Origin of the sequence: Pseudomonas syringae pv. cilantro (genome assembly GCF_001293775.1) — a bacterium.
In the GTDB taxonomy this organism is placed as follows: Bacteria; Pseudomonadota; Gammaproteobacteria; order Pseudomonadales; family Pseudomonadaceae; genus Aquipseudomonas; species Aquipseudomonas syringae_P.
The window spans coordinates 201,197-316,539 of sequence record NZ_LGLN01000032.1; the positions used below are offsets into that span (position 1 = coordinate 201,197).

Below are 115,343 nucleotides of genomic sequence, written 5' to 3' on the forward strand. Positions count from 1 at the left end.
GCTCTGCGTCCGATCTTGAGTGAGCATGACGCGGGGCGTGATCTCGACCGCATTTGAGGCAGCGAACAGGCCATACGCACCAATCCAAGGCAATAACCGGAGCGGACTGTCACGGCATATTGCCCCGCAAACACCGCTACACCGCAGCCAGAAAGTCCCAACAACAAACTGGCACATCCTCTGCATAACCCTGAATAGCCCCACCCTGAATGTGGTCAGGCTTGCCTCGGTTGATCGATGTCGATTGCCAGTCTCGCAGAGACCAGAGGGCTACTCAGGTGCATCCGGCAACGTGGCTCGATGACACCCCCGAATTTCCGATAAGAGAACAGGCAAAGGCGCCTGGAACCGAAAGGTTCCGGGCGCTTTTTTTTGCGTTGAAAAACCTGATTGGCCTCGGCCGGGACTCGCTATGAACACCACAGTCTTCCCCCCCAACGATGTAAAAACCCTGATCGTCGTCGGTAATGGCATGGTCGGGCATCATTGCGTCGAGCAGTTGATCGCAGGCGGCGCGCTCGAGCGCTATCGTATCCATGTATTTGGTGAAGAAGCGCAGCGCGCCTATGACCGCGTGCATCTGTCCGAATACTTCACCGGCCGCGACGCCGAATCGCTGGCCATGAGTGAAATGGCTGTCTACGAACGGGCCGGCCTGACCTTGCACCTCGGCGTTCCAGTGCTGGAGATCGACCGTGACCGTCACGAGATCATTACCGCAGAAGGCTGTTTCTGTTACGAAAAACTGATCCTGGCCACCGGCTCCTACCCGTTCGTGCCCCCCATTGAAGGCGCACACGGCAATTCGCGGCTGGTCTATCGCACTCTCGAAGACCTCGACAACATTCGTTACGCCGCCTCCAAAGCAAAGCGCGGCGTGGTGGTCGGTGGTGGCTTGCTGGGGCTGGAAGCGGCCAACGCCTTGAAGTCGCTTGGCCTTGAAGCGCACGTGGTCGAGTTCGCCCCGCGGCTGATGCCGGTGCAACTGGACGACCACGGAGGCGCCGCCTTGAAAGCGCGTATCGAAGCGCTGGGCGTCGGCGTGCATCTGTCACGCGCCACGCAGTCGATCAGTGACGGCAAGCAGTATCGCTATCGCATGAACTTCGCCAACGACGAGTTTCTGGAAACCGACCTGATCGTGTTCTCTGCCGGCATTCGTCCGCAAGATGCGCTGGCTCGTCAGTGCGAGCTGCAACTCGGTCCGCGCGGTGGCATCGCAATCGACGAGCACTGCCGCACCAGCGATACCGATATCTATGCGATTGGCGAATGCGCAGCCTGGAATGGCAGCGTGTTCGGCCTGGTGGCGCCCGGCTATCAGATGGCCCGCGGTGTGGCGGCGCAATTGTGCGAGAAGGACACCGAGCCGTTCTTCGGTGCCGATATGTCCACCAAGCTCAAGCTGCTGGGTGTGGACGTTGGCTCCATTGGTGACGCCCATGGCGCACTGGCCGGAGCGGTCAGCTATCGCTACATCGACGAAGCCACCGCCAGCTACCGCCGTTTGGTCGTTTCAGCCGATGGCAAGCAGGTGCTCGGTGCGGTGCTGGTCGGCGACAACAGTTATTACGACACCCTGCTGCAATACGCGCAGAACGGCATCACCCTGCCCGCTGACCCGTCGAGCCTGATTCTGCCGCGCGGTGAAGGCGCGCCGACGCTGGGCGTCGATGCCCTGCCCGCCACGGCGACGGTCTGTTCCTGCCACAACGTCAGCAAGGGCTCGATCTGCGCGGCCATCGACAATGGCTGCAGCGATCTGGCCGGGATCAAGGCCTGCACCAAGGCAGCCACCGGTTGCGGCGGTTGCACGGCGCTGCTCAAACAAGTTTTCGAACACGAATTGATGGCCCGTGGCGTGGCGGTGGACAAGAGCCTGTGCGAGCACTTCGCGTATACCCGCCAGGAGCTTTACTCGATGGTCCGCGTCGAAGGCATCGAGAGCTTCGATGAACTGATGGCTCGTCACGGCAAGGGCGCGCATGGCTGCGACATCTGCAAACCTGCGGTCGGCTCGATTCTCGCCTCGTGCTGGAACCGGCCGATCACCGAGCCTTCGCTGGTGCCATTGCAGGACACCAACGACACGTTCATGGCCAACATGCAGAAAAACGGCACCTACTCGGTCGTACCGCGTATTCCGGGTGGCGAAATCACTCCGGACGGGTTGATCGCCATTGGTGCAGTGGCCAAGAAATACGACCTGTACACCAAGATCACCGGCGGTCAGCGCATCGACCTGTTCGGCGCGCAACTGCACGAACTGCCGGAAATCTGGAGCGAGCTGATCGCTGCCGGTTTCGAGACCGGCCATGCCTACGGCAAGTCCACCCGCACGGTGAAATCCTGCGTCGGCAGCACTTGGTGCCGCTATGGCGTACAGGACAGCGTCGCCATGGCGCTGCGCATCGAGGACCGTTACAAGGGCCTGCGCTCGCCGCACAAGCTCAAGTTTGCAGTGTCTGGCTGCACCCGCGAATGCGCCGAAGCGCAGAGCAAGGACGTTGGCGTGATCGCCACCGAGAACGGCTGGAACCTGTACCTGTGCGGCAACGGCGGCATGCGCCCGCGCCACGCCGAGCTGTTCGCCACCGATCTGGATGATGAAACGCTGATTCGCTACATCGACCGCTTCCTGATGCTCTACATCCGCACCGCCGACAAACTGCAACGCACCTCGGTCTGGCGCGAAACGCTGGAAGGCGGCCTGGACTACCTCAAAGCGGTGATTCTCGATGACAGCCTGGGCCTGGCCGCCGAGCTTGAGTCGCAAATGCAACTGGTGGTGGACCGCTACGAGTGCGAATGGGCCAACGCCCTCAAAGACCCGGAAAAACTCAAGCGCTTCCGCACCTTCGTCAACGACGGGCGCAGCGACCCTGATGTGCACTTCGTCAAGGAACGCGCTCAGCGCCGCCCGGCAAAACCGGAAGAACTGGCGCTTATTCCGTTGTTCAAGGAGGTGGTGTGATGAACTCGTCTGAAGCGACGCTGACTGCAGAAAACACTTCTTCCGCGCTGCAGCCGCACTGGTATGCCCTGTGCGAGCGCAAGGATCTGGTCGCTAATTCCGGCGTGGTGGCCTGGCTGGACGGTAAGCAAGTGGCGCTGTTCTATCTGCCTGACACAGCGCAAGGTGAACAACTGTTTGCCATCGACAACCGCGACCCGAAGTCAGGGGCCAATGTGATCGGACGCGGGCTGATTGGCCAGGTTGCTGGCGAGCTGGTCATCGCCTCGCCGCTGTACAAGCAGCACTTTCGCCTGCACGACGGCCGTTGCATCGAGTACCCGGAACAGCGCCTGGACGTCTGGCCGGTGCGCCTGAACGGCGAACGGGTGGAAATTGCGGTCTAGCGTGCAGAACGCGACAACCTGATCACTGACAGATCAGGTTGTCGCATGGCTGCCAGCGGCTTACTTGAGTTCAGACACCAGCGATGTGTTGAAGCCCGCGGGATCCTCCATCTGCGGGGCATGCCCCAGGCCTTTGAACTCGACCAGTTTAGCGCCCGGAATCATCTGCGTGACCTGCTTGCCCAGCACCTTGTACTGACCAATCTTCGCCTTGACCTCCGGCGGCGCGATGTCGCTGCCGATGGCCGTTGTATCAGCATCGCCGATCATAAGTACGGTCGGCACCTGCAACTTCGGAAATTCATAGAACACCGGCTGGGTGAAAATCATGTCGTAGATCAGCGCCGAGTTCCAGGCCACGATCTTCTGCCCCGGCCCCTTGTTCAGACCGGCCAGCATATCGACCCACTTGTCATACTCGGGCTTCCAGCGGCCGTCGTAATAGGTCTTCTGCTCGTAAGCGCGAATGCCTTCGGCGGTGGTCTTCAGCTCGCGCTCATACCACTGATCCACACTGCGATACGGCACGCCAAGGGCTTTCCAGTCCTCCAGACCAATCGGGTTGACCATCACCAGTTTTTCGGTCTGTTTCGGGTACATCAAGGCATAACGAGTGGCCAACATGCCACCCGTGGAGTGGCCGATCACCAATACTTTATCGATACCCAGTTTTTCCAGCAGCGCGTGAGTGTTGATCGACAGTTGCTGAAAGCTGTACTGGTAACGCTCAGGCTTGGTTGACGTGCAGAAACCGATCTGGTCGGGCGCGACAACCCGGTAGCCCGCAGCACTCAACCCCTTGATGGTGTCTTCCCAGGTGGCGGCGCAGAAATTCTTGCCATGCAGCAGCACGGCAGTGCGACCATTGGCCTTGCCGGTGGGTTTGACATCCATATAGCCCATTTCCAGAGTCTGACCTTGCGACTCGAACGGGAATTTCAGCAGCGGATGAGGATACGCGAAACCCTCCAGTTGCTGACCGTAGCCAGTTGTTTCGGCCAGCGCCGTGGCTGACAGTGTCAAAGACATCAACATACCGGCAATCTTTGCAGCCCGCATAAGGGGCACCTCCTGTAAATGGAATCGCATGCTTGAACCGCTGAATCGTACGCGGCGGACCTGCAAGTAGACCCTGTTTCCTACAACAGATTCGCCCTTTTCCTGCCAACAGAACCGTAAGCAGACGTTTCGTCATGCGCATTTCCGGCGCTGGCAAAACGCTGGACGCCTCCTGCCGTGCCTGCCTAGACTGGGCCATTCGTTACCGGCCATAGTGGCCAGCCGGGTCTGATGCCAAGGAACAACAATGAATCGAAATGAACTGCGCAAGGCCGACATCAACCTGATGGTGGTCTTCGAGACCTTGATGCAGGAACGAAACGTGACCCGCGCAGCGGAAAAGCTGTTCCTTGGCCAACCCACGATAAGCGCCGCCCTGAATCGCCTGCGCAACCTGCTCGATGATCCGCTGTTCATCCGTGTCGGCCACCGCATGGAACCGACGGCTCGCGCCCACGAAATCCTCAAACACCTGACACCCGCGCTGGACGCGATGTCCACGGCACTGAGCCTGACCACCGATTTCGACCCGTCGGTCAGCCAGATGACCTTTCGCATTGGCCTGACCGACGATGTCGAGTTCGGCTTGCTGCCGGCCATGCTCAAGGCCATTCGCCGGGAAGCACCGGGGGTAGTGATCGTAGTCAAGCATGTCGACTACCTGAATATCTCCGAAGTGCTGATGTCCGGCGACATCACCGTCGGCGTGTGCCTGACCCGCGAGCTGCCGGCCAATGCCAAGCGCAAGACGTTGCGCAACGTGCAGCCGCGCCTGGTGCGTGCCGACAAACCCACCGCGCCCATGAGCATGGACGAGTACTGCTCAAGGCCGCACGTCGTGGTGTCGCATGTGGCGAGTGTCAGCAGTTTTGCGGATGAGTGGCTGACCGCGCTGGGTCGCAAGCGTCAGGTGGTGCTGTCGGTGCCGCAATTCACCACCCTGCCCGCACTGATGGCAGGCACCGACATGATTGCCGGGCTGTCCGACTACGCGGCGAAGGCCATGAGCGCATTGGGGTTGCTGTATGACGAGCCATTGCCCTTCCCCACGCCGGGGCTGGACCTGTCAATGACATGGCTGAGTGTGATGGACAGCGACCCTGCCGAGCGCTGGTTGCGCAGCAGGATCGAGGAATTCATGGGCGAGCGCCGGGAAGCGCCCGCCCTGGCGGGTTGATCAGCCGAAACGACCGGTGATGTAGTCTTCGGTCTGGCTCTTGGAGGGCTTGGTGAAGATGGTGTCGGTGTCGCCGTGCTCGATCAGTTCGCCCATGAACATGAACGCCGTGTAGTCCGAGCAGCGTGCCGCCTGCTGCATGTTGTGGGTCACGATGATCACAGTGAACTGCTCTTTGAGCTCGGTGATCAACTGTTCGATACGACCGGTCGAGATCGGATCGAGCGCGGACGTCGGCTCATCCAGCAGCAACACCTGCGGGCGCAACGCGATAGTACGGGCGATGCACAGACGCTGCTGCTGACCGCCGGAAAGACCGGTCGCGCTCTGCTTGAGCTTGTCCTTGACCTCATCCCACAACGCGGCTCCACGCAGTGCCTGTTCGACACGATCTTCCATTTCGCGGCGCGACAGTTTTTCATGGTGCTTGATGGCGTAGGAGATGTTGTCGTAGATCGACATCGGGAACGGCACAGGCTTCTGGAACACCATACCCACGTGACTGCGCAGGCGGTTCATCGAATAGCCCGGCGCCAGGATGTTCTCGCCATTGAGCAGCACTTCGCCGCGCGCTTCCTGTTTCGGGTACATCGCGTAGATACGGTTGAACACGCGCAGCAGGGTTGACTTGCCGCAACCCGACGGGCCGATGATCGCAGTGATGCGCTTCTCGGGAATGGTCATGTCGATGGACTTCAACGACTTCTGGTTGTTGTAGAAAAACTCCAGACCGCGCACTTGGATCTTGGTTTTTTCGTTGGCCAGGGAAAGGTTGTTCATCAGGACGCCCTATTGCGCAGAAGAATTAAGCGAGACAGCAGACTCAGTATCAGTACGAACAGCGTCATGACCAGTGCACCGGCCCATGCCAGGGAGTGCCAGTCTTCAAACGGGCTCATGGCGTACTGGAAAACCACCACCGGAACACTGGCGATTGGCTTGAGCAGATCACTGCTCCAGAACTGGTTGCCGAAAGCGGTGAAAAGCAACGGAGCGGTTTCGCCGGTGATGCGTGCCAGCGCCAGCAATACGCCGGTGACCACGCCCGCTTTGGCGGCGCGCAGAACGATTTGCAGGGTCAGTTTCCACTGCGGCACGCCCAGCGCCAGCGCAGCTTCACGCATGGTCGAGGGTTGCAGTTGCATCATTTCGTCGGTAGTACGCACCACCACCGGGATGACCAGAAGCGCCAGGGCCAACGCCCCAGCCAGTGCGGAAAAGCCGACCTGATGGCCCGTCACCGCGTTGAGCGGCAGTACCACGACCGTGTAGACGAACAGGCCGAGCACGATGGAAGGTGCCGACAGCAGGATGTCGTTGATGAAGCGAACCGTGTTGCCCAGTTTGGTGTAGCGGGCAAACTCGGCCAGCCAGATGCCGGCCATCAGGCCGATCGGCGTACCGATCAGCAGGCCGATGCCGGACATCAGCACGCTGCCGTAGAACGCGTTTGCCAGACCACCCTCAGTGCCAGGCGGCGGGGTCATGCCGGTGAACAGTTGCAGGTTGAGCGCGTCGATGCCTTTGATGATGGTGGTCAGCAGAATCCACACCAGCCACAGCAGGCCGAACGCGGTGGCGCCGCAGCTGAGCACCATCGCGATCTTGTTTTTGAAGTTGCGAGCCCGATAAATGCGCTCGCTACCCGTCATGTCCTTACTCATAACCCCTCCTTACGCGAAAGGCGTGACAGCATCAGACGTGCGAGGGCCAGCACGATGAAGGTGACGATAAACAACAGGAAGCCCAGAGCGATCAAGGCCGAACGGTGCAAGTCGGTATAAGCCTCGTTGAACTCGTTGGCGATCACCGAGGCAATCGAGCTGCTGGGCATCATCAGCGACGCAGAGAATTGGTGAGCGTTGCCCAGAACGAAGGTCACCGCCATGGTTTCGCCCAGCGCGCGTCCCAGGCCGAGGAAAATGCCGCCGACCACTGCCGAACGGGTGTAAGGCAGCACGATGTCCCAGACCACTTCCCAAGTGGTGCCGCCCAACGCGTAGGCCGATTCCTTCAGCGCCACAGGGACGGTGCGAAAAACTTCCTGCATTACCGAGGTAATAAAGGGCGTGATCATGATTGCCAGCACGATACCGGCCGTCAGCATGCCGATGCCCAACGGCGGGCCCTGAAACATCGGGCCGATCAATGGCAGCGCGCCGAGGTTTTCGGTGATCCACGGTGACAGGTGTTCAGCCATGAACGGGCCAAACACAAACAGCCCCCACATGCCATAGATGATCGAAGGGATACCGGCCAGCAGTTCGATTGCCGAGGCAATCGGCATGCGCAGCCAGGGCGGAGCCACTTCGGTCAGAAAAATTGCGATGCCGAAGCTCACCGGAACGGCGATCAGCAACGCCAGAAAAGAGGTAACCAAGGTGCCGTAGATCGGAACCAGTGCGCCGAACTTGCCGGCGTTCACGTCCCACTCGGTACTGGTCAGAAACTCGAAACCGAACGTCTGGAATGCCAGACTGCCGCCCCACAGGGTCGACAAGGCGATACAACCCAGCAAAGCAAGCACCAGCATCGCTGCAGCTTGCAATGAACGCTTGAACCACAGGTCATGACGATGATCCCGTTTGGCGCGCTTCTCGCCCTCGGACTCACCAGCGGAGACATTCGCGGACAGGTATTGGGTGTTTTCAGTCATGTTGAGGCCACTCGCAAGGAAAAGCCCCTGTCACCGAGCCGATATCGCGGCTGATGACAGGGGTGGTACGGGTTGAATCACTTACTTGGTGAATTCCGTTTTCCAGTAGTTTTCTACGCGATCAACCAGCGATTTCGGCAACGCGACATAGTCCAGTTTCTCGGCCTGTTTCTGGCCGTTTTCCAGGGACCATTTGAAGAAGTCGAAAGCAGCGGCGCTTTTCTCTTCGTTCTTGGCTTTCTTGTACATGATGATCCAGGTCGTCGCGGTGATTGGCCACGCAGTGTCACCCGGAGCATTGGTCATGATCAGGTTGAAGTCCTTGGCATCTTCCCACTTGGCCGAGTCGGCAGCAGCAGCAAAAGCCTTGGCGTCTGGCTTGATGTATTTGCCAGCGGCGTTCTTCAGCTGGGTGTAGGACAGCTTGTTGGTGACCGCGTAGGAGTACTCGACGTAGCCGATCGAACCCTTGATCTGCTTCACGTAGGCAGAAACACCTTCGTTACCCTTGCCGCCGACACCGGCTGGCCATTGCACGGTCGAACCGAATTTCAGCTTCTCGTTCCACTCCGGGCTGACTTTGCTCAGGTAGTTGGTGAAGTTGTACGTGGTGCCCGAGCCGTCCGAACGGTGAACGACGGTGATCGCAGTCTCAGGCAGTTTCACGCCTGGGTTCAGAGCGACGATTTCAGGGTCGTTCCACTTCTTCACTTCGCCCATGAAGATCTTGGCGAGCAATGCGCCGTCCAGCTTCAATTCACCGCTTTCAACGCCTTCGACGTTGACGATCGGCACGATACCGCCGATCACGCTTGGGAACTGGCCCAGGCCGCCGGCTTGCAGGTCTTCAGCGGACATTGGAGCGTCGGATGCGCCGAAATCAACAGTCGCTGCCTTGATCTGAGCGATACCGCCGCCCGAACCGATCGACTGGTAGTTGATGCGGTTTTTTGAGTCGTTGCTTTTGCTGTAGTCCTGGGACCAAGCGGAAATAACCGGGAAAACGAAACTCGAACCAGCGCCGGTTACGTCAGTCGCGTGGGCTACACCGCTGAGGCACAGCGAAGCGATCAGAAGCGACAAGCGTTTTTTAGTCAGCAGTATCACGGTAATACCTCAGTCCAGGAGATTGTGTGGTGGCCCAGATAAGGAGGCCCGAGGCGGATTTAAAACCTGAAATGTTGCTGTTTAATGACAATCAAACGAATGGTGTCGGCTGGACCCGCCTTCTGCGTCTGATTTTCTGCCCTGATTTCTTTTCGAAAACCGGTTTCGACCAATGTTCATAGGCCTCAAGCGCCTGCTGCCAACAAGTAGCCATTTGCCACTCCCTTAGAGATAGCCAAGAGCCACTCGCGTTATAAAAGTGTAAGAAAGTGTGCATTTTAATAAGCGATAGAAATGACCAGGCGGTCACGTTATAGCTGAATCGACTGAAAAACTGCTTTCTGAGGTCTTTCCGGCACGCTCGGTAAAGGTTGCCAAAGTGAACTCTGAGCGATTCAAGAAGCCGGCACTCACATCACGCTGGTCCAGCGCTCAGATGACCGTTCGTCGGGTTCAACGGCACCTATGGCCACTGGCCAATGACCAATCTGAGTACCTTACTTGATACCTCACTATTCATGGCTGCCTCGAAAGGTGGCCCATTCAAATGACGGAGTCATAACCATGATCAAGACCAAACTGACCGCGCTGACTCTGGCCGGCTTTATGGCTGTCGCTTCCGGTGCAGCGCTTGCCGAGTCGACCCCTGCTAACCCTGTCAACCCGAACGCGACCAAACTGCCAGGCAACAACACCGAGCCAATGGACCGCACCTCGTCCGAAACGCCTGGCGCCAAGAATGAAAGCAAAGAAGCGGCTGCCGAACGTGCGATGAAGCACGACAAGGCCACCCACGGCACCCATGACAAAACCGGCGTTACCGAAAAAACCAAGACCCAATAAGGGTTGAGGCTGCGCGGACAGGGCTTGCACCCTGCCCGCCGGTCGGCCGTCCTGCGAATGCACCGCACTTGTTTGCGTACTCACTGCTCAATGACTGTACCAACAACACTCATAAGAGGTATGCATCATGATCGATAAAAAACTGGCAGCGTTGAGTCTCGCAGCCCTGCTGGCGTGCGTCAGCGCAGGCGCTATGGCGGGTTCGACCGGCCCCACTCATCCGGACAGCGGTGCGATGAAAGTCCCCGGCACCGGCCTGGAAAAGAATGTGGACGGCACCAGTCCTGGAACGCCGGGCACCAGCCCTGGCACTAAAGGCATGGACACGTTGCCCGGCAAAAAAGACAGCTCCAGCGGCCAGTCTTCCGGTTCGCAGCAATCGCCCGATATGGACGATGATGGCGACGATCAGGACGACGACAAGGCGCCTTGATTACGGCACAGGTCTTCGCTTTGCGCGGCCCATTGCACGTAGCACACTTCAACCGGCATACCATGTTCGGCACAGAAATCCAGCCAGCGCAGTTGGTTGTCCTGAAGACGATCCCCCGGCCCCTTGACCTCGATCATCCGATAGCGACGCTGTTCCGGAAAAAACTGGATCAGGTCCGGCATGCCGGTGCGATTGGCTTTGATGTCTTGCAACAGGCGTCTGAACCAGTGCTGCAAGTGTTCCGCAGGCAGGCAGTACAGCGCGTGCTCCAGCAGTTGCGCCGTCAATGTGCCCCAGAACACGAAGGGCGATTGCAAACCGAACTTGCTCTGGAAGTTTTCGCGAATGGTCGCCAGATAGGCGTCTGACTGCAGTTGCCCGATGCAGTCATCGAACAACGCAGCCCTGCGCGGATAGAAATCAGGGCTGTACAGGTCGCTGGGCGCACTGTGAAACGGGTGAAAGAATGCGCCCGGCAGCGGTGCAAAAATCGCCCGCCAGCACAGCAGACCGAACAGGGAATTGATCAGTGTGTTCTCGACATAATGCACCTCACCACCCTGCTCTTCTTCAAGATGCAGCCTGATCAGGCGCTCGACACTTGTTCCCGGTAACGGCGTCACTTGCAGATCAAATCGCGAAACGGTTCGAGCCTTACGTTTGCGCTCGGCAGCCAGCCCAAGCTTGCGTTGCAGCCGGGGCATGACCCGCGATAAATGCTGAGCCTCGGCATCGCTTTCCGGAGCACATCGCGCTTGCTCCGCGAGCGTCAGTGCTTCGGCGTATTGCGCGCTGAGTTCCAGCACCCTGATCTGCCGCGAACGCGCTCCGTAATAGCTGGATTGGCGGTACACCGACATCGCCAGCGGCCAATCCTTTAACCTTTCGGCCTGCTGTCCGATGCGAAACAGCAACTTCGCGCGGCGCATTTGCAACCAGGGATTGCTGCACTGGATGGCAATGACGCGGTCGGCAAGCTCATGCAGTTCGATGCAGGTTTCCAGTGCTTCACGGCAGTCGTGCAATTGCAGGCATACGTCAATGTCGGCGCGCTCGTTGATCGCCCGCGACCCGGCCGAGAACTCGACTTTTTCGTAGCGATAGATCCCCAGATCGGCCAGCACGAACTCAGACCATTCCTGATACAGATTGCCGAAATACAACAGCCGCAATCGATTGCAGAGCGGCATGATCTTCAGGCCGAACACCGCGTCGGACAGCGATGGATGCCAGTGCTCAAGGGGCTGTGGCGTTGCATAGAGGGGCTGCAAGCGTTCGAGCCATTCGTGCTTGCGTTCCGGCCCCTTGGCAGCATGGGCCTTGAAGCACTGGCTCAATTCATCCTTGCGCAGCAGATGGAAAAGCTCGCTCAGCTCAAGCGGCGGACGAGCGTCCACCCATTGCCGTTGCAGCAGCGGCAACACCGCCTGATGAGGATCGCCAATCTCGGCATAACTCAGCTTGCTGGCCCGAAACAGCGCGCCTTTACGCATCACCATGCGCACCAGCAGCCCTTGGGCAGGCTTAGGCAAGTCAGCGAACTCATCAATGAACCGGCGTTCGGACGCGTCGAGCAGGTCGTCGTAGCGCTGGGCAATCCAGGCGAGAACCTGGCGAAAGTTCTCCAGGTAATAAAACGGATTGTCGAGGGGCGAAGTATTCAAGACCAGCGTTCACACAAAGATTGGACAGACCGTCCAAGGATACTGGTTATCCGTACAGATTCCAGCTTAAACAGCTCTCGATCCACGGTCGGCCGATCAATGGCGTGTTTCCCCGGACAGCCAGTCAGCCGTAATATTGGCGGGATATCATCGGTAGCAGAGAACAGGTTATGCAACCCCCACTGGTTTATCTGGCAGGTTTTGACGTGTTTCGGGCGGACGCCATTGAACACGGTCGTTATCTCAAGGCACTGTGTATGGCGCACGGGCTTGAAGGTCTGTATCCGTTCGACAACGATGTCACGCCCGGACAAACGCCGCAGGAGGCTGCGCAGCAGATTTACGCGATGAACGTTGCGATGATCCATCGCTGCTCTGCGGTGCTGGTCAACCTGAACGTGTTTCGCGGCCTGGAGCCCGACTCGGGAACAGCGTTCGAGGTCGGCATGGCGGTGGCGCTGAACAAGCCGGTGTGGGCTTACTTCGAACCAGTGGTATCGCTGCGCGAACTGGTGCCGCATGACGAAAACGGCTTCGATCAGCACGGCTTTCTGGTCGAAGATTTTGGCTTGCCACGCAACCTGATGCTGGCCTGCAGCTGGGCGGGCACCAGTTCAACCGTGGAGCTGGGAGCCGAGGCGCTGGCGAAGTACTTGAGCGAGCGTACTTGAGCGAGCGATGAGTCCTGCCTGCAAGGGAAACTGTGGCTGAATGCTCATGTGAGAGTGAGCTTGCTCACGAAGGCGATGTGGCAGACAACGCAGCCGATGCTGGCAAAGCATAATCACCCCCACCCCAGAAAATCCCCGCCGTTGTCGCGCAGCATCTGCAGCATTCCCTCTGCCGCTGGCGACAGGTAGCCGCCCTTGCGCAGGGTCACGCCAACGGAGCGTTTCATGGTGGTCTGCTCCAGCGGCACTTCGCGCAAATGCTGCATATTCTTGCCGAATTCCAGCGACTCGCGGGCGATGAAGCTCAGCAGGTTGCTTTGGGCGATCAGACCCGGCAACAGGGAAATCGAGTTGGCTTCGATCTGCACGGTCGGCAATGGCAGACCATGCGCCGCAAAAGTTGCATCCAGCCATTTGCGTGACGATACGCTGGCTGGCGGCAATACCCAACGGTACGCGCACAGGTCGCTCATCTGCGCTGACGTCTTGAAAATCGGATGCTTTTTGCTGGCAATGACCACGGCTTCATCCTTGAGCACCGCAAAACTGGTCACGTCGTCGCTGTCCGGCACCAGCCCGCAGATGATCATGTCGAGTTGCCCGGAGCGCAGGGATTCGCGCAGCAGGTCATCTTGGCCGATCACCAGCTTGAACGTGACGTCAGGCGTGCGCTGCAACAAGGCCGAGGTCAGTTTCGGCATCAGATACTCCGCCATGGTTGCCGCACAGCCAACGCGGATGTTGCCCACCATACCGCTGGCAAAATCCCTCACCTCGCGCTGGGTCTGCGCGATGCTCTGTTGCAACTCCTTGCCCCGCGCCTGCAACAGCTCGCCGACCGGCGTCAGCTTGATGCGCCGCCCGTCCCGCTGAAACAGCCGCGTGCCGAACGATTCTTCCAGGCGCTGGATGCTTTTGGTCAGCGCAGGCTGGCTGCGATTGAGCTTTTCTGCAGCCCGCCCGAGATGGCCGAGCTCGGCGATGGTTTCGAAATAGGTGAGATCGCGCAGGTCCATATCTATCAACCAAAGTTATCAATTCATGATTATTAGAAAATAGACTTGATGAGTCCCGATGTCGATACTGTGCGCATGCGATTCATCTCATCAAGGAGAACGTCCTTGTCACAGGCTGCACGTGTTTCGATATCCACCCTTCCCCCGCTGGCCCAGTGGGCGGGCCTGATCCTCATGGCAGGCGCGGCTGGCCAGTTGCTCAGACTGTTCGATATGCCTGCCGCGATGTTCCTCGGCCCCATGTTGGTTGCCATCTGTTTTGGCGTATCAGGTGCAACCATCCGCATGCCTAAACGCCTGTTCCAGCTGGGCCAGGGCACCGTGGGTGTGCTGATTGCCCATGCAATGTCGGTCAGCGTATTAATGACCGCCCTGCAATCCTGGCCAGTCATGCTGCTGGCGACGGTGCTGACCGTCGTACTCAGCGCGGCGGTCGGTCTGGTTCTGGTGCGTTTTGCCGGCATCCCGAGCAACACGGCTGCCTGGGGCACTTCGCCCGGCGCAGCATCGGCAATGGTCGCGATGTCTGAAGATTACGGCGCCGATTCGCGAATCGTCGCCACCATGCAATACGTGCGGGTCGTCTGCGTGGTGACGGTCGGCGCACTGGTCAGCCATGCGATCGGCGCCTCGGTTGCCGATTCACCCGCCAGCGTGACCGTGGTCAACAGCATGAGTCTGCCTGATCTGGGTCTGAGCCTGACCGTGATTGTCGTCGGTGTACTGCTGGGCTCGCGGTTACCGGCAGGAGCGTTGCTGGTGCCTTTGCTGCTGGGCGGTGCGCTGCAATTGAGCGGAGTGATGCAGATCACCATCCCGGACTGGCTGCTGCCAATCGGTTACGGCGCCATCGGTTGCTACGTCGGGCTGCGTTTCGATCAACCAACCGTGCAGTATGTATGGAGACGACTGCCGATGATGATCCTGGCCTCGCTGTTGTTGATCGTGCTTTGCGCGCTGTCGGCGTGGTTGATCGCCGAGCTGATGGAAAAGGATTACCTCTCGGTCTACCTGGCCACCAGCCCCGGCGGCCTGGATACCATGGCGATCATTGCCATCGATACGCATGCCGACGTCGGCTTTGTCCTCGCCATGCAGACCTTGCGTCTGTTCGGCGTGATTCTGACCGGCAGTTTTCTAGCCCGGCAGATCATTCGGCTGACGGACAAGCGCATCCCTGCGCTTTGATCCCGAGTTGACGATTGCCGGTCAGTCCAGCCCCGCCAGGGCGCTGGCCAGACTGGGTGCCAGCGGCAGCACCGGCAACAGCGTGGCCTGATAGGCGTGATAAAGGTCAGGTTTTCCTGGCCATATATCTTCGCTCGGCTCGTTTCGCTCATTCAGTTCGTGACGCCAGCTGCCATGTTCAATATCGATGAACAGCGTTTCGTTGAACTCCCAGAAACAGCGATACCAGTCTTCATACTGTTGCTCGCCGGTACGCTGCAACAAAGCCGCCGCCGCAGCCGCAGCTTCGCAATGTGTCCAGTGCAGACGATGGCGAACCACCGGTTTGTTCTGCCAGTCGAGGGTGTAAACGATGCCTGGGACACCGTCGACGTCCCAACCGTAGCGACAGGCGTTGGCGAACAACTGCCGGGCATCGTCGAGCAGCCAGTCAGGATTGCTGCGCCCGGCGCGACGCCGCGCGGCTTCCAGGTGCAGCACCAGCCGCGCCCACTCAAACGCATGGCCGGGTGTGGTGCCGAATGGCCGAAAGCCATCGGCCGGGTTTTCGCGGTTGTAATCCGGCAACGGCTGCCAGTCCGACGTGAAGTGTTCGATGACCTGAAAGTTGTTGGCACCCGCATGCTGGTGGATCACCCGCTCGACGATGCTCAGAGCCCGGTCGAGCCATTGCGCGTCACCGGTGACATCGGCGAGGGCCAGAAAGGCCTCGGTGCTGTGCATGTTGCTATTGGCGCCACGATAGGGTTCTTCGTCGCTCCAGTCCTGAGAAAAGGATTCGCGCATGGCCCCCTCCTCGTCGCTCCAGAAACGACTCTGAATCACCTGTATCACATCGGACAGCAACGCATGGGCAGCCGGCCGACCGGCCACTACCGCAGAGCTGGCCGCCAGCGCGACGAAAGCATGCAGGTAAGCCTGCTTGTCGGTCTTGCCGTGGTCTTCAAGCGCTGCGCTGAACCAGCCGCCATGCTCGGCGTCATGCAGCGGACCGCTCAGGGCGGCGATGCCATGATCGATCAGCGCGGCGCAACCGGGGATACCTTGCACGTGAGCCATGGCGAAGCAGTGAGTCATGCGCGCGGTGTTCATCGTGCCGGCGGTGGCGCCGACCATCAGGCGTCCGTAGTCATCCAGGCCGCCAAAACCATTTTCCAGCTTCGCCGCCTTGGCGAAGCCCAGCAGGCGTTTGCCTTCCAGTGCCAGCCACTGATGATGGGCCGGTGAGCGTAACCAACTGCTGAAGGTGTGATTGTTATTGTCCATGACGCGATGCCGCCCCCTTCAATAAGGTTTGAACCCAAACTGTACCGGAGGTCATTTCGACCGAGGGCATAATGCGCGCCCGGTCGGTCGACGGCAAGCAGACACCACCAGTAACACTGTAGGGTTTTACACCTTGAAGCGTGAGACAACCAGGTTCAGGTCCGCTGCCAGGCGCGACAGTTCGTGGCTCGATGCACTGATCTGGTTGGCGCCCTGGGTGGACTGCATGGACAGATCACGAATGTTGACGATGTTTCGATCGACTTCACGCGATACTTGCGCCTGCTCTTCGGCAGCGCTGGCAATGACCAGATTACGCTCGGAAATCTGGTTGATCGACGCGGTTATTTCGCTCAGCGATTCGCCTGCGCCCTTGGCCAGCGACAGTGTTGCGTCCGCGCGGTCCCGGCTGATGTTCATGGAGTCCAGCGCCTGTGCCGACCCGCTGCGCATGGCGCTGACCATCGAATCGATTTCCAGCGTTGATTGCTGGGTACGATGCGCGAGAGCCCGCACTTCATCCGCAACCACTGCAAAGCCACGGCCCGACTCGCCGGCACGCGCAGCTTCGATAGCGGCGTTGAGCGCCAGCAGATTGGTTTGTTCGGCAATCGAGCGAATCACATCCAGCACCTTGCCGATGTCCTGAGACTGGTTGGCGAGGTTCTGCACCAGCGCCGAGGTGGACTGCACGTTGTCGGTCAGGGTCTGGATCGACTGCACGGTTTCGTTCACCCGCGTCTGCCCCGCTTGCGCCGACGTGCTGGACTGGCTGGATGCATCCGAGGTCGACACCGCATTGCGCGCCACTTCTTCCACGGCCGAGGTCATTTCATTGATGGCGGTAGCGGCCTGATCGATTTCGGCGTTCTGCTGGTTCAGGCCGCGATAGCTGTCTTCGGTCACCGAGTTGAGCTCGGTGGCTGCCGAGGCCAGCTGGGTGGCGGAGCTGCCGATATGGCGCATGGCATCGCGCAGATTGACCTGCATGGTTGCTAGCGCGCGCAGCAGGCGAGTGACTTCGTCGTCGCCGTCGACTTCGATGGTGTGAGTCAGATCTCCCTGGGCAACCTGTTCAGCAGCGTTCACGGCACGTTGCAGCGGACGAACGATGCTGCGCGTCAGCCACAGGGCCAGACCGATGGTGCACAGTGCGGCGAGAAGCACAAAGGCAATCACGATATCGCGCGATTTGCTGTATTGCGCCTCGGCCGACTTGCCTTCGGCATCGACTTTGGTCACATAGAAATCTGCCAGATCATTGAGCTGTTTACCCGAGCCGTCGACGATCTGTTTCATGTCGATCAACAGCAGCTTGTTCAAACCGGCGCTGTCGCCTTGGGTGGCGAGTACAAATGAGCGATCCAGCGCGCTTCGGTACTGGCCCATGGTGACCAGAAACTGTTCAGTAAGGGATGACTCTTCAGGTGTGTCGACAAATGTCTTGAGAATGTCGAGCTTCTTGTTCAGATCGCCCAGACGCACGTCCAGCTGCCCGCGATAGGTCGGAATGCTCGCAGGGTCGGTGTCCAGCGCCATGCGCAGGGAGATCGTCCGGACGCGCAGCATGATTTCGCGAATATCGTTGACTACCCGCATGCTCGGCAGCCAGTTGGTTTCCACGGCCACTTCGCTCTGGCGGATGGTCGACATCTGCACCAGCGCGAACCAGCCGAGCAAGGCCACCAGCAGGGAAATCAGGGTGAAACCCAGGCCTGCACGGCGGGCGATGGTGAGTGTGCGTACGTTCATGACCGGGGCTCTTTTTATATTTGGAGGGCAGTGTCTGACAAGGAGTTGTCAGACAACCGAAAGCGTATCGCCCCGGTCTGACGATTCTTGAGCGCGGCCAACGATAATTCGCAGCGTTGTGATCAGCGACCTGAGGCCGATTGCCAGAGCCGCGCCACATCCCGGGCGCGATCGTGCAGCAGCGCGCTGGCGTCGCGACAGGCCTGCTCCAGGCTCATCGGCCCGCTGGTCAGCGCAAAGGCCGCGCTTATCCCGTGCCGGTATAGCTGCTCATAGCCATCACCGAGTGTTCCAGCCAGCACAACGACCGGCACCTGCTGACGCTGCGCGACCCGCGCCACCCCCAATGGCGTCTTGCCACGCAGGGTCTGTGCGTCGAAACGACCTTCTCCGGTAATCACCAGATCCGCACCGATCAGCGCCTGTTCAAGCCCGGTCAGCTCCGCGACAACCTCGACACCCGCACGGAATGCAGCCTTCAGGTACGCCTTGGCGGCGAAGCCCATGCCCCCGGCCGCCCCACTGCCGGGGCTGTCACGCAGGTCCTGGCCGAGGACCTGCGCGCAATGATCGGCAAAATGCCCCAGCGCGGCGTCCAGAGCCAGAACCTGTGCAGCGGACGCACCCTTTTGCGGGCCGAAAACATGTGACGCACCATTGGCTCCGCACAGCGGATTATCGACGTCGGCGGCAACCTCCACGCACACGTCAGACAAGCGCGGGTCCAAGCCGCTCAGGTCGATGCGGTCAAGAAGCCCAAGCGCCAGCCCTCCGAGTGGCAATGGCTGCCCTTCTGCATCGAGAAAGCGCGCGCCCAATGCCGAGAGCATGCCGCTGCCGCCATCATTGGTTGCACTGCCGCCAATCGCCAGAATCACTCGCTGCGCCCCGGCGTCCAGCGCGGCGCGAATCAGTTGCCCGGTGCCGACGGTGCTGGTCACGCAGGCATCGCGCTGCTCCAGGGTCAACAGTTGCAGGCCGCTGGCCATGGCCATCTCGATGATCGCGGTCCTGCTGTCAGCCAGCCAGCCCCACTGTGCGTCGACCGGCGTGCCAAGCGGCCCGCTGACCCGAGCAGTCATCAGCTCGCCATGGCAGGCATCCAGCAAGGCCTCGATGGTGCCTTCACCCCCATCGGCCATCGGACACTTGACCAGTTCAGCGTCAGGCCAGACTTCCGCCAGACCACTGGCAATAGTGTCGGCGACCGCTTGCGCGCTAAGGCTGTCCTTGAACGAGTCAGGGGCGATGACTATTTTCATTGCTGCTCTCCATGTCTGATCCCGGATGCTCTCGCCTGCTCCGGTTTCTCCGCTGGTCTTGCGCACCATGATCAGTGGCAATCCGGCAGTTTCTTAAAAACCATGTCACTTGCAAGGGCTCGGCATGTGTATACATTTTGTTGAAATTACAGAACGTTCGAGTGTGCCTGAAAGTGGCGCGGCACGCGATGTGCGTGGCAGAGTGCCTGCTTTGATCGTTCGAAGCACCATAAGCACGAGGCCCCCTGAACTTGATCAAATCCCGACTTGCCAGTTTGCTGTCGTTGTTGACCTTGCAAGCCTGCACCTCGATGGCTGACAACGAAGCGCCGAATACAGGTTTCGAAAGCTATCGGCAACAGACCCTAGAGCTGCTGCGTAACCAGCGCACATTCCAGACGCCCGATCACGCAGCTGAACTGAACTGGAACGCGCCACGCCAGTGGACGCCGAGCGGTATGCCCAAGGGCGGCGTGTTGCTGGTCCACGGGCTCGGCGATTCACCGTGGTCGTTTCAGGATGTGGCGCAAAAGCTCGCCGATCGGGGCTATCTGGTGCGTACCGTGTTGCTGCCCGGGCATGGCACAAAACCCGAAGACATGCTCGATGTGCGTCTGGAGCAATGGCAGCGGGTGGTGCGCGAGCAGGCACAATTGCTCAGCCGCGAGGTGCCGAAGGTCTACCTGGGCGGCTTCTCGACCGGCGCCAATCTGGTCCTCGACTACGCCTATGAACATGACGAGATCGCCGGGCTGGTGCTGTTCTCGCCGGCGTTTCGTTCCGACAGCGGCTACGCCTGGCTGACACCGTGGATCGGCTGGGCAAAACCCTGGCTCGCTGCGCCCAACGACGGCGTGCGTCCGATGCAGACGCCGCTGCGCTACATGAACATGCCCACCAACGGTTTCGCCCAGTTCTATCGCAGCAGTGCGCTGGCGCAGGGCCGACTGCATCAGCGCCGCTATGAAAAACCGGTGTTCATCGCTATCGCCGAACACGATTCGGTGCTCGACACCGAGTACGTGCTGGACAACTTCAACCAGCGCTTCAGCCATCCGGCCAGCCGCCTGATCTGGTACGGCGATCTGCCCGGCAAGGCTGAGGGCCTGCCCCGTGTCGAGGTACGCACAGACTACCTGCCCGAGTACCGGATCAGCCGCTTTTCACACATGGGCCTGCTGTTCGCGCCGGACAACCCGCTGTACGGCGTGGCAGGCAGCCAACGAATCTGCTGGAACGGCCAGAGCGCCGCTGACACTGCGAAATGTACGGCTGGCGAACCGGTGTGGTATTCCGACTGGGGCTACAACGAGCCTGGCAAAATCCACGCGCGCCTGACCTTCAACCCCTACTTCGAGTGGCAGACGCAGGTCATGCTCGGCGTACTCGGCGAAACGTAATAGCCTGAACCGAGCCGCCTACTCAAGTGGCACCAGCCGCTCCCGGCTGTTGCTCAGGTGTGTCCACATCGCGGCGCGGGCGGCGTCCGGGTCCTTGCGGCGAATGGCGCTGAGCAGCGCTTCATGTTCCAGATTGGCCAGATAGCCCTGATGCGCCAAAGTGTTACCGGCCCGTTCGCTGGTCGCAATGCGACTGCGCGGAATGATCGCACTGCCCAGGTGCTGCATGATTTCCATGAAGTAGGGATTGCCAGTGGCTTCGGCGATCAGCATGTGAAAGCGTTTGTCAGCCTCGACGCAGCTGTCTTCATTGGCCAACAGGTCTTGATAATCGTCCAGCGCCTGCCGCATGGCCGCCAGTTGTTCTTCGGTGCGACGCACAGCAGCCAGCGCCACGGCCTGGGTTTCCAGGCCGATGCGCAACTCGATGATGTCACGCACTCGCGAGACGGTTTCGACTTTGAGGCGCAAGCCTGTCTGGTCGCCGCGTTCCAGCACAAACGTGCCGATGCCGTGATGAGTGACTACCAGTCCGGAGGCCTGCAACTTGGAAATCGCTTCGCGCACCACCGTGCGACTGACGCCGTGTTCGCGGACGATCTGATTTTCGGAAGGCAACTTCTGACCGGGAGCAATCTTGCCCAGCAGTATGCGCTGACTCAGTTCGGTCACCAGATCAGTGGCCAGGCTGTGCTGACGACGTTTGGGCGCCGGGCTGACGGAGTCCTGCATGATATTCGAGTCCTGACTTGTCTGAATGGGCGTCCACGCAGCACGCTGAATAACCTGCGCAGAGTGACGAATGCCTGATGGCCCAGTCTTTCAAAGGTGCGCACTTGTCTAGCTTGTATTACAAGTACACCCTATCTGTCAAAAAATGACGAGACCTCAGCACAGCCCTTGTGCCGCCGTCTATACCTGTCGAAACGTCCCTGCCTGCTCGCTTTCATGACTGATCACGCGCTTAAAGCCCCCTTATTATGGGCTATAAGCGGATGCTTACGGCCTTTCTCCGTAACCACCGAATACATAACCTCCGGTCTGGACGAAGCAAACTATCTGCCCTTTCGAAGGCATCAAGGACTTGCGAAAGGGCTTTTTACTTGTATGATGACCGACAATGCAGAGGACACACTTTGCACATACCCGCATAAAAACAACGAGTGGGAGATTCAACTGTGAGCACATCCAATTCCAGGATGGCTGATGGCACAGATTCGGTCCTGAATACGGCCGTTTCGAAAGTCAAACGTCACGTCCTGCCGCTTTTCGTCATCATGTTTATCGTCAACTACATCGACCGGGTGAACATCGGCTTCGTGCGTTCGCACATGGAGCACGATCTTGGCATCGGTGCGGCTGCCTACGGGCTGGGCGCCGGGCTTTTTTTCATCGGTTACGCGCTGTTCGAGGTCCCTTCCAACATCCTGCTGCAGAAAGTCGGCGCGCGTATCTGGCTGACCCGGATCATGCTCACCTGGGGCATCGTTGCAGCCTGCATGGCCTTCATTCAGACCGAAACGCACTTCTACATTCTGCGCTTTCTGCTCGGCGTCGCTGAAGCGGGTTTCTTCCCGGGCGTGATCTACTACTTCACCCGCTGGCTGCCGGGCGTCGAGCGCGGCAAGGCCATCGCCATCTTTCTCAGCGGTTCGGCCATCGCCTCGCTGATCTCCGGCCCGTTGTCCGGCCTGCTGCTGCAAATTACCGGGTTCGGACTGAAGGGCTGGCAGTGGATGTACTTCATCGAGGGTATGTTCTCGGTCGGCCTGTGTTTCTTCGTCTGGTTCTGGCTGGACTCCAAACCGCATGATGCCAAGTGGCTGACCCGCGAAGAACAGGACGCGCTGGTCAACGCCATCGATGCCGAACAGGCTGCCCGCGAAGCGGCGACCCCGGTCAAGGCCTCGATTGGCAAACTGCTCAAGGACAGTCAGATCATCCTGTTCTGCCTGATCTATTTCTTCATTCAGTTGACCATCTATGCAGCGACGTTCTGGCTGCCTAGCATCATCCGCAAGATGGGCAGCCTGACTGACTTTGAAGTCGGCATGTTCAACTCGATTCCGTGGTTGCTGTCGATCATCGGCATGTATGCGTTTGCCGCGCTCTCGGCCAAATGGAAGCGTCAGCAAGCCTGGGTGGCCATCGCGTTATTGATTGCCGCGGCCGGGATGTTCATGTCGACAACAGGCAGCCCGATTTTTGCATTCGTCGCCATCTGCTTTGCGGCGCTGGGTTTCAAGTCCGCTTCCTCACTGTTCTGGCCGATTCCGCAGGCGTATCTGGATGCGCGCATTGCCGCTGCGGTCATTGCGCTGATCAATTCGGTGGGCAACCTCGGCGGCTTCGTGGCACCGACCACCTTCGGCCTGCTGGAAGAGCACACCGGCTCGATCCAGGGCGGGCTGTATGGTCTGACCGCAACATCGATCATCGCGGCAATCATCGTCTTCGCTGCGCGCAACACACCCAAGCCAGGCGCTACGCCAGTCGCCGCCATCCAGACCCCGGCCACGCATTGATGCACATGCACAGCGACGTTTATCGGTCAGAATCATTACAGGAGCAGTCATGAACATTCAGCACTCCAACATCACCAGTAAAGCCCCGGTCATCACTGAAATGCAGGTTGTGCCAGTGGCCGGCCATGATGACATGCTGCTCAACCTAAGCGGTGCGCATGGCCCTTACTTCACCCGCAATATCGTCATTCTCAAGGACAATGCCGGGCACGTCGGCGTCGGCGAAGTGCCTGGCGGCGAGCTGATTCGCCAGACGCTGGAAGATGCCCGCGCGCTGGTGGTCGGCAGCAGCATCGGCACCTACCAGAAGATTCTCAATGAGGCGCGCAAAGCCTTTGCCGATCGGGATTCCGGCGGCCGTGGTCTACAGACCTTCGACCTGCGCATCGCCATTCACGCGGTCACGGCGCTGGAAGCCGCCCTCCTCGACCTGCTCGGTCAGCACCTGGATGTGCCGGTAGCGGCGCTGCTGGGGGAAGGTCAGCAACGCGATCAGGTCGAAATGCTCGGTTACCTGTTTTACGTCGGCGACCAGCGCAAGACCGACCTGGCCTACCGCAGCGAACCGGACGCCGATAACGACTGGTTCCGTATCCGCCATGAACAGGCACTGACCCCACAAGCCGTCGTGCGCCTGGCCGAAGCCGCACACCAGCGCTATGGTTTTCAGGACTTCAAGCTCAAGGGCGGCGTATTGAGCGGCGATCAGGAAATCGAGGCGGTTACAGCGCTCGCCGAACGCTTCCCCGACGCGCGCATTACGCTGGACCCCAATGGCGCATGGTCACTCAGAGAGGCCATCCGCCTGTGCCGCGATCAGCATCATGTGCTGGCGTATGCCGAAGACCCGTGCGGCGCGGAAAACGGCTTCTCCGGTCGCGAAGTCATGGCCGAATTCCGCCGTGCCACCGGCCTGAAAACCGCCACCAACATGATCGCCACCGACTGGCGGGAAATGGGTCACGCCATTCAACTGCAATCGGTGGACATTCCGCTCGCCGACCCGCATTTCTGGACCATGCAGGGTTCGGTACGCGTGGCGCAGATGTGCAACGAGTGGGGCCTGACCTGGGGTTCGCATTCCAACAACCATTTCGATATTTCACTGGCCATGTTCACCCATGTCGCCGCCGCAGCGCCGGGCAACATCACGGCCATCGATACGCACTGGATCTGGCAAGACGGCCAGCGCCTCACCAAGGCGCCACTGCAAATCGTCGGTGGCAAGGTCGATGTGCCGAAGAAAGCGGGGCTCGGCGTCGAGCTGGACACCGACCAGTTGGCCAAGGCTCACGAACTCTATAAAGGCATGGGCCTGGGCGCACGCAATGACGCCGTGGCCATGCAGTTTCTGATCCCGAACTGGAAATTCAACAACAAACAGCCTTGCCTGGTGCGTTGATCCCGACATATGCCACTGACTCGCCGCCGGGTCACCACTTGGCTGGCAACCGGCGCGCAACCCCCTTGCGCGCCGTTTTTTTCGAATCGGATTCAGGCCATCGAGCGGGCATGCTACTGTCTCGCAACATCCAGTAACGACCAGACCGCATGCGCCATCTTGCCCGCACCCGTCCTCGCCTTACCCTCGCCGCCTTAGTGGGTCTGACCGCAGGCATCGCCTGGTCCTGGCTGATCCCCCACGCCACACTCACGCAGAGCCTGCTGACAGGCTGGGACACGGGCGCCTGGCTCTACCTGATCATGATTTTCGTCCGCACCCTGCGCAGCAATGCCGATGACGTGCGGCGCGTCGCGCTGATGGAAGACGAAAATGCGGGCGTGATCCTGATCACGGTGTGCGTTGCGGCGCTGGCCAGCCTGGCGGCGATCATCGTTGAGGTGGCAGGCAGCAAAGGCCTGTCCAGCGATGCCAGAATGCTCCATCACGCGTTTACCGGCCTGACCGTCATTGGCTCGTGGCTGATGATCGGGGTGATTTTCAGCCTGCATTACGCGCGCATGTTCTACACCTGGAAAGGCCAGGAACCGGCGCTGGCCTTCGTCGGCGGCGAACAGCACCCGGACTATTGGGACTTTCTGTATTTCTCGTTCACCATCAGCGTTGCAGTGCAGACCTCCGACGTGGGCGTGGCTACGCGTGAAATGCGCAAGGTCGTGCTGGGCCAGTCGCTGATCTGCTTTGTGTTCAACACGGCCATTCTGGGCTTCTCGATCAACATTGCCGCCAGCCTGTTCAATTAGCCCTCTTTTAACCAACCCATCAAGAGGCCGTTAAACCATGACCCTATTGAACATTGCGGTACTCGATGACTGGCAGAATGTGGCCAACGGCGTGGTGGACTGGTCAGTGCTCGGTTCGGTGGGCAACCTCAGCTTTTTGCACGACTTCCCCGCCGACACAGCAACCATGGTGCAACGCCTGCAAGGTTTCGAAATCATTTGCGTGATGCGCGAGCGAACCCTGTTTGATGAAGCGCTACTCAGCCAACTGCCCAGACTCAAACTGCTGGTCACGGGCGGCATGCGCAACGCGGCCATTGATACCGCGGCGGCAAGGCGCCAGGGCATCACCGTATGTGGCACTGAAAGCTACAAAAACGCAGCGCCGGAACTGACCTGGGCGCTGATCATGAGCATCACCCGCAACCTGCTGGCCGAGGTCAACTCAGTGCGCGCAGGCCACTGGCAGGTCGGGCTGGGCAGCGATTTGTACGGCAAGACGCTGGGGATCCTCGGGCTGGGCAGCATCGGCAAATGGATCGCCCGCTATGGGCAGGCGTTCGGCATGAATGTCATCGCCTGGAGCCAGAACCTGACACCGCAAGCCGCCGCCGAATCGGGCGTCACCTATGTCAGCAAGCAACAATTGTTCGAACAGGCCGATGTGCTATCGGTGCACCTGGTGCTCAGCGACCGCAGCCGGGGGCTGGTGGATGCAGAGGCGCTGGGCCGGATGAAGCCAAGCGCTTATCTGGTCAACTCGTCACGCGGGCCGATCATCGATCAGGCCGCGCTGATCGAAATACTGCAACAACGCAAAATCGCCGGTGCAGCGCTGGACGTGTTCGACATCGAACCACTGCCCGCCGAGCACCCGTTTCGCACGCTGGACAACGTTCTGGCCACCCCGCACATCGGCTATGTCACCGAGAACAACTACCGGACCTTTTACGGGCAGATGATCGAAGACATTCAGGCGTGGCATACGGGGGCACCGATTCGGGTGTTTGGCTGATGGCCGGCTGACTCAGGCGTTTGATCGCCCAGGCTGACAGCCTCTCAGGCACAGCGCGCCAGACGCGCTCATCCTGTTCACGCAAGCACGTCAGCCCGGACGACTGTCCGGGCTGACGGTGGTTAAAGCGAGCTGCTGCCTCCTGGCAAGCCATGAATCACTGGCTGTTACGGCAACCGCTAAGCGCCTGGTACTGAACAGTCTTCAGATCACCCTTGGAGTCCTGGTAAGTCATCAGTTTAGGCATGACGCTGCAGGTCTTCAGGTCCGGCGACTTGCGGATCACTTTGGCAACGTCCAGCTTCATACCGTACTTGTATTCTTCAATCGCAGGCATCGCCTTTTTATGGGTGGTGGCGTATTTCTGCACGGCCGCCTGGTGATTTTTGATCACGGTCTCTGCCTTGACCTCATCTGAGGTGAAAGCGAAAGCGCTCAGAGGAGAAAGAAGGGCCATAGCGAGCAGTAAGGATTTAGCGATACGCATGTTGGGTGACTCCGTTGTTTGAAAGTGTATGACTGTTAACGCTCCGCACTTGACCCGAATTTGAGTGAAGCTGAGTGAGTTGGTACGGTTTGTAAGTTTGGAGATTACCCGGTTTTTTTTACTTTTTTTATTTATGACAAATTTGTCATGTCCCGCTCACGCTGCTGTTAGTTACCCGGTCGTAAACTGGGCTCATTCCTGACAAGCGCCTGGCGCAAAACAGGATCCAACCATTAATACGAAAAGAGGAAATGACGATGAAACTGATTAAATCAATGGTCTTTGCAGTCGCTGCCTTGTCCTTTACAAGTGCCTTTGCCGACGACGGCAACGAGTTCGCAAGCAAGGCGGCCGACAAGATGCGCATGGCTCAGGAGCAGCGTTTCCTGGAGAAGCAGCGTGCCCAGCAGAACGAGCACTATGTAAATTCGGAGGAAAAGTCCAAGCCTGAGAAGTCCAACAAGTCCGAAGGTTAAACGCGATGATCTACAACAAGCCGCCAAACTGTTTACCTCCAGTGGTTTTTCGATGCCTCGAAGTGAGGCGAACTCCCAAGCGCCCTTTCGGGCGCTTTTTTTATAGTTTAGAAAAACACAATATGCCAGCTGGCATATTGATCGGACGCTCTTCTTCTGATTTAAACTCCGCGCCTGTTGTGACCGATACTTTCTTTCAGATTTGTAATCTGGCCGTCATCTTCGCGTTATCTTCGCCTCTTCAAGATTGGGTCTTACTGGCAGCCATCCATTGAAAACAACATGCCAGGTCGAAACGCTTACACGATCTGCCCAATGAACGGAGTGCACATGACTCAACGTAAAAGACTTTCCCTCGCCTTGTGTTCGACCCTTGCCGGAATCACACCCTTTGCCGCCTTTGCAGAAGAGCAGAAAGAAGGGTTCGTCGAAGGCAGCTCGCTCAACATTCTCAACCGAAACTTCTACATGAACCGTGACCATCGTCATGGCGAATCAAGCCCGACGGGCAGCGGCTACTCCGAAGCCTGGGCGCACGGCATCATGGGGCGCTTCGAATCGGGCTTTACCCAAGGCACCATCGGCGTCGGCCTCGATGCATTCGCGATGGTGGGTATCAAGCTGGACACGGGCGACGGCCGAAACGGCCTTCAAACGCCCTTCTCGGTAATGCCCGTCGATTCGGATGGCAACGCCCGCAACGAATACACCAAGGTCGGCGGTGCGCTGAAAGCCAAGGCCTTCGACACGGTCGTCAGAGCAGGCGATGTATTCCCGACAACCCCCGTGGTCGCTTTCGGCGACGGCCGTCTGCTGCCGGAAAGCTTTCGCGGTGTCACCGCGATCAACGACAGCTTCAAAGGCCTGACCTTGCAAGGCGGTCGCCTCAACGGGATGAGTCAACCTGCCTCCAGCGACATGAAAGAAGGCTTTTCCACGTTCTACGCCGGGCCGGTCGATTCACCCTGGCTCGCCTATTTCGGCGGTGACTACAAAGCCACTGACCGGCTGAATCTGTCCCTGTACACCAGCCGACTGAAAGACGCGTGGGACCAGAAATACGGCTCGGCGTCCTACGTGCTGCCGATCACCGATGACCTGTCCCTGACCAGCAGCCTGAATTACTACAACGCGACCGACGAAGGCAAACGGCTGCTCGGCGAGTTCGACAACGACATCTGGAGTGCCAGTGTCGACCTGAAATACGGCGCACACAGCCTGGCGCTTTCTCATCAACGCAACCAGGGAGACGACGACTTCGATTATCTGAGGCTGTCCGACTCGATCTACCTGGCCAACTCCCTCCAGTACAGCGACTTCAACTCTCCGAAAGAACGCTCGTGGATGTTGACCTACAACCTGGACATGACCACCTACGGCGTGCCCGGCCTCAAGTTCATGACCCGCTACGGCACAGGCACCGACGCTGACTACAGCAACGCCAACAGCACCTACATGCGCCGCGACGCACAAGGCAACCCGCTGACCGACCAGAAACGCTGGGAACGCAACATCGAAGCCAAGTACACCTTCCAGACCGGAACCATGAAGGACCTGTCGGTACGCGTCCGCCAGGCCACCACCCGCGCGACCGAGTTCGAGCAGAATCTCGATGAAGTGCGGGTGATTGTGGAGTACCCGTTGAGCGTGCTGTGACCTCTCACAGACATCGCTACGGGACCACACCAGAACAGGAAAGCGCCTTTCAGGGCGCTTTACTCGTTTGAGTCATATAAAGATGCTTTGCCCTGCACGCCCTGTTTACGCGAATCTCCCCGCCCACAGATAACCCTGGAAACATAATTTCGCCCAAGAAAAACATCGTAAGAAAAACAGAAAAAGCGCCACATTAATGAAAGCTTCATCTCAAGCTCCCCACTTGGCTGTATAACGCTGTCATTTAGAACGTTATCGCTTCCTTCCAGGCGACTCATCTCCTGCTTGACCGAGCGCAGCAATTTTTCGTACAGAGCCTGTAGAGACATTCGATGAATATCCGCACCGCCAGGTCCTATGACCCCCTCATGGTTGCCAGGGAAAAACCTGCAACGACAGACAGAGCCGTGCGGACCGTAGGCGCTGGCGCGACTGAAGCGAATCCGGACAAGCAGGCGAAACTCGACACCTACACGGCCTCCGACAGCCGCTCCGCCGCAACACCGGAAGCGTCCCCTGTTTACACAAGAATGATGCTCAGTCGAAATACTCAGTCGCTGGAGAACAAAGCTTCCTCGCCAGACGCGGCGTTGCTTGCCAGTCAAAAAACGCGTGTCAGCCAGGATGATCCAAAGGCTCTTCGCGACGATGTGGCCGCCGTCAAAGACAGCAAGGCCCTTACAGAGGCAGAAAAGAAAGCCAAAGAAACAGAGAAAGCCGCCTCTTCAGAGCCAACCAAAACTGCCGAGCCCGTCGCGCGAGGAGGAGCCAACGTCAGTCCTGACGACATCGCCACACCCGCGGCGGCCACCAAGATAATTCAGGACCTGAAGGCGATTGGAGGCGGGACCTTACGCATTCAGATGACGCATGATCAGATCCAGAATGGCAGGCAGATGGACAAGCTCAGGGCATTGCTTAATGAAGGGGGCAAACAGGGTGTAAAGGTTCAGTTCACTTTTCGTGACGATGCGAACCAGGGCAGCGGCAACGTACTGACGGGAGACAAGTTGAAGCAGGCTGCGGCCGACATCAGCAGTGTGATCAAAAAGTTTGGCAGTCGTCCCGGCTTCGTGCTCGACACTTTCCATCAGGGCGGTAACAGCGCCAGTCAGGACTGGTCCGACATGCAGACCACACTGATTAAATCCGCGCGCAATGCCGGCTTTAAAGGAAGCATTGTTGTCGAGGACAGTAACTGGGGGGGTGGCCTGACCGCTGGCCCGCAGAGCGGCCTGGTCAGGTTTGCCGATCAATTGAAGGCCGCCAATGGCGAAGGCAACCCAGCCCTGATTGGCGGTTTTCATGTGTATGCCAGAGAAAGCGAAGCCTCTTCCCGGCTCGCAAGACAGATCAAGGCGCTTCAAGAGGCTGGCTATAAACTTCAGATTGGCGAAGTGGGCAATGCCAGCTTGCTGGTAGGTAGTACCTTCCAGCAAAGGGACGCTGCCACTCAGGCCCTGACGGATAACATGACCGCTCTCAAAGCGGCGGGAGCGGATATTTTACCCGGCAAGGAACAATTCCAGGATGGCAAACTTCGCCACCGTGTCGGATTTTCAAAGTCAGACCAGTACTCATGATTCAATGCCGCGTGTAATCGGGGCTCGATATCAGTGATACGCGCCGCTGAGCCCGACCCTGAAAAGGGTCAGGCTTTCTATTCCAAAATCAGATACGTGCAGCATCACAACGTATAAGCAATCCCCACCTGCACCGTCCGCGGGGCACCCGGATATGCATAGACGTTACCAAACGCGCCCTCCTCATACTCGGTATTGAAAACGTTCTTCAGGTCGAGATTGAGCTTCACCTGCGGGTTGACCTTGTAGTAGGCCAGCACGTCGAACACGGTGTAGCTATCCATCGAGAAGGCGACGTTGGCGGTACGGCCAGCGCGCTGATCGACGTAGCGGCCGCCGGCTCCCAGCCCCAGACCACGCAAGGCACCGTCCTGAAATTCGTAGACGTTGAGCAGGCTGAAGGTCTGTTCGGGGATATTCACCAGGCGCGTGCCGGAGCGCAACGTAGTGTCCTTGGTCACCTCGGCGTCGACGTAAGCGTAGCTGCCCATCATCCGCCACTCGGGCGTCAGGTTGCCGACCACGTTGAGGTCCAGGCCACGACTGCGCACTTCTCCTGCTGCCACGCTGAAGGTTGAGTCAACCGGGTCGGTGGTCAGTACGTTACGCTTTTCGATCTGATAGATCGCCGCATCGATGTTCAGCTGCCCATCCAGTGCTTCCCACTTGGTGCCGATCTCGTAAGACTTGCCCTCTTCCGGCTTGAAGCCGCCGCCCAGCCGGCTGGCACCGCTGTTGGGTTTGAATGAACGCGCGGTGTTGGCGTAAACCGCGAGGGTGTCGGTCAGGTCATAGCTCAGGCCAATGCGCGGTGTGACGGCGTTATCGCTGGCAGTCCAGCTGCTGGTGCCGGGCAGAAAGGAGTCGTAGTCGTGCTCGAAACGCTCCAGACGCACGCCGCCCAACAGCTTCAAGCGCTCGGTCAACGCCACCTGATCCTGCACGAAAGCCGCCCAGGTTTTCAGGTTTTCCTTGTCGTGAGTGGTAGTTCGGGTCAATGCCGGACGGGCCTGGCCGTAAACCGGGTTGAAGATGTCGATCGGATAGGCGCTGACCGCGCCGCTGGAGCGCCGGATGATCGATTTGTAATCGTAGTCTTCGTACTCGACGCCGGTCAGCAGCGTATGTCCGAAACCGCCCGCCGAGAAATGCCCGGTCAGGTTCAGTTGCATATCGCGGTCGGTCCATTCCAGTTTGCGGTAGTTGAAATTACGGCCCAGGGTGCGACCGTCGGCGGCCAGGCCATTGGCTTCGATGGCATCGCCTTGCAGGGAACCGTCGAGCATCTGCACGCCACCGCCCAGCTTCCAGTCGGCGTTCAGATCATGATCGAAACGCAGTTGCGCCATGTTGTTGTCGTTGTGCAGTTTGCCCACGCTCTTCTCGCCGAAGAAGGTGTCGCGCGACGCCGTACGCGGTTGGTTGGCATAACGCGTCAGGCCGCGATCCAGCGGCGCGTTGTTGCGCATGAAATCGCCCTCGAAGGTGATGCGCGTGGCGTCGTTCACCTGCCAGCTCACGACCGGGGCGACACCGTAACGCTCGGTTTCGACGTGATCGCGAAACGTATCACCGCCCTCGCCCACGACGTTCAGGCGATAGGCAAAGCGCCCCTCGTCATCCAGCGGGCCGGACGCGTCCAGCGTAGCGCGCTTCATGCCCTGATCATTGAGTTGGCTGCCCAGCGTGACCGTGCGCTCGGCCAGTGGTTGTTTCGAGACCACATTGAAGGTGCCACCCGGGTCGCCACGGCCATACAGCGTCGTGGCAGGACCGCGCAGCACTTCGAGGCGCTCGATGGTGTTGGCGTCCGGCATGTTCGGATAACCACGGTTGATCGGGAAACCGTTGCGGTAGAACTCGCCGGTGGTGAAACCGCGCACGGTGAAAGTGGTCAGGCCCTGGCCACCGAAATTGTTGGCTCGCCCGACCCCGCCTGCATAATCGAGGGCATCCTGCAGCCGCGTGGAAGCAATATCTTCTACTGCCTCGCGGGTCATGACGCTGACCGACTGCGGGGTTTCATGCAACGAGGTGTCGGTACGCGTGGCGCTCGCCGAGCGTGTGGCGCGATAACCGTCGACCGGCCCTTGTGCGCTTTCGGCACTGGCGGTGCCTTGAATGTCGATGTTCTGCAACTCTATGGAAGGTTGCGCGGCAGTGACCTGACCAGCCCAGGCGGCTTGTGAAACAGCTTGAATGACACACAGTGAAACGAGAGTACGACGCATCGACATGCAGCCCTTGGCAAGAAACCAGGCCTCTTGGGACCCGGCAGGATTTTTGCGAATAGTACAGATTCGTATTACCACTTGATACAATTTCGCAAAATACCTTTCCCTGTTGCAGGTCTTGCATCGCAAATACACGGACAAACAGGCAAACTCTCGCCAACTGTATGATTTCCGACGAGAAAACCGACAATGTCTCTTTCCAGGCTGCCCGCCGACCCTCGCTGCGCCTTGCTGGTGGTCGACATGCAATACGACTTCATGCCCGGCGGGCAACTGGCGGTGGCGGATGGCGATGCGCTGCTGCCGCTGATCAATCGTCTGGGCAAGCGTTTCGCCAGTGTCGTCATCACTCAGGACTGGCACCCGGCCGGGCATATTTCGTTTGCCTCCAGCCACGTGCAGCGCGCGCCGTTCGAGAGCATCACCCTGCCCTACGGCCCGCAAACCCTGTGGCCGGATCACTGCGTGCAGGGCAGTCGCGGCGCACAACTGCACGCTGACCTTGATCTGCCTCATGCGCAGTTGATCCTGCGCAAAGGCTGCAATCTGCATGTCGACAGCTATTCGGCATTTCTGGAAGCAGACCGCACCACCACGACAGGGCTGGCCGGTTACCTGAAAGAGCGCGGCATCGACACCGTGTTCGTGGTCGGCCTGGCACTGGATTTCTGCGTCGCGTGGTCGGCCCAGGATGCGCGCAGTGCCGGTTTCAATACGTATGTGATCGAAGATGCGTGCCGGGCCATCGACATGAACGGCTCGCTGGAGGAGGCCTGGCGGACCATGCTGAGCGTGGGCATCGAACGCGTGCACAGCGCAGATTTGTCGGGCTAGAACCGCGATTCTGCGAAATGGCGCAGACAACGCCTTTTGCAGCGTAACGACGCCGAACCACGGCGCGCGATGCCTGTCTGAATCATCGGACTGAAGCCGCCCGGGCCAGTCCATTTCATCACTGGCGCTGAGGATGTGGCATGGATCACGAAGTAAACGGCAAAACCCCCGGCCTTTCCGCCGAGGAAGAGCGCGAGATTGACGAAAACCAGCCGCCTCGTGCGGCAGTGTTGCACGAAACCATTCGCATGCAGGGCGACCATGAACTGGAACGCAGTGTCGCCGCGCTGTGGTGGTCGGCACTGGCAGCGGGCCTGACCATGGGCCTTTCGCTGATGGCGATGGGGCTGCTGAATTCGCGCCTCGAAGGCATCACCGGCAGTCATGTGATCAGCAGCCTGGGCTATTCGGCAGGGTTTCTGGCGGTGATTCTGGCACGTCAGCAACTGTTTACGGAGAACACCATCACGGCGGTGCTGCCGGTCATGAGCAAGCTGAACCTGGCCAACGTCGGGCGGCTGCTGCGCCTGTGGGGCGTGGTGCTGACCGGCAATCTGGTCGGTACGCTGCTGGTGGCCTACGTGATGCTCAACCTGCCGATTTTCGATAGCAGTACAGACAAGGCGTTTCTGGAGATTGGCCGTAAGGTCATGGAAAACGACGTCGGCCAGATGTTTTCCAAGGGCATCATCTCTGGCTGGATGATTGCGACGATGGTCTGGATGATTGCCTCGATGGAAAATGCCAAGATAGCGATCATCGTGCTCATCACCTACTTGATGGCGCTCGGCGATTTCACCCATATCGTGGTGGGCTCGGCCGAAGTATCCTATCTTGTCTTCGCGGGCGAGCTGGGCTGGAAAGACTTCTGGTTTGTGTTTGCAGGTCCGACCCTGGCAGGCAATATCATCGGTGGCAGCTTTATTTTTGCCCTGATCAGCCATGCGCAGATCCGCAGCGAGAAAGACACCACAGCCAAAATGGAACGTGACCGCAAAAACAAGCTGGAAAAACGTCGCCTGGAAAAAGAACAAAAGCTCAAGGACGCTGATTCCACTACACACTGAGAGATATTATCCCCGTCATTAAACTTTCTTTCAGGGAACGCGCCGGGTTTTAAAGGCAGAATGGCGCTTTGAACGCACTTATTCAGGCAGGGACCATGACCCGAATTCTGGCAATCGAAGATGATGCCATCACCGCCAAGGAAATCGTTACCGAACTCAGCAGCCACGGGCTGGAAGTGGACTGGGTCGACAATGGCCGTGACGGCCTGGCGCGTGCAGTGAGTGGCGATTACGACCTCATTACCCTGGACCGCATGTTGCCGGAGATGGATGGTCTGACCATCGTCACCCACTTGCGGGCTCAGGGTATTTCCACACCTATTCTGATGATCAGCGCCTTGTCCGATGTGGACGAACGCGTTCGAGGACTGCGTGCCGGTGGGGATGACTACCTGCCAAAGCCCTTTGCGTCAGACGAAATGGCCGCACGCGTCGAGGTCTTGTTGCGACGCAGCAACCCGGTCAGTGCCGCCAAAACGGTATTGCAGGTGGCCGATCTGGAACTGAACCTGATTAGCCGGGAAGCCTGTCGTGGCGGTGAGCCACTAATCCTGCTGCCCACGGAATTCAAGCTGCTGGAGTTTCTGATGCGTAACAGCGGCCAGATCATCACTCGAATGATGATCTTCCAGGAAGTCTGGGGCTATCACTTCGATCCGGGCACCAACCTGATCGACGTCCATATCGGCCGCCTGCGCAAGAAGATCGACCAACCCGGCACCGCACAGCTTATTCAGACCGTGCGAGGATCCGGTTATGTTATTGCCGAACCCGTCTAAGGGCTGGCGATCGTCTACAAGCCGATTATTGGCGCTGTACAGTTCTCTATTCGTGGCGTGGAGCGTGATCCTCCTTGGCGTTTTGTACTGGGAGGTCACCTCTTATCTGGATACCCTCGCCCGCCACTCCCTGACCCATCGGCAGCAATTGTTTTCGCGCTTCGAGGGCCAGGCGCTGGAAGACGCCCTGGCGACCAGCATGACCTTCGATACCCGCTCGGTGGACGCCTACGGCCTGTTCGACCAGAACTTTCGCCCGGTCGCCGGGCCCATTAACAGCATCCCGAAAAACCTGCCCATCGACGGCCAGATCCATGTGCTGAACGACTGCATCGAGTCGGATGATCCGGGAATGCCGCAAGGCAGTTGTGATGCCATTGTCAACCGCACCCAGGACGGCCGCTGGCTGGTGCTGGTTCGCGAGAACGCTTCGCTGTTCGCCGTCAGTACGTTGATTCTGCACGCCTTGCTGTGGGGCATCTCGCTGACGATTATTCCGGGCGTTGCAGGCTGGCATTTGCTGCGTCGCCGCCCGCTGCGGCGCATCAGGGCCATTCAGGCCAGCGCCGAATCGATCATTGAGGGCGACATGGCCGGGCGCCTGCCGGTATCCAACCGGCGCGACGAACTGGACATGCTGGCGGTGATCGTCAACGCCATGCTCGACCGTATCGAGAAGCTCATGAACGAGGTGAAGGGCGTCTGTGACAATATCGCCCATGATCTGCGTACCCCGCTGACCCGCCTTCGCGCCCAGCTATACCGCATCCAGCAGCAATCGGCCCCTGATTCCAGCCACGCTACGCAAATCGCTCAGGTGATTGGCGAAGCCGATACGCTCATGGCGCGCTTCCGGGGGCTGTTGCGAATTTCGGAACTGGAAGACCGTCAGCGACGCTCGGCCTTCGTCGAGTTGCAGTTGCAGCCTCTGCTGCAAGAGTTACACGACTTTTACCTGCCGTTGGCCGAAGAAGACCAGATCACCCTGCTGCTGGAACTGCAAGACCCATTGCCCAGCCTGGTGGGTGACCGGGCGCTGCTGTTTGAAGCACTGACCAACCTGCTGGGCAACGCAATCAAATTCACCCCGGCAGGCGGAGTCGTGAAAATCAGCGCTTACGCTACCAAAGACGGCACCACGCCGTGTATCGAAGTACAGGATTCCGGGCCGGGCATCCCGGTCGCCGAGCGCGATGCAGTGTTTCAGCGCTTCTATCGCAGTGAAACCGGCAACGAGCACAGCGGATTCGGACTTGGCTTGTCTGTCGTCGCCGCTATCGTCAATCTGCACGGCTTTACGCTGCAGATCGGCACCAGCGTATACGGCGGCGCCAGTCTGCTGCTGGAATGTCGCCCGGCCCATGCGCTGACCTGATCAGCGCAAATCCCCGCCTCGACGCGGATTTTCGACACCGCTTTGCGCGCTCTGTCCCTTTCCTATAGTCAGCCCCAAACGGCGAACCGATTTCTCCCGAGTCCTGCTGCGTGCCTGCTTTTTGACAAGCTTGAAGCCTCTGGATCAATGCTTTCGACGTTTCGATAATAATCTGGCGCAACTTGCCAAGCGCTATTTTGTAACTTCATGTTTCAAGATGTGACTTGGCGAGACCGTCTCAGAGCGCACAAGTTCCGACCATTAGTTGAGCTTTTCGAGCGCTTTAGCTCGTTTTTCCCCGAACAACCCCGGTGAGTGCTCAAACGCTTCGCTACCCCCTGGACAGCCGAAATGTGAACTGGCCTACATTTTTATGACGCCAGTGACTTGTCGGTCTGATGGCACTGGGTTATCTATAGCCGGGCATCAAGCGCAATCGCTACAGCGTTTCCTGTTTTACCCAAAATAATAACTCACCGGATTTCGCCGCTAACCAGGCGAGGCTCAGGCATGGCTGCTCGGGCAGAGAAAGCAGTACTAATCGTGGGATCGACATCGGCTGGGAGGCTATTATGGGCGCACAATCAAAGATTTTAAGCGTAGGTGAGTACAAGGTTTACACCGAGACTTACTGGAAAAACAGCGAAGCCAAGACCATCTTGCTCGTCAACGGCGCACTGTCGACAACCGGCTCTTTCGGACAGACAGTCAAGTACCTGCAACCCCATTACAACCTGGTGTTGTTCGATCTGCCCTTTTCGGGGCAATCCCGGGCACATAACTCGGATGACATGATCGTCAGCAAGGAAGATGAAGTAAAAATCCTTCTCCAGTTGATCGATTTGTATCAGGTCAACTACCTGCTTTCAGTGTCGTGGGGCGGTGTCTCGGCCCTGCTGGCACTTGCCGAATGCCCGGCATCGGTTGAAAAGGCGATCATCAGCTCGTTTTCGCCGGTCCTCAACGAACCCATGCTCGACTACATCGACAACGCGCAGGTGTACCTCGCAGCCCGCGAGAAACGCAAGATAGGCGCACTGCTCAACGACACCGTCGGCAAGTACCTGCCTCGCCTGTTCAAGCTCTACAATTACAAGCATCTGATCAGTCTCGCCGAACACGAGTACGCGCAGATCGACTTCCATATCAGCCAGATTCGCACATTAAGCGCCAGCAACTACGTCGAGCGTTTTTCATCGATCAAGATCCCGGTGTTGTTCATCAACGGCGAGAAGGATGAATACACCACCGTCGAAGATGCCCGCATGTTTTCCAACTACATTGCCAAAAGCAGCTTCAACGTAGTTCCGGACACCGGGCACTTTCTGGACCTGGAAAGCAAGGCAGCCTGGCATCATTCGCAAAAAACGGCACTGCAGTTTCTGGGCACCGAAGCCAGAAGCGAAGTGTGGCCCAGCGTCACTGCGATGGCATGAAACATCACCGTCAACGTCCGGGAAGCTCATCGGCTTTTCCGGCGTGACGCGGTCATTCATGAATAGCAGCTTACTTGATCGGGCAGTGCCATCCGTTGACGACTTTTTCTCTTGCAACGCTGCTGCGTGCGCTTAGCCGTGCCTGCGGAATATTCCGACCGCTGCATTCCCCCGCCTTTCACCCCGCCCTTGCGCTGGCCGTTGTTTCGCTGCTCTCACTCAGCGCCTGTTCTGCCGGAAAACCCGCAGACAAAGCGCTGGTGCGGGTCGCGGTGCAGCCTGTAACGGCCATGGATATCACCAGCAGCGTGGTCCTGACCGGCGATATTCAGGCGCGCAAGGTGACCGAGCAAGCCTTTCGGGTGTCCGGCAAGCTGGTCAAACGCTACGTGGATGTCGGGGACCGGGTGCGGGCCAATCAAGTGCTGGCCAGGCTGGACCCACGCGAACAGAAGACCGACCTGGCCTCTGTCAACGCTGAGGTCGCGGTCCGGGAATCACGCCTGCACCTGGCAGAGCAGAATTATCAGCGTCAGCAAATACTGCTCCCCAAAGGCTATACCAACCTCAGCGAGTACCAGAAAGCCCGTTCAGGCCTGGACAGCGCTCGCGGGGATCTGGCCGCCTTGCAAGCGCAGCGGGCCAATGCCCGTGATCAGGTGGGTTACACCGAACTGGTCGCGGTGGCCGACGGCGTCATCACCGCCCGGCACGCCGAAGAAGGCCAGGTGGTACAAGCCGCCACACCGGTGTTCAGCCTCGCCCACGACGGCGAGCGCGAAGCCGTGTTCTCTGCCTACGAGTCGCTATTGCGCACCGATCAGACCGGCGGGTCGATCTCGGTGAGCCCGCTGGGCCAGCCGGATATCCGGCTGAGCGGTGTCATCCGCGAAATCACCCCCATCGTGTCTGCCGCCAACGGAACGTTGCGGGTGCGGGTGGCCTTGCCGGACGACGCCACCGTCCCTGCGCTAGGCAGCGTGGTCAGCGCACGCCTTGAAACCCGCTCGCAGTCAGCGTTTGTCCTGCCCTGGTCGGCTTTGAGCCGCACACAGGGCAAGCCTGCGGTATGGCTGGTCGATGAGCAGGCGAAAGTGCGGCTGGCGCCTGTGAAAGTATTGCGTTACGAACAGAGCCAGGTGCTGGTTTCCGAAGGGCTGTCCGAGGGCGATCAAGTGGTTTCCCGAGGGCTGCAATTTCTCTACGCCGGGCAAAAGGTCGAGGTGGCCGAACGCGCCTCGGCCGCAACAGCGGTTTCACTGGCGCTCTCGCTGCGCGGCCTGGAAGCGGTCCGATGAGCACGGCGTCAGACAAACCCCGACCGAGATGCGCCTTCTGGCTGTTTTGCGCACTGATCATCGTGCTGCCGGGCTGCCGCGACAAGCCGCTACGCCCGGTCGCCGAACGTCCGGTGCTGTTCACCGAGATCGTCGACCCGCGCAACGCGGCATCCGGCCGCTTCGCCGGCACTATCCAGCCGCAATACGAAGTGGCACTCGGTTTTCGCGTCGCCGGACGCGTGGCGACGCGTCATGCGGAAATCGGGCAACAGGTGCGCAAAGGCGACCTGCTCGCGACCCTCGACCCCGGTGATCAGCAGCATCAACTGCGCGCACGACAGGCAGAAGTCGGCAAGGCCCAGGCAGCCTGGCAACAAGCGCGAGACGAGCACGTCCGTTATGACCAGTTGTACGAACGCGGCATCGGTTCGCGGGCGCGTCTGGATCAATTGAACAGCGACCTGCGTACGCAGGACGCGATCCGCCAACAGACCGATATCGCCCTGCTGCAAGCCAATGATCATGTGTCCTACACCCGATTGACTGCCGAGTTCGACGGCCTGGTGACTGGCTGGCACGTCGAGGTCGGTCAAGTGATTGCAACCGGCCAACCGGTGGTCAGCCTGGCGCGCCCGGAAAGCCGCGAAGCGGTCGTCGACCTGCCCCTGGGGTTGCTTGACGCGCAGGCTGATAACCGGCAGATCAACGTCATCTCCCAGCTGGATGAGCACGTATCGGCCCTGGCGAAGGTTCGCCAACTGGCGCCGCAGATCGATGCGGGGACGCGCACCCAACGCGTACGCCTGGCCTTGCAGCACACGCCGGACAGCTTCCGGCTGGGCTCGACCGTTACCGTTGAAATCAGCGGCGACGCACCGAACGCTCATGAGCTGCCCGGCAGCGCCGTACTGGAGCGTGATGGCAAGACCCACGTGTGGGTGATCGATCCGTCGACATCGACGCTAAGCCCGCGCGCGGTGCAGGTGTTGGCGCGCAACGGCCCGAACGTACAGCTCGGTGGCGAGCTGCATGCGGGCGAAAAAGTGGTGATTGCCGGGGTCAACGGCATGCAGGCCGGACAAAAGGTGCGTATGCAACGAGAGGTCAGTTTGTGAAGGAGCGTTTCAATCTGTCGGCCTGGGGGCTCAGGCATCGCACACTGGTCTGGTACATGATGTTCGTTTCACTGCTGATGGGCAGCTGGTCATTCCTGAATCTGGGCCGCGAGGAAGATCCGTCGTTCGCCATCAAGACCATGGTCATTCAGGCCCGCTGGCCGGGTGCGACCTTGCCCGACACCCTGCAACAGGTCACCGACCGGCTGGAAAAGAAGCTCGAAGAAATCGATGCGCTGGATTACGTAAAGAGCTACACGCTGGCCGGTGAATCGACGATTTTCGTGTTTCTCAAGAGTGAAACCCGCGGCGCCGACATCCCGGCCGCGTGGTATCAGGTGCGCAAAAAGATCAACGACGTGCGCGCCGAGCTGCCGAGCGGCATTCAGGGCCCGGCGTTCAACGACGAATTCGGTGACGTATTCGGTAGCATCTACGCCTTCACCGCCGATGGTCTTTCGTTTCGCCAACTGCGTGATTACGTCGAACAGATACGCGCCGATATCCGCAGCGTGCCCAACCTGGGCAAGATCGAACTGCTCGGCGCGCAGCGCGAAGTCATCTACCTGAATTTTTCCATCCGCAAGCTGGCGGCGCTCGGCATCGATCAGCGTCAGGTGCTGCAAAGCCTGCAAGCACAAAACTCAGTGACACCGGCAGGCGTCATGGAAGCCGGTCCCGAGCGCATTGCGGTGCGCGCCAGCGGTCAGTTCAGCAGTGAAGAAGACCTTGAGGCCGTAAACCTGCGCTTTGGTGAGCGGTTCTTTCGTCTCAGCGATCTGGCGACCATTGAACGCCGTTATGCCGACCCGCCCTCCTCGCTGTTCCGTTTCAACGGCCAACCGGCGATCGGCCTGGCGGTGGCCATGAAGCAAGGCGGCAACATTCAGGCGTTCGGCACGCAATTGCAGCAGCGCATCGAGGACCTGACCACCGAACTGCCGCTGGGCATTGACGTGCATCTGGTGTCCAGCCAGGCAGAAGTGGTCGAAAAAGCCATCGGCGGCTTCACCCACGCGCTGTTCGAAGCGATCCTGATCGTGCTGGTGGTCAGCTTCATCAGCCTCGGCATTCGTGCCGGTCTGGTAGTGGCCTGTTCGATCCCGCTGGTATTGGCGCTGGTCTTCGTCTTCATGGAGTACAGCGGCATTACCATGCAGCGCATCTCGCTCGGCGCGCTGATCATTGCGCTCGGGCTGCTGGTCGACGATGCGATGATCACCGTGGAAATGATGGTCACCCGCCTGGAAAGCGGCGACTCACTACCGCAGGCCGCGACCTACGCTTACACCTCGACCGCATTCCCGATGCTGACTGGCACATTGGTGACGGTGGCCGGTTTCGTGCCCATCGGCCTGAATTCCAGTTCAGCGGGCGAATACGTATTCACCATGTTCGCCGTCATCGCCGTGGCGCTGTTGCTGTCCTGGCTGGTGGCAGTGCTGTTTGCGCCACTGATCGGCGTGCACATTCTCAAGGCGTCGGCACAGCATGCTGCGCCGGGGCGCTGGATGCGCGGTTTCAGCCGCCTGTTGATCAAGACGCTGGAGCAGCGCTGGTGGGTGATCGGCATCACGTTACTGATGTTCGTCGGCTCGCTGTTTGCGGGCAAGCTGCTGCAGAATCAGTTCTTCCCGGACTCCGACCGCCCGGAAATCCTGGTGGATATCTACATGCCGCAAAACGGCTCCATCGAAGGCACACGCCAGACCATGGACCGCTTTGAAGCAACGCTCAAGGACGATCCCGACGTGCTGCGCTGGAGCTCGTATGTCGGCAAGGGCGCGGTGCGTTTCTACCTGCCGCTGGACCAGCAACTGAGCAACCCTTTTTATGGACAACTGGTGATCGTCAGTCAGGGTGGCGCAGCGCGTGATCGCCTGATCGAACGCTTGCGGCAGCGCTTTCGGGACGACTATGTCGGCGTGGGTGGCTACGTGCAGCCGCTGAACATGGGCCCGCCCGTCGGCTGGCCGGTGCAGTATCGGGTCAGTGGCCCGGACATCGAACAGGTGCGCAGCCAGGCCATGGCGCTGGCCGCCATTCTTGACGCAAATCCCAATATCGGACAGGTCATCTACGACTGGAACGAACCGGGCAAGGTGTTGAAGATCGACATCGCCCAGGACAAGGTGCGTCAGTTTGGCCTGTCGTCCGAAGACGTGGCGCAGATCCTCAACAGCCTGGTCACCGGCACCACCATCACCCAGGTGCGTGACAGCACTTACCTGATCGACCTGGTGGGCCGCGCCGAAAGCGACGAACGCAGCTCGGTGCAGACTCTCAGCAACCTGCAGATCCCGACACCGGACGGTTCGACCGTGCCGCTGCTGGCATTCGCCACCCTCGGTTACGAGCAGGAGCAACCGCTGGTCTGGCGTCGTGACCGGTTGCCGACCATCACCCTCAAGGCCAATGTGCTGGGCAAGCTGCAACCGGCCGCGCTGGTCAAGCAATTGAAACCTGACGTCGACGCCTTCAGCGCCAACCTGCCACTGCGCTACTCGGTCGCCACCGGCGGAGCAGTCGAGGCCAGCGCACGCTCACAAGGGCCGATCCTGAAAGTCGTGCCGCTGATGCTGCTATTGGTGGTGAGTTTTCTGATGATCCAGCTGCACAGCGTGAAAAAGATCCTGCTGGTGGTCAGCGTGGTGCCGCTCGGATTGATCGGGGTGGTCGCTGCGTTGTTGATTTCCGGCTATCCGTTGGGCTTCGTGGCGATACTCGGCGTGCTGGCGCTGATCGGCATCATTATCCGCAACTCGGTGATTCTGGTGACCCAGATCGACGAATTCATCGCCGCAGGCGAAAGTGCCTGGTCGTCAGTGGTCAAGGCCACCGAACACCGCTGCCGGCCGATTCTGCTGACCGCAGCGGCCGCAAGTCTCGGCATGATCCCGATCGCCCGCGAAGTGTTCTGGGGGCCGATGGCCATCGCCATGATCGGCGGCATCGCCATGGCCACCTTGCTGACGTTGTTTTTTCTGCCGGCGCTGTATGTGGTGAGTTATGGGATCAAGCGGCCAACACGCTGATTGGCAGGCATTTGCCGGGCAGGCCCGCAAGGACCCGACTCAGGAGGCCTGCAAAGCCTTGAGCCGACGAATCACATTGACCAGAACAGGGGAAAAGGCCTGGAGCTGTTGTTGTTCATCAGGAACCAATAACTCATCATGCAACAAATCGAGTACGTCATCGCTCTCCAGACCCAGTCCTGAAGAGTTCATGCCCTGTGAATACAGCAAATTATCGATCATTGCTTTACGCTCGCTGATCAACCACTTGTTGGAGGCTTGATCACTGCCAAGATTAAGCACATTGATACAGTCTTGAGCTCGGTCGGTGTTGCCTCGCACCAACCCGGACAACTCGAACTGCAATTCCGTCTCGCACTCCACCATAAGTGGCGTCAAACGCAATAACTGGTGACCATGCGCTTTGCCACATCGACCCGGCTGATTGCAGCTGGCAACGATATTCTTAAAGTCGAGTGTGCGGTGGGGTGCCAGGCGCTGAGCTTCAACGTGCTCGTTGTGAGCACTGGTTTTTTCGAGCGTGATTCTGCGACAGCAGTACGCACACAAACCATGTTGCTCTCGGACACAGGCATGTCGAATGGCATCCTTGATATCGTCCCGGTCGACCAGATCTTCGTATTTCTTTCCCTTGTTCGAGCGCGCCCACTGCTCCAGGACCACGAGAATTCCCTTCTCAATCTTTCGCACGGCGTAATTCCAGCTTGCGGATTAGTAAGGAAGCCTTTGCCAGCTCGATGTGCCCGGATGGCAGGTCAATGGCCAGCTTCTTGTATAGCGAGCGAACCTCCTCCAGATCGCCAGCCATCAGCAATTCTTGAAGTCTGTCCAGACGTTTCTGGACAGCAGCATTGCGAATATCTGTGTCCATGACACTCAACAACACCTGATTGGCATCAAGCCCGTAAAGGCTGTCTTGCTCGCGCAATTCGCCATCGTCCATGACATACACCAGCACATCCTTGCTGTCGCTGATGACCAGCGGCGAATGCGTGGTCAGGAGGAACTGGCAGTTCGGGAATGTGGTGGTGAGTTGGGCGATCAGGCTGCGCTGCCACTTGGGATGCAAGTGCAGGTCGACTTCATCGATCAGCACGATGCCATTGCCATGCAGGGGATTTTCGAGGGCCGGATTCATCATGGCCAGGCGTCTGGCGATATCGCCGACGAGCGCCATCATGGACTTTTCGCCCTGGGACAGCTGAGACACGTTCAGCGTCTGGCCGTCTTTATCGATTGCCATATGCAGGCGCGGCTTGCGCTTGACGCGCAGGTTTGTGAAGCCGGGCATGAAGGCTGCGACCGCATTTCTGACCGCCGTCAGCTGGCGGTCACGCGACGAGGCATGTTCTCTGGTCAGTACTTTCCAGAGTTCTGTATCCACCAGGATCTTTTGAGACAGTTCATTAAGCAGCTCTGTCGAGATGCCCGTTTCATTTTCGCTGTCTTCGCGCTCCCTGAACCATTCGAAAAACCGACGAAAATCCACCCCACGACCCAAGGCGTTGTCGTAGCCGTCCAGTTGATCAAAAGTCCGTTTGCCGTGAATTTTTGGCTGTACATCAAGCACCGAGCGTTCAACTGGATAGAAGGCCAGAATCGGAAGAGACGCATCGATTTTAGAGGTTAACTTTGAGCGGTAGCCATCCGCCAACCAGTTTAACTCGTTCAATACGGTAGATGAGGTGGGGTTACGTCCTTTCCTTGTGGTCGTAATTCCCCAATGGTACTCAGGCCCACTTACCAGAGGATGCAGAATCAGATCATCGTATGCATCAATAAGAATCGAGGACGTTACTGCACCGGCCTGAATCGTGTCCTCATCAATCCGACTACCAACACCTTTAGGCGTCCTGACCCTCGCCACCAGCCAGCTCAATGATGTGGCGACAGACCTGAGCAGCGTCGTTTTCCCCGCGCCATTATTCCCCACCAGCACGGTTACCCTCGACGCATGCCGTTCGGTCGGCGCCAGTGCGACCTCCAGATCACTGAAACGCCCCACATTGATGAGCCTGAAGCTTTTGATTTCCATGAAAGTCCCTGAGGGGATTGATCCAGAACACAATGACGGTCGGCATTATGGCACTCCTGCAAGCCCCGTGAAGACCTCGCCATAAAACGACTCACATCAAATCATCATTCCCGGAAATATCCTGTATCAACTCGCCGTACCTACTTATCCCCCGACAAAACCGTTAGCCTGCTTTCCATCGGTCAACAACTCATCTGTCAGACGCGCCTGGCGTGCTTGCCAGGTTTACGCTCAAGCGAGACTTTTCATGCCCCACTCGTCCCAATCTGCGCATAACACCGTGACCATGACGCCCGGTCTGGTGATGCTGTTCGCGTTCTGCTGTGGCGCGATTGTCGCCAACATTTACTACGCGCAACCAATCATCGAGCTGATTGCGCCTGATATCGGGCTGTCGAGCACTGCGGCCAGTCTGATCGTTTCACTGACGCAGATCGGTTATGCGCTGGGCCTGTTCTTTCTGGTGCCGCTGGGTGATTTGCTGGAAAACCGCCGGCTGATGCTGATCACCACGGTGGTTGCGGTGCTCAGCCTGCTGGGCGCTGCTTTTGCCGAGCAGCCGAATCTGTTTCTGCTGGTGTCGTTGCTGGTGGGTTTCAGTTCGGTGTCGGTGCAGATGCTGATTCCGCTAGCGGCGCATCTGGCACCGGAAGAATCGCGCGGCCGGGTGGTCGGCAGCATCATGGGTGGGTTGCTGTTGGGGATTTTGCTGGCGCGGCCCATTGCCAGTCTGGTGGCTGACCATTTCGGCTGGCGTGCGGTGTTCGGTTCGGCGGCCGTGGTGATGATCGGTATCAGCGTGGTGCTGGCGACCACCATGCCCAAACGCGTGCCTGACCACCGTGCGTCCTATGGCCAGTTGCTGTTCTCGCTCTGGACCCTGTTGCGGACCCAGCCTGTGCTGCGCCAGCGTGCTTTTTATCAGGCCTGCATGTTCGCGACATTCAGTCTGTTCTGGACCGCCGCACCGCTGGAGCTGTCGCGCAATCACGGGTTGTCGCAAACCCAGATCGCCCTTTTTGCCTTGATCGGTGCCATTGGTGCCATCGCGGCCCCCATCAGCGGCCGTTTGGCAGACGCAGGCTATACGCGGATAGCGTCACTGGGCGCATTGCTGTTCGGCGCGCTGAGTTTCCTGCCGGGTCTGATTCACCCTGTCTATAGCGTGATCGGTCTTGCAGTGACCGGCGTGGTGCTGGATTTCTGTGTGCAAACCAGCATGGTGCTGGGCCAGCGCACCATCTACGCACTGGATGCCGCGAGCCGCAGCCGACTCAACGCGCTGTACATGACCAGCATTTTCATCGGCGGCTCGATTGGCTCGGCGGTGGCCAGCCCGTTGTTCGACCATGGCGGCTGGACCTGGGTGTTGATCGCAGGCACGCTGCTGCCGCTGACTGCATTGCTGGCGTTGCTCAGGGATCGATCCAGGCAGAATGCGTAAACGCTGCACTTTGTGATCCAATTGCAGGATAATGCCGCGGCGATGGCATAGCCCATCGCCCTTCTGGCTCTCTCGCACCTCTGGGCTCGCGTATCCGGCACCTCTGGATCTGCGCGATTGAACACGGATTGTACAGACGCCTTTTTCCAAGGCCCTCAACCTGCCGATGCCGTTATTCAGACGCGTCGGCGCATTTGCGCAAAACCCGAACAAGGCAAAAACAGCAATGGATGCAGCACCACGAACAAGCAAGATTTCCGCGATTTTCGCCAAGATATCGATCGGTATCAGCGGCATGATCGGCGTTATCTGGAGCATCTTCACCTACCTGTTCCCGGACCCGGCCGTTCTAGGTCTCAGTGTCGACTTCATCAACTGGAAGACCCTGATCATCATCGTCGGCACGGTCATGGTGTTCAGCGGGCTGGGGATCGCCATCCTCGCCAGAAAGCTCCCGTCGGTACTCAAACTCGGCGTCTGGCTCGGCCTGGCACTGTTCCTCTGTGCTGTGTTCTTCAGGCTGGGCGGCGAATACGCCAAGCCTTCGGTCGAGTTTGCCCGTAGCCAGACATTGTTCACCGAAAACGAAAGCGCCAACCTGTTTGGCAAACGCTCCGAGACCGTCGACAACGTGAGTATGGAGTTGCTGGGTTGTGACCAGAATGGCCAGTCGCCTACCTGTACGCTGGAGCTGACCAACAAGAGCGCAGACCGTGACTTCCGCTTTCTGAACCCGATCAGCCTGTTTGAAGAAACCGGCGGCGCGCTGGGCCTGTCGCAACTGCGTGTCGGTGATGCGAAGTACGACCGCTGGGACAGCTTCCAGCTGATCCGCAACGTCCCTACCCGCGTGACGCTGATCTTTGAAGCGACAAATGGTCGGGTCAAGCAGTCACCTGCCTTGAAGCTGACCTTCCGTGATCGCGAGAGCAAGGAAAACGTGCTCAAGTTCAACGAGGTCAAAGTCAACTGATACAAACTTCTCAGGATGCCCTCAGGGCGGGCTTCTGCCAGGTGGGCGTGGGAGCAGACCGGGCGACGCTTCGTTTGTCCGCGATGGGCTGCGAAGCAGCCCTGAAACCGGTCACCTTGGNGTCTGGTACACCGAGGCGGCTGGTTTTGCTGCCGGTTCCCGGCAGTTCGCGGACAAGTCCGCTCCCACACAAGCGCAGCGAAGCCAGGCCCCTCCTACAAAAACCGACAGTTCGCGGACAAGCGAAGCGTCGCCCGGTCTGCAGTCCTGCGTAGTATCCGCTAGCGGGTTGACTGTTGCAGCCAGTTCGCCAAGTCCGTCACTTCAGCCTCGCTGATGTTGTGCCCAAGGCCTTCATAGCCATGAAACTGCGGCATCAGGCCGAGCGACTTCAGGGTTGCTTCGGCTTGCGGGCCGCTGGCGTAGGCCACCTGGCGATCCTGCATTCCATGACCGATGAAGACTTTCAGGGCCTTGGGGTCATCAGAAGCTTTGACTTCGGATTTAACCATCGGCAACAACCGCCCGCTCAATGCCGCAAAGCCACCGACCAGTGCCGGCTGACGCAACGCAACTTCATAGCTCATCATCGCGCCTTGGCTGAAGCCGACCAGAAACACCTTGCCCGGCTGCGTATGAAATTTTTCAGTGGCCTGCGTGATGAATGCTGTCAGCTGCTTGCCGCTGCTTTTCAGGTCTTCAGTCACGCCGTCGTAGTCCGGCACGCCTGGCTTCTGGGTGAACCATTTGTAGCTGTCAGGTTGCAGTTCGACGGGGGCCTGCACAGACAGGTAGTTGTAAGCGGCCGGAAGCTGATCCTTGAGCCCGAACAGGTCAGCGGCATTGCTGCCGTAACCGTGGATGAAAATCACCAGCGGCTGGTCAGGCTTTTCGACATTCACCCGCGCCAGGTAGTCCAGCGGCAGGTCCGTGTGCAGGGTGTCCTGAGCCTGCGCCATTCCGGCGAAGGCAAACAACAAGGCAGCGAGAAACTTGAGCATCTGTTCATGACCTCTGTTTGACGCTGCCGGATGGGCAGCGTCGTGAACGGAGACCGGCACGCCTCAATTCTGCATGCTGGTCCGCGAAACCTCGGGTTTGAGCAATTGCATCTGCTGACGATAGTCATCCGTCACCTGACGCGCCTGGCTGCTGCTGGTGATGACCCGTGGCGTGATCAGCACGATCAGCTCGGTGCGGTCCTTGGATTTGCTGGTATTGCCGAACAACCATTTCAGGCCGGGGATGCGCCCGAGATACGGCACGGCACTGACCGACTCGGCGTTGTCCTGCTTGATGAGGCCGCCCAACAGTACGGTCTGGCCACTCTGCGCAGCCACTTGGGTCGACACCGAGCGGGTCGAAATACGCGGATTGCCGTTCGGGTCAGTGGAGTTGGTGCCTGTGTCGGCATCACTCACTTGCTGCTGAATATCCATGTACACCAGGCCGCCCGGATTGATGCGCGGCACCACGTCGAGAATCACACCGGTCTGCACATATTCGACGCTGCTCAAAGTGGTGTTGGTAGAAGTGTTGGTGTTGATAGAGGTCTGGCTGATCGGGATGTTGTCGCCGACCTGAATCTGCGCCTGCTGGTTGTTCATGACCACCAGCGAGGGTGCCGACAGCACTTGGGTGCGGCCGTTGGTTTCCAGCGCACGCAATGCCACTTGCAGGTTATTGCTGACGAAGGAGTAGAAGAACGAGTCAGTTGCAGCCAATGCAGCGCCGCCGGTACCGATCGATCCCTGACTGCCCGGGGTGTTGGCAACGTTTCCGGTCGCACCCGAGTTACCTGCCAGACGCCCCAGGTACCACTGCACCCCCATGTCCAGTTCGCCGGTCAGTTTGACTTCCAGAATGCGCGTCTCGATCTGCACTTGCAGCGGCGGGTTATCGAGGCGTTTGATGGCCGACTCGATTTCCTTCCATTGTGCAGGACGCGTGCGCACCAGCAACTGGTTGCTGCTCTTCTGTGCAGTGATGCGCGTGCTGGCATCGAGCGACTTGCCGTTGCCCGCCGAGCCGCTGTCATCCTGACTGGCGGAATCCGAGTCGCCGCCGCTCTGGTCATCGCCCTCCGATTCGCTGTTGGCATTGTTCTGACTGTTGTTCAGCCCCTGGCTGCTGCCAAAACCGCCACCATTGCTCATGCCGCTGCTGTTACCGCCCAGGCCGCTGGAGCTGCTCATGCCGCCCGCGCCACCGCCGCTGGAGTTGAGCGACGACAGCGTGGTGGTGCGCAGCCCCGGCGCCACCTTGGCAGGCGAGTCATCCTTGATCGCGCCTGTGCCGTAGATCTGCCGCAGGTACTTGGCCAGATCGGTGGCCTTCATGTTGCGCACGTCATACACGTACATCTGTGGCTCGTTGCCGCCGCCTTCATCGATGGTGTGAATCCACTCGCCGACTTCGTGCAGGTACTCGGGCTGCGAAGAGATCGCCACCACCGAATTGGTCCGTTCGATGGGTAGAAAACGCACCATGCCCGCCAGCGGCATGCCGCTTTCGGGGCCGAACATCTTCTGCAATTCAGGCATCAGCTCGCCGACCGAGGCGCGTTGCAGGCCAAATACGCCAACCGACATACCTTTCAGCCAGTCCACATCGAAGGTGTCGATGGTGTCCTGATAGTTGGCCAGCTCTTCGGGGGTGCCCGCCAGGCTGAGCACGTTGCGCGCCGGGTCGACCAGCAGGAACGCATTTTCCCGAGCGAACGGCTTGAGCAGTTTCTGCATTTCGGTGGCTGAAATGTAACGCAACGGAAACAGTCGCGCCGACATCCCCGCCGACGGTTGCGCCACGCGCATTTCCGGAACCAGCTTGCCGGCCACCGCCTGACTGGAGGGCAGGATGACGTAGCGGTTACCCTGCTTGATCATCGCGTTGTCAGTCCAGGACAGCAGCGTTTCGAGAATCGACAGCGCCTGCTGCTTGTTGACCGGTTTGGAGGTCGAGAAACTGACATCGCCCTTCACGCCCTGGGCAATGCTGTAATTCTCGTGCAGCAAATCGCCCATGATGCTGTTGATCACCGCCTGAATCGGCTGGTTGGTGAAATTGAAGACAATGTCACCGGTCTCGCCCGGACGCGCTGCCGGGGCGGCTGCAGGCTGGCGGATGAAACGCTGGTTGCCCTTGATGATCTGGCGCTGCGGCGAGGCCGGCGTCTGCTGGGAAGGTGGCTCGACCGGCGGACGCTCGCTGCGCGGGTCTACTGGCGGGCGTTGTGACCCGGTTCCCTGGAGCGCTTCCTGCAGCATGCCATTGTCGGGATCGAGTGTGTCTGACTGTGACGCGCAGCCGCCAAGGGCGACGGCGGTGGCCAGGCAAAGCAAGGGTATGCGCAAGGTAGCGATGGCAGGAACTCCAGAAAAGGTACCCATCACAGGGTGGAATCGTTGGTTAAGGTAATCGGGGGTGTATTCGACGGCGGTGGCAGACGCAGCGCGGGCAGGCGCAGGACTTGCGTGCGATCATCCAGCTTGAACGTGGCCTGGGTGGGCTCCAGCCGGTCGAGCGTCCAGCCATTGGGCAGACGCTCGCCCTGGCGAACTTTCAGTGCCGGGCCGCTGGCCTGTTTGAGCAGTGCAACACGCAACGAGCCGTCCATGATCACCCCGGTCAGGGTCAGGCCGGCCAGGCTGGACGCTTGCACATCGGCGTTACGGACGGTCACATCGGGGCTACGGTCCGGGCTGAAAAGCGGGGTTTTCCAGGTATTGGCCAGACTGTCCAGAGTGGCCGATGGCGCACTGTGGGCCTGGGTTTTCTGGTCCATCGAGTTACGCGGTGCCTGTTCCGGCAGCCAGTCGGGTGAGCGCGCAGCGCCACTTAAGATCAGTGCGATCAGCGCAGCCAGCACTGCGGCCACCGCCAGCAGCGACCACTCCAGCGGGCGTAATGAACCGATCATTGCTCGCCCTCCCCGGCACTCGCCGGTTGCAGGTAGCCGCGTACCAGCAGATGCACCACCAGCTTGCCCGCAGCACCATTGGCCGGCGCAATGGCATCGCGGCGCATACTCATCTCGTCAATGAACAGAAACGGACGCTGGTATTCCAGCGTGTGCAGAATGGCAGTCAGTGGTTCGATGGCGCAGTTCAGGGTCAGGCTGACTTTGACCTGACGATACGGCTCGGCGCTGTCTTGCTCAGGCGTGATCGGCATGCGCTGGGTCAGCTCGCAGCCTCCGCCGGTGCTGGCCTGACTGCTGATCAAATCAGCGATGCTTTGCATCAGGTCCGCCGCCACTGCGCTGGGGTCTTCCCCCGGCAACAGGCTGGTGCTGCTGGCCGGATCGCTGCGCGCCTGTTCCAGCTGCTCGCGCAACGAATCGCCCTGCTGCAAAAGGCCTGCGTAGCGTTGCTGCTGTTCGCGCAGCTGCTCGGTCTGCTCATTGATATCGCGCAAGGGCCCGGCAAACCAGCTGTCGATCAACAGCCAGTATGCCAGGCATAGCACCAGCGCCAGAATGATCAGGGCCGCGCCCCGCCGCTCACGGCTTGTCAGTGGACGACGCATCGGCGTTCTCCTGGTGCAGGTTCTGGTGCAAGTGCGCGCGCAGGGAATACTGATCCTTGCCGGTTTTGGTGTCAGGCTGGATCACGCCCTGGAATTGCGCGTTATCCAGACTGCGGCATTCTTTGATGCGACCGATCAGCGCGCTCGCTTTGCCACTCTGCCCGGAAAACGCCACGTCGGCGCTGTCGCTGATTTCCAGATGCTCGATCCAGGTATCCGAAGGCAGGCAGGCCGTCAATTCGCTGAGCAGCGCCGACAGCGGCGGCTGTTCGGCCTTGCGCCGCAGCAGGTAGTTGGCCGCGCCACGGGTGTTGGTCAACTGCTGACGCAGTTGCTGAATCTCGCCGACCTGCGCCTTCTGCGCCTGAACGCTGGCCTGCATGTCTTCAAGCAGGCTCTGACGATCGTTCAGCCACAACAGCATGGCGCTCAGCAGCAGACCGGCGCACAGCCAGATCAGCCCGCGTTGCAGACGATGGCCGGAACGCGATTGTTGCGGGCGTGCAGGCATGGGCAGCAGGTCGACGCCCATACGCTGCCCTTCGCTGCCGACATCCACAACGTCCGGGCGCAGACCGAGTTCGGCACACTCACCCAGAATCGCGTCCAGCCGCTCGCGCAGTACCGCCACCAGCGTCACCTGCACAAAGCTGGCGCTGCGGCTGTCCTGACGGGCAACGAAGTACAGTTGGCCGGCGTCGAACGGCGTGAAGCGATCCAGTTCGTAGCCAACGACGGTCGACAGGTTGCGCGCCGCAGCGGCAGGCAGTTGCAGCGTTTGCACCAATACCGTCGAAACCGGCAGTAGCAACACGCGACGTACCTGGCCCGGTGCAACGGAAAGCGGCTCGCTCAACGGCCACGCGTGCACCTGCTCGACGGTTTCGCCACCCAGCCATCGACGCAAACGCAGCGGCAGGCAGGCGCGCAATTCCGCGACCCACCATTGCCAGGCGTGTTGCGCCGGGCTGCCGCGCCACTGCCGGGCAACCTGCTCGCGTAACGCGTACACAGGCGCCAGACGTGAAGAAACTGATGAATTCATTCTTGCCAACGCAACACCCGATAGGGTTGTGCGCTTCCCTCCGATGGGCTCAATAAAACTGTGGTCTGTAAAAAGGCAGTGACACCGCCCGGTCGTTCTGCACGGCTGTCGATGGTCAATACCTCACCTGGATCAGCCCCGACCGCACTCTGGTTCGGCAGGTTCAACGCCCGACGCAACAAGCCCGAAGCAAATGCCGAATCAGGTCGATCCAGCCCGCTCCATAATGTAATTTCCGGCAACAGCCGGGTGTACAGCGTTTGGGTCATGCCCGGTAACTGGCGCACTTCCTCGACAACTCGCAGCGGTGACTGGCCGCCATTGCGCTGCGCTTCCAGCACCTGCGCGATACTGCTGGCCTGGTTTCTGGTTGCACCGCAGGCCTGCAACACACGCGAAATGTCAGCCACCGGCGCGCTGTTCAGGTCCAGTTTGCCGCGCTCGCTTCTCACGCTGACAACCAGTTGCGTGTCATCCAGGCGCAACGCCACCAGGCGTCCATCCGCGACCCAACGCTTGCGCTGCGCAGTATCGAGCAACCCCTGCACCGCCATGTTCATGCCACCTTCGGCCGCCAGCAGCGCCTGAGTGTTCTGACGCAACCAGAGGGCCTGCCGGCTTTCCAGCTGCACCCAGCCCGCCAGCCCGCCAAGCAACAGACTCAACAGCGCCAGCACCCAGAGCACCACCAGCAGCGCTACGCCACGCTGCTGGCTGGCTGAATGACTCATTCGCCGCCCGCCCCGCCGGACAAGTCCAGACGCAACGCCACCACTTCCGGCACCCACTTCACGGTGCCTTTGACCTGCATGTCGATCTGCACGGCACGAGGCAGGCGGTTTGGCCAGGGCCACTCGGCTATCCAGCCGGTCGGCTTACCCTTCGGGTTCAGCCCCCGATAACTGAAGGTCAACGATTCGACGTTCTGCAGCAGCACCTGCGGCTCACCCCAGGGCTTGAGCGAAATGCCGTTCGCCGCGGACTGAACCTGTGCGAACGACACCTGCAGACTGCGATGCCCCTCCGGCCCCTTCAGCCCGATGGTATGAACCTGAATACCGCCGCCCAACTCGCCAGGCAACGTGGCGACAAACTGCAATTGCTGTGCCGAGCCCTCAAAAAAACCACTGTTGGCGTCGTCTTCGGCGGACGTATCCAGCGGCAGCGCCTGGCTGATCGAACTGCGCAAAAATGCCTGCGCAGCCCGCACCTCATCCAGGTTGACGGTATAACGCTCAGCCTTGAGCACCGCGCGATTGGCCCCCAGCAATGCCCCGGCGACCAGGACCAGCAACACGCCCAGCAGGCTGATCACCAGCAGCACTTCGAGCAGCGTAAAGCCACGCTGCATACGCTTCATGATCCCGCCCCGGTGACCGCGCCGCGCAGCTTCAGGGTACTGAATTGTGCATGGCGACGGTGCTCACTCATCCTCAGGTCCAGACGAAACAATCGTGGCTGCCCATCAACACCGGCCATCTGCCGAATATCCAGCGTCCAGTCGATGCCCGCCAGCTTGCCCTGACGCGTGCCGTTTTCCAGCGGCCCGGCACCTTCCTGATCCAGGACCGTGCGCGCGGCATGACTGAGCCGGTCGCTGCGCGATACCTGTTGCAAGGATCGCGCACTTTGCCCGAACGCCACCAGCAGAACCCCGCTGCACACCGCCATGACGGTCAATGCGGCGAGCATCTCCAGCAGGGTGAACCCTGACTGCGATGTTTTCATTAAAGCGACCGTACCTGAACGCTGCCGGTCAGCCAGCCAATGTCGATGCGCCAGCGTCGCTCGCCGTCAGCCACCAGCACGTTGCCACCACTGGAACCACCGTCCGGGTAGAACTCCACCGACGAACCCAGATCCGACGCCGTCTGCAAGGTCACCCGCAGACTCTCGGGCCAGCGCTTCTCGCGCTTGCCCGGGGCCTTGAAGGTCGCTTTGCGCAGATCGAACTCAGTGCGGGCCGGCTGGCCGGTGACAATCGCACGCACCCGGGTCGCCCGCAGCGCCTCGACCATATCGCCCACTGCCCGCCGCTCGCTGGCAGTACTCAAACCCTGTTGCAGACCGAACCCCACCAGACCGACGGCAATGCTCATCAACACCAGCACGACCAGCATTTCCATCAGGGTAAAACCACGGCTTGCGACAGGCGTTTTCATACCGCTATTTACTCCCAGTTGCCCAGATCGGCGCTATAACCTTCACCACCTGGCTGACCGTCCTGACCGTAGAAAATCAGGTCGAAGCTGCCATGCTGGCCAGGAAAGCGATAACCGAACGCATGGCCGAACGGGTCTTTGAGGTCCGAAGGTTTGGCGTAAGGGCCATTCCAGTTGGAAGCGTTACCGGGCTTTTCAGTCAGTTGCTGCAACGTTTTGGGTGGCGAGCCGACATCCAGCGCGTAGCTCTCGATTTTCATGCCCAGGCTCGCCAGTTGCGCCTTGCCTGCGCCGTACTTGCCCTTGTCGACGTTGCCGCCCACCTGACGCACGACAATGGTCGCCACGATGCCCAGCAATACAATAACGGCCAGCATTTCCAGCAATGTAAAGCCGCCCTGACGGCGTGCGGGTTTGAAACGTATGCGGCTAAAGCTCATCGGGATGGTTCCTCATTCATGAATTCAGATATTGCTGGTCAGGCTCATCAGCGGCAGCATGATGGCCAGCATGATCACCGCGACCATGCCCGCCATTACCACGGTCAACGCCGGCACCAGCGCCGCCAGCATGCGGTCGATACCGCGCTTGGCCTCAACGTCGAATACATCGGCGACCTTGAGCAACATGGTGTCCAGTTCGCCGGCCTGCTCACCGACCTCGATCATTTGCAGCGCGAGGTCCGGCAGCAGTGGTTGCGCACCAAACGCGCTGGCCAGTGTGCCACCGCCCTTGACCGACTCCGCAGCCTGCTCGACCTGTGCCTGCAAAGCACGGTTGGTGCACACTTGGCGCGCGATGACCAGTGCCTGCAGCAATGCCACGCCATTGGTCAGCAGTGTGCCGAGGGTACGTGTCAGTCGTGCGGCTTCGATGCGCTGCAATAAAGGGCCAATGACCCGAATACCCAGCAGACGACGGTCGCGCCGCTCACGCCGTTGCGGGTCGCGCATGCGAATGGCCATGCCCCAGATCAACGCAATGATGCTCGCCAGCACCACCAGGCCGTAATCACCGAGAAACTGCCCGAGGTTGAGAATGACCTCGGTGATCAACGGGATCGGCACCCCGAGGTCTTTGAAGATCGGCACGAATTGCGGCACCACATAAGCCAGCAACAGGGCCAGCGACCCCAGCACGCCGACGACCAGAAATGCCGGATAGATCAGCGCGTTGATCACTTCGCCACGCAGCAACTGGCTGCGCTCGAGGTAATCGCTCAGTTGGCGCAGGGTTCCTTCCAGCGCACCTCCGGCCTCGCCAGCGCGAACCATGCTTATATAGAGAGGCGAAAACTGGCTGCCCTCTTCTTCCAACGCCACGGACAACGGCTTGCCGGCCTTGACCTGCTCGCGAATGCGTTCGATCAGCGCTCTGGTCTGCGGCTGGCCCGGCTGTTTGAGCAGAATGCCGAGTGAACGCTCCAACGGCTGACCTGCGCCCAGCAGGGTTGCGAGCTGTTGGGTGAAACTGACCAGCGCAGCGCCATTGAGCATGCCACTGCCCAGCGCACGACGCAGACCGCCGAGCCCGGCGGCGTCTACCTGCAAGACCATCAAGCCGCGCTTTTGCAACGCAGCGATGGCGGCCTCCTGATCCCGAGCTTCGAGCGTGCCGTTCTGCGGCGCGCCCTGAGTGTCCAGCGCGCGGTATTTGAACAGGCTCATGTGCCTTCACCGCGGGTCACGCGCAACACTTCTTCCAGCGACGTGACACCTGCCACGGCCTGGCGCAGGCCTTCTTCGTGCAACGTGCGCAATCCGCCACGGCGGGCAGCCTCCTCCAGCGTCGAGGCATCGGCATGGCGCATCAACAGGCTGCGCAGTTCTTCGTTCATGACCAGCAATTCGGTGATTGCACTGCGCCCGCGATAACCGCCACCCGGCGCATCGGCGCGCGGGCGATACAGGCGAATCGGGCGCTCGTCGGTGAAGCGCTCCAGGCCATGTTCGGCAATCAACTCCGGCGGCGCATCGAAGGCTTCACGCGTGGCCGGGTCCAGACGTCGTACCAGCCGCTGGGCCAGAATGCCGTTGACCGTGGAGGCAATCAGATAGCTCTCGACGCCCATGTCCAGCAAGCGGGTGATACTCGCTGCGGCGCTATTGGTGTGCAGGGTCGAGAGCACCAGGTGACCGGTCAGCGAAGACTGGATGGCGATGCGGCAGGTTTCCAGGTCGCGCATCTCACCGATCATGATGACGTCCGGGTCCTGACGCACGATGGAGCGCAGCGCCCCGGCGAAGTCCAAGCCGATGGAGGGTTTGACCTGAATCTGGTTGATGCCTTCAAGCTGGTACTCGACCGGGTCTTCAACCGTGATGATCTTGCGCTCGGCTGTGTTGAGCCGGGACAGCGCAGTATAAAGTGTGGTGGTCTTGCCGGAGCCGGTCGGCCCGGTGACCAGCAGGATGCCATGCGGACGCTCCAGCACATCGAGAAACTCGTCCAGCCGCTCGCCATCGAAGCCCAGGCTCGGAAAATCGAAGTTGATGGTCTGCCGGTCGAGCAGACGCATGACCACCGATTCACCAAAACTGGTGGGCACGGTGGACACCCGCAGGTCCAGCTCCTTGCCCTGAATACGCAGCATGATTCGACCATCCTGTGGCAGACGTCGTTCGGCGATGTCGAGCCGGGCCATGATTTTCACTCGGGAAATCACCGCTGCCGAGGAGCTGGACGGCGGCGCTTCTGCTTCGTGCAGCACGCCGTCGATGCGGTAACGCACCTTCAGCTGGCTTTCAAACGGTTCGATATGAATGTCCGACGCCCGCTGTTCGACCGCGCGTTGCAGGATCAGGTTGACCAGCCGGATGACCGGCGCTTCGGAGGCCAGGTCCTTGAGGTGCTCGATGTCTTCCAGCGAGCCGCCCTCGTCATCGAGGTTCTCGATCAGAGTGCCCATCGCCGAACGGCCTTGCCCGTAATAGCGCTCGATCAGTGTTTCCACCTCGTTACGCGGACCGACGGATAACCGCACTGGCACCTGACAGGCGTAAGCGATGGCTTGAAACGGGTACAGCGTGCCGGGGTTGGCGCCCAGTACTTGCAAGCCCTGGTCACTCCAACCGACCGGCACGACTTGATAGTGGCGCATGAAGCGCTCGGTCAACGGCGGCAGCGGGTCGAGCATGGGCGGCACGCTGTCCGCCAATAACAACGGCGCATTCAACAACGCAGCCCAGGCGCGAGCCAACTCGAATTCCGACACCAGCCCTAGACGGGTCAACAGACCAAGCAGCTCGGTGCCTTCGGATTCCTGCTGTAAACGGTGCGCACGCTCCAGATCGACCGCTTTAAGACCGGCGTGTTCGATCAGCCAGGCGCAGACCTGCTCGGCATCCGGGATCTGGATGCGGGATATATCAACGGGAACTGGCGGCATGGATGAGGGCATTTTGCTACTTCGGAGGGACATATTACAGCACTCTCCAGCAAGAGAGTGCTGCGTTCAAAGGCTTAAAACGATCAGTTTGACTGCTTTTGAGGGGTTGCGTTCTGCGGACGGCCACCTTTTGTCGTTTCGGTCTTCTGCCGTTGCGCCTTTTGTGCCGCTTTGGCGTCCTGGGTCTGGGTCATCACGGTCTCATCGCTGGCGCCGGAAGTTGCGTCTGCAGAGGTTGATTCTTCGGCCACTACTGCGCCACTCAGGGCCAGGCCTAACACTACAGCTGCACTCATGATAGAAAACTTCATCGGGATAACTCCTCGGGAAAAACAAGAGAACACTGCGTTTCGCAGCAGACGTATTAAAGATCGGGCAAGAATTAACGCACAGCACGCATGGCAACTTGCGAGCCGTCTTTCTTCATCCTGAAAAATCTTAAACCCATCTACCAGTAGGTTTAAGAAGAGTTCCTCATTTGTAAAGAAAAACCAACAAAAAAAAGAAAAATACGCTTTTGTTTGACATTTATGCCGTCTTTTAGACTTAATTGTCACCGCTAACAAACCGGAGGCGCTGTTTTTGATATCAAAATGATGGCGCCCTAGATACAGCACAACATAACAATTAAAAAAGAAAACCGATAAATAAATAGTCATAAAAATCGCGATCCTTACAGCAGGAAATCGCGACGAAGGATGCCTGTTGCCTGAAGAATTATTAAAGACTGACTTACAAGTTTCGGCTTGTTGAGCCTGCGCTAAAGCGTGGACAAACAGTTAATTTAAACGCAGTTGGAGAGCAACATGAACAAACGAAAGATGATGGGCGCGCACTCGGCACTGGCCTTGCTGGCGCTGGCGGTTTCGCAGGTACACGCCGCTGATGCGACCGTGCAGCAGGGCCGTGAAGATCGCGCCGAAAAAGCCGCGCAAAAAACCCTCGCCAAGATGACCATGGAAGAAAAAGCTGGCCTACATCGGCGGCACCGGCGGCTGGGACGTCAAGCCGCTGACCAACTACGGCGTTCCGCAGATTCATGGCGCTGACGGCGGCGTGGGCGTGCGTTACACCAGCGAAGGCAACGATCAGGGTGTGGTCTATCCGTCCGGCCCTAACCTTGCAGCCACCTTCAACCCGCGTCGTGCCATCGACCTGGGTCGCGCGCTGGGCTATGACACTGCAGTCGGCGGCTACCAGTTCATCACTGGCCCGGGCGTCAACCTGTACCGCATGCCTTACGGCGGCCGTGCATTCGAATACCTCTCCGGTGAAGATCCGTTCCTGGGTGCCAGCCTGGCACCGGGCGTCATCAACGGTATCCAGTCTCGTGGTGTCTGGGCCAACGCCAAGCACTACGCGGCCAACGATCAGGAAAGCAACCGCTTCAACCTGAACCAGACCATGCCAGAGCGCGTTCTGCGCGAAATGTCGCTGCCTGCGTTCGAATCGTCGTCGAAAAACGGCAACGTGGCGATGATGATGTGCGCCTTCCAGAAAGTGAACGGCGAGTTCGCTTGTGAAAGCGAGCACCTGATCGCCCAGATCCTGAAGAAGGAGTGGGGCTTCAAGGGCTTCGTACAGAGCGACTACAACGCTGTCGTTCACGGTTTCAACGCTGCCCGTGCCGGTATCGATCTGGACATGATGGGCTTCCAGATGAACAGCTCCGTGCTTAAGCCGCATCTGGATGCCGGCGACCTGAGCGCTGCGACCATTGACGACAAGGTCCGCCGCATCCTCAAGCAGATCTACCTGTACAAGTTCGACAGCAAAGTGCCGCTGACCACGCACAACATGAACAGCTCGACCAGCAACAAGGTTGCTCTGAACGCTGCGCGTGAAGGCATCGTGCTGCTGAAAAACCAGGACAATCTGCTGCCGCTGGACAAGCAGAAGGTCAAGAAGATCGCTGTTGTCGGCACCCTGGCCAAGTACTCGCCGCCTACCGGTTTCGGCAGTGCCAACGTCATGGCCAGCCATTACGTCAGCGAATTGAGCGGCCTGCAGCAAATCGCGCCGAACGCCAAGGTCGACTTCATCGAAGGCCTGTCGCTGGACCCGAGCACCAGTGCCTGGACCACCACCGACACGGCTGGCAACGAAGTTCAAGGCATGAAAGTCGAGTACTTCAGCAACGCCGACTGGTCCGGTGATGCAGCCGTCACTCGCACCGAGCAGCACGTGGATCTGGACTGGGCCAACGACAAGAACCTGCCTTTCGCAAGCAACACCTCGGCGTCCGATGCGTACACCACCAAAGGTTCGACCGCTGGTGAGATGAACGGTGACACGTCTTCGACTTCGATCCGCTACACCGGCAAGGTCACCCCGACCCAGAGCGGCGAGCAAGTGTTCAAGGTTCGCGCCGACGGCGCTGTGCGCCTGTGGGTCAACGGCAAGAAAATCATCGACAACGGTGACGGCAAGCCACTTCCGGGCAACAGCATTCCGCCAACCATTCCAGAGTTCGCCAAGATCAGCCTGGAAGCTGGCCAGTCTTACGATGTGAAGCTCGAGTACTCGCGTCGTGCCGGTTACCTGTCGACCATGGGTGGTCTGGTCGGTGTGCAACTGAGCTCCGCTTCGCTGAACGCGCCTCAGGACCTGTCCGGTTATGACGCCGTTGTGGTTGCCGTCGGTAACAGCAATGAATACGAAGGTGAAGGCTTCGACCACAGCTTCGATCTGCCAGAGTTCCAGAACGAACTGATCCAGAACATCGCCAAGGTCAACCCGAACACCGTGGTGACCATGTACGGTGGTACCGGCCTGAAGATGAGCGACTGGATCGAACAGGTTCCAGTGGCACTGCACGCCTTCTACCCGGGTCAGAATGGTGGTCAGGCGCTGGCCGAGATTCTGTTCGGCAAGGTCAACCCGTCGGGCAAGCTGCCGATCAGTATCGAACGCAACATCGAAGACAACCCGGCCTACGCTTCCTTCCCGAAATTCGACAACCAGAATTCTCTGGCTGAAATGGATTACAAGGATGACCTGATGCTGGGTTATCGCGGTTACGAGAAGAAAGGCATCAAGCCGCTCTACCCGTTCGGTTATGGCCTCTCGTACACCACGTTCGGCTACAGCAACATCAAAGTGACGCCTGGCGTCGCGGTGGGCAATACGCCGATCAAGGTGTCGTTCGACCTGACCAACACCGGCAAAGTCGGCGGCTCGGAAGTTGCACAGCTGTACGTTGGCCAGCAGAACCCGAAAGTCGAACGTCCGATCAAGGAACTCAAAGGCTACAAGAAGGTGTTCCTCAAGCCGGGTGAAAGCAAGCGCGTGACCATCGAGCTGAATGATCGCTCGCTGGCCTACTTCGACGAGAAGAGCAAGCAGTGGGTCGTCGATGCCGACACCTTCAACATTGCACTCGGTGCGTCGTCGCAGGACATCCGCCTGAATGCCAAGCTGGTCAACTCGTTCCGTCAGGAACTGTCGACCACCACCAGCAACCCGCTGCCACGTTCCGCTCTGAACTCGGTTCTGGTCGAGAAGCCACCGGTCAAGACCGGCGGCGTATTCAAGCAGACCGTTGAGTAAGCGTTGCGCTGACTGACTGAAAAACGGACGAATAAAGGCTCAGGGACGAGCCCTTACCGCTGCATCGACCTGCGCAATGTAGGCATCGAAACACTCGACCAGATCCACCTGATCGGGAAAGCGTAACCACTGAATCTGCAAGCCATCCATCATGGCCAGAATCTGCTGGATCACCTTCGACACATCCACATCCGCCCGCACTTCCCCGCGCTCGACCAACTCCGAAAACTGCCTCAGCAAATGCGCGTGAATGCGCTCATAGCGCGTCTGGAACCACTCGAATGCCGGCTGGCTGTCCAGCAGACTTTCGGCATTGAGAATCGAGAAGGCGCGTACCACGCCCGGTGCGGTGGAGTTGGAACGATTGATGGCGCGCAGGCCGTTGAGCAGGCCGGTCAGCGTGTTTTCTTCGGTACGGACTTCAGCCGCGATTCGACCATTGACCTCATCACGCCGTTCCAGCACGGCCATCAACAGGGAAATCTTGCTCGGGAAGTGGTGCAGCAATCCGGCGACGGAAATACCCACAATGGCTGCAACCTTGGCGACCGATGCGCCGGTATAGCCCTCAAGGGAGAACAGCTGCAAAGCTGCGTCGAGCAATTCTTCGCGACGCTTCTCGCCCTTTGGCGCGCGCCGATGCCGCGTTGTAACCGTGCCCGTTTCCATGGGTTCGTGCCGAGTCATATCAGGGTCCTTTTTGAACAGCCGCGTACCCTAATCATTCAGACCGCCTCACGCAACGCTATTTAACCTGGATTGTCAGACAATTTATCCTGGTCTTACAATAGCGTTGCATGAAGATTGCGATTAACAACAGCACCACACTGATACCTATCGACAGGCTGAGCAATCCGCGCTCGGCATAATTGTCCTGTACCCATGCAAAAAACCAGGGCGCAGCGGCAGACAATAGAAAGCCAGGTGCCAGCAGCCGCCCCTGCAGGCGCGCATAGTGTCGAAGGGCGAATAGCTCGAACGGAAGATTCGCCCGCAGCAGAGTAGTCAGCCCGTTCATGGCGCCGTAACCGAAGACAAACAGACAGGCCAGCACGGGTCGCCCATCGGCAAAGAACGCCAGGGCAAAGCACACCACCAGACCGCTCGTGACCCAGACATTCAGACGCAAGGCGGAAAGCGAACGGGCCAGCAACGCCTGGATCAAGCGTGCGCAGGTCTGTCCGATGCCCCACAGCGCCACCCACCCCACTGGCACACCGAAGCCAGACAACAACGCGGGCAAATGCGCAGACAAACCGGCAGACATGAAACCGATCAGCGCCACGCCCAGCGCATACCCCGCCTGCCGCTGCCACGCCGTGACGTCGGGCGACAAGGCCACTTTAAACTGAGGGCGTGTGGCGGGCGGTACATTGGGCACTGCGCTGAACAGCAACCCGCCAAGCAAGGCCAGACAGGCATAGACAGCGATCGCGCTGCGCCAGCCGACGATCTCCAGCAACGCATGCCCCAGCGGCCAGAATACCGCCGAGGCCAACCCGCCCAGCAAGGTGATCTGCACCATCAACGGCCGGGCCCGCTCACCGAGCAGTCCGGCCAGCCCGGCGAACAAGGCGTCATACAGCGACAGGCGCATACCGAGCCCGAGTACGGCCCAGCCAATGAACCAGACCTGCGGGGTATCACACAGGGCCAGAATGCAGCAGCCCGCCGCGTTGAAAACGGCACCCCACTGCAACACCTGACGAGCGCCGAAACGCTGGATCAGCCCCGCGCTGAGGGTCGAAACCAGCGCCATGACCAGCAAGGCGACTGACAACCCGGAAAAAACCCGCTGCGCGCTCCAGCCCAGGTCATTGGCAATGGCGTTGCCGAAAGCACCCGGCAAATAAAAGGTCACGCCCCAACTGATCAGTTGCGCAAGGCCCAGTCTGAACACCTTCAGTTTGGACAGAGGTGTGCAGGCCACCTCCGTCAGATCCGGCCGGCAGGGACGCTGTTCGATCCTTCGCCCAGCGCTCGCTGCATCAGCACAGTGTCCACCCAGCGACCGTGCTTGAAGCCGACCGACTCGAAGACCCCGACCCGACGAAACCCCAGGCGCTCATGCAAGCGCAGCGAAGCAATGTTTTCGCTATTGCCGATCACCGCGATCATCTGCCGCCAGCCACCCTGCTCGCAGCGCTGTACAAGTTCGCCCAACAGCGCCTGACCGATGCCGAGGCCGCCCATGCCGTCACGTACGTACACCGAATCCTCCACCGTGAAGCGATAGGCCGGACGAGGTCGATAAGGCGTGACGCAGCCATAGCCGACCACCTCTCCTGCGCGTTCCGCGATCAGATAAGGCAGACCGTTGGCCAGTACCTGTGCTCGACGCTGAAGCAACTCGGCCAGATCGGGTGGTTGCAGTTCGAAACTGGAAATCCCGTGCAGAACATGGTCCGCGTAGATCGCCTGCACGGCAGGCATGTCGTTGGCGTGAGCGTCACGCAGCGTAAAAGTCGGAGTCATGGCAGGGCTCTTGCTCAGAGACAGGTAGATGGCAGCAATCATGCCGCTCAGCCCGACATTAAAAAAGCTATGATTAATCATCCTCAGCATAAGAATTACTTTGCAATGTATCGATTGAACCTCAATCACCTGCACACCTTCTCGCTGGTCATCGCCCATGGCAGTTTCTCTGCAGCCGCAGAGCACCTGCACCTGACCCAGCCGGCGGTCAGCCTGCACGTGCGGCAGCTGGAGGAACAATTGAACCTGCAACTGATCGAGCGTGTCGGCAAGCGCCTCAAACCCACATCGGCGGGCGATACGTTGCTGGCGCATATCGCACGCATCGATTCGGTGGTCGAAGACGCCCTGCAGGATTTGTCCAGCCATGCCAGCGGCGTCGCCGGAAAAATCGCCATTGGCACTGGCGCGACCGCCTGCATTCATTTATTGCCGCCCTTGTTGCGGGCTTTACGTCGAGACTTCCCTGAGCTGGATGTACGAGTCAGCACCGGTAACACCGATGGCATTCTCAAGGCAGTTGAAGAGAACCGCCTGGACCTGGCGTTGGTCACCCTGCCCGCCTCGGGTCGCAGTCTGTACATCACAGCGTTGCTTGAAGACGAGTTCGTGGCGATTTTCGCCGAAGGACAGCAGCCACCGCCCGCCAGCATGGCGCCCGAATACCTTAGCGGGCTGCCGCTGGTGGTCTTCGAAGCAGGCAGCAGCACACGCCTGCTGATCAACGAATGGTTCTTACAGGCGGGGATTCGCGTCAAACCGGTCATGGAACTGGGGAGTATCGAAGCGATCAAGGAAATGGTCGCGGCCGGTCTGGGCTACAGCATTGTGCCGCGCATGGCGGTCATTGCCGCCCATCATCGTCGCGGGCTGCACGTGCACACACTGACGCCGGGGCTGAGCCGCACGCTGGGCATCGTATTGCGTCAGGACAAACCGGTCAGCCGCGCATTGCGCCAGGTACTGGATGCCTTGCAGCACCTGAAAGGGTCATAAAGTGTGTTCAGCATGAGCATGCCGGCCTCGTCGATAAGCTATAACAGCAATTGCAATGCGCTGAACAACCCCAGCCTGGCAGTTGCGTCGGCAGCGAATCAGGTTGTACGATGACTGCCCACTGATGAATACATTGATGCAGGTCTGCTTTGATAAGCCGCATCGACGACAAACCGCAAAGCAACTCGGCAACCCATAAAGGAGCGCATGGTCCGGACCTCTTCGGCGCCCGCCTCCCACTTCCAACAACAGGAGATACCGATGCCTAACATTCTCGGCCAGAACTTCATCGCAGGCGGCCGCAGTGCCCTCGGCCAAAGCCTGCAGAAGAGCCTGGATGCCACCACTGGTGAAGAATTGCCTTACAGCTTTCACCAGGCCACCGACGGCGAAATCGACGCTGCTGCACTGGCAGCCAAAGCTGCATTTCCTGAGTTCCGTCAACTGAGCCCGGCCCGCCGTGCTGATTTCCTCGACGCCATTGCTGATGAACTGGACCAATTGGGTGACGATTTCGTCGCCATCGTTTGTCAGGAAACCGCCCTGCCTCAGGCGCGCATCCAGGGTGAACGCGGTCGCACCAGCGGCCAGATGCGCTTGTTTGCCAAGGTCCTGCGACGCGGTGACTTCGTTGGTGCGCGCATCGACCTGGCGCTGCCGGATCGCAAGCCGCTGCCGCGCGTTGACCTGCGCCAGTACCGCATCGGCGTCGGTCCGGTGGCTGTGTTCGGTGCCAGCAACTTCCCGCTGGCGTTCTCCACGGCCGGGGGCGATACCGCCGCAGCACTGGCTGCCGGTTGCCCGGTGGTCTTCAAGGCGCACAGCGGTCACATGGCGACCGCCGATCTGGTGGCCAGTGCCATCATCCGCGCGGCGGAACGCACGCAGATGCCAAAAGGCGTGTTCAACATGATCTTCGGTAACGGCGTTGGCGAAGGCCTGGTCAAGCACCCGGCCATTCAGGCCGTAGGCTTCACCGGCTCACTGAACGGCGGTAATGCGCTGTGCAAAATGGCTGCCGAACGTGCGCAGCCGATTCCGGTGTTTGCCGAGATGTCGAGCATCAACCCGGTCGTGCTGCTGCCTGGCGCGTTGAAGGCGCGTGGCGAAACCGTGGCCAAGGAGCTGGCCGGCTCGGTAGTGATGGGTGCAGGCCAGTTCTGTACCAATCCGGGCGTGGTCATTGGCCTGCGCTCGCCTGAATTTTCGACGTTCGTCGAGCAATTGACCGAACAGATGGCCAGTCAGGCGCCGCAGACCATGCTCAATGCTGGCGGTCTGCGCAGCTACAGCAAAGGTGTCGAGCATCTGCTGTCCCACTCTGGCGTGACCCACCTGGCCGGCAAGCCGCAAGAAGGCAAACAAGCTCAGGCGCAGCTGTTCAAGGCTGACGTCAGCCTACTGCTCAATGGCGATCAGCTGTTGCAGGAAGAAGTCTTCGGCCCGACCACGCTGATCATCGAGGTCGCGGATGACGCGCAGCTCAAGGATGCATTGCAAGCCCTGCGCGGCCAGCTGACAGCAACCGTGATCGGCGAACCGGCGGACCTGAGCCAGTACAGCTGGCTGCAACCGATTCTGGAAGAAAAAGTCGGCCGCATCCTGTTCAACGGCTACCCGACCGGTGTTGAAGTGTGCGAAGCCATGGTCCACGGCGGCCCGTACCCGGCGACCTCGGACGCGCGCGGCACGTCGGTGGGCACGTTGGCCATCGACCGCTTCCTGCGCCCGGTCTGCTATCAGAACCTGGCGGACAGCCAGTTGCCGCCTGCTCTGCAAAACGCCAACCCGCTGGGCCTGCGTCGTCTGGTCAACGGCGAGTGGAGCGATCAGCCTGTCTTGTAATCGCTGGCCTGTAGCCTCTGAAATGACAAAAGACGCCACCCGATGAGGGTGGCGTTTTTTTTTCAAAAAAATACGCCTGGGCTGAATGAAAAATATTTGTGCTTTTGTGCGCACAGTCGCGTGAAACAGCCCCCTTTTTGCCCTCTGGCCGCAGCACCATAGAAGTGCAATTCACAGGCTGTTCATAAATTAACCACACAGCTGTAAGCCACGTGTAACAAGGGTTTCAAAAAGTTACCCACAGACATACCCACGATTTCCGTGGACAACTTTTCACTGATTCCGGAACTTAAAAACCCTGAGCAGTGCAAGCGTAAATTTTTTGGCGAGCGTCGAAATCTGTGTCGCGCAGAGAGACAGCGCTTTGACATATGCTTAGGCCTGATTGACTGTTGATGGGAAAAACCCATCCCCCTGAAATGGTTGCTTTTTTCGAGGTGCGCAGCAAATGGAACAGCGTTGCAAGGTGGCCGTGCTTGGCCTGGGTGCCATGGGTGCGGCCACTGTCTATCAACTGGCCAGGGCCGGAATCGATGTCATCGGCATTGATCGACATGATCCGCCGCATACGTATGGCTCCAGCCATGGTGATACGCGCATCACCCGCCTGTCAGTGGGTGAAGGTCCGCAGTATCTGCCGCTGGTACGCCGTTCGCATGACATCTGGCGTGAGCTGGAGGCGCTGACCGGTGAATCACTGTTCGAGCAGTGCGGAGTGCTGGTGATGACGTCCAGCCCGAGTTACGACCCCGCGGACAGCAAAGACTTCACCCACATGACCATCGCGCTGGCCCGTGCGTATGGCGTTGAGCACGAGGTCCTCGATGCGGCCGCCATCCGCGAACGCTTCCCGCAGTTCTCCCCCGTGCTGGACACCGCCATCGGCTACTTTGAACCGGCAGGCGGCTTTGTCCGACCCGAGCGCTGCATCGCTGCGCAACTCAAGCTGGCCAGGCAGCACGGCGCGCGACTGCTGACCGGTGAGACGGTCTTGCAGTTGCAGAACCACGGTGAACAGGTGCAGATAACCACTGACCAGCGCGCGATCATTGCCGACAAGGTGGTGGTCAGCGCCGGCATGTGGTCGTCTGAACTGCTGGGCGCCCCTTTCAGCGATTTGCTCAGGGTCTGTCGGCAAAAGCTGTTCTGGTTCGGGTTACAGGAAGACGCGCGCTTCGCACCGGCCTCGCCGAGCTTCATCCTGACTCACGGGCCGGGCGAGGTTGAAGTCAGCTACGGCTTTCCGCCCCTGCCCGGCGAACACAGCATGAAAATCGCCACTGAACAGTACCAGGACGTGTCGATGCCGGGCACGCTGGATCGCACCATTTCGACGCGGGAGGAACAGGAAATGTTTCGGACCCAGGTACAGGGAAAGGTCGCCGGACTTACGCCGACGGTGGTCAAGTCATCGGTGTGTACCTATACCGTCACGCCGGATTACCACTTCATCATTGACGAGCATCCGCACCTGAAAAACGTGACCGTGGTCTCAGCCTGCTCCGGCCATGGCTTCAAACACTCGGCCGGACTCGGGCTGGCGCTGGCGCAGCGCTGCATTCACGGCGAGAGCGAGGCAGACCTTTCGGCCTTCTCGCTGCAACGCTTCGCCACAACGGTGTAACCCGCGCGCTCAACGCGCCAGCACGAACGCTTCGTCGATACGTGCCAGGTCGGTGTCGCGCAAGGTGCCCGCGTAGTAATGCAGCTTGATCCAGGCCATCAAGTAGTCATAGCGGGTCTTTGCCAGGTCGCGCCGGGTGCTGTAAAGCTGCTGCTCGGCGTTGAGCGCATCCAGATTGACGCGCTCGCCGCCGAGAATGCTCTGCCGCGTGGACTCGACCAGCGCCTGCGCCGAGACCAGCGCTTTTTGATAAGCCCGCAGCTTGCTCACACCCGACGCGCAGGCATTGAACTGCCGCCGTACCTCGATCAGGGTTTCGCGAGTCTTGCCCTCCAGCTCGTATTCGGCCTGCTCACGCTTGCTGTTGGCCTGACGCACCGAGGCACTGGTACCGCCCCCGGCGTACAGCGGCAGGCTGAGTTCGATGCCGACGGTGTTGGTGTCGTAGCGCTGATTGTAGGTATTGCCGCTGTCGGACTCGTTCTGACGAATGCTCGCGTAAGCATTGACCGTCGGCAGATGACCGGCGCGATTGCGCTCCACCTCATACCGCGCCACTTCCAGCGACTGACGCTGCGACGCCAGAATCGGGCTGTTGGCCAAGGCCAGTGCATGCCATTCGGTATAACTGGAGGGTGCCAGCACCAAAGCCTGAAAACTGTCCTTCAGCGGCTCCAGCCGAGCGACGTCAATGCCCGGTTCACCCAACAACGCGCCAAGCTCGCGCAAGGCCGCATCCTGCTCGTCAGTCGCTTCGATCTGCTCGGCAATCGCCAGCTCATTGCGCGATTCCGCTTCGAGAATATCGGTGCGTGTGCCCTCACCCTGCTGAAACATCTGCCGGTTCTGCGCAAACTGACGCTCGAAGGCCTGTTGTTTGGCGCGGGCGATGTTGATCTGGTCCTGAGCGAACAAGGCCTGGGTGTACAACGTCAGGACCCGCACCAGCAATTCCTGACTCTTGCTGCGGAAGGTCTCGTCGGCAAACAGCGCCTGAGCAACGCCCTTGCGGTAATTGGCGTATGCCTCGTAGTCGATCAGCGGCTGCTGAATCGTCAGGCTCGAACCGAAGCTGTTGTAATGGCGATGATCCGTGGTGTCTTCGCGCCCGCCCTTGAGGGTGGCTTTGGAATCGTTGCGACCCTTGTTGTAGGTATACGAAACACGAGGCAACAGGCCGGCACGCCCGATGATGCGGTTTTCCAGCCCTGCGTCACGCTCCTTGATCGCGCCGAGGAAGGTCGGATCGTTGCGCAGCGCCAGCGCGTAGACCTCGAACGGGCCCATTGCATGGCTGGCGGGAACCGCACCCAGCAACCCGCCCAGCAAAATGGCCGTCAGCAAAGCGGCTTTCAGAGGATAAGCAGACATTCTATTCCTCCGTCAACGCGGAGCCGGCACGGTCCAGCAACGGTTTGAACAGATAATTGAGCAGCGAGCGTTCGCCCGTGCGCACGAACATTTCAGCCGGCATACCCGGCTTGATCACCAGACCGTTGAGTTTTTCCAGCGCCGCATCGCCAACCGAGGTGCGTAATACGTAATACGGCTGGCCGGTTTTTTCGTCCTGCATCTGGTCAGCGGAAATCAGGCTCACCTCACCGGACACCCTCGGGGTGCGGCTCTGATTGAACGCCGTGAACAAAATATCCACCGGCAAGTGGCTGGCGACCTTATCGATCAACTGCACCGGCAAGCGCCCTTCGACCTCTAGACGGGTGCCTTGCGGAACGATTTCCAGCAGCGTTTCGCCAGCACGAACCACCGCGCCTTCGGTGTGCACGCCCAGGTTGACGGCGATGCCATCGGCAGGCGCCAGAATTGCGCTGTGCTGCAAGCTAAAACCCGCAGAGGCCAGTTGCTGCTCAAGCGTCAGCGCCTTGACCTGCGCGTCGGCCCATTGGCTGCGCACCTCTTTCTGATACTCCTCGCGCTGCTGCTGCAGACGCAGCCGCGACTCGATGATCGACTGCTCGATTCGCCCGGTTTCGCCCGCGTTCTGAGCCAGGTCCTGCTGCACCTGCGACAACTGACGCTGAAATTCCAGCAGCCGGTTGCTCGGGATAAAACCGTTTTGCGCCAGGGGCTGCAGGTTGCTCAACTGCTGGCGCAGCGAGTCGGCCTGGGCCTGCAGGTCCAGACGCGCCCGGCGCATGCCCTTGAGTTGCAGCCCGGCACCTTCGATGCTCGCCTGCAAACCCGATTGCTCACGCGCCAGGGCCTGTCGACGACTGCTGAACAATTGCCGCTGCCCTTCAAGCACCAACGCCAATCGTGGATCGGGGTCTTGCCCTTGCCCGGCGGCGATCAGTTCTGCGGGGAAGTTGATCTCATTCAGGTTGTCGCGCTCGCTCTGCCAACGGGCCAGACTCGCCCACGCCATTCGGTATTGAGCGCGTAACGACTGCACATCGGCTTCGACCTGCGTCTGATCGAGGCGAAACAGCGGTTCGCCTTCTTTTACCAGCTGGCCTTCGCTGACGAGAATTTTGCTCACCACGCCGCCATCCAGCGACTGCACGGCCTTGCGTTTGCCCGAGACCACCACCGTCCCTTGCACGGCGATGCCTTGATCCAGCGGTGCCAGACTTGCCCAGAGAAAAAAGCTGCCCGCCCCTGCCAGCATCAGAATCCAGCCTGCGCGGACGAAAAACTGCACGCCGCGTTCCTTGCCCGGCACGGCGTAATGATTGTCGAGAGAGCGGCTCATACGTCTGCCTGTTCTGGGCGCCGTACTGGCGGCTCATGGAAATCCCGGTCGGCACCGGGCGGGGTTGCGGTTGTTGCTCGGCGGTTTGCGCCTGCGATGCCTGCCCCGACAGCGCCTGAAGGATTTGCGCCGTTGGCCCGAAGGCCTGCATGCGACCTTCGCTCAGTACCAGCAGACGATCGGTCTGAGTCAATGAAGGCGTACGGTGAGTCACGAGCACCACCGTACAACCTCGGGCCTTGAGCTCACCGATTGCCTGAGTGAGCGCCGCTTCGCCAGCGGCATCCAGATTGGAGTTGGGTTCATCCAGCACCACCAGTCGTGGTTCGCCATATAACGCCCGAGCCAACGCAACGCGCTGTTTCTGGCCGCCAGACAAGCCGCCACCATCATCGCTCAGGCGCGTGTCGTAACCTTGCGGCAAGCGCAGAATCAGCTCATGCACACCCGCCAGTCGCGCAGCAGCCACCACCGCGGCCCCGTCGTCATCACGGAAACGCGCAATATTCTCGGCCACGGTGCCACTGAACAGTTCGATGTCCTGCGGCAAATAACCAATGTAGGGCCCAAGTGCCTCGCGGTCCCAGCGATGCATGTCGGCACCGTCCAGCCGCACTGTGCCGCCGAGCACTGGCCACACCCCCACCAGCACTCGAGCGAGGGTCGACTTGCCAGAGCCGGACGCGCCCAGCACGCCAAGCACCTCCCCGGCCTGTAACTGAAAACTCACCTGTTGCACCGTCGGCGAGGTTCTGCCCGGAGGTGCGGCGCTGACCTGCTCTGCGGTGATCTGACCGCGCGGTGCCGGCAGCGGCATGCGCGGCGCAGGTTCGGCGTAAGTCTTGAGCAACTGATCGAGGCGCCCGTAAGCCAGGCGTGCGGAACTCCACTGTTTCCAGACGGCAATCAACTGATCGATGGGACTCAGAACGCGTCCCATCAGGATCGAACCGGCGATCATCATTCCGGCCGTCATGTCGCCACGGATCACCAGCAGTGCGCCCAGCCCCAGGACCAGCGATTGCAGACACAGGCGCAGCGCTTTGCTGATCGAGCTGATCACCGCGCCGGTGTCGCTGGCGCGGTTCTGCAGCGCCAGAAAGCGCCCGTGCACAGAGAACCAGCGACGTCGCAATGCCTCCAGCATGCCCATGGCCTGAATGGCCTCGGCCTGTTGCAGGTGGCGAGTTGCCAATTGCGCAGACTGCTGCGAATAGCCACTGGCCTCGGCCAACGGCTTACGGGTCAGCCATTCATTCAGGTACGCCAGCGCGACCAGCAGCACCGTGCCGACACTGGCCAGCAGGCCCAGCCAGGGATCGAACAGAAAAATCACCGCCAGATAAATGGGAAACCAGGGGGCGTCAAAGAACGCAAACAACGCAGGGCCGGTGAGGAACTGGCGGATAAAGGTCAGATCACCGAGTGCCTGGCCGGCCTGACGCTGCCCGGCATGCAGATTGCTCTCGAACGCAGCCTGGTAGACACGCAGATTGAAACGCTTCTCCAGCTCGCTGCCGATGCGGATGACCACGAAGCTGCGGATCATTTCCAGCAAGCCGATAAACGCAAAGAATCCGACCACCATCAGGGTCAGCATGGCCAGTGTGGTCTGATTCTGCGAGGTCAACACACGGTCATAGACCTGCAACATGTAAATCGATGGAGCAAGCATCAACACATTGATCAGCGCGGTAAAACAACCGACGCCGATCAACGCGCTCTTGTAATCTGCCAGCGCTTTATAAAGCGGCGGCTGGGCGCTATGGGGCAAGGCACTCATGGTCGTTCCTTGATGATCCTGCTTGTGACAGGGCGACATCCGTGATTTTTGTCAAATAACGCGTGTACGTCCGTAAATGCTTATTCGGCGAGCCGTCCAAGGATCAGCACTTCACCACCGGGCAAACGTGCTTCATAGCTCTGCGATCCTGTCCTGTTAAAGTGGACCAGGCGATTGCCTTCCTTGTCGGTGAGCGCCAGACCATCCGGAGTCGGAAACCAGCCGTCAGGCACTTCGTGCAACCACTGCACTGCACACGCCAGATCACCACTCAGTTGCGGTACTTCGGTATTCAGATGAAGCTGGCAGGCATCTCCGGCTTTCCCTTGAACAGAAAGTTGCCACTTGCCGCTGAGCTCGGCGGGGTTGGGCAGTTTCAAACTCATGGCCATGCTTGCTCCAGAAATCCCTGCCAGCAGCGCAAACGCAATTGGCACGATTCGAACAACGTGATTGATATTCATGAAGGGGTACATTCCGGATCATGGGCGGCAGAAAGAGCCGCCCATGAGTGTTACCGATTAAACCACGATATCCGTAGCGAACGCTTGACCAACGGTCCCTACCAGGAAATCACCCAGTCCCTGCCCTGTGAAGTCGATGGCCAGGCTACCCAGATTGCTGCTCTGGCTGTAGTTGAGGATCGCTTCACCCGCATGTCCGCTGAAGGCGTTGACGAACTGCAATGCGCTCAGCGTGGAGATGGCCGATACGTCGATTTTGTCCTGACCACTGACAAAGTCACGAATCGTATCCTGAGCTGCACGATTGGAGTCGGAGCTGGCACCGAACACAAAGATGTCAGCACCTGCGCCACCGGTCAGGCTGTCGGCGCCGCCGCCACCGTAGATGATGTCGTTACCGGCACCACCTTTAAGGTCGTTTGCAGCGGAGTTGCCGATCAACAAGTCACTGCCTGAGCCACCGATGGCGTTTTCAACCACGACGTTTTTGGCAATGGAAACGTTGCCCACCATGCCACCGATGTCCGAGAACGAGGCGGCGTTGAGGTTGATCTTCTGGTTCTGGGTGAAGCCCGAGAAGTCGAGGGTATCCTTGCCCCCTCCGTCCCACACCGAGAACACCACCTTGGAAGCGGCAGACGTGGCGCTGTAGAAATCCCGCCCGGCGGTGGAGTTGAAGCCGTAGACCGTGTCGGTGGCACGCGTGCTCATGTTTGCGCCGTAAAGCTGCTGAACAGCCGCAATATCGTCCAGCAACGGAGCCGAGGAATACGACGGAGCGCCGCCCTTGACGAAGTTCTGATCGGTATTGGATTCACTCCAGTAACTCATGACGCTGTAACCGCGCGTGTCTTCTGCGTAAGTGGCGTCCCTATAAGTCGGGTTGCCTTCGCCGGCGTTGTAGTCGCCAGGGTGAGACAGGCCCAGGGTGTGGCCGATTTCGTGGGTCAGGGTCTGACGGCCGTAATTGCCATTGTCCGGGGTGGTGTTGACCTTGTAGCTGTTATCGACAAGGTACCAGGACTGGCCATCCGTGCGGCTGTTGCCACTGGGCAGATACGCAAAAGCTGCCCCGCCGCTACTGCCATCACTGTAGTTACCAAAGGTCATATGCCCGTCGCCGCCGGAAGCGGCCTGGGTGAAACTGACCTTGGCAACGTCTGCCCAGGATTGCATCGACAATACCGCCTGGGCTTTCTGTTGCGCGTTGAACGCACTGAAAGTCCCCAGAGAATTGTCGAACCCGGCAGGTTTGGCTGTCAGGAACGTATACGTGAGGTTGATGGTGCCGTTACCGTCGCGATCCGCCCAGGCGGTGTCATCGCGAAGCAGGTAATCAGCAGCCTGATCGACCGAGTACGAAGGCTTGCCATTGATCGTGAGGTTGCCACCACGGTCATACTCGTGAGCGAACGTATTGATCTGGTCATAGGAACTGCTGGTAGCAGCGGAGAGTTGAATTGCAGCATTTTCTTTGACTTTCGTCATGACACTTCCTTGTTTGCTGATAGAACAGATTGGTACGACAGGACTCCATCTGTGGCGAGGAAATCCTGTCACTCGCCTTTGTGTTGCGTAACAAAACTGACACATCCTGAAAAAATGTGTCCATCCCTGTTCCGTGATGTCAATTGGCCAAAACGGCGAAGTGCCTACAAACCCTGGGGAATAGTCTGATATTTGTTTCAGTGATGATTAAAAGTCGATAAATGCCTGATAAGACTGTAACAATCTTGATAAAGATGACTTATCAGTCAAAAAAATTTACGCCTTGGGCTGGACTGAATGACAGGATTTGACTGACATGCCAGGGCGGTGAAAAACCGGCATAACGCCAGCACCCCGATTTTTTGAAAACGCAGAAATGCAAAAGCCCCGACAAGTCGGGGCTTTTGTTTACAGCGAAGCGGCCTGAACGCTCAAGCCGCCGTGATCATATAGATCAGTCGTCGCGGCTCATGATGCCGAAGATTTGCAGCAGGCTGACGAACAGGTTGTAGATCGATACATACAGGCTGACGGTCGCCATTATGTAGTTACGCTCGCCACCCTGAATGATCGCGCTGGTCTGGAACAGAATGCAGACCGAAGAGAACAGTACAAAACCTGCGCTGATCGCCAGTTGCAGCCCGCTGATCTGGAAGAACATGCTGGCCAGCACCGCACCCAGCAGGACGAAGAAACCGGCGGTGATGAAACCGCCCAGGAAACTCATGTCCTTGCGGGTGATCAGCACATAGGCCGACAAGCCACCAAAGACCAGTGCGGTCATCGCGAAAGCGGAGCTGACCACTTCAGCGCCGCCAGCCATGCCCAGATAACGGTTGAGGATCGGGCCCAGCAGGAAACCCATGAAGCCGGTCAGAGCGAATGTCGAAACCAGACCCCAGGCCGAATCACGCAGCTTGTTGGTCAGGAAGAACAGACCATAGAAGCCGATCAGCACCACGAAGATATTCGGGTAGCCAACGCGCATCTGCTGCGCGACAAAGGCCATGACACCGCTGAACGCCAGCGTCAGGGCAAGAAGACCATAAGTATTGCGCAGGACACGACTAACCTCGAGCTGGTCGGCCTGCACGCCGGTTTTAAGGCTGTAATCCTGTTCGCGCATGGCGAAACTCCTTCCTGTTGAAATGTTGAGTTGCAAAGATCATAACAGAGGCGCTGCAACTGGCTAGTCACAGAGTTTGACAGCTTGTTTCATTCCGGTATTATGGCGCCCGCAACGAAGTGGAGGTATGGCCGAGTGGTTTAAGGCAGCAGTCTTGAAAACTGCCGACTGTAACAGGTCCTAGAGTTCGAATCTCTATGCCTCCGCCATATTTGGTAGCGCAAAGCCCTGATTATTCAGGGCTTTGTCGTTTCCGGGGTTTTGGTAAACCCGCTTGAGGAGGCAGAAACCCACCTCGCCAGTTTCCGCCCCTCTTGTCTGTGGCACGCATGCTTGGCCCCCGCAGACAAAATGTGGATACTGCCGGTTTGCCAGCCGATGAACCATGGAAGAGCCAATGGCACCCAGTCGACCGTCCACCCATTTTGCTGGAGGCACGCCGCTCCATGCGGACGAGATTCGGCACACTGCCGGGGCTTCTGAAGAATACCTTCCAGCAGCTGTTCAAACACACGCTGTCGATGCAGGGACTGAAAACCTTGCGACAGGTCGCTTTGCACGCTTCAGTCGAGCTTCGTCCCTGGTAGGCGGTACCCAGCCTTTCCCCATCCCTGTCCGGACGCCTTCTTTCGGCAACAGTGACTACGCCGGCCTCGCCATAGGGCGCTACGCGCGCTTCAGCAGACCGTCCAGCAACCTGATTGGCGGCACGCAACCTCAGCCAGATGAGGACACGTCAGTACAGGAATCTGTGCCCGCTGCACCGCAGGCGACCTCCTCCACTCTCAACCTGGAATTCTTTACCGTTCGGCAGGGCTCACCCGAAAGCGGGTCCTTCAGCATTCCGAAAGCACCTGCTCACACCGGTAAACTCAGATGGCTACGTCCGGGAGAGCCCGTCACTGTCGCCGGCATCACGCTGCCCGACGGCATGGTTTACGTCGGCGCTAAAAACCCGCGGTTCAGGCAGTTAGAGCCTTCATTCATTGATACATCCTTGAAAGTAGCGAATTCGCACGTCGATCTTGCCCCCATGCTGACGTTCTACTGGTCGACTTACGATGACCTCGATCCAAAGGAACGTCACGGCTACTTACAGTGGCTGGCCGGTGGTCGATGCGATCCCAAGGCAGGTAGCGGTTATGTCTTCATGTTTTTCCACGGCCTGGAGCGGCGATTGCTCGTGGACACACTCTCTGATGCCGAGGCGCGAGAAGAGAGCACTGCGATCAAGGCTGAGATAGAGCGTCTGAAAGGACTTTATTACCAGCATGGGTCGTTTTGTAGCCAGGCCTCGAGGCTTCTTGAGCATCTGAACACGACGGTCATTTCAGAGCGAATGTACTTGCACGAACCGCCAACGAAATCGGCTGACAGCTATGAAATGCCGATCTTGACGCGCGTGGCGTTGGGCCAGATGGCCAAGGACAAATACCCGTTGAACAGCGGCTGGGCACTGGCCTGGGCGATGACCGATCCGAACATTTCACTGCGCACCCCGGTCGTCAGGTGCTCGGATCTGTTTCAACGGCTGTTCAAGGCAGAATATGCCCAACGATTCCCCGATGGTCTGAAAGTACTCAACAACAAAACCAGACTCAGGATTACCTACCGTGCGTCCTCCCCCTACCTTGACATACCCCCCATACCTGTAGGTGATCTCCCTGATGTAAGCGTGACGTCAGGCATTCGCAAAAAACTGCAGCTCATCGTTGAGGAATGCGCCGGGCTGCTCACCCCATTCAGCCGTTATGTGGGCCGAAACGTCGACAACCCTGACAAATACGAGGCTCTGGAGGGCTTGCTTCTGCTGCCGCCATTCCTGTGGCCTGAATACGCGAAGCGCGAGCTGGAAAAACTGCAATCGGACGTCAGCTCTGACGCAATTGCGATGCCGTTCAGCGAGCTGGCGCAACGCTTCAAGTCCGACGGCGCTCTGCCGCGCAATCAGATAACCGCACTGGCAAGAATTCTGGAGGGCCTGAACATCGGCATGGAGCCCGACGTACTGGCTGGCGGCCGCGCGAAAGCAGATGAGCACGTCGTGCTGTTTGAAACGGAGCCTGATGAACCGGCCCTGCGCGCAACAACAGACTACAGCGTTGCGTTGACCACGTTGGATATCGCCGCTTCAGTAGCAGCGTCGGGAGAAGCAAATCAGGGACAGAGCGCGCTGCTCGGCCAGCATATCGATTCGTGGACGCATTTTTCCGTCACACATCGAAAACGTCTCAAGGCGTACCAGTTACTCCAACGATTGCAGCCGCCAACACTTTCAAGTCTCAAAAAGAAGATTGCTGCACTGCAGCAAGATGAAAAGCGCACTATCGGCTATTTTCTCGCTCAGCTTGCCCAGGCTGATGGAACCGTCACCCCTCAGCAGGTCAAGCTGCTTGAGCGCGCCTACAAAGCCCTGCAACTCGATACGACTTCGCTGTACAGCGATCTGCATGGTGCTGCGGCCAGCGTGTCTGGCGGAATGATCTCTGCACGCCGATCTTTACCTGCTTCAACCGGAGCCGACGGCAAAAAACAGGGCTCAGGAATCGTTCTGGACATGCACAAAATCGCACAGTTGCAGCGCGAAACCGCAGCGGCGTCAGCACTTCTGGCCAATGTTTTCAAGGGCGATCAGGAAGACGAACAGGTCACTGCAGAAGATAGCGCGCAAAATGCCTCCGATGCCGAGACGCATCTCTACGGCCTCGATACCGAACACTCGGCATTTCTCCGCCTGCTGGTATCGCGTAACGAATGGACTCGACAAGCGCTGGAAAATGCAACTGCCACCATGGACCTGATGCTCGATGGTGCACTGGAGCAGATCAACGATATGGCATTCGAGCTGTTCGACATGCCGGTTTCCGAGGGCGATGACCCGATCGAAATCAACCCCGACATTTGGAGCGAGCTAACGCTATGAGTACGATACGAGCCAAGGATCGCGATGCGGTCATTCAGTCACTGCGCGCCGGAGTTGTTCCTCGTGTCGGACAGCACCTGATACAGGTAGGCCGCGTCGGTGAACTGGCCGCCCTTATAAAAGATGTCGACCGCCTGGTCGAAGGTGGTTCAGCGTTTCGTGTCGTAATTGGCGAGTATGGCGCAGGCAAGACATTCTTCCTCAATCTGGTCAGAGGCATTGCGATGGAACGCAAGCTGGTCACCATGCATGCCGATCTCAACCCCGACCGGCGTTTGCACGCTTCAGGCGGCCAGGCGCGCTCGCTTTACGCCGAGCTTGCCAAGAACATGTCTACACGTACCAAACCGGATGGCGGTGCGCTTCAGGGCATTGTCGAAAAATTCATTTCCCAGGCAAAAACCGAGGCCAGGAGCAAGGGCATCGACAGCGAGACGGTGATTCGCCAATACCTCGCCGAACTGACCGAAATGGTCAATGGTTATGATTTCGCAGAAGTCATTGCCGCCTACTGCCGTGGCTTTGATGAAGGCAACGAAAAGCTCAAAGCTGATGCCATTCGCTGGCTGCGAGGTGAGTTCACCACCAAAACCGATGCGCGGGCGGCCTTGGGAGTAAGAAGCTGCGTGGATGACGCCTCTGTGTACGATCAACTCAAACTGCTTTCCCGCTTTGTGCGGCTGGCAGGCTTCGGCGGGCTGATGGTGTGCCTGGACGAACTGGTCAACCTGTACAAACTTGCCAATACCCAGGCGCGCAATGCGAACTACGAACAGATCCTGCGCATCCTCAATGATTCTCTGCAAGGATCGACGGACGGACTGGGTTTTGTTCTGGGCGGTACGCCGGAATTTCTGATGGACACGCGCCGAGGCTTGTACAGCTACCCTGCCCTGCAGTCCAGGCTGGCAGAAAACACCTTTGCCAAGACCGGTTATGTCGACCTTTCTGGCCCGGTCATCCGTCTGACCAGCCTTACTCCCGAGGACTTCTACGTCCTCCTGCAGAACCTGCGCAACGTTTATGCCTACGGCGATCCGGAAAAATACCTGCTCCCGGATGAAGCGATCCCCGTCTTTATCGAGCACTGTGGCCAGCGGCTGGGAGAGGCTTACTTCCGTACGCCCCGGACCACCATTACTGCTTTTATCAACCTGCTGGCGGTACTGGAACAAAATCCGGGCGCAGACTGGAGAGCACTTCTGGGCGCTGTGGAGATTGCCAGAGACGACGGCGGCCAGAACGATCTGAACGTAGAGGCCGACGATGAACTCACCAGTTTCAAGCTCTGACTCATCGGCGTTCGAACAGCTTCACCCCGATGTACAGCAATGGGTGTGGTCCCAAGGCTGGACCTCGCTCAGGGATGCTCAGGAATGGGCTATCCCTGCCTTGATCGAGGCTGATCGTGACGTGATCATCGCGGCGTCAACGGCAGCAGGCAAAACCGAAGCGGCTTTTCTGCCCATTCTGACCAACCTGCTCAACAGCGCGGATCCGCCTGGCGCGGTGCTTTACATCAGCCCGCTGAAGGCCCTGATCAATGACCAGTGGGACAGATTGACGCGCCTGTGCGAGCGCCTTGAAATTCCGGTCGTCGGCTGGCATGGCGATGTATCAGCAAGCAAAAAGCATAAGTTTCTTAAATCGCCCAGCGGCATTCTGCTCATTACCCCAGAGTCGCTGGAAGCCTTGTTCGTCAACCGCGGCTCGGCTCTGGCGGGTCTTTTTCAAAACCTTCGTTACGTCGTGATCGACGAATTGCATGCCTTCATCGGCAGTGAACGCGGCAAGCAACTGCAATCGCTGATGCACCGGGTCGAGAGCGTTGCCAACAGGAAACTTCCGCGTGTAGGCCTGTCCGCGACCTTGGGGGAGATGGCGCTCGCACGCGAGTTTCTGCGTCCGGGACAAGCCCGGCGCATGGACGAAATCATTTCTCGAGCATCGGGCCAGGACCTCCAGGTTCAAGTGCGCGGCTACACGATGCTGCCGCTGAAAAAGCTCGTTGCGGACAAACAGACATCCATAACAAAGGACGACGATGACGAAGAAGAAGACGCATCCGGGACCAGACACGCTATCGCGGCACATCTGTACAGGGTTTTGCGCGGCAGCAACAACCTGATTTTCCCCAACAGCCGCGACCAAGTGGAGTGGTACGCCGACAGACTGCGCCGTTTGTGTGAAAACGATGGTCTGCCCAATGAATTTCTACCACACCACGGAAGCCTGTCCAGGGACTTGCGTGAAGACACAGAGCGAGCATTGAAAGCGGGCACCCCGCCCGCCTCTGCTGTCTGCACCACCACCCTTGAGTTGGGTATCGATATCGGCAATATCAAAGCCGTTGCGCAGATCGGACCGCCTCCATCGGTAGCCAGCCTGCGTCAGCGATTGGGCCGATCAGGGCGCCGTGAGGGAGAGCCCGCAACACTGCGCGCCTATTGCCAGGAAAAAACCCTGACACCTGAATCAGGCCTCTCGGATCAACTCCGGCAAAATCTCGTACAGACAATCGCCATGATCCGGTTGTTGATCGAAAAATGGTTTGAGCCACCCAGAGCGAACGACCTGCACGCCTCGACGCTGGTGCAGCAGTGCTTGTCGATGATCGCTCAGCAAGGCGGCGCCAGTGCAACAGAGCTGTGGAGTAGCCTGGTCGCAAGCGGGACATTTGCAGCCATCAGCAAAGCCGACTTTATGACCCTCCTCAAGACTTTGGGTGAAAAGAAACTGATCGTTCAGGACAGTTCGGGCCTGCTGCTGCCGGGTGAAATTGGCGAGAAGCTGGTCAATCACTATGAGTTTTACAGCGCATTTACCACCGATGAAGAGTTCAGGCTGGTCCGGGATGGCAAACCGCTCGGGTCCGTTCCTGTCAGCCGCCCGCTGACCATGGGCCAACGCATCATATTCGGCGGCCGACGCTGGCAGGTACTGGATGTAGACCTGGAAAAGAAAGTCATTGTCGTCATGCCTGCACGTGGCGGCGAGCCGCCCGTATTCGATGGGCTCGGGGCCAAGATTCATGACCGCGTACGGCAAGAGATGCGCGCCGTACTGACAGAGAGCGATCCCTGCCCGTTCATTGATGCCAGTGCGCAAGCCCTGCTCGGAGAAGCACGTCAGACATTTCACAGGCTGGGGCTGGCAGACCAGTATCTGACCGGCTCGGTCTCAAGCAGCTACCTGCTGACCTGGGCCGGGGACTACACCAATGACGCGCTTTGCCTTTTGCTCAACCAGTCCGGGGTGATGTGCACAGGTTCGGGACTGGTTCTGGAAATAAGCGCATCACGGGAAAGCGCTTTAGCGGCGCTGGGCAGGATTGCCGAGCTGGACGCCAACGACGTCGAGCCGCTTTTGAACGATGTAAAGAACCTGATCCGGGAGAAGTGGGATTGGGCCCTGCCAAAATCGCTGCTGATCAAGTCGTTCGCTTCCAGCCAGCTGGATATCCCGAACGCCGTTGCGCTTGCAAAGGCCCTGATTATTGCCGAGGCCGATCAGAGCAGCTCCTGATAATCGCCGCACTCCCTGCCCGCCTCACGCGGCCTGATATATTGATGCGCATCCCGCATCAATAGAACTGACTGCCCTATGCCCATCAACTTCGATCTAAACGACCTTCAGGCCTTTCGGGCCGTGGTTGAGACCGGCAGCTTTCGCAAGGCCGCCGACACTGTGCAGATTACGCAGCTTGCGCTCAGCCGGCGTATAGAAAAGCTGGAGTCGGCGCTGAATGTGAAGCTGTTCGAGCGCACCACGCGCAAGGTCAGTGTCAGTCGGGAAGAGATGTACCGCCACGACTACATCTCCCTGGATATCACCTCCGGCAACAGACTGGTGCTGGACAAGGCGCTGGCGCCCACGCGCCCGCCCAGGGACAGCATCTGCGAAACGCGGCATGTCACGACCATGATCGGCCTTGTAGAAGCCGGGCTTGGGGTGGCAGCGGTGCCCTCGATTGCCATGCCGATCACCTCCCACCCGTTTCTGGTGAGCGTGCCATTGGTTGCCCCTGAGGTGATCCGCAACGTCGGCTTGATCAAGCGCCGCGGGCGAACGCTGACACCAGCGCTGCTGCTGAATGCCGAGCTTTTTGAACAGTTCGTTCTCGATGTACATGCCACGGGCGCTGTCGGAATAAGCGACCGCTCTAGCGTTGAGCAGCGTGTCGATATGGCCGGACTAAACCCGCCAAAAACGGCTGTTGCCAGGCTGTAGACCAAGGCACGAGAAGGACAACGTTATAAGAGTGCTTGTCAGCGCTTATCAAGGAGTCTGCCGGACACACTTTGAAACGGTAAGTGCTATATTTTCATGTATTGATGTTCGCTCGTTATCAATCAAGCGACGAGACAGGATGTTTGCCGCACCGTGAAGTGATCAGCGCTCCTTCGCCAGACTCACACACCCGCCCCTGAATTCTTTATCATTGCGCATGTTTTGTTGGCAGAGCCGATCATGAAATTCGCCATCTCGCTTTTTTCCGCCGCTCATGCGCCCTCCTCGCGGCGTGCGCTGCTGTTCGCCAAGGCGGTGCTCGCAGGCGGTCATGAAATCGTCCGTCTGTTCTTTTATCAGGACGGAGTGCACAGCGCGTCGGCCAACGTCGTGACGCCTCAGGACGAGCAGGATCTGGCGCTGCAATGGCGCGACTTCATCGTCGAGCACAACCTGGACGGCGTGGTGTGCATTGCCGCTGCGTTGCGCCGTGGCGTGCTGAATGCTCAGGAAGCCGAGCGCTATCAGCGGCCAGCGGCAAATCTGCTTGAGCCGTGGGAACTGTCCGGGCTGGGTCAGTTGCATGACGCCGTGCAATCCGCTGATCGCCTGATCTGCTTTGGAGGGCCGTGAAATGCCTCGATCATTATTGATTGTCAGCCGCCAGTCACCGTGGTCCGGTCCCGGTGCCCGGGAAGCGCTGGACATCGTACTGGCGGGCGGCGCGTTCGATCTGCCGGTCGGCCTGCTGTTTATGGATGACGGTGTTTTTCAGTTGGCGCCGCAGCAGGCTCCGGGGGCCTTGCAGCAGAAGGACCTGACTGCAAACCTTAAAGCGTTATCGATGTTCGGCGTCGAAGACCTGTATGCCTGTGGGCAGAGCCTGGCTGAGCGCGGTATTTCTGCCAGCACGCTGGGCGACGAGATCAACCCGTTGGCCGCGCGGCCCGAGTTGTCGGCACTGTTTGACCGCTATGACGAGGTGATTACGATCTGATGGCTACCTTGCACGTTCTTTCTCACTCGCCCTTCACCGATACTCGACTGGACAGCTGCCTGCGCCTGCTGGGCAGCGATGATGGCGTTTTGCTGTGTGGCGACGCCACGTATGCGCTGACGTCGGCCAGCACTCAGTGGCAGAACCTGCAAGCCCTGATTGGCTCATCGCAGCTGTTTGCGCTGGATGAAGACGTCAAGGCGCGCAATCTGCCGCTTGCTGCGGGCATTAACAGCATCGACTACCCCGCCTTCGTGGAGCTGTCGTTGCGTTTCGACAAGGTCAATACCTGGCTATGAAGCAGCTGATCATCGACGGACGCAGCATCGACCTGGACAAAGACGGGTTTCTTCAAGACCTCAACGACTGGTCAATGGAGGTTGCGCAGGCCTTGTCGGCCGAGGAAGGCATTGTCCTGAGCGCAGAACACATTGAAATTCTCCAGCTGTTGCGGGATTTCTACGCCGAGTTTCAGCTCTCGCCGGCCACTCGGCCACTGATCAAATACACTGCGCTGAAGCTGGGTGTGGAGAAAGGCAACAGCCTGCACCTCAACCGTCTGTTCAACGGCACCCCTGCCAAACTTGCCGCCAAGCTGGCGGGCCTGCCAAAGCCGACCAATTGCATATGAACGACTACGCCCCACTGGTGACCGAAACGCCAGAAGAACATCCTTTTGCCCCCTTCGTGCGCATCCTCGGCAAAGGCAAACGCGGTGCACGCAACCTGACCCGCGAAGAAGCGCGGGAGGCCATGGGCATGCTGCTCGACGAAAAGGTCGAAGACACCCAGCTCGGTGCATTCCTGATGTTGCTGCGCCACAAGGAAGAAAGCCCCGAGGAACTGGCCGGCTTCACTGAAGCACTGCGCCAACGCCTGAACGCCCCGCCGTTAGCGGTGGATATCGACTGGCCGACCTATGCGGGCAAAAAGCGCCATCTGCCGTGGTACTTGCTGGCAGCCAAGTGCCTGGCGCAGAACGGCGTGAAAATCCTTCTTCACGGCGGCGGCGCGCACACCGCAGGGCGTCTGTACGCCGAGCAACTGCTGGGCTTGCTGAATATTCCGCTGTGCCGTAACTGGGCAGCCGTCGAAAGCGCGCTCGATCAAGGCAACCTGGCGTTTATCCCGCTCGCTGACTGGGCGCCGCAGTTGCAACGTATGATCGATTTGCGTAACACACTGGGTCTGCGCTCTCCGATTCACTCGCTGGCGCGCATTCTCAACCCATTGCAGGCACGCTGTGGCCTGCAGAGCATCTTTCATCCGGGCTATCAGGGCGTGCATCGCGATGCCAGCAGTTTACTGGGCGACAACGCCATCGTAGTCAAGGGTGACGGCGGCGAAATCGAGATCAACCCCGACACCATCAGCCATCTGTATGGCACCACCGGCGGACAGCCCTGGGACGAAGAATGGCCGGCGCTCTCGCCGCGTCGGCACGTCAAACCGGCAACCCTTGACCCGCAGCAACTGCTGGCCTTATGGCGTGGCGAGATCGAGGACAGTTATCCGCAACTGGCGTTGATTTCAACCATGGCGCTTGCCCTGCGCGGCCTGGGTGTCGCTCGCGACGAGGCTTTCGAGCAAGCTCAAACGTTCTGGGATCGTCGTGACAAAACCCTATGATCTATCGGCTACGACGATAACCAGCGTCCATAATCTTGCGCTTTTCAGATCGAACCGACGCGCTTGAACTGACCTCCAAGTTCTATCACTCAACAACGGGAGTCAGACATGGGCCTTCTGGTCGAAGGACGCTGGCAAGACCAGTGGTACAAAAGCAGCAAAGACGGCGCATTTCAGCGCGAAAATGCTCAGCGACGTAATTGGGTAACGCGCGACGGGCAAGCAGGGCCATCCGGTGAAAGCGGTTTTGCAGCCGAAGCCGGTCGCTACCACCTTTACGTGTCACTGGCATGCCCTTGGGCGCATCGCACGCTGATCCTGCGCACGCTCAAGGGCCTGGACAACCTGATCGATGTTTCAGTGGTCAGTTGGCTGATGCTGGAAAACGGCTGGACCTTCGATGAGCAGAAAGGCTCCAGCGGCGATGCTCTGGATGGAGTGCAGTTCCTTCACCAGCGCTATACCGCAGATGACCCTGAATACACCGGGCGCGTGACCGTGCCGGTGTTATGGGACAAGCAGCAGCAACGCATCGTCAGCAACGAGTCGGCGGAAATCATCCGCATGTTCAACACTGCGTTCGACGAGCTGACCGGCAACACGCTGGATTTTTACCCTCATCCGTTAAGGCCGACGATTGACGAACTCAATGAGCAGATCTACCCGAACGTCAACAATGGCGTTTACCGGGCAGGTTTCGCGACGTCGCAGGGCGCTTATGAAGAGGCCTTCGACGATGTATTTACCGAGCTGGATGCACTGGAAACGCTGTTAGGCGAGAAACGCTATCTGACGGGTGAGCACCTGACGGAGGCCGATGTGCGCCTGTTCACCAGCATCGTGCGCTTTGATGCGGTGTATTACAGCCATTTCAAATGCAACCTGCGGCGTGTTGCCGACTATCCGAACCTGAGCAACTGGCTGCGCGAACTGTATCAATGGCCGGGCATTGCCGAGACCGTGGACTTCGAGCATATCAAAGGCCACTACTACGGAAGTCACCGCACCATCAACCCGACCGGGATCATTCCCAAGGGACCTGCGCTGAACCTGCAGGCCACGCACGACCGGGAACGCCTGTCGGGGAAAGGCATCTGGCAAAAGTAATCTGTTTGCTTGCAACGGAAACGGACAGCCCGGACGGGCTATCCGCTTTTCAACCTCAGAGCGTGGCCTGCGCGCCTTCGAACCACGCCAGCTTTTCACGCAACTGAACCACTTCACCAATGATTACCAGCGTCGGTGCATGCACCTCGTGCTCGGCGACCAGTTGCGCAAGATTGGCCAGAGTGCCGGTAAACACCCGCTGATTGACCGTCGTGCCCTGCTGGACCAGTGCCGCAGGCGTATCAGCGGAGCGGCCATGCTTGATCAACTGCTCGCAGATGACCGGCAACCCGATCAGCCCCATGTAAAATACCAGCGTCTGGGCCGGCGCCACCAGGTCGGACCACGGCAGGTCCGTCGTGCCGTTTTTCAGGTGGCCCGTGATAAAGCGCACTGACTGCGCGTGATCACGGTGCGTCAGCGGGATGCCCGCGTACGCAGCACAACCGCTGGCCGCGGTAATACCCGGAACGACCTGAAACGGAATGCCGTGTGCCGCCAGCTCTTCGATTTCCTCGCCACCACGGCCGAAGATAAACGGGTCGCCGCCTTTGAGGCGCACCACTCGCTTGCCCTGTTTGGCCAGCGCGACCAGTTGCTGGTTGATCTGCTCCTGAGGAACGGCATGTTCCGCACGCCGTTTGCCGACGTAGACACGCTCGGCATCACGACGGCACAGATCAAGAATCGTCGGCGCAACCAGACGGTCGTAAAGCACCACGTCCGCTTGCTGCATCAGACGCAAGGCACGGAAAGTCAACAGGTCCGGATCACCAGGCCCCGCTCCCACAAGATAGACCTCTCCGGTTTCCGAAGGCGGCTCGCCTGCGATCTTGGCGATCAACAGACGCTCGGCCTCGGCGCCCTGTCCGGCCAGCTGGCGATCCGCAATCGGCCCCTGGAAAACCTCCTCCCAGAACGCCCTGCGCTGCTGCACATTCGGAAACAGACCTTTGACCTGATTGCGAAAACGAGCCGCCAGCCCGGCAAGCTGACCATAAGTGGACGGAATCCAGGTTTCCAGCTTGGCGCGGATCAAGCGCGCCAATACCGGCGCATCGCCACCACTGGAGACGGCAATGACCAGCGGCGAGCGGTCGACGATTGCCGGAAAGATCACCGTACACAGCGCTGGCGCGTCCACCACGTTGACCGGCACGCAGCGCAGCCGAGCGTCATGAGACACCTGCGCGTTGAGCGGCTCGTCATCCGTTGCTGCGATGATCAGCACGCAGCCGTCCAGATCGCTTTCGCTGTAACCGCGCAGAATCAACTCTCCGCCGCTTTGAGCGACCAGCTCGCGCAGCTGGGTTTCGATTTCCGGCGCGACGACGCGCAGCACAGCACCCGCTTCAGCGATCAGACGCGATTTGCGCAGGGCGATCTCGCCGCCGCCGACCACCAGCACGCGGCTGCCACGCAGGTTATGGAACAGCGGCAGAAACTCCATTTAACCAATGACCTCAAGGCCGCCCATGTAAGGCTTGAGCACATCCGGCACGCGAATCGAACCATCCGCCTGCTGATAGTTTTCCAGCACGGCAACCAGAGTACGGCCTACTGCCAGCCCCGAACCGTTGAGGGTATGAACCAGCTCTGGCTTGCCGGTTTCCGGGTTGCGCCAGCGCGCCTGCATACGACGCGCCTGGAAATCGCCGCAGTTGGAGCACGACGAAATTTCCCGATATTTGTCCTGGCTCGGAATCCACACTTCCAGGTCGTAGGTTTTCACGGCACTGAAACCCATGTCGCCAGTGCACAGCGCCAGCGTGCGGTACGGCAGCTCCAGCAATTGCAGAACACGCTCGGCGTTGCCGGTCAGCGATTCGAGGGCGGCCATGGACTCGTCAGGCGCTACGATCTGGACCATCTCGACCTTGTCGAACTGGTGCTGGCGAATCATGCCACGCGTGTCGCGACCCGACGCACCGGCTTCGCTGCGGAAGCACGGGGTGTGTGCCACAAACTTGAGCGGCAGTTGCCTGGCATCGAGAATTTCACCCGACACGATATTGGTCAGCGATACTTCGGCAGTCGGAATCAGGTACAGATCAGCCTCGCCTTCGCGGGAGATCTTGAACAGGTCCTCTTCGAACTTGGGCAATTGACCTGTGCCTTGCAAGGCTGGCGCCTGAACCAGATACGGGGTGTAGGTTTCTTCGTAGCCGTGCTCATTAATGTGCAGATTGATCATAAACTGCGCCAGCGCGCGATGCAGACGCGCGATCGGGCCACGCAGCAGCGCGAAACGTGCGCCGGACAGCTTGGCGGCGGTCTCGAAATCCAGCCAGCCGAATTTTTCGCCCAGCGCGACGTGGTCCTTGACTTCAAAATCGAACGCAGTAGGCGTGCCCCAGCGACGGACCTCGACATTGCCTTCTTCGTCGGCACCTATCGGCACGGACTCGTGTGGCAGGTTCGGGATGCTCAGCACCAGCGCGTCCAGTTCGGCCTGGATTGCGTCCAGCTCGACCTTGCCTTCGCTCAGTTCGTTACCCATGCGCTCCACGTCGGCCATCAGCGGCGCGATGTCTTCGCCGCGCTGCTTGGCCTGACCGATGGATTTGGATCGGGCATTACGCTCGGCCTGCAACTGCTCGGTGCGGGTCTGCACCACTTTACGCTGGGCTTCCAGCGCTTCAATACGGGCCACATCCAGCGTAAAGCCACGGGAAGCCAAGCGATCCGCTACGTCCTGAAGTTGAGTACGTAACAGTTTGGAATCGAGCATATCGTTCTCTCGTCTATCAAAGTCTGGTCAGGGACAGGCCAACCCACGTTGCGAGCAGCCCGCCGAATACGCTGATACCTGCATAGCCCAGCGCCAGCGGTAATTGCCCGCTTTCCAGCAGGCGCAGCGTATCCAGTGAAAAAGATGAAAAGGTCGTGAGACCCCCTACAAAACCGACGATCAGTCCGGCACGAATTTCGACGGGCACTTCCGGGCGCAGTAGAAACAGGCCGTACAGCACTCCGATAATAAGGCAGCCAACCAGGTTGACGGCCAGCGTCGCCGCATAGAAATAGCGAGGCCAGTTGGCGGTGACCCATGTACCCGCAGCAAAGCGCAATAATGTACCAGCGATCCCGGCAATCGACACCGCAAGAATGGTTTGAAACATCACTTTCTCCGTTTGCGTAGGCTGGCATGGTCAAGTGCAGTCAAATGCCTGAGTTTTTCACCGATTTTCAATTCAAGACCACGCGGCACGGGCTGGTAATACTGACGCGGCTCCAGTTCGTCCGGAAAGTAGTCCTCACCTGCGGCGTAGGCGTCCGGCTCGTCGTGGGCGTAACGGTATTCCTCGCCATAACCGAGCTGCTTCATCAGCTTGGTCGGCGCATTGCGCAGGTGCAGCGGTACTTCGAGTGAGCCGTGTTCACCCGCTTCGCGCATCGCCGCCTTGAACGCCATATAGACCGCATTGCTTTTAGGCGCACAGGCCAGATAGACAATCGCCTGCGCCACCGCCAGCTCGCCTTCCGGGCTGCCCAGTCGCTCCTGCACATCCCAGGCGGACATGCACAACGGCAAGGCACGCGGGTCGGCGTTGCCGATGTCCTCACTGGCCATGCGCACCACGCGGCGGGCGAGATACAGCGGGTCACAGCCGCCGTCGATCATTCTGGCGAACCAGTACAGGGCTGCATCAGGGTTCGAGCCACGGATGGACTTGTGCAGGGCCGATATCTGGTCGTAGAACGCCTCGCCGCCTTTGTCGAAGCGACGCCGGCTGTCACCGAGCAGGCTCTGCAACAATTCGATATCAATCTCGCTGCCGTCTTCGGCCAGATCGGAGGCGTTCTCCAGCAGGTTCAGCATGCGGCGACCGTCACCATCGGCAGCGGCCATGAGCATCGCGAAGCCTTCATCACTCAGGCTCAGCTTGTGCTGACCGAGGCCTTTGTCTTCCTTCAGGGCGCGATTGACCAGCTTGCGCAGGGCCGCTTCATCCAGGCTCTTGAGCACATAGACGCGGGCACGCGACAGCAAGGCGTTGTTGAGTTCAAACGAGGGGTTCTCGGTGGTTGCGCCGATGAAGATCAGTGTGCCGTCTTCAACGTAAGGCAGGAACGCATCCTGCTGCGACTTGTTGAAACGGTGCACCTCATCGACGAACAGAATCGTGCGTTTGCCGTATTGCCCGGCCTGTTGCTTGGCAACCTCCACCGCCTGGCGAATCTCCTTGACCCCGGCCAGCACCGCAGAAACGGTCTCGAAATGCGCGTCCGAAACCTTGGCCAGCAACCTCGCCAGGGTGGTCTTGCCGACACCCGGCGGGCCCCAGAAAATCATCGAGTGCAACGCGCCCTGTTCCAGTGCCTCACGCAACGGCTTGCCATGCGCGAGCACATGCTCCTGCCCGACGTACTCATCCAGATTGGTGGCACGCAAGCGTGCAGCCAGAGGCTGAGCAATCGGTTCGCGGCTGAACAGGTCCATGGTCAGGATTAAACCCTTTTACTCTTGAATGACATCGGCGCCCTTGGGCACGTCGAACTTGAATTTGCTGGCAGGAATCGGCTCGTTGGCCTTGACCCCGGTGAACAGGATATTGGTGCGCTGGCCTACGCTGTCGATCAACTGCATGTCGTTGATAACGCCGTTGCGAAACGACAGGCGCAGGCTGTCGAACAGCGTGTCCTTGGTTTTGGGCTTGAGCACGAAATCAATCACGCCGCCGGCTTCTTTCGCCGTGATGTCGAAGCTCTCGCTGATTTTCGACACATCACCGGACAGCAGCAGTGCCGGGGTCTGGGTCAGGCGCTGGTCAAGCTTCTTGATGGTGACCTGCTCCAGGTCCGGATCCCACAAAGAGACCTTCTTGCCGTCGGAAACCATCAACTGTTCCTGCGGGGCGTCGGTATGCCAGTTGAACAGACCAGGGCGCTGCAAGGCCATTTCGCCCGCAGTTTCCTGCAGTTGCGTACCGCCGCCATCAAGGGTCAGCTGCGAGAAACGTGCAGTCAGTGTCTGGGATTTTTCCAGCAACTGAGTCAGGCGTGCCACGTCCTTGCTGTCGGCATGGGCGGAAATCACGGAAAAAGTCAGTGCGGTGGCCAACAGCATGCGGATAAGGCGCATGGGATTCCTCATTGTGTCGAAGATGATGCGGCAGCGTGCAGACACGCTGCCGCCGCAATTCGGGGATGGTACGACTCAGTCGCGCATAGGGGCTGGCGCGATGACTTCACGCGAGCCGTTGGTATTCATCGATGTTACGACGCCAGCCATTTCCATCGCCTCGATCATGCGTGCAGCGCGGTTGTAACCGATCTTGAGCTTGCGCTGAACAGCAGAGATAGAGGCACGACGGCTTTCGAGCACGAACTTCACGGCTTCATCATAAAGGGCGTCGCTCTCGCTATCGTCGCTGCCCTCGCTGCCGCCGCCGTCAAAGCCACTACCGGCCTCTTCCACGCCGGCAAGAATATCGTCGTTGTATTCCGGAGCGCCACGCAGTTTCCAGGCTTCCACAACGCGATGCACTTCTTCATCGGAAACGAACGCGCCGTGAACACGAATCGGCAGGCTGGTACCGGGCGGCATGTAGAGCATGTCCCCGTGGCCCAGCAACTGCTCGGCGCCACCCTGGTCGATGATGGTCCGGGAGTCGATCTTGCTGGACACCTGGAAGGCCATTCGCGTCGGAATGTTGGCCTTGATCAAGCCGGTAATCACATCCACCGAAGGACGCTGGGTCGCAAGAATCAGATGGATACCTGCTGCACGGGCTTTCTGGGCGATACGGGCGATGAGTTCTTCGACCTTTTTGCCAACGATCATCATCATGTCGGCAAATTCGTCCACCACCACCACAATGGTCGGTAGTTTGGTCAGTAACGGCGCTTCGTCGTGAATGCTTTCGCGCTTGTACAGCGGATCGGCCAATGGCTCGCCAGCGTCCTGGGCATCCTTGACCTTCTGGTTGAAGCCGGAAAGGTTACGCACGCCCATTTTCGCCATCAGCTTGTAACGGCGTTCCATCTCGGCAACGCTCCAGCGCAATGCGTTGGCAGCGTCCTTCATGTCGGTCACGACCGGGCACAGCAAATGAGGAATGCCTTCGTAAATCGACAATTCCAGCATTTTCGGGTCGATCATGATCAGCTTGGCGTCTTCCGGTCCGGACTTGAACAGGATCGACAGGATCATCGCGTTGACACCCACCGACTTACCGGAACCGGTCGTACCGGCCACCAGCAAGTGCGGCATTTTCGCCAGATCGGTGATCACCGGTTTGCCACCGATATCGTGGCCCAGCGCCAGAGTGACGGGCGACTTGGCATTGTCGTATTCCGGCGTCGACAGCACTTCGGAAAAGCGCACGATCTGCCGGTCTTCATTGGGAATCTCGATACCGACGGTGGTCTTGCCGGGGATGACTTCAACCACCCGGACGCTGGTCACCGCCAGCGAGCGTGCGAGGTCCTTGGCCAGGTTGGAAATGCGACTGACTTTGACGCCCGCAGCAGGCTGAATCTCGTAACGGGTAATGACCGGGCCGGGGTGAATGGAATCCACCGACACTTCGACCCCGAACTCCTTGAGTTTGATTTCCAGCAGATGGCCCACTGCGGCCAGCGATTCCGGCGAATAGTTGAGCTGTTTCTTTTCTGCAGGGTCGAGAATGGAGATCGGCGGCAACGTGCCTTCCACAGCGCTGTCGACGAACAACGGCGCCTGTTTTTCCTTTTGCACGCGCTTGCTTGGCTCGGCAGGCTTTGCCGGTGCTGGCGCGATGACCGCAGGCACGTGCTTCTCGCGTTCGGTCATGTGTTTGCTCAGCGACACCTCGCGCTCGATCAGGCGCTCTCGGGCCTTGGCCTGCTCACGGCGATCCGGGGCGACGGGCGCCACCACATCATTGACCCGCATGTCGACCTCGCGCAGTTGCGCAACCATCTGCTTGCGTTCGGCGCGGGCAGTCCACCAACGGTTGGCAGCGCCCTGAAACAGCTCGAACAGGTCCAGCGTGATCTTGCCGGTGACGTCCATCACCTTGAACCATGACAGGTCGGTAAACACGGTCAGGCCAAACAGGAACAGCGCGATGAACAGCAAGGTGCTGCCCTGGATATTCAAGGCCTTCTTGGCCAGATCGCCCAGCACTTCACCCAGCACGCCGCCCGCAGAACCGGGAAAGCCAGCCGAAAAATGAAAATGGATATGCGCCAGTGCCGCACCGGCCAGGATCAGGAACACCAGCCCGATCAGCCGCCAGGAGAACAGCCAGCCGCTCCACTGCCACGGCTCGTGGCGATGGCGAAACACCTGCCAGGCCTTGATCGCCAGCAACAGCGGGAATATGTAGGCGAAATAGCCCAGCACCATGAACAGAATGTCGGCACAGAACGCACCCGCACGCCCCGCAGCATTTTGAACTTGCGCGGCATTGCTGCTGGTGTGGCTCCAGCCAGGGTCGCTCTGATCGTAGGTCAACAAAGCCATCATCAGATACAGGCACAGGGCGCCAAAGGCGATCAGGGCCCCTTCCTTGAGCCTGTAGTGCAGTTGCTGTCGCCAGAGCGGAACAGCGCTGGGTGCTGGGGTGGATTTCTTCAAAACGCTTTATTTCCTGCGCTGTAGCGCGAACATCTCGTTGATTGAGCAGAAACGGCTGTCGGACCGCATGGCCTGCTCCCGCATGAAAACGGAAGGCAGAACCTGCAAGACATGCATGACAGACGCTTGAATGATAACGCCCGACGCGAGCATTGTACGGCTTTACGTGCGCCGGGGTCTGTACGAAAACGCGTCAGACCAATCTGCAACCACGGAAATATCAGGCTAGCCTTGGTATTCATCGGTAACGTTCAATTTGAGCATGCATTCCGTTTTGTGACAAAGGCTTATGATGCGATTTTACCAACTGTCCACACCTTCAGAACTGTCGACCGGACTGTCGTCGCCGCACCCTACCGCAAGCGTGAGGTGCGCGCCATAATGGCAACCGTCTGTGACCACGCTTGCCGCACAGAGTTGCATTCCCGGGCGCCGGGCGCCCTCCCCTTCCGAAAAGTCGTGATGCCATGCTGACCTGGTTACAACGCAACAGCCTCGAGTTTCCACCACTGGACAAGGCCCTTCGTGAACCCAACGGGTTGCTCGCAGCAGGTGGCGATCTGTCTGCCGATCGCCTGATCCAGGCGTATCGGCATGGCTGCTTCCCGTGGTTTCAGGATGGCCAGCCGATTCTCTGGTGGTCGCCCGACCCGCGCACCGTGCTGTTCCCCGAAGAGCTGCACGTTTCGCGCAGCCTTGCCAAACTCCTGCGTCAGGCACGTTACACGGTGACCTTCGATCAGGACTTCGCTCGTGTAATCGAAGCCTGCGCCGCGCCACGCAGCTACGCTGACGGCACCTGGATCACCGATTCGATGCAGGACGCCTACCTGGAACTGCACCGGCGCGGCCATGCGCACAGTGTCGAGGTCTGGGATCAGGGTGAACTGGTCGGCGGTTTGTATGGCCTGGCGATGGGCCAGCTGTTCTTTGGTGAGTCCATGTTCAGCCGCGCAGACAACGCCTCCAAGTTCGGTTTTGCAACACTTGTAGAGCGCCTGACCACCTGGGGCTTCGTACTGATCGATTGCCAGATGCCCACTCAGCACCTGCACAGTTTCGGCGCCCGCGCGATTCCCCGCCAGGCGTTCGCCGATTATCTCGCACGACATCTGGACCAGCCGACTGATGCCGACTGGTCACCTAGGCGAGTTTGACAGGCTGGCATACACTCAAGGTATGGACTCACCCACAAAAGGGGGGCAACGATGACAGAGCTGGCCAGGCTTAAGTTTTATGCCACCCAACCCCACACGTGCAGTTACTTGCCCGAAGAGCAGGCGACTACGCTGTTTCTCGATCCCAGCCAGCCGATGGACGTTCAGGTCTATGCCGACCTGTCCGATATGGGCTTTCGTCGCAGCGGCGATCATCTTTACCGCCCGCACTGCCAGAATTGCAGTGCCTGCGTGCCTGCGCGCATTCCGGTCAGCCTGTTCGTGCCTGACCGGCAGCAAAAACGCATCCTGAAGCGCAACGCGGATATTCAGGTCAGCAGTGCCAAACCGGTGTTCACCCAGGAATACTTCGATCTTTATCAGCGCTACATCGAACAACGCCATGCCGATGGCGATATGTTTCCACCCAGTCGCGAGCAGTTTTCGACATTTCTGGTACGCGACCTGCCCTTTTCGCGATTCTATGAATTTCGCCTTGATCAGCGCCTGCTGGCGGTAGCCGTGACCGACCTGTTGCCGAACGGCCTTTCGGCGGTTTACACCTTCTACGAACCTGACGAAGAGCGCCGCAGTCTGGGCCGCTACGCCATTCTGTGGCAAATCGCCGAGGCCGCGCGGCTTCAGTTGCAAGCGGTCTATCTGGGTTACTGGATAAAGAACTGCAAAAAGATGAATTACAAGACTCAATATCGCCCTATCGAACTGCTCACCAATCAAAGATGGGTCACTCTGTACTGAACCCCTTGGCTTAACTATGTTTTTTCGGGCACAATGCACGCCGCTTTTGCCTGGCGCCACTTGCACCGGGCCACTCATTTGTATACCGAGGGCTTTACTGCATGTCGAAAGAAGACAGCTTCGAAATGGAAGGCACTGTCGTCGACACCCTGCCCAACACCATGTTTCGTGTGGAGTTGGAAAACGGGCACGTCGTAACCGCGCATATCTCCGGCAAGATGCGCAAGAATTACATCCGTATTCTGACCGGCGACAAAGTGCGTGTAGAACTGACGCCCTATGACCTGAGCAAAGGGCGCATCACCTACCGCGCTCGTTAATCGGTCATTGACGAAAACGCCCGGCATAAGCCGGGCGTTTTTGTTTGCGTGTTTTAGCAGCCGTTGCTGGCAACCTGCCCCGCATCGATCAACGAAGCGGGGCCAGGCTTGCGGCGTCAGGCCATTTCTGCCGTAGTCTCGAAATCAAAGGTGATCTCGCCATCCCTGATGTCGATATGCACCACGCCACCGTGCTCGGACAACTCGCCGAACAGGATCTCTTCCGCCAACGGACGCTTGATCTTGTCCTGAATCAGGCGCGCCATCGGCCTGGCACCCATCGCCGCGTCGTAACCGCCCTGCGCCAGCCAGCTTCTCGCTGCCTCGGACACTTCGAGCAATACGCGCTTGTCTTCCAGCTGGGCCTGAAGCTCGGTAAGGAACTTGTCGACCACACTCTTGATGACTTCGTGGCTGAGACGGCCAAACTGGATGATGGTATCCAGACGGTTGCGGAACTCCGGTGTGAAGCTCTTCTTGATGACTTCCATCGCGTCAGACGAGTGGTCTTGGTGCGTGAAGCCTATCGAAGCCCGCGCAGCCGACTCGGCACCGGCGTTGGTGGTCATGATCACGATCACATTGCGGAAGTCCGCCTTGCGCCCGTTGTTGTCGGTGAGCGTACCGTGGTCCATCACCTGCAACAGCAGGTTGAAGACTTCCGGATGAGCCTTCTCGATTTCGTCGAGCAGCAGCACGCAATGTGGCTGGCGTGTGATGGCCTCTGTCAGCAAGCCGCCCTGATCGAAACCGACGTAGCCCGGAGGCGCGCCAATCAGACGGGACACGGTGTGCCGCTCCATGTATTCCGACATGTCGAAACGTATCAGCTCGACACCCAGCGCCTTGGCCAGCTGGCGAGCCGCTTCCGTCTTGCCGACACCCGTAGGACCGGCAAACAGGAACGAACCGACCGGCTTGTCAGGCGACTTGAGGCCTGCACGCGACAGCTTGATGGCAGTCGACAGCGAATCGATCGCCGCATCCTGACCAAATACGGTGAGTTTGAGATCACGTTCCAGATTACGCAGCAGCTCCTTGTCGGAACTGTTGACATGTTTTGGTGGAATACGCGCGATCTTGGCGACGATGTCCTCGACCTGCGGCACGTCAATGCGCTTGACGCGCTTTTCGACCGGTTGCAGGCGCTGGTAGGCACCCGCCTCGTCGATCACATCGATTGCCTTGTCAGGCATGTGACGATCATTGATGTAGCGTGAGGCCAGTTCTGCCGCCGCACGCAGGGCTTCATCACTGTACTCGATGCTGTGATGCTGCTCGAAACGGCTCTTCAGGCCACGCAGGATGCCAATTGTGTCTTCAACCGAGGGCTCGGACACATCGACTTTCTGGAAACGACGCGCCAGGGCGCGATCCTTCTCGAAAATCCCGCGAAACTCCTGGAACGTGGTCGAACCGATGCAGCGAATATCACCGGAAGACAGCAACGGCTTGAGCAGGTTCGACGCATCCATGACGCCACCGGAAGCTGCACCAGCCCCAATGATGGTGTGAATCTCGTCGATGAACAGGATCGCCTGCGGCCGCTTGCGCAGCTCGTTGAGCAACGCTTTGAAGCGCTTCTCGAAATCGCCACGGTATTTCGTCCCGGCCAGCAAAGCGCCAAGATCGAGCGAATAGACGACGCTGTTGGCCAGCAGATCAGGGACCTGGTTGTCGACGATGCGCTTGGCCAGACCTTCGGCAATGGCCGTTTTACCGACCCCGGCCTCGCCCACCAGCAGCGGGTTATTCTTGCGACGACGAGCCAGAATCTGAGCCACGCGTTCGACTTCGACTTCGCGACCGACCAACGGATCAATGCGTCCCTGACGCGCCAATTCGTTCAGATTGCTGGCATAGGCATCCAGAGGATTGCCTGAGGAAGATGCTTCACCGCCCTCGTCGTCCTGCATATCTTGCTCACCTTCAGAAGAGTGCTCGCCGTGCCCCGGGACCTTGGAGATACCATGGGCAATGTAATTGACGACATCGATCCGGGCCACACTCTGCTGCTTGAGCAGAAATACGGCCTGGCTTTCCTGCTCACTGAAAATCGCAACCAGCACATTGGCGCCCGTAACTTCGCGCTTGCCGGAGCTTTGTACATGGAAGACTGCGCGTTGCAGCACGCGCTGGAAGCCCAGCGTCGGCTGAGTCTCGCGATCCTCGTCGTGGACGGGAATCAACGGAGTGGTGGAGTCGATAAACTCCTGCAGATCATGCTTGAGTTTATCGAGGTTTGCGCCGCAGGCACGCAGGACAGTGGCTGCAGCCTCATTATCCAATAGAGCCAGCAGGAGATGCTCGACCGTCATGAACTCATGACGCTTCGAACGTGCCTCCTTGAAGGCAAGATTGAGGGTGACTTCGAGCTCACGGTTTAACATAGCTTCACCTCATACCCAAGTGGTCGGCGTTTAACCGTCCTTCTCGATCTCACAGAGTAGCGGATGCTGGCTCTCCCTGGCGTATTGATTGACCTGCATTGCCTTGGTCTCGGCGATGTCGCGGGTAAACAATCCGCAGACTGCCCGTCCCTCTGTATGGACGGCCAGCATGACTTTGGTGGCCAACTCACGATTCAGGTTAAAAAACACCTCGAGTACTTCTACGACGAAATCCATCGGGGTGTAGTCATCATTGAACAAAACCACCTTGTACATCGGTGGCGCCTGCAGGGTCGGTTTGGCGTCCTGCACCGCGATGCCTGCCGAGTCGTCCTCGTGTGACTGCGGACCATCCTGATTTAATGTTAGTCGAATCTTGCTGAATGCATGCATGGAAAGAAACGTTCGTGTGAGGGCGGATTGAGCGACTAGTCACAGTCTGGCCGGTTTTCAAATGGAATGCCGCATGACCTTGACTATCAGCTAAACGGTGTTACAAACAATAGAGCCCACATTGGGTAAAAAGGGTCCGCGCAGTCAACCTAAATTTTTTAGGTCGGCGGATTGAAGTGGATGATACTCCTGACGGAGTCCTTTGCAGAGGGAGATTGTGATGAAGGAAGGAAAAGTCAAGTGGTTCAACAATGCAAAAGGGTTTGGGTTCATAAACGAGGAGGTTAGCGGCAAAAAAACAGAGAATGACGATCACGCTGGTGATGACCTTTTCGCTCATTTTTCAGCCATTCAGATGGACGGCTATAAAACTCTCAGAGCGGGCCAGAAGGTCAGTTTTGAAATCATTCAAGGCCCAAAAGGCCTGCATGCGATCAACATCAAGGCACTGGAAGCCAAACAGGAAGGTCCGGCAAAGGATATGCAGACCGCACGTAAGCACGAACAGGTTCCTGCAGATATCTGATGCCAAAGATGTTTGCCGGGGAAATTGTTGATACGGGATATTTCACGCTAACTGAATCGCCAGGCATGCAATGAGCCTGTGTCGGCCCTTGAAGAAATTGCAGCTCGGTTTCCTCATACCGCCACGACTCCCCAGGGTATCGAATTAGCGGTTATTGCACCGCTGATGCCCCGACTCCAAAACACCTGAGCCCGCAGCTTTTCTTCGAGCTGTGCAACAGAATGCTCTCCCCTGCCCCCTATGAAGTCCTGCCCGCCACTGCGCCCATTCGCCCCTCGCGCCTGCCCGATCCATTGGCTGCTCGTTCGACCAACGGCGGATATTCATTTTTCGATAGCTCGCATAGCATTTATGCGTGGTGCCAATGGTTTGATATACTCGCGCCGTGACCGCAGAGTCATCAAGGTCGACCCGTCTCTATTCTGACCCTCGGCCTTCCTTATGCGTCGGGTCGCAACCTGACCCGACAGCTTGACGCTCGACTGATGCACCCAACATCACCGCGAATAAACCTCGACCTGGCTCATGGCCGAACCGTGGGCAAACGCGCACAGACTGCGCGTATCGAGATTTTGTGCATGCTCAGCAAAAGAGAGTTAATACGAATGTCCAACCGCTCGAAGATCATCTACACCTTCACCGACGAAGCTCCGGCCCTCGCCACCTACTCCCTGCTGCCTATTATCGAAGCGTTCACGGCAACCTCCGATATCGACGTGGAAACACGCGACATCTCTCTGGCGGGCCGTGTTCTGTCCAGCTTCCCGGAGTCGCTTGCTGATAAAAAAGTGCCGGACCATCTCGCCGAGCTGGGCAAACTGGCCACCACGCCAGAAGCCAACATTATCAAGCTGCCGAACATCAGTGCCTCGGTCCCGCAATTGAAGGCGACCATCAAGGAGCTTCAGAATCAGGGCTACAACATTCCTGACTATCCTGAGAACCCTGCCACCGACGCGGAAAAAGAAACCCGCGCACGCTATGACAAGACCAAGGGCAGCGCCGTAAACCCGGTTCTGCGTGAGGGCAACTCCGACCGCCGTGCACCTTTGTCGGTCAAGAACTACGCACGCAAGCACCCGCACAAGATGGGCGCCTGGTCAGCCGACTCCAAAGCTCACGTTGCGCACATGAGCAACGGTGACTTCTACGGCAGCGAAAAAGCCACTCAGATCGAAGCCGACAACACCGTCAAGATCGAACTGGTCGCTCAGGATGGCACCACCACTGTCCTGAAAGAAAAAACCGCCGTCAAGGCTGGCGAAGTCGTCGATTGCTCGGTCATGAGCGCCAAGGCGCTGCGCAGCTTCATCGCCGCTGAAATCGAAGACGCCCGCAAGCAAGGCGTGCTGTTTTCGGTGCATCTGAAAGCCACCATGATGAAGATCTCCGATCCGATCATGTTCGGCCAGATCGTCGACGAGTTCTACAAGGACGCATTGACCAAGCACGCTGACACGCTGAAACAGATCGGCTTCAGCCTGAACAACGGCATCGGCGACCTGTACGAGCGCATTGGCGTTCTGCCAGCGGAAAAGCAGGCTGAAATCAAGGCTGACATCGAAGCGGTTTACGCGGTCCGTCCACAGCTGGCGATGGTCAATTCCGACAAGGGCATCACCAACCTGCACGTGCCGAGCGACGTGATCGTCGACGCATCGATGCCGGCCATGATCCGTGACTCCGGCAAAATGTGGGGCACAGACGGTCAGTTGCACGATGCCAAAGCGGTGATCCCGGATCGCTGCTACGCCACCATCTATCAAGCTGTCATCGACGACTGCAAGAAAAACGGCGCCTTCGATCCGACCACCATGGGCAGCGTGCCAAACGTTGGCCTGATGGCGCAGAAAGCCGAAGAATACGGTTCGCACGACAAGACTTTCCACATCCAGACCAATGGTGTGGTTCGCGTCACCGACAGCCAGGGCAAGCTGCTCATGGAGCAGAATGTTGAAACCGGCGACATCTGGCGCATGTGTCAGGCCAAGGACGCACCGATCCAGGATTGGGTGAAACTGGCTGTCAACCGCGCTCGCGCCAGCAACACACCAGCGATTTTCTGGCTGGATTCGTCCCGCGCTCATGACCGCGTGATGATCGAGAAAGTGCAGAAGTACCTGGGCGACCATGACACTTCAGGCCTGGACATCCAGATCCTGTCGCCGGTCGAAGCGATGAAACTGACCCTGGAGCGCACTCGCGTCGGCAAGGACACCATCTCGGTGACCGGCAACGTGCTGCGCGATTACCTCACCGACCTGTTCCCGATCATGGAACTGGGCACCAGCGCGAAGATGCTGTCGATCGTTCCGCTGATGAACGGTGGCGGCCTGTTCGAAACCGGCGCTGGCGGTTCGGCACCAAAGCACGTTCAGCAGTTCGTCGAAGAGAACTTCCTGCGCTGGGACTCGCTGGGTGAATTCCTGGCTCTGGCGGCTTCGCTGGAACACCTGGGCAACACGTACAACAACCCGAAAGCGCTGGTGCTTTCCAAGACCCTCGACCAGGCGACTGGCGAGTTTCTGGATCGCAACAAGTCGCCATCGCGCAAGGTCGGCGGCATCGACAACCGTGGCAGCCACTTCTACCTGACCCTGTTCTGGGCACAGGCACTGGCCGCTCAGGACGAAGACGCAGCCCTCAAGGCGCAGTTCGCGCCTTTGGCCAAGACCCTGACCGACAACGAAGAAAAAATAGTTGCCGAGCTGAACGCTGTTCAGGGCAAGCCGGTGGACATCGGTGGCTACTACTTCCCTAACCCGGAAGTGACCAGCAAAGCCATGCGCCCAAGTGCGACATTCAACGCAGCCATCGCCGCGTTGTAAGCAGCAAACCGGCGCAGCGCTTTTGATAAAGCGCTGCCTCGAAAAAATCCCCGGCCTGGTGCCGGGGATTTTTTATTTGCGCAAAGCCTGTCAGCAACAGGCCTGACTCAAGGTGCCTGGCAAATATTCTAGAAAAAACACATGATTCGGCTCGTTCAGGCCTTTAGCGTGCGCGACAGAAAATCGCGGATATACTCGGCGATTTCCGGCGCGTGCGTCTCCAGCGCGAAGTGTCCCGCGTCCAGAAGGTGCACTTCAGCGTTCGGGACGTCCTTGCGGAACGCTTCCGCGCCCGGCGGTATGAACGCAGGATCGTGCTTGCCCCAGACCGCCAGCAACGCGGGCTGGTACGTGCGCAAGTAAGCCTGGAACGACGGATACGCCGCCACATTGCTTCGGTAATCGAGAATCAGGTCCAGCTGGATTTCTTCTGCACCGGGCCGCGACATGTACAGAATGTCCAGGTTGTAGCCATCCGGCGAAAGCTTTTCAGGATCGGCGCCCGTCCCGTACTGCCAGTCGCGAATGGTTTGCGGCGACAACGAAGCGCGACACGCCTCGCGATTGGCCGCAGAAGGCTCGCGCCAATAGGCCTGCCATGGTCCCCATTGGTCACTGAAGCCTTCCAGATAGGCGTTGCCGTTCTGGCTGATAATCGCTGTCACCTTGTCCGGGTTGGCTGCTGCAAGCCGAAAGCCGACCGGTGCGCCGTAGTCGAAAACGTACAACGCATACGCGTTCAGCCCCAACGCCTCGGTAAACCCCTCAATCACCGCGTAGAGATTGTCGAAGGTGTAATCGAACTGTCCGCGTGGCGGCGCTTTGGTGTTACCGAAACCGGGCAGATCCGGGGCGATCAGGCGGTACTGCGTCGCCAGCAACGGCATCAGCGTGCGAAACATGTGGCTGGAGCTCGGAAAACCATGCAGCAGCAAGAGCACTGGCGCATCCTGGGGGCCGACTTCGCGATAGAAGACGTCCACTTCCCCCACTTTCCGGGTGTGAAACGTGACGCGAAAGGCATCGTCAGTAGGCATGTTGTTTTCCCTGATCAGAGTTTTGTTGCCGGAAGACGCAGCGCTCGCCAGCGACGCACCGAGCGCCGAGGCCGCGCCTAACGCTGACGCCTGTAAAACCTTGCGCCGACTGACGACAGACACGGCATGTTCGGCGCTGGCTGGATCGAAGTTATTCATAGCAGAACCCGACTGGATGAATTGACCGCCATCCTAGTTGTTGCGCAATTCGGTCAGAATCACCATAAAACTCAATTCACTCTTTCAATATCTGAAATACTGGCGGAAATCAGACAGCGCCAGAGCGTGCAGGCGAGACATGGACCGTATTCAGGAAATGACCCTTTTTGCGAGCCTGGCCGAACACACCAGCTTCGCCGCCGTGGCTCGCCAGTCGGGCCTGTCGACGGCCACGGTGACTCGGGCAGTTTCAAGCCTGGAAAGCCGCCTGGGAATCCTGCTGGTTGTGCGCACCACCCGTAACATGCGGCTCACCGAGGCCGGCCAACGGTTCGCCGTCGATTGCCGCCGGTTGCTTGGCGATCTTGCCGAAGCTGAAAACGCAGCAGGCGGCCTGCACGCGTTTCCATCCGGCTCGTTGACGGTCACCGCCCCGCAGATGTTCGGCGCGCTGCATGTCGTGCCGGTATTGACGAGCTTTCTCGACCAACACCCCTCTGTCGACGTCCGTGCCATACTCGTGGACCGAGTCGTGTCCATGCTCGACGAAGGGGTCGACGTGGCTGTCAGGATCGGCACCCTGCCCGACTCGTCCCTTATTGCGATCCCGACTGGCAGCGTGCGGCGCATGGTCTGCGCGTCTCCCGCCTACCTGGCGAAGCACGGCGTCCCGCAGCATCCTGATGATTTGCGGCGCCATTCGACCATCTCGACCACCACCTTTGAACGTCCGCCCCATTGGCTGTTCCGGATCGCCAACGGGGATTACTCAGTGGACGTGGGCTCCCGACTCAGTCTGACCTCCTATCAGGCAGCCATCAGCGCGGCGTTACAGGGCTGGGGCCTGACTCAGGTGCCGTTTTACCAGATACGCGAGCATTTGCAGGACGGCAGGCTTGAATCCGTACTGGACGCTTTCGAAATCACGCCGGAACCGGTGCACGTTGTCTACCTGGAAGGCCGCCGCGGCTCCTCCAAGGTGCGCGCATTTGTCGACTTCTGCGTCAGGGCCCTGAGGCACGATCTGCACTTCGATCAAAAATAGCGCGCAGCGTTGTCCGCACTGTCTGTTACGGTTGACTGAATTTCCCCAAGAGCCCCTTCCCATGACCTGGCAAGCCCACGTTACCGTCGCGACCATTGTCGAAGATCAGGGCCGCTTTCTTTTCGTTGAAGAAATGAAAGGCGGTCGCAGCGTACTCAATCAACCGGCCGGCCATCTGGACCCGAACGAAAGCCTGCAGCGCGCAGCCGTTCGGGAAACCCTCGAAGAAACCGGCTGGGACGTCGAACTGACCAGCGTCACAGGTATTTATCTGTACACAGCGCCCAGCAATGGCGTGACTTACCAGCGCATCTGCTTCGCCGCCAAAGCCCTGCGCCACAACCCGGACTACGTGCTGGACGACGGCATCATCGGCCCGGTCTGGCTGACCCGCGATGAACTGCTGGCCGAACAGGTGCGCTGGCGCAGCGAACTGGTCTTGCGCTGCCTGGACGACTACCTGAATGCCGAACACTTCAGTCTTGACCTGCTGCGCGACAAGGCGTGAGACTCGACGCCTCCAGCCTGTTAGAATCGCGTCCTTTTACAGGTCAGCCGTTGAATCCCCATGCGTGATCCAGCCCCCTCGAACTCAGCAATGAAGCGCGTCATAGTCGGCATGTCCGGCGGCGTGGACTCTTCCGTTTCCGCCGTACTGCTCATGGAGCAGGGTTATCAGGTGGAAGGCTTGTTCATGAAGAACTGGGAAGAAGACGACGGAACGGAATACTGCACGGCACGCGAAGATCTGGCAGATGCCCAGGCGGTGTGCGACAAGATCGGCATCAAGCTGCACACCGCCAACTTCGCTGCCGAGTATTGGGACAACGTGTTCGAACATTTCCTCGAAGAGTACAAAGCCGGGCGCACTCCAAACCCGGACATCCTTTGCAACCGGGAAATCAAGTTCAAGGCCTTCCTCGAATACGCCCTCATGCTGGGCGCCGATCTGATTGCCACCGGCCATTACGTGCGCCGTCGTGATACCGACGGGCGCACCGAACTGCTCAAGGGCCTGGACCCGAACAAGGACCAGAGCTACTTCCTGCATGCGGTGGGCGGCGAGCAGATCGCCCGCACGCTGTTTCCGGTCGGCGAGCTGGAAAAGCCGCAAGTGCGCGCGATTGCAGAAAAGCACGGCCTGGCGACGGCCAAGAAGAAGGACTCCACCGGCATCTGCTTCATTGGCGAGCGGCGCTTCACAGACTTCCTGCGCCAGTACCTGCCGGCCCAGCCCGGTGAGATCAAAACGACTGAAGGTGAAGTCATCGGGCGCCATAGCGGCCTGATGTATCACACCATCGGCCAGCGTCAGGGCCTGGGGATTGGCGGCCTCAAGGACGCCAGCGACGATCCGTGGTACGTGCTGGTCAAAGACCTGCAAAACAACGAGCTGATCGTCGGCCAGGGCAATGACCATCCGTGGCTATTCTCCAGCGCGCTGGTCAGTTCGGAAATCTATTGGGTCAACCCGATCGATCTGAGCAGCCCGCGCAGGCTGACCGCCAAGGTCCGTTACCGCCAGAGCGACCAGCCCTGCACGCTGGAAAAAACCGCTGATGGCTACCGGGCCACATTTGATGACCCGCAACGCGCGGTCACACCCGGCCAGTCGGTCGTGTTCTACGATGGCGAAATCTGTCTGGGCGGCGGCGTAATCGAAGTTGCCGAACCCTGGACCAGCAAGGACAAGCGTTGATGACCCCGATTCAGGAACAACTGATCGCTCTGGGTGCAGTATTCCAGGCCGCCGTGCTGGTCGACCGGATCGCCAAGACCGGGCAGGTCAGCGAGGCAGCGCTGAGCTGCATGCTGGGCAGCGTGCTGGTGGTCGACCCCAAGGATACGCTGGACGTCTACGGCGGCGACGACCTCAACCTGCACGAGGGCTATCGCGCCATGGCCAGCGCTCTGGAACGCGATCCGGCCACGCTGCAACGCGAACCGCTACGCTATGCCCTGTCGATGCTTGCCCTCGAGCGTCAACTGGCAAAGCGCGATGACATGCTTGAAATCATCGGCAAACGCATTCCGGTCATTCAGTCTCAGGTCGAGCATTTCGGCGTGGCACACGAAAACGTGATTGCCGCCACCGGCGCCCTGTATCAGGACACGCTCAGCACTCTGCGCCAGCGCATTCAGGTGCAAGGCGACATGCGTAACCTGCAGCAACCCAACAACGCGTCGAAGATCCGCGCCATCCTGCTGGCCGGTATCCGCTCGGCACGGCTGTGGCGACAAGTTGGCGGGCATCGCTGGCAACTGGTGTTTAGCCGTCGCAAGTTATTGAAAGAACTGTATCCATTGCTGCATGGCTGATCCGCCGCGCCGCAATGTTCCTCACCACCACAGGCACAGCGCTGTCTACGCTGGTCGACGGGCTCCGGTCCGGCCGACTTTTCATGTATGATACGCGCCCCTTTTCGTGCCCGACTGTCCGAGAGCATCCCCATGCAGCTTTCTTCGCTCACCGCGGTTTCCCCTGTTGATGGCCGCTACGCCGGCAAAACCCAGGCCTTGCGCCCGATTTTCAGCGAATACGGTCTGATCCGTTTTCGCGTGATGGTCGAAGTCCGCTGGCTCCAGCGTCTGGCGGCGCACCCGCAGATCACTGAAGTCCCGGCGTTCTCCGCGCAGGCCAACGCCATCCTCGATACCCTGGCCGAAGACTTCTCCGTGGAGCACGCCGAGCGCGTCAAGGAAATCGAGCGCACCACCAACCACGACGTCAAGGCCGTGGAGTACCTGCTCAAGGAGCAGGCTGCCAAATTGCCTGAACTGGACAAGGTCAGTGAGTTCATCCACTTCGCCTGCACCAGTGAGGACATCAACAACCTGTCACATGCCCTGATGTTGCGTGAAGGTCGCGACACCGTGATGCTGCCGCTTATGCGTCAGATCGCCGACGCCATTCGCGAGCTGGCGATTCGTTTTGCCGACGTGCCGATGCTGTCGCGCACCCACGGCCAGCCGGCCTCCCCGACCACGCTGGGCAAGGAACTGGCAAACGTCGTTTACCGCCTGGAACGTCAGATCAACCAGGTCGCTGCTGTGCCATTACTGGGCAAGATCAACGGCGCGGTCGGCAACTACAACGCGCACCTTTCCGCGTATGCCGACATCGACTGGGAGGCCAACGCCCGCGCATTCATCGAAGACGAACTGGGTCTGGGCTTCAACCCTTACACCACGCAGATCGAACCGCACGACTACATTGCCGAACTGTTCGACGCCATTGCCCGCTTCAATACCATTCTGATCGACTTCGATCGTGATATCTGGGGTTACATTTCCCTGGGCTATTTCAAACAGCGCACCGTCGCTGGCGAAATCGGCTCGTCGACCATGCCGCACAAGGTCAACCCGATCGACTTCGAAAACTCCGAAGGCAATCTGGGCATCGCCAACGCACTGTTCCAGCACCTGGCCAGTAAACTGCCAGTCTCCCGCTGGCAGCGCGACCTGACTGACTCCACCGTGCTGCGCAACCTGGGCGCCGGCTTCGCTCACAGCGTCATCGCCTACGAGGCCAGCCTCAAGGGCATCAGCAAGCTGGAACTGAACGAGCAACGCATCGCCGCCGACCTGGACGCCTGCTGGGAAGTACTGGCCGAGCCGATCCAGACCGTGATGCGCCGTTACAACATTGAAAACCCGTATGAAAAACTGAAAGAACTGACACGCGGCAAGGGCATCAGCCCGGAAGCGCTGCAGACTTTCATTGACGGACTGGAGATGCCTGCTGAAGCGAAAGCCGAACTGAAGAAGCTTACGCCAGCCAATTACATCGGTAACGCGGCAGCTCAAGCCAAGCGCATCTGACACGCAAAAATATTGCACACGCCCGGCTGTGCCGGGCGTTTTCATTTCAAGGGCTTACACATGAATCCTGATATTCCTCTTCAACTTCTGGGCGGCATCAGCGCGCGCGTTTTCATGCGCGACTACTGGCAGAAAAAACCGCTGCTGATCCGTCAGGCACTGCCAGACTTCCAAAGCCCGATCGATGCTGACGAGCTGGCTGGTCTGGCCCTGGAAGAAGAAGTCGAGTCGCGCCTGGTCATCGAGAACGGCGAGCGCCCATGGGAATTGCGTCGCGGCCCGTTCGCCGAAGACGAGTTCAGCAAACTGCCTGAACGTGACTGGACCCTGCTGGTGCAAGCAGTCGACCAGTTCGTCCCGGAAGTCAGCGAGTTGCTGGAAAACTTCCGTTTTCTGCCGAGCTGGCGCATTGACGATGTGATGATCAGCTACGCAGCACCAGGCGGCAGCGTCGGCCCGCATTTCGATAACTATGACGTGTTCCTGCTTCAGGGCCATGGCAAACGTCACTGGCAGATCGGCCAGATGTGCGACGCCGAGAGCCCGCTGCTGGAGCACGCCGATCTGCGCATTCTCGCCGGGTTTGAAAAGACTGAAGAATGGACGCTGGAACCGGGTGACATGCTCTATCTGCCGCCGCGACTGGCTCACTGCGGCGTTGCCGTGGATGAATGCCTGACCTACTCGGTCGGCTTCCGCGCCCCCGGTGCGGCTGAAGTACTCACTCATTTCACCGACTTCCTGGCCCAGTTCATTACCGATGAAGAGCGCTACACTGACGCCGACGCGCAACCGGTCAGCGATCCTCATCAGATCCAGCGCGACGCGCTTGATCGCCTCAAGGCCCTGCTCGCAGAGCACATGAGCGACGAGCGCCTGCTGCTGACCTGGTTCGGCCAGTTCATGACCGAACCGCGCTACCCGGAACTGGTCACCGGGCCGGAGCTGGCTGAAGAGGAACTGCTCGACAGCCTCGAACAGGGGGCCGTGCTGATTCGCAACCCGGCGGCCCGCCTGGCTTGGTCTGAAGTCGACGACGATCTGCTACTGTTTGCCAGCGGCCAGAGCCGCCTGTTGCCCGGCAGCCTGCGTGAACTGCTCAAAATGATCTGTGCAGCTGATGCGCTGCACAGTGAAAACCTCGGCCAATGGTTGGCCGATGACGAGGGTCGCAATCTCCTTTGCGAACTCGTAAAACAAGGAAGCCTGGGATTTGCCGATGAATAAAATCACTGTATCTGTCGCCCAATGGCAGAAGAACAACGCCGATATCCGGCGCATACGCGACTCAGTGTTCATTGCCGAGCAGTCGGTGCCGCCGGAGCTGGAGTGGGACGCCGAAGACGCGGCTGCCGTGCACTTTCTGGCCTGGGAAGGCGACTATGCGGTAGGCACTGCGCGCCTTCTGACAGACGGTGAAATCGGCCGGCTCTCGGTGCTCAAGGACTGGCGCGGCCTGAAGGTCGGTGAAGCCTTGCTCAGCGCAGTGATCGATGAAGCAGAGAAGCGCGGGCTACAGCCGCTCAAGCTCAGTGCCCAGGTACAAGCCGTCGATTTCTACCAGCGTTTCGGCTTCGTAGTCACCAGCAAAGAGTTTCTTGAAGCCGGTCTGCCACATGTCGATATGCTTCGTCAGGTAGGACCAACCTGATTATGTAGGCGTTTTAAGAAGCACTACATAATGGATGCCCTGCCCTTTGCAGGCTGGTATTACTCATATCAGACTGTAAACAGGCAGGGCTTTTTTCTGTCTGGCTGTTCAGCTTGCGTTCCCAACGGCCGACACAGTGGCACACTCATGCCTTAGGCACCCCTCGCGGAGAATGAACATGGCATTACGCATTCTGCTTACCTCACTGCTTATCGCCCTAAGCGCCAGCGCACTGGCGGCAACCGAGGTAGTCCCGCTCAATTACCGCACCAGCGCAGACCTGCTGCCGGTCGCCAAGTCATTTATCGGCGCTGACGGAACGGTCAGTGCGTATGGCAACCAGCTGATCGTTAATGCCGAATCGCGCAAGATCGAAGAACTTCGTGCCCTTATCGCGCAATTGGATACCGCACCAAAGCGTCTGCTGATCAGTGTCGATACCAGTGACACTGCCACCCGCAACAGTAATGGCTCGCAGGTCATTGAATATGGCACTGCCAGTCGCGAGGGTGGCGTGCAACAGATACAGACCAGCGAAGGCACACCGGCACTGATCCAGATCGGCCAGAGCGTTCCGCTGACCTCCTCGTCGACCGACGCCTACGGCTACTCGCAAAACAACACCGAATACCGCAACGTGACTCAAGGATTTTACGTCACCGCGAGTGTGACGGGCGATACCGTTCACTTGAGCATCAGCACCAACCATGACCGCATGAGCCAGGAACGACCTGACACCATCAAGGTGCAAAGCACCGACAGCCAGGTCAACGGGCGACTGGGCGAATGGATCACGCTGGCGAGCAACAGCGATCAGTCTGTGGCCGATCAGAGAGGCATCGCGCAACGCTACTCGACCCAGGGTCGTAACGACATGGTTTTACGGGTAAAGGTCGAAACGCTTGAATAACGCGGGCTGGCGTGAAAGCCAGCACCTGCGGGACTTTTAGTGACTATCCAGTCTGAAACCACAAATATATAGTGAATTTAAAAAAGCACTACAAATCGATTGACGCCCTTCCGGACCCCGAGGCATGATCGCCTCGCTCCCGCTGTTCAGAGGCGGCGTGACACGCCTTTGAATCGACGCTTTTTCTGCACAGCGAGCAGCCATGCACAGTGCCGTTACACAGGGCATTTTGGCGGAGCAGGACTTTCATCGAGACCTACTTCCTGGGGTTTATAAAATGGCACTGACACGCGAACAACAAATAGCGGCTCTGGAAAAAGACTGGGCTGAAAATCCGCGCTGGAAAAACGTCACCCGTACTTATTCCGCAGCTGATGTGGTCCGCCTGCGTGGCTCGGTTCAACCCGAACACACCTTCGCAAGACTGGGTGCCGACAAGCTGTGGAATCTGGTGACCCAAGGTGCCAAACCCTCTTTTCGCCCGGACAAGGATTTCGTCAACTGCATGGGCGCGTTGACTGGCGGTCAGGCCGTTCAGCAGGTGAAGGCCGGGATTCAGGCCATCTACCTTTCCGGCTGGCAGGTCGCCGCCGACAACAACTCCGCCGAGTCGATGTATCCGGATCAGTCGCTATACCCGGTGGATTCAGTGCCCACGGTGGTCAAGCGCATCAATAACGCGTTCCGCCGCGCCGATCAGATCCAGTGGAAAGCGGGTAAAACACCGGGCGACGAGGGCTATATCGACTATTTCGCGCCCATTGTGGCCGACGCGGAAGCAGGTTTCGGTGGCGTGCTCAATGCCTATGAGCTGATGAAAAGCATGATCGAAGCGGGCGCAGCGGGCGTGCACTTCGAGGATCAGCTGGCGTCGGTAAAAAAATGCGGCCACATGGGCGGCAAGGTACTGGTGCCGACTCAGGAAGCGGTACAGAAGCTGGTGGCGGCACGCCTGGCGGCGGACGTTGCCGGTGTGCCAACGATCATTCTGGCGCGCACCGATGCCAACGCCGCCGATCTGCTCACGTCTGACTGCGACCCCTACGACAAACCGTTCGTCACCGGTCAGCGTACTCACGAAGGGTTCTACAAGGTTCGCGCCGGTCTGGACCAGGCCATTTCACGTGGCCTGGCCTACGCGCCCTACGCTGATCTGATCTGGTGCGAAACCGCAAAGCCGGACCTGGACGAGGCGCGCCGCTTTGCTGAGGCGATCAAAAAGGAGTATCCGGATCAGTTGCTGTCGTATAACTGTTCACCCTCTTTCAACTGGAAGAAAAACCTGGACGACGCGACCATAGCCAAATTCCAGCGCGAGCTCTCGGCCATGGGTTACAAGCATCAGTTCATCACCCTCGCGGGCATTCACAACATGTGGCACAGCATGTTCAATCTGGCGCACGACTACGCTCGCAACGACATGACCGCCTACGTCAAACTGCAGGAGCAGGAGTTCGCCGACGCAGCCAAGGGCTACACGTTCGTTGCTCATCAACAGGAAGTGGGGACCGGCTATTTCGATGACATGACCACTGTGATTCAGGGCGGCGTGTCTTCGGTCACTGCACTGACCGGATCGACAGAGGAAGAGCAGTTCCACTAAATCGCCTCACACTGCGGGAAACAAGACCGTCCGTAAGGACGGTCTTTTTTTTGTGTCGGATTTTGCCTGTATTGATCCTGGACAAATGGCAACACCGCTAAAAGTGTTACAAAGCGCCCCTTGATAGAGGCAATGAGCCTTAACTAGCCCCGTAATTACCGAGACGACAAATAGGAGAGCCCTTTAAATGATATCAATTATCATTCAAATTACCTTTCATTCCTTTTCGTCTCAACCGGAGATAATTAAAGAAAACACCCGTAATGCCCGCCTGGCAGGCCTTGCAAGCGCTTCGGGGGCCTGTCCATGATTGATTGCGTGAATAAATTTGATGTAGAAAATTTACTTGCCAAGTGTTTGCACATAAAATCAATCCGTTGACCGCACTGCGACATATCGTCACTGCCTCGACTCTTTATCAAGCACAGAGACCTTTGCTCTCTAACAAGGACTGCCAGCATGCCCGAATCGACAGGTCTGATTGCCCATAACTGGGGCTTCGCCATTTTCCTTTTGGGTGTAGTAGGCCTTTGCGCCTTCATGCTCGGCCTCTCCAGCCTGCTCGGAAGCAAGGCGTGGGGCCGCAGCAAGAACGAACCGTTCGAGTCCGGCATGCTGCCCACCGGCAGTGCGCGCCTGCGGCTCTCCGCAAAATTCTATCTGGTCGCGATGCTTTTCGTGATCTTTGACATTGAAGCCCTCTTTCTCTTTGCCTGGTCTG

At 59.0% G+C, this 115,343-nt stretch carries 97 protein-coding genes, 1 tRNA gene and 5 pseudogenes (1 of these 103 cut by a window edge); 55 read left to right on the forward strand and 48 right to left on the reverse strand.

All coding sequences use genetic code 11. The annotated features are described in order from the left end of the window. Positions 1–412 precede the first annotated feature (412 nt). Positions 413–2,974, forward strand: coding sequence for a nitrite reductase large subunit NirB (gene nirB, locus ABJ99_RS06410; protein WP_054085096.1), 2,562 nt, complete (start codon positions 413–415; stop codon positions 2,972–2,974). Beyond that, complete coding sequence (nirD, locus tag ABJ99_RS06415) at positions 2,974–3,360, forward strand: nitrite reductase small subunit NirD (protein ID WP_054085097.1); 387 nt, start codon at positions 2,974–2,976, stop codon at positions 3,358–3,360. The genes nirB and nirD overlap by 1 nt, the downstream gene beginning before the upstream one ends. 60 nt (positions 3,361–3,420) lie before the next feature. Here nirD and ABJ99_RS06420 read toward each other — a convergent pair whose 3' ends face one another. Beyond that, the gene (locus ABJ99_RS06420) at positions 3,421–4,419 is read right to left on the reverse strand and encodes an alpha/beta fold hydrolase (RefSeq protein ID WP_054085098.1); all 999 of its coding nucleotides are present in this window, start codon (positions 4,417–4,419) and stop codon (positions 3,421–3,423) included. A gap of 247 nt (positions 4,420–4,666) precedes the next feature. Here ABJ99_RS06420 and ABJ99_RS06425 point away from each other — a divergent pair, with 247 nt between their 5' ends. Further along, positions 4,667–5,596 (forward strand): LysR family transcriptional regulator, encoded by a 930-nt coding sequence (locus tag ABJ99_RS06425; protein ID WP_054085099.1) that lies wholly within the window; start codon positions 4,667–4,669, stop codon positions 5,594–5,596. Here the strand turns inward: ABJ99_RS06425 and pstB are convergent, their stop codons facing one another. The 4 genes from pstB to pstS all read right to left on the reverse strand — a co-directional run bounded on the left by pstB (position 5,597) and on the right by pstS (position 9,359). After that, positions 5,597–6,376, reverse strand: coding sequence for a phosphate ABC transporter ATP-binding protein PstB (gene pstB, locus ABJ99_RS06430; RefSeq protein ID WP_024646511.1), 780 nt, complete (start codon positions 6,374–6,376; stop codon positions 5,597–5,599). Further along, complete coding sequence (gene pstA / locus ABJ99_RS06435; protein WP_005618859.1) at positions 6,376–7,260, reverse strand: phosphate ABC transporter permease PstA; 885 nt, start codon at positions 7,258–7,260, stop codon at positions 6,376–6,378. The genes pstB and pstA overlap by 1 nt, the downstream gene beginning before the upstream one ends. Beyond that, positions 7,257–8,252 (reverse strand): phosphate ABC transporter permease subunit PstC, encoded by a 996-nt coding sequence (pstC, locus tag ABJ99_RS06440; protein ID WP_005770815.1) that lies wholly within the window; start codon positions 8,250–8,252, stop codon positions 7,257–7,259. Before pstC ends, pstA begins: the two co-directional genes overlap by 4 nt. A gap of 81 nt (positions 8,253–8,333) precedes the next feature. Further along, complete coding sequence (pstS, locus tag ABJ99_RS06445; protein WP_054085100.1) at positions 8,334–9,359, reverse strand: phosphate ABC transporter substrate-binding protein PstS; 1,026 nt, start codon at positions 9,357–9,359, stop codon at positions 8,334–8,336. A 564-nt stretch (positions 9,360–9,923) separates the two neighbouring features. Here pstS and ABJ99_RS06450 point away from each other — a divergent pair. Both ABJ99_RS06450 and ABJ99_RS06455 read left to right on the forward strand, forming a co-directional pair. Further along, on the forward strand, positions 9,924–10,202 hold the full coding sequence (locus ABJ99_RS06450; protein ID WP_054085101.1) for a hypothetical protein: 279 nt from the start codon (positions 9,924–9,926) through the stop codon (positions 10,200–10,202). 127 nt (positions 10,203–10,329) lie between these two features. Further along, the gene (locus ABJ99_RS06455; RefSeq protein ID WP_054085102.1) at positions 10,330–10,635 is read left to right on the forward strand and encodes a hypothetical protein; all 306 of its coding nucleotides are present in this window, start codon (positions 10,330–10,332) and stop codon (positions 10,633–10,635) included. On the opposite strand, the gene ABJ99_RS06460 is transcribed toward ABJ99_RS06455, so the two are convergent. Then, positions 10,611–12,299 (reverse strand): VRR-NUC domain-containing protein, encoded by a 1,689-nt coding sequence (locus ABJ99_RS06460; protein WP_054085103.1) that lies wholly within the window; start codon positions 12,297–12,299, stop codon positions 10,611–10,613. The two genes, ABJ99_RS06455 and ABJ99_RS06460, sit on opposite strands and share 25 nt — an antisense overlap. A 170-nt stretch (positions 12,300–12,469) precedes the next feature. Between ABJ99_RS06460 and ABJ99_RS06465 the strand changes: the two genes are divergently transcribed. Continuing rightward, a complete protein-coding gene (locus tag ABJ99_RS06465; protein WP_054085104.1) occupies positions 12,470–12,970 on the forward strand; it encodes a nucleoside 2-deoxyribosyltransferase in 501 nt (166 codons plus the stop codon). Between the two features lie 113 nt (positions 12,971–13,083). On the opposite strand, the gene ABJ99_RS06470 is transcribed toward ABJ99_RS06465, so the two are convergent. Further along, positions 13,084–13,986, reverse strand: coding sequence for a LysR family transcriptional regulator (locus ABJ99_RS06470; protein WP_054085105.1), 903 nt, complete (start codon positions 13,984–13,986; stop codon positions 13,084–13,086). Between the two features lie 105 nt (positions 13,987–14,091). On the opposite strand from ABJ99_RS06470, the gene ABJ99_RS06475 reads away from it, so the two are divergent. Beyond that, positions 14,092–15,174 carry an AbrB family transcriptional regulator gene (locus tag ABJ99_RS06475; protein ID WP_054085106.1) on the forward strand — a complete coding sequence of 361 codons (1,083 nt, stop codon included), beginning with the start codon at positions 14,092–14,094 and terminating at the stop codon, positions 15,172–15,174. 21 nt (positions 15,175–15,195) lie between these two features. On the opposite strand, the gene ABJ99_RS06480 is transcribed toward ABJ99_RS06475, so the two are convergent. The 4 genes and pseudogenes from ABJ99_RS06480 to ABJ99_RS06490 all read right to left on the reverse strand — a co-directional run bounded on the left by ABJ99_RS06480 (position 15,196) and on the right by ABJ99_RS06490 (position 19,454). Beyond that, positions 15,196–16,440, reverse strand: coding sequence for a D-mannose isomerase (locus tag ABJ99_RS06480; protein ID WP_054085107.1), 1,245 nt, complete (start codon positions 16,438–16,440; stop codon positions 15,196–15,198). 126 nt (positions 16,441–16,566) lie between these two features. Further along, positions 16,567–17,430, reverse strand: coding sequence for a methyl-accepting chemotaxis protein (locus tag ABJ99_RS29730; protein WP_412032776.1), 864 nt, complete (start codon positions 17,428–17,430; stop codon positions 16,567–16,569). Continuing rightward, positions 17,422–18,192, reverse strand: a pseudogene (locus ABJ99_RS29735) (HAMP domain-containing protein); the annotation flags it as partial. The pseudogene ABJ99_RS29735 and the gene ABJ99_RS29730, both read right to left, overlap by 9 nt. A gap of 122 nt (positions 18,193–18,314) precedes the next feature. Further along, on the reverse strand, positions 18,315–19,454 hold the full coding sequence (locus ABJ99_RS06490) for a glycerate kinase (RefSeq protein ID WP_054085109.1): 1,140 nt from the start codon (positions 19,452–19,454) through the stop codon (positions 18,315–18,317). Positions 19,455–19,765: 311 nt separating this feature from the next. On the opposite strand from ABJ99_RS06490, the gene ABJ99_RS06495 reads away from it, so the two are divergent. Beyond that, positions 19,766–20,854: an alpha/beta hydrolase gene (locus ABJ99_RS06495; RefSeq protein ID WP_054085205.1), complete on the forward strand. Its 1,089-nt coding sequence runs from the start codon at positions 19,766–19,768 to the stop codon at positions 20,852–20,854. A gap of 18 nt (positions 20,855–20,872) precedes the next feature. Here the strand turns inward: ABJ99_RS06495 and ABJ99_RS06500 are convergent, their stop codons facing one another. Beyond that, complete coding sequence (locus tag ABJ99_RS06500; RefSeq protein ID WP_054085110.1) at positions 20,873–21,586, reverse strand: FadR/GntR family transcriptional regulator; 714 nt, start codon at positions 21,584–21,586, stop codon at positions 20,873–20,875. A 467-nt stretch (positions 21,587–22,053) separates the two neighbouring features. Between ABJ99_RS06500 and ABJ99_RS06505 the strand changes: the two genes are divergently transcribed. The 4 genes from ABJ99_RS06505 (at position 22,054) to ABJ99_RS06520 (ending at position 26,578) form a co-directional block, all read left to right on the forward strand. Beyond that, positions 22,054–23,379 (forward strand): MFS transporter, encoded by a 1,326-nt coding sequence (locus ABJ99_RS06505; protein ID WP_054085111.1) that lies wholly within the window; start codon positions 22,054–22,056, stop codon positions 23,377–23,379. Between the two features lie 49 nt (positions 23,380–23,428). Next, complete coding sequence (gene gudD / locus ABJ99_RS06510) at positions 23,429–24,781, forward strand: glucarate dehydratase (RefSeq protein WP_054085112.1); 1,353 nt, start codon at positions 23,429–23,431, stop codon at positions 24,779–24,781. 149 nt (positions 24,782–24,930) lie between these two features. Further along, positions 24,931–25,584, forward strand: coding sequence for a DUF1345 domain-containing protein (locus ABJ99_RS06515; protein ID WP_054085113.1), 654 nt, complete (start codon positions 24,931–24,933; stop codon positions 25,582–25,584). A 37-nt stretch (positions 25,585–25,621) separates the two neighbouring features. Next, positions 25,622–26,578 (forward strand): D-2-hydroxyacid dehydrogenase family protein, encoded by a 957-nt coding sequence (locus ABJ99_RS06520; RefSeq protein ID WP_054085114.1) that lies wholly within the window; start codon positions 25,622–25,624, stop codon positions 26,576–26,578. Positions 26,579–26,735: 157 nt separating this feature from the next. Here ABJ99_RS06520 and ABJ99_RS06525 read toward each other — a convergent pair whose 3' ends face one another. Further along, on the reverse strand, positions 26,736–27,065 hold the full coding sequence (locus ABJ99_RS06525; protein WP_054085115.1) for a DUF2790 domain-containing protein: 330 nt from the start codon (positions 27,063–27,065) through the stop codon (positions 26,736–26,738). A gap of 251 nt (positions 27,066–27,316) precedes the next feature. Here ABJ99_RS06525 and ABJ99_RS06530 point away from each other — a divergent pair, with 251 nt between their 5' ends. The 3 genes from ABJ99_RS06530 to ABJ99_RS06545 all read left to right on the forward strand — a co-directional run bounded on the left by ABJ99_RS06530 (position 27,317) and on the right by ABJ99_RS06545 (position 30,780). Then, positions 27,317–27,541, forward strand: a complete 225-nt coding sequence (locus ABJ99_RS06530; RefSeq protein WP_054085116.1) for a hypothetical protein — start codon at positions 27,317–27,319, stop codon at positions 27,539–27,541. Positions 27,542–27,871: 330 nt separating this feature from the next. Further along, complete coding sequence (locus ABJ99_RS06535) at positions 27,872–29,197, forward strand: OprD family porin (RefSeq protein ID WP_054085117.1); 1,326 nt, start codon at positions 27,872–27,874, stop codon at positions 29,195–29,197. Positions 29,198–29,529: 332 nt separating this feature from the next. Beyond that, positions 29,530–30,780: a cellulase family glycosylhydrolase gene (locus ABJ99_RS06545; RefSeq protein WP_054085119.1), complete on the forward strand. Its 1,251-nt coding sequence runs from the start codon at positions 29,530–29,532 to the stop codon at positions 30,778–30,780. Positions 30,781–30,884: 104 nt separating this feature from the next. Here the strand turns inward: ABJ99_RS06545 and ABJ99_RS06550 are convergent, their stop codons facing one another. After that, complete coding sequence (locus ABJ99_RS06550; RefSeq protein ID WP_054085206.1) at positions 30,885–33,011, reverse strand: TonB-dependent siderophore receptor; 2,127 nt, start codon at positions 33,009–33,011, stop codon at positions 30,885–30,887. Between the two features lie 192 nt (positions 33,012–33,203). Here ABJ99_RS06550 and pncA point away from each other — a divergent pair, with 192 nt between their 5' ends. The 8 genes from pncA (at position 33,204) to ABJ99_RS06590 (ending at position 43,935) form a co-directional block, all read left to right on the forward strand. Next, complete coding sequence (pncA, locus tag ABJ99_RS06555) at positions 33,204–33,848, forward strand: bifunctional nicotinamidase/pyrazinamidase (RefSeq protein WP_054085120.1); 645 nt, start codon at positions 33,204–33,206, stop codon at positions 33,846–33,848. Positions 33,849–33,988: 140 nt separating this feature from the next. Beyond that, positions 33,989–34,915: a formate/nitrite transporter family protein gene (locus ABJ99_RS06560; RefSeq protein WP_054085121.1), complete on the forward strand. Its 927-nt coding sequence runs from the start codon at positions 33,989–33,991 to the stop codon at positions 34,913–34,915. A 95-nt stretch (positions 34,916–35,010) separates the two neighbouring features. After that, on the forward strand, positions 35,011–35,694 hold the full coding sequence (locus ABJ99_RS06565) for a response regulator transcription factor (RefSeq protein WP_003381155.1): 684 nt from the start codon (positions 35,011–35,013) through the stop codon (positions 35,692–35,694). Then, the gene (locus tag ABJ99_RS06570; RefSeq protein ID WP_054085122.1) at positions 35,672–37,069 is read left to right on the forward strand and encodes a sensor histidine kinase; all 1,398 of its coding nucleotides are present in this window, start codon (positions 35,672–35,674) and stop codon (positions 37,067–37,069) included. The genes ABJ99_RS06565 and ABJ99_RS06570 overlap by 23 nt, the downstream gene beginning before the upstream one ends. A 572-nt stretch (positions 37,070–37,641) precedes the next feature. Continuing rightward, entirely contained in the window at positions 37,642–38,505 is an 864-nt protein-coding gene (locus ABJ99_RS06575; RefSeq protein ID WP_122235003.1) for an alpha/beta fold hydrolase, read from the forward strand. Positions 38,506–38,567: 62 nt separating this feature from the next. After that, positions 38,568–39,803 carry an efflux RND transporter periplasmic adaptor subunit gene (locus ABJ99_RS06580; protein WP_054085124.1) on the forward strand — a complete coding sequence of 412 codons (1,236 nt, stop codon included), beginning with the start codon at positions 38,568–38,570 and terminating at the stop codon, positions 39,801–39,803. Beyond that, entirely contained in the window at positions 39,800–40,900 is a 1,101-nt protein-coding gene (locus ABJ99_RS06585; RefSeq protein ID WP_054085125.1) for an efflux RND transporter periplasmic adaptor subunit, read from the forward strand. Before ABJ99_RS06580 ends, ABJ99_RS06585 begins: the two co-directional genes overlap by 4 nt. After that, complete coding sequence (locus tag ABJ99_RS06590) at positions 40,897–43,935, forward strand: efflux RND transporter permease subunit (RefSeq protein ID WP_054085126.1); 3,039 nt, start codon at positions 40,897–40,899, stop codon at positions 43,933–43,935. The genes ABJ99_RS06585 and ABJ99_RS06590 overlap by 4 nt, the downstream gene beginning before the upstream one ends. Positions 43,936–43,974: 39 nt before the next feature. Here the strand turns inward: ABJ99_RS06590 and ABJ99_RS06595 are convergent, their stop codons facing one another. After that, complete coding sequence (locus tag ABJ99_RS06595) at positions 43,975–44,625, reverse strand: HNH endonuclease family protein (protein WP_054085127.1); 651 nt, start codon at positions 44,623–44,625, stop codon at positions 43,975–43,977. Further along, a complete protein-coding gene (locus ABJ99_RS06600) occupies positions 44,612–45,970 on the reverse strand; it encodes an AAA family ATPase (protein ID WP_054085128.1) in 1,359 nt (452 codons plus the stop codon). The genes ABJ99_RS06595 and ABJ99_RS06600 overlap by 14 nt, the downstream gene beginning before the upstream one ends. A gap of 247 nt (positions 45,971–46,217) precedes the next feature. Between ABJ99_RS06600 and ABJ99_RS06605 the strand changes: the two genes are divergently transcribed. Together ABJ99_RS06605 and ABJ99_RS06610 are read left to right on the forward strand one after the other, a co-directional pair. Next, on the forward strand, positions 46,218–47,414 hold the full coding sequence (locus tag ABJ99_RS06605) for an MFS transporter (protein ID WP_054085129.1): 1,197 nt from the start codon (positions 46,218–46,220) through the stop codon (positions 47,412–47,414). Between the two features lie 226 nt (positions 47,415–47,640). Further along, the gene (locus tag ABJ99_RS06610; protein WP_054085130.1) at positions 47,641–48,387 is read left to right on the forward strand and encodes a hypothetical protein; all 747 of its coding nucleotides are present in this window, start codon (positions 47,641–47,643) and stop codon (positions 48,385–48,387) included. 281 nt (positions 48,388–48,668) lie between these two features. Here the strand turns inward: ABJ99_RS06610 and ABJ99_RS06615 are convergent, their stop codons facing one another. The 13 genes from ABJ99_RS06615 to ABJ99_RS06675 all read right to left on the reverse strand — a co-directional run bounded on the left by ABJ99_RS06615 (position 48,669) and on the right by ABJ99_RS06675 (position 59,820). Continuing rightward, positions 48,669–49,388, reverse strand: coding sequence for an alpha/beta hydrolase (locus tag ABJ99_RS06615; protein WP_054085131.1), 720 nt, complete (start codon positions 49,386–49,388; stop codon positions 48,669–48,671). Between the two features lie 63 nt (positions 49,389–49,451). Then, positions 49,452–51,776 carry a type II secretion system secretin GspD gene (gene gspD / locus ABJ99_RS06620; RefSeq protein ID WP_054085132.1) on the reverse strand — a complete coding sequence of 775 codons (2,325 nt, stop codon included), beginning with the start codon at positions 51,774–51,776 and terminating at the stop codon, positions 49,452–49,454. Then, positions 51,776–52,306, reverse strand: a complete 531-nt coding sequence (locus tag ABJ99_RS06625) for a general secretion pathway protein GspN (RefSeq protein WP_054085133.1) — start codon at positions 52,304–52,306, stop codon at positions 51,776–51,778. Before ABJ99_RS06625 ends, gspD begins: the two co-directional genes overlap by 1 nt. After that, positions 52,303–52,914, reverse strand: coding sequence for a type II secretion system protein GspM (gene gspM / locus ABJ99_RS06630; protein ID WP_054085134.1), 612 nt, complete (start codon positions 52,912–52,914; stop codon positions 52,303–52,305). The genes ABJ99_RS06625 and gspM overlap by 4 nt, the downstream gene beginning before the upstream one ends. After that, positions 52,889–53,959, reverse strand: coding sequence for a type II secretion system protein GspL (locus ABJ99_RS06635; RefSeq protein WP_054085135.1), 1,071 nt, complete (start codon positions 53,957–53,959; stop codon positions 52,889–52,891). The genes gspM and ABJ99_RS06635 overlap by 26 nt, the downstream gene beginning before the upstream one ends. After that, on the reverse strand, positions 53,956–54,690 hold the full coding sequence (locus tag ABJ99_RS06640) for a type II secretion system protein GspK (RefSeq protein ID WP_054085136.1): 735 nt from the start codon (positions 54,688–54,690) through the stop codon (positions 53,956–53,958). The genes ABJ99_RS06635 and ABJ99_RS06640 overlap by 4 nt, the downstream gene beginning before the upstream one ends. Further along, positions 54,687–55,319 (reverse strand): prepilin-type N-terminal cleavage/methylation domain-containing protein, encoded by a 633-nt coding sequence (locus ABJ99_RS06645; protein WP_054085137.1) that lies wholly within the window; start codon positions 55,317–55,319, stop codon positions 54,687–54,689. Before ABJ99_RS06645 ends, ABJ99_RS06640 begins: the two co-directional genes overlap by 4 nt. Beyond that, positions 55,316–55,687 (reverse strand): type II secretion system protein, encoded by a 372-nt coding sequence (locus tag ABJ99_RS06650; RefSeq protein WP_054085138.1) that lies wholly within the window; start codon positions 55,685–55,687, stop codon positions 55,316–55,318. The genes ABJ99_RS06645 and ABJ99_RS06650 overlap by 4 nt, the downstream gene beginning before the upstream one ends. Beyond that, the gene (locus ABJ99_RS06655) at positions 55,687–56,121 is read right to left on the reverse strand and encodes a prepilin-type N-terminal cleavage/methylation domain-containing protein (RefSeq protein ID WP_007249178.1); all 435 of its coding nucleotides are present in this window, start codon (positions 56,119–56,121) and stop codon (positions 55,687–55,689) included. Before ABJ99_RS06655 ends, ABJ99_RS06650 begins: the two co-directional genes overlap by 1 nt. Before the next feature lie 8 nt (positions 56,122–56,129). Beyond that, a complete protein-coding gene (gene gspG / locus ABJ99_RS06660) occupies positions 56,130–56,561 on the reverse strand; it encodes a type II secretion system major pseudopilin GspG (RefSeq protein WP_007249177.1) in 432 nt (143 codons plus the stop codon). A 24-nt stretch (positions 56,562–56,585) separates the two neighbouring features. Further along, the gene (gspF, locus tag ABJ99_RS06665) at positions 56,586–57,788 is read right to left on the reverse strand and encodes a type II secretion system inner membrane protein GspF (RefSeq protein WP_054085139.1); all 1,203 of its coding nucleotides are present in this window, start codon (positions 57,786–57,788) and stop codon (positions 56,586–56,588) included. Next, positions 57,785–59,509 (reverse strand): type II secretion system ATPase GspE, encoded by a 1,725-nt coding sequence (gene gspE / locus ABJ99_RS06670; protein WP_007249175.1) that lies wholly within the window; start codon positions 59,507–59,509, stop codon positions 57,785–57,787. Before gspE ends, gspF begins: the two co-directional genes overlap by 4 nt. A gap of 83 nt (positions 59,510–59,592) precedes the next feature. Next, the gene (locus ABJ99_RS06675) at positions 59,593–59,820 is read right to left on the reverse strand and encodes a hypothetical protein (RefSeq protein ID WP_054085140.1); all 228 of its coding nucleotides are present in this window, start codon (positions 59,818–59,820) and stop codon (positions 59,593–59,595) included. Between the two features lie 495 nt (positions 59,821–60,315). Here ABJ99_RS06675 and ABJ99_RS06685 point away from each other — a divergent pair. Continuing rightward, positions 60,316–63,058: pseudogene (locus ABJ99_RS06685) on the forward strand (beta-glucosidase). 39 nt (positions 63,059–63,097) lie between these two features. Here ABJ99_RS06685 and ABJ99_RS06690 read toward each other — a convergent pair. The 3 genes from ABJ99_RS06690 to ABJ99_RS06700 are packed head-to-tail and all read right to left on the reverse strand — an operon-like array spanning position 63,098 to position 65,533. Continuing rightward, the gene (locus ABJ99_RS06690; protein WP_054085142.1) at positions 63,098–63,745 is read right to left on the reverse strand and encodes a TetR/AcrR family transcriptional regulator; all 648 of its coding nucleotides are present in this window, start codon (positions 63,743–63,745) and stop codon (positions 63,098–63,100) included. Positions 63,746–63,803: 58 nt separating this feature from the next. Then, positions 63,804–64,973, reverse strand: a complete 1,170-nt coding sequence (locus ABJ99_RS06695) for an MFS transporter (protein ID WP_122235132.1) — start codon at positions 64,971–64,973, stop codon at positions 63,804–63,806. 20 nt (positions 64,974–64,993) lie between these two features. Continuing rightward, positions 64,994–65,533, reverse strand: coding sequence for a GNAT family N-acetyltransferase (locus ABJ99_RS06700; protein WP_054085208.1), 540 nt, complete (start codon positions 65,531–65,533; stop codon positions 64,994–64,996). A 105-nt stretch (positions 65,534–65,638) separates the two neighbouring features. Between ABJ99_RS06700 and ABJ99_RS06705 the strand changes: the two genes are divergently transcribed. The 3 genes from ABJ99_RS06705 to solA all read left to right on the forward strand — a co-directional run bounded on the left by ABJ99_RS06705 (position 65,639) and on the right by solA (position 69,998). Beyond that, positions 65,639–66,529: a LysR family transcriptional regulator gene (locus ABJ99_RS06705; protein ID WP_054085144.1), complete on the forward strand. Its 891-nt coding sequence runs from the start codon at positions 65,639–65,641 to the stop codon at positions 66,527–66,529. A 261-nt stretch (positions 66,530–66,790) separates the two neighbouring features. Beyond that, positions 66,791–68,374, forward strand: coding sequence for an aldehyde dehydrogenase (NADP(+)) (locus ABJ99_RS06710; RefSeq protein WP_054085145.1), 1,584 nt, complete (start codon positions 66,791–66,793; stop codon positions 68,372–68,374). Positions 68,375–68,822: 448 nt separating this feature from the next. Continuing rightward, on the forward strand, positions 68,823–69,998 hold the full coding sequence (gene solA / locus ABJ99_RS06715) for an N-methyl-L-tryptophan oxidase (protein WP_054085146.1): 1,176 nt from the start codon (positions 68,823–68,825) through the stop codon (positions 69,996–69,998). A gap of 9 nt (positions 69,999–70,007) precedes the next feature. Here the strand turns inward: solA and ABJ99_RS06720 are convergent, their stop codons facing one another. The 6 genes and pseudogenes from ABJ99_RS06720 to ABJ99_RS06745 form a co-directional block, all read right to left on the reverse strand. Then, a complete protein-coding gene (locus ABJ99_RS06720; RefSeq protein WP_054085147.1) occupies positions 70,008–71,369 on the reverse strand; it encodes a TolC family outer membrane protein in 1,362 nt (453 codons plus the stop codon). 1 nt (position 71,370) lies between these two features. Continuing rightward, positions 71,371–72,708: an HlyD family type I secretion periplasmic adaptor subunit gene (locus ABJ99_RS06725; RefSeq protein ID WP_054085148.1), complete on the reverse strand. Its 1,338-nt coding sequence runs from the start codon at positions 72,706–72,708 to the stop codon at positions 71,371–71,373. 1 nt (position 72,709) lies between these two features. Beyond that, a pseudogene (locus ABJ99_RS06730) lies at positions 72,710–74,491 on the reverse strand (type I secretion system permease/ATPase); the annotation flags it as partial. Between the two features lie 80 nt (positions 74,492–74,571). Next, entirely contained in the window at positions 74,572–74,955 is a 384-nt protein-coding gene (locus ABJ99_RS06735) for a protease inhibitor Inh/omp19 family protein (protein ID WP_122234932.1), read from the reverse strand. A 57-nt stretch (positions 74,956–75,012) separates the two neighbouring features. Then, positions 75,013–76,443 (reverse strand): serralysin family metalloprotease, encoded by a 1,431-nt coding sequence (locus ABJ99_RS06740; RefSeq protein ID WP_054085149.1) that lies wholly within the window; start codon positions 76,441–76,443, stop codon positions 75,013–75,015. Between the two features lie 454 nt (positions 76,444–76,897). Continuing rightward, a complete protein-coding gene (locus tag ABJ99_RS06745) occupies positions 76,898–77,569 on the reverse strand; it encodes a Bax inhibitor-1/YccA family protein (RefSeq protein ID WP_054085150.1) in 672 nt (223 codons plus the stop codon). 121 nt (positions 77,570–77,690) lie between these two features. On the opposite strand from ABJ99_RS06745, the gene ABJ99_RS06750 reads away from it, so the two are divergent. The 5 genes and pseudogenes from ABJ99_RS06750 to ABJ99_RS06770 all read left to right on the forward strand — a co-directional run. Further along, positions 77,691–77,778, forward strand: a tRNA-Ser gene (locus ABJ99_RS06750). 188 nt (positions 77,779–77,966) lie between these two features. Continuing rightward, positions 77,967–80,492 (forward strand): tellurite resistance TerB family protein, encoded by a 2,526-nt coding sequence (locus tag ABJ99_RS06755; RefSeq protein WP_080378045.1) that lies wholly within the window; start codon positions 77,967–77,969, stop codon positions 80,490–80,492. After that, the gene (locus tag ABJ99_RS06760) at positions 80,489–81,784 is read left to right on the forward strand and encodes an ATP-binding protein (protein ID WP_054085152.1); all 1,296 of its coding nucleotides are present in this window, start codon (positions 80,489–80,491) and stop codon (positions 81,782–81,784) included. The genes ABJ99_RS06755 and ABJ99_RS06760 overlap by 4 nt, the downstream gene beginning before the upstream one ends. 43 nt (positions 81,785–81,827) lie before the next feature. Further along, positions 81,828–84,017, forward strand: coding sequence for a DEAD/DEAH box helicase (locus ABJ99_RS06765; protein ID WP_054085153.1), 2,190 nt, complete (start codon positions 81,828–81,830; stop codon positions 84,015–84,017). 78 nt (positions 84,018–84,095) lie between these two features. Then, positions 84,096–84,581 (forward strand): annotated as a pseudogene (locus tag ABJ99_RS06770) (LysR family transcriptional regulator); the annotation flags it as partial. On the opposite strand, the pseudogene ABJ99_RS29010 reads toward ABJ99_RS06770, so the two are convergent. Next, a pseudogene (locus ABJ99_RS29010) lies at positions 84,576–84,674 on the reverse strand (ABC transporter substrate-binding protein); the annotation flags it as partial. The pseudogenes ABJ99_RS06770 and ABJ99_RS29010 sit on opposite strands and share 6 nt — an antisense overlap. A gap of 288 nt (positions 84,675–84,962) precedes the next feature. Here ABJ99_RS29010 and tusD point away from each other — a divergent pair. The 6 genes from tusD to ABJ99_RS06800 all read left to right on the forward strand — a co-directional run bounded on the left by tusD (position 84,963) and on the right by ABJ99_RS06800 (position 88,455). After that, on the forward strand, positions 84,963–85,355 hold the full coding sequence (gene tusD, locus ABJ99_RS06775; RefSeq protein WP_054085210.1) for a sulfurtransferase complex subunit TusD: 393 nt from the start codon (positions 84,963–84,965) through the stop codon (positions 85,353–85,355). A 1-nt stretch (position 85,356) separates the two neighbouring features. After that, positions 85,357–85,719, forward strand: a complete 363-nt coding sequence (gene tusC, locus ABJ99_RS06780; protein ID WP_054085154.1) for a sulfurtransferase complex subunit TusC — start codon at positions 85,357–85,359, stop codon at positions 85,717–85,719. Beyond that, positions 85,719–86,018: a sulfurtransferase complex subunit TusB gene (gene tusB / locus ABJ99_RS06785; protein ID WP_054085155.1), complete on the forward strand. Its 300-nt coding sequence runs from the start codon at positions 85,719–85,721 to the stop codon at positions 86,016–86,018. The genes tusC and tusB overlap by 1 nt, the downstream gene beginning before the upstream one ends. Further along, positions 86,015–86,350, forward strand: a complete 336-nt coding sequence (locus tag ABJ99_RS06790) for a TusE/DsrC/DsvC family sulfur relay protein (RefSeq protein WP_054085156.1) — start codon at positions 86,015–86,017, stop codon at positions 86,348–86,350. Before tusB ends, ABJ99_RS06790 begins: the two co-directional genes overlap by 4 nt. Next, entirely contained in the window at positions 86,347–87,348 is a 1,002-nt protein-coding gene (locus ABJ99_RS06795; RefSeq protein ID WP_054085157.1) for a glycosyl transferase family protein, read from the forward strand. The genes ABJ99_RS06790 and ABJ99_RS06795 overlap by 4 nt, the downstream gene beginning before the upstream one ends. Positions 87,349–87,456: 108 nt before the next feature. Further along, the gene (locus ABJ99_RS06800) at positions 87,457–88,455 is read left to right on the forward strand and encodes a glutathione S-transferase family protein (RefSeq protein WP_054085158.1); all 999 of its coding nucleotides are present in this window, start codon (positions 87,457–87,459) and stop codon (positions 88,453–88,455) included. A gap of 55 nt (positions 88,456–88,510) precedes the next feature. On the opposite strand, the gene cysG is transcribed toward ABJ99_RS06800, so the two are convergent. The 6 genes from cysG to ftsK all read right to left on the reverse strand — a co-directional run bounded on the left by cysG (position 88,511) and on the right by ftsK (position 96,022). Continuing rightward, positions 88,511–89,905: a siroheme synthase CysG gene (gene cysG / locus ABJ99_RS06805; RefSeq protein WP_054085159.1), complete on the reverse strand. Its 1,395-nt coding sequence runs from the start codon at positions 89,903–89,905 to the stop codon at positions 88,511–88,513. After that, positions 89,906–91,186, reverse strand: a complete 1,281-nt coding sequence (gene serS, locus ABJ99_RS06810; protein ID WP_054085160.1) for a serine--tRNA ligase — start codon at positions 91,184–91,186, stop codon at positions 89,906–89,908. It abuts the gene before it with no gap. 16 nt (positions 91,187–91,202) lie between these two features. Beyond that, a complete protein-coding gene (gene crcB / locus ABJ99_RS06815; protein ID WP_054085161.1) occupies positions 91,203–91,577 on the reverse strand; it encodes a fluoride efflux transporter CrcB in 375 nt (124 codons plus the stop codon). Then, the gene (locus ABJ99_RS06820; RefSeq protein WP_054085162.1) at positions 91,577–92,899 is read right to left on the reverse strand and encodes a replication-associated recombination protein A; all 1,323 of its coding nucleotides are present in this window, start codon (positions 92,897–92,899) and stop codon (positions 91,577–91,579) included. Before ABJ99_RS06820 ends, crcB begins: the two co-directional genes overlap by 1 nt. Before the next feature lie 18 nt (positions 92,900–92,917). Next, a complete protein-coding gene (lolA, locus tag ABJ99_RS06825) occupies positions 92,918–93,541 on the reverse strand; it encodes an outer membrane lipoprotein chaperone LolA (RefSeq protein WP_054085163.1) in 624 nt (207 codons plus the stop codon). 75 nt (positions 93,542–93,616) lie between these two features. After that, positions 93,617–96,022, reverse strand: coding sequence for a DNA translocase FtsK (gene ftsK / locus ABJ99_RS06830; RefSeq protein ID WP_054085164.1), 2,406 nt, complete (start codon positions 96,020–96,022; stop codon positions 93,617–93,619). Between the two features lie 467 nt (positions 96,023–96,489). Here ftsK and aat point away from each other — a divergent pair, with 467 nt between their 5' ends. From aat to infA, 3 genes are all read left to right on the forward strand, one after another. Further along, entirely contained in the window at positions 96,490–97,179 is a 690-nt protein-coding gene (aat, locus tag ABJ99_RS06835; RefSeq protein WP_054085165.1) for a leucyl/phenylalanyl-tRNA--protein transferase, read from the forward strand. Positions 97,180–97,230: 51 nt separating this feature from the next. Then, on the forward strand, positions 97,231–97,938 hold the full coding sequence (locus ABJ99_RS06840) for an arginyltransferase (protein ID WP_007249141.1): 708 nt from the start codon (positions 97,231–97,233) through the stop codon (positions 97,936–97,938). Positions 97,939–98,039: 101 nt separating this feature from the next. After that, a complete protein-coding gene (gene infA, locus ABJ99_RS06845; protein WP_002553999.1) occupies positions 98,040–98,258 on the forward strand; it encodes a translation initiation factor IF-1 in 219 nt (72 codons plus the stop codon). A gap of 116 nt (positions 98,259–98,374) precedes the next feature. On the opposite strand, the gene clpA is transcribed toward infA, so the two are convergent. Next, entirely contained in the window at positions 98,375–100,648 is a 2,274-nt protein-coding gene (gene clpA, locus ABJ99_RS06850; RefSeq protein ID WP_007249139.1) for an ATP-dependent Clp protease ATP-binding subunit ClpA, read from the reverse strand. 30 nt (positions 100,649–100,678) lie between these two features. Continuing rightward, positions 100,679–101,041 carry an ATP-dependent Clp protease adapter ClpS gene (gene clpS / locus ABJ99_RS06855; protein WP_054085166.1) on the reverse strand — a complete coding sequence of 121 codons (363 nt, stop codon included), beginning with the start codon at positions 101,039–101,041 and terminating at the stop codon, positions 100,679–100,681. 214 nt (positions 101,042–101,255) lie between these two features. Here clpS and ABJ99_RS06860 point away from each other — a divergent pair, with 214 nt between their 5' ends. Beyond that, the gene (locus tag ABJ99_RS06860; protein WP_054085211.1) at positions 101,256–101,567 is read left to right on the forward strand and encodes a cold shock domain-containing protein; all 312 of its coding nucleotides are present in this window, start codon (positions 101,256–101,258) and stop codon (positions 101,565–101,567) included. A 605-nt stretch (positions 101,568–102,172) separates the two neighbouring features. Beyond that, positions 102,173–104,395, forward strand: coding sequence for an NADP-dependent isocitrate dehydrogenase (locus tag ABJ99_RS06865; protein ID WP_054085167.1), 2,223 nt, complete (start codon positions 102,173–102,175; stop codon positions 104,393–104,395). Positions 104,396–104,550: 155 nt separating this feature from the next. Here ABJ99_RS06865 and ABJ99_RS06870 read toward each other — a convergent pair whose 3' ends face one another. Further along, positions 104,551–105,432 carry an alpha/beta fold hydrolase gene (locus tag ABJ99_RS06870; protein WP_054085212.1) on the reverse strand — a complete coding sequence of 294 codons (882 nt, stop codon included), beginning with the start codon at positions 105,430–105,432 and terminating at the stop codon, positions 104,551–104,553. 298 nt (positions 105,433–105,730) lie between these two features. Here ABJ99_RS06870 and ABJ99_RS06875 point away from each other — a divergent pair, with 298 nt between their 5' ends. From ABJ99_RS06875 to ABJ99_RS06920, 10 genes are all read left to right on the forward strand, one after another. Beyond that, entirely contained in the window at positions 105,731–106,636 is a 906-nt protein-coding gene (locus ABJ99_RS06875; protein ID WP_054085168.1) for a LysR family transcriptional regulator, read from the forward strand. Positions 106,637–106,697: 61 nt separating this feature from the next. After that, the gene (locus ABJ99_RS06880) at positions 106,698–107,144 is read left to right on the forward strand and encodes an NUDIX hydrolase (protein ID WP_054085169.1); all 447 of its coding nucleotides are present in this window, start codon (positions 106,698–106,700) and stop codon (positions 107,142–107,144) included. 60 nt (positions 107,145–107,204) lie between these two features. Next, entirely contained in the window at positions 107,205–108,335 is a 1,131-nt protein-coding gene (gene mnmA / locus ABJ99_RS06885) for a tRNA 2-thiouridine(34) synthase MnmA (RefSeq protein WP_054085170.1), read from the forward strand. Further along, entirely contained in the window at positions 108,335–108,955 is a 621-nt protein-coding gene (gene hflD / locus ABJ99_RS06890; RefSeq protein WP_054085171.1) for a high frequency lysogenization protein HflD, read from the forward strand. The genes mnmA and hflD overlap by 1 nt, the downstream gene beginning before the upstream one ends. 132 nt (positions 108,956–109,087) lie before the next feature. After that, positions 109,088–110,458: an adenylosuccinate lyase gene (gene purB, locus ABJ99_RS06895; RefSeq protein ID WP_054085172.1), complete on the forward strand. Its 1,371-nt coding sequence runs from the start codon at positions 109,088–109,090 to the stop codon at positions 110,456–110,458. A gap of 60 nt (positions 110,459–110,518) precedes the next feature. Further along, the gene (locus ABJ99_RS06900; protein ID WP_054085173.1) at positions 110,519–111,685 is read left to right on the forward strand and encodes a ribosomal protein uL16 3-hydroxylase; all 1,167 of its coding nucleotides are present in this window, start codon (positions 110,519–110,521) and stop codon (positions 111,683–111,685) included. Next, positions 111,678–112,109: a GNAT family N-acetyltransferase gene (locus tag ABJ99_RS06905; RefSeq protein WP_054085174.1), complete on the forward strand. Its 432-nt coding sequence runs from the start codon at positions 111,678–111,680 to the stop codon at positions 112,107–112,109. The genes ABJ99_RS06900 and ABJ99_RS06905 overlap by 8 nt, the downstream gene beginning before the upstream one ends. 172 nt (positions 112,110–112,281) lie before the next feature. Beyond that, positions 112,282–113,019 carry a secretin N-terminal domain-containing protein gene (locus ABJ99_RS06910; RefSeq protein ID WP_174518468.1) on the forward strand — a complete coding sequence of 246 codons (738 nt, stop codon included), beginning with the start codon at positions 112,282–112,284 and terminating at the stop codon, positions 113,017–113,019. Positions 113,020–113,296: 277 nt separating this feature from the next. Continuing rightward, complete coding sequence (aceA, locus tag ABJ99_RS06915; protein WP_054085176.1) at positions 113,297–114,622, forward strand: isocitrate lyase; 1,326 nt, start codon at positions 113,297–113,299, stop codon at positions 114,620–114,622. A 459-nt stretch (positions 114,623–115,081) separates the two neighbouring features. Then, positions 115,082–115,343: the 5' portion of an NADH-quinone oxidoreductase subunit A gene (locus ABJ99_RS06920; protein WP_002554011.1), read on the forward strand. It continues 152 nt past the right edge of the window; 262 of the gene's 414 nt are visible here — the first part of the coding sequence; it begins with the start codon at positions 115,082–115,084; the stop codon falls past the right edge of the window.

Excerpts from the sequence above, each read along its gene's own strand:
- nirB (WP_054085096.1), top strand. The coding sequence starts at position 413 with ATGAACACCACAGTCTTCCCCCCCAACGATGTAAAAACCCTGATCGTC.
- nirD (WP_054085097.1), top strand. The coding sequence starts at position 2,974 with ATGAACTCGTCTGAAGCGACGCTGACTGCAGAAAACACTTCTTCCGCG.
- ABJ99_RS06420 (WP_054085098.1), bottom strand. The coding sequence starts at position 4,419 with ATGCGGGCTGCAAAGATTGCCGGTATGTTGATGTCTTTGACACTGTCA.
- ABJ99_RS06425 (WP_054085099.1), top strand. The coding sequence starts at position 4,667 with ATGAATCGAAATGAACTGCGCAAGGCCGACATCAACCTGATGGTGGTC.
- pstB (WP_024646511.1), bottom strand. The coding sequence starts at position 6,376 with ATGAACAACCTTTCCCTGGCCAACGAAAAAACCAAGATCCAAGTGCGC.
- pstA (WP_005618859.1), bottom strand. The coding sequence starts at position 7,260 with ATGAGTAAGGACATGACGGGTAGCGAGCGCATTTATCGGGCTCGCAAC.
- pstC (WP_005770815.1), bottom strand. The coding sequence starts at position 8,252 with ATGACTGAAAACACCCAATACCTGTCCGCGAATGTCTCCGCTGGTGAG.
- ABJ99_RS06450 (WP_054085101.1), top strand. The coding sequence starts at position 9,924 with ATGATCAAGACCAAACTGACCGCGCTGACTCTGGCCGGCTTTATGGCT.
- ABJ99_RS06455 (WP_054085102.1), top strand. The coding sequence starts at position 10,330 with ATGATCGATAAAAAACTGGCAGCGTTGAGTCTCGCAGCCCTGCTGGCG.
- ABJ99_RS06465 (WP_054085104.1), top strand. The coding sequence starts at position 12,470 with ATGCAACCCCCACTGGTTTATCTGGCAGGTTTTGACGTGTTTCGGGCG.
- ABJ99_RS06470 (WP_054085105.1), bottom strand. The coding sequence starts at position 13,986 with ATGGACCTGCGCGATCTCACCTATTTCGAAACCATCGCCGAGCTCGGC.
- ABJ99_RS06480 (WP_054085107.1), bottom strand. The coding sequence starts at position 16,440 with ATGGACAATAACAATCACACCTTCAGCAGTTGGTTACGCTCACCGGCC.
- ABJ99_RS29730 (WP_412032776.1), bottom strand. The coding sequence starts at position 17,430 with ATGCAGGTCAATCTGCGCGATGCCATGCGCCATATCGGCAGCTCCGCC.
- ABJ99_RS06490 (WP_054085109.1), bottom strand. The coding sequence starts at position 19,454 with ATGAAAATAGTCATCGCCCCTGACTCGTTCAAGGACAGCCTTAGCGCG.
- ABJ99_RS06495 (WP_054085205.1), top strand. The coding sequence starts at position 19,766 with ATGGCTGACAACGAAGCGCCGAATACAGGTTTCGAAAGCTATCGGCAA.
- ABJ99_RS06500 (WP_054085110.1), bottom strand. The coding sequence starts at position 21,586 with ATGCAGGACTCCGTCAGCCCGGCGCCCAAACGTCGTCAGCACAGCCTG.
- ABJ99_RS06505 (WP_054085111.1), top strand. The coding sequence starts at position 22,054 with ATGGCTGATGGCACAGATTCGGTCCTGAATACGGCCGTTTCGAAAGTC.
- gudD (WP_054085112.1), top strand. The coding sequence starts at position 23,429 with ATGAACATTCAGCACTCCAACATCACCAGTAAAGCCCCGGTCATCACT.
- ABJ99_RS06515 (WP_054085113.1), top strand. The coding sequence starts at position 24,931 with ATGCGCCATCTTGCCCGCACCCGTCCTCGCCTTACCCTCGCCGCCTTA.
- ABJ99_RS06520 (WP_054085114.1), top strand. The coding sequence starts at position 25,622 with ATGACCCTATTGAACATTGCGGTACTCGATGACTGGCAGAATGTGGCC.
- ABJ99_RS06525 (WP_054085115.1), bottom strand. The coding sequence starts at position 27,065 with ATGCGTATCGCTAAATCCTTACTGCTCGCTATGGCCCTTCTTTCTCCT.
- ABJ99_RS06530 (WP_054085116.1), top strand. The coding sequence starts at position 27,317 with ATGACGATGAAACTGATTAAATCAATGGTCTTTGCAGTCGCTGCCTTG.
- ABJ99_RS06535 (WP_054085117.1), top strand. The coding sequence starts at position 27,872 with ATGACTCAACGTAAAAGACTTTCCCTCGCCTTGTGTTCGACCCTTGCC.
- ABJ99_RS06545 (WP_054085119.1), top strand. The coding sequence starts at position 29,530 with ATGAATATCCGCACCGCCAGGTCCTATGACCCCCTCATGGTTGCCAGG.
- ABJ99_RS06550 (WP_054085206.1), bottom strand. The coding sequence starts at position 33,011 with ATGCGTCGTACTCTCGTTTCACTGTGTGTCATTCAAGCTGTTTCACAA.
- pncA (WP_054085120.1), top strand. The coding sequence starts at position 33,204 with ATGTCTCTTTCCAGGCTGCCCGCCGACCCTCGCTGCGCCTTGCTGGTG.
- ABJ99_RS06560 (WP_054085121.1), top strand. The coding sequence starts at position 33,989 with ATGGATCACGAAGTAAACGGCAAAACCCCCGGCCTTTCCGCCGAGGAA.
- ABJ99_RS06565 (WP_003381155.1), top strand. The coding sequence starts at position 35,011 with ATGACCCGAATTCTGGCAATCGAAGATGATGCCATCACCGCCAAGGAA.
- ABJ99_RS06570 (WP_054085122.1), top strand. The coding sequence starts at position 35,672 with ATGTTATTGCCGAACCCGTCTAAGGGCTGGCGATCGTCTACAAGCCGA.
- ABJ99_RS06575 (WP_122235003.1), top strand. The coding sequence starts at position 37,642 with ATGGGCGCACAATCAAAGATTTTAAGCGTAGGTGAGTACAAGGTTTAC.
- ABJ99_RS06585 (WP_054085125.1), top strand. The coding sequence starts at position 39,800 with ATGAGCACGGCGTCAGACAAACCCCGACCGAGATGCGCCTTCTGGCTG.
- ABJ99_RS06600 (WP_054085128.1), bottom strand. The coding sequence starts at position 45,970 with ATGGAAATCAAAAGCTTCAGGCTCATCAATGTGGGGCGTTTCAGTGAT.
- ABJ99_RS06605 (WP_054085129.1), top strand. The coding sequence starts at position 46,218 with ATGCCCCACTCGTCCCAATCTGCGCATAACACCGTGACCATGACGCCC.
- ABJ99_RS06610 (WP_054085130.1), top strand. The coding sequence starts at position 47,641 with ATGGATGCAGCACCACGAACAAGCAAGATTTCCGCGATTTTCGCCAAG.
- ABJ99_RS06615 (WP_054085131.1), bottom strand. The coding sequence starts at position 49,388 with ATGCTCAAGTTTCTCGCTGCCTTGTTGTTTGCCTTCGCCGGAATGGCG.
- gspD (WP_054085132.1), bottom strand. The coding sequence starts at position 51,776 with ATGGGTACCTTTTCTGGAGTTCCTGCCATCGCTACCTTGCGCATACCC.
- ABJ99_RS06625 (WP_054085133.1), bottom strand. The coding sequence starts at position 52,306 with ATGATCGGTTCATTACGCCCGCTGGAGTGGTCGCTGCTGGCGGTGGCC.
- gspM (WP_054085134.1), bottom strand. The coding sequence starts at position 52,914 with ATGCGTCGTCCACTGACAAGCCGTGAGCGGCGGGGCGCGGCCCTGATC.
- ABJ99_RS06635 (WP_054085135.1), bottom strand. The coding sequence starts at position 53,959 with ATGAATTCATCAGTTTCTTCACGTCTGGCGCCTGTGTACGCGTTACGC.
- ABJ99_RS06640 (WP_054085136.1), bottom strand. The coding sequence starts at position 54,690 with ATGAGTCATTCAGCCAGCCAGCAGCGTGGCGTAGCGCTGCTGGTGGTG.
- ABJ99_RS06645 (WP_054085137.1), bottom strand. The coding sequence starts at position 55,319 with ATGAAGCGTATGCAGCGTGGCTTTACGCTGCTCGAAGTGCTGCTGGTG.
- ABJ99_RS06650 (WP_054085138.1), bottom strand. The coding sequence starts at position 55,687 with ATGAAAACATCGCAGTCAGGGTTCACCCTGCTGGAGATGCTCGCCGCA.
- ABJ99_RS06655 (WP_007249178.1), bottom strand. The coding sequence starts at position 56,121 with ATGAAAACGCCTGTCGCAAGCCGTGGTTTTACCCTGATGGAAATGCTG.
- gspG (WP_007249177.1), bottom strand. The coding sequence starts at position 56,561 with ATGAGCTTTAGCCGCATACGTTTCAAACCCGCACGCCGTCAGGGCGGC.
- gspF (WP_054085139.1), bottom strand. The coding sequence starts at position 57,788 with ATGAGCCTGTTCAAATACCGCGCGCTGGACACTCAGGGCGCGCCGCAG.
- gspE (WP_007249175.1), bottom strand. The coding sequence starts at position 59,509 with ATGCCGCCAGTTCCCGTTGATATATCCCGCATCCAGATCCCGGATGCC.
- ABJ99_RS06675 (WP_054085140.1), bottom strand. The coding sequence starts at position 59,820 with ATGAAGTTTTCTATCATGAGTGCAGCTGTAGTGTTAGGCCTGGCCCTG.
- ABJ99_RS06690 (WP_054085142.1), bottom strand. The coding sequence starts at position 63,745 with ATGACTCGGCACGAACCCATGGAAACGGGCACGGTTACAACGCGGCAT.
- ABJ99_RS06700 (WP_054085208.1), bottom strand. The coding sequence starts at position 65,533 with ATGACTCCGACTTTTACGCTGCGTGACGCTCACGCCAACGACATGCCT.
- ABJ99_RS06705 (WP_054085144.1), top strand. The coding sequence starts at position 65,639 with ATGTATCGATTGAACCTCAATCACCTGCACACCTTCTCGCTGGTCATC.
- ABJ99_RS06710 (WP_054085145.1), top strand. The coding sequence starts at position 66,791 with ATGCCTAACATTCTCGGCCAGAACTTCATCGCAGGCGGCCGCAGTGCC.
- solA (WP_054085146.1), top strand. The coding sequence starts at position 68,823 with ATGGAACAGCGTTGCAAGGTGGCCGTGCTTGGCCTGGGTGCCATGGGT.
- ABJ99_RS06720 (WP_054085147.1), bottom strand. The coding sequence starts at position 71,369 with ATGTCTGCTTATCCTCTGAAAGCCGCTTTGCTGACGGCCATTTTGCTG.
- ABJ99_RS06725 (WP_054085148.1), bottom strand. The coding sequence starts at position 72,708 with ATGAGCCGCTCTCTCGACAATCATTACGCCGTGCCGGGCAAGGAACGC.
- ABJ99_RS06735 (WP_122234932.1), bottom strand. The coding sequence starts at position 74,955 with ATGAATATCAATCACGTTGTTCGAATCGTGCCAATTGCGTTTGCGCTG.
- ABJ99_RS06740 (WP_054085149.1), bottom strand. The coding sequence starts at position 76,443 with ATGACGAAAGTCAAAGAAAATGCTGCAATTCAACTCTCCGCTGCTACC.
- ABJ99_RS06745 (WP_054085150.1), bottom strand. The coding sequence starts at position 77,569 with ATGCGCGAACAGGATTACAGCCTTAAAACCGGCGTGCAGGCCGACCAG.
- ABJ99_RS06755 (WP_080378045.1), top strand. The coding sequence starts at position 77,967 with ATGGCACCCAGTCGACCGTCCACCCATTTTGCTGGAGGCACGCCGCTC.
- ABJ99_RS06760 (WP_054085152.1), top strand. The coding sequence starts at position 80,489 with ATGAGTACGATACGAGCCAAGGATCGCGATGCGGTCATTCAGTCACTG.
- tusD (WP_054085210.1), top strand. The coding sequence starts at position 84,963 with ATGAAATTCGCCATCTCGCTTTTTTCCGCCGCTCATGCGCCCTCCTCG.
- tusC (WP_054085154.1), top strand. The coding sequence starts at position 85,357 with ATGCCTCGATCATTATTGATTGTCAGCCGCCAGTCACCGTGGTCCGGT.
- tusB (WP_054085155.1), top strand. The coding sequence starts at position 85,719 with ATGGCTACCTTGCACGTTCTTTCTCACTCGCCCTTCACCGATACTCGA.
- ABJ99_RS06790 (WP_054085156.1), top strand. The coding sequence starts at position 86,015 with ATGAAGCAGCTGATCATCGACGGACGCAGCATCGACCTGGACAAAGAC.
- ABJ99_RS06795 (WP_054085157.1), top strand. The coding sequence starts at position 86,347 with ATGAACGACTACGCCCCACTGGTGACCGAAACGCCAGAAGAACATCCT.
- ABJ99_RS06800 (WP_054085158.1), top strand. The coding sequence starts at position 87,457 with ATGGGCCTTCTGGTCGAAGGACGCTGGCAAGACCAGTGGTACAAAAGC.
- cysG (WP_054085159.1), bottom strand. The coding sequence starts at position 89,905 with ATGGAGTTTCTGCCGCTGTTCCATAACCTGCGTGGCAGCCGCGTGCTG.
- serS (WP_054085160.1), bottom strand. The coding sequence starts at position 91,186 with ATGCTCGATTCCAAACTGTTACGTACTCAACTTCAGGACGTAGCGGAT.
- crcB (WP_054085161.1), bottom strand. The coding sequence starts at position 91,577 with ATGTTTCAAACCATTCTTGCGGTGTCGATTGCCGGGATCGCTGGTACA.
- ABJ99_RS06820 (WP_054085162.1), bottom strand. The coding sequence starts at position 92,899 with ATGGACCTGTTCAGCCGCGAACCGATTGCTCAGCCTCTGGCTGCACGC.
- lolA (WP_054085163.1), bottom strand. The coding sequence starts at position 93,541 with ATGCGCCTTATCCGCATGCTGTTGGCCACCGCACTGACTTTTTCCGTG.
- aat (WP_054085165.1), top strand. The coding sequence starts at position 96,490 with ATGCTGACCTGGTTACAACGCAACAGCCTCGAGTTTCCACCACTGGAC.
- ABJ99_RS06840 (WP_007249141.1), top strand. The coding sequence starts at position 97,231 with ATGACAGAGCTGGCCAGGCTTAAGTTTTATGCCACCCAACCCCACACG.
- infA (WP_002553999.1), top strand. The coding sequence starts at position 98,040 with ATGTCGAAAGAAGACAGCTTCGAAATGGAAGGCACTGTCGTCGACACC.
- clpA (WP_007249139.1), bottom strand. The coding sequence starts at position 100,648 with ATGTTAAACCGTGAGCTCGAAGTCACCCTCAATCTTGCCTTCAAGGAG.
- clpS (WP_054085166.1), bottom strand. The coding sequence starts at position 101,041 with ATGCATGCATTCAGCAAGATTCGACTAACATTAAATCAGGATGGTCCG.
- ABJ99_RS06865 (WP_054085167.1), top strand. The coding sequence starts at position 102,173 with ATGTCCAACCGCTCGAAGATCATCTACACCTTCACCGACGAAGCTCCG.
- ABJ99_RS06870 (WP_054085212.1), bottom strand. The coding sequence starts at position 105,432 with ATGCCTACTGACGATGCCTTTCGCGTCACGTTTCACACCCGGAAAGTG.
- ABJ99_RS06875 (WP_054085168.1), top strand. The coding sequence starts at position 105,731 with ATGGACCGTATTCAGGAAATGACCCTTTTTGCGAGCCTGGCCGAACAC.
- ABJ99_RS06880 (WP_054085169.1), top strand. The coding sequence starts at position 106,698 with ATGACCTGGCAAGCCCACGTTACCGTCGCGACCATTGTCGAAGATCAG.
- mnmA (WP_054085170.1), top strand. The coding sequence starts at position 107,205 with ATGCGTGATCCAGCCCCCTCGAACTCAGCAATGAAGCGCGTCATAGTC.
- hflD (WP_054085171.1), top strand. The coding sequence starts at position 108,335 with ATGACCCCGATTCAGGAACAACTGATCGCTCTGGGTGCAGTATTCCAG.
- purB (WP_054085172.1), top strand. The coding sequence starts at position 109,088 with ATGCAGCTTTCTTCGCTCACCGCGGTTTCCCCTGTTGATGGCCGCTAC.
- ABJ99_RS06900 (WP_054085173.1), top strand. The coding sequence starts at position 110,519 with ATGAATCCTGATATTCCTCTTCAACTTCTGGGCGGCATCAGCGCGCGC.
- ABJ99_RS06905 (WP_054085174.1), top strand. The coding sequence starts at position 111,678 with ATGAATAAAATCACTGTATCTGTCGCCCAATGGCAGAAGAACAACGCC.
- ABJ99_RS06910 (WP_174518468.1), top strand. The coding sequence starts at position 112,282 with ATGAACATGGCATTACGCATTCTGCTTACCTCACTGCTTATCGCCCTA.
- aceA (WP_054085176.1), top strand. The coding sequence starts at position 113,297 with ATGGCACTGACACGCGAACAACAAATAGCGGCTCTGGAAAAAGACTGG.